This window comes from Microcystis aeruginosa NIES-2549 (assembly GCF_000981785.2).
Classification (GTDB): domain Bacteria; phylum Cyanobacteriota; class Cyanobacteriia; order Cyanobacteriales; family Microcystaceae; genus Microcystis; species Microcystis aeruginosa_C.
Map to the genome: position 1 here is coordinate 3,685,295 of NZ_CP011304.1, position 115,343 is coordinate 3,800,637.

A 115,343-nucleotide genomic window follows, 5' to 3' on the forward strand; every position below is an offset into this window, starting at 1 on the left:
CGATTAGAATTATAAGTCAAATATTCAATATGACTCAATAAATGAATTAATTCAGCTTTATAAGCTATTTCGATTGGCTTTTTCCCACCGTAGTTTACTAAATCAAAATACTTAGTTTTACCTGCTACAGGATCAGTTGGATCGTAAATATTAATCCACTCAAAGTCAGCAGAAAAAATCGAGTTATCTTTATTGATAGGAACGATAGCTGGCCAAACTACTCCAAACTTACTTAAAGGAGATCCATAGGTCATAAACCCTTTGAGATTTTCAAATAAATACTTACGAGAAATAATATCATCCAAATCTAGCCAAGCCGGGCGACTTGGAAACATATTGTCAGCTTGTTTTTGTGTAAGAAAATTTGTACCTTTTGTTGCAATGCCAGACTTTTTGCATCTTTCCCATAGATTTTCGTTGAGATAATTTGGTAAAACTGCATCGGGTTCCATCAAACCATTGAAAGCAACAACGGTTCCCAAGCTATGAGACAAAACATACCATCTATCGTAATTGGCTAGTCTCATTTTTACTAGCCCTTTGATCATGCGTCTGCGAACCGAAATCCGTAGTGGTTGACCAATATCTATTAAATATCCTGCTCCGTCTGGTTCCCGTTTTTGTTCCTGATAATTCTTAATATCACCCAGATACTGAACTAAAACATCAGGACGAAGATCAAATGCCAAAATTTTGCGAAGAACAAAGCTTAACAAAGAGAGCAAGGGCTGAATCAAAAGCACAACCCAAGAAACTACAAAAAAGCTATAACGACCAAATAATGGTATATTCGGTGTTTTATCTGTTGAAACAGTTGTTGGCAAGTGTACTTGATTGAGAGTGCCGAAGTCGTCCTCAAAAAATCCCTGTTCTTTTTGTTTGTTTTTGTTCTTTTTTCCTAAATATTGTTCTCTCGACCACAACGACAGCCCCCATCTCCAAAAAGAGAGTTGGGAAAAGAGACTATCCGCTTTACCGAGATCAGCCCACCAAGCTTCACTGAAGATTAATTCTGTTACTTTAATGACTTTATTTTGATCATTAGGATCATGCTTTGTAACTTCAATAACAAGGGGTTCTTTGTCATTAGCTAACCAAGTTTGCTGACTAGCTCTATATTCTGCATCGTCACTGTCATTGATAATCACCCGCACTTTGAGACATGGATCTGAAAGTAAGGCAGCAGCAATATTACTAGCAATTGCCTCTATATTTTCAAATTTCTTCGTTTCACCAATACCGTGAACGAGTAAAATGCCAACTTTAGTAATCATGATTTATCCTACCTACTGTGTTACAGGTCATTAATGTGCCATATTAATCTTTACCCAGTTCTCAAAATGCTTATTTTGACTGGGCAGAACTATTAAGATAATTTAGTTTGTGAACAATGTACTGTTTAAATACAGCTTTCTGTGTCTTAGGGGAACGAATCACAACCCAGCTTTGATCGACAGACGCAACAATCCTTTGACTATGAGCAGCTGGTGGCTTCCATCGACTAGCTTCCCAATGGACTACTGCCTTGATATCTGCTTGTTTATCGTTAGCTGTAAGTTCAATTTTTTCGGCAGCATGAACTTCATCAAAAAACTCGTTGAGAGTTCCTTCATACCAGGGTTTAAACTGCTCCCAACTGGTTAATTTAATGCCAGGAAATTGGAGGATTAGATCGGGTTCACCAAAGGCAAATAAATCTATGTATTCTTCTACCAGGGCATGAGCATCAAGTTTTGCATAAAACTCGTTCACAAGCTGTCTAATTTCCGATTCTGTCAAGGGTACTAAGTTACTCATCGTTTGTTGATTTTTAGCGAAAGAATAGGAAGTAATTTTGATTCATTAAAATTCAGAATTGAACTAAGGGACTTGCGCTTTGATAATGTACCATCTGGCTGGTCTGGTTCTTCTACAGAGCGATTTTCTGGCTGGGATATTATTCCTACGCAAGTCCCTAAGAGCAAAAAACGATCATTGTTGATCTATTGGTCGGACTAAAATTTCATTGACGTTGACGCGCGGTGGTTGAGTGACCGCATAAACAATGGCTGCTGCAATGTCCTTATTTGCAAGCGGTGTTTTTGATTGCATCCACGCCTCGGCCCATGCCTTCGCTTCAGGATATGTCATCCGAGTATCCAGTTCAGTCGCTACTGCACCCAGTTCGGTCAGGATAACGCGAATTTTATGACTGAGGAAGCACATGGTCATGATATTTCTCTCCATCTCTTTTTTTCAGGAAATCCAGTAGCTCAGACGGACGCAATGCCGCGAATTTTTGTAAAAGAGCAAGGGCTGCTTGTCTCTCCTCTAGTTTTTCGCTTCGCAGGACGAATTCAAGAACATTGGTAACTTCTGTGCCCTTATCAATCTTCCTCGCACTAACAGTGACCTGGTAGAGGGTAAATAGCTCAGTCGCTTGTGGTATATCTAATTTCCACACATGATTTACCCGATCATTCATTACTAAACGATCATAAACTCTCATCCCCTCAAAGTTAAAACTAACAATAGCACCTGGGCTGTTGTCAGGCTTTCCAAAGCCTATTTCTTTTCGTACGTCTGTACGCCCACTTAATGAACTAAGAAAAGCGTAAAAATCGTCGTACATTGACCAGAAATAGTCAATATCAAGGGGGACAACTCTCACTTCTGTAAAAGAGATCCATTGTCCATATCCCATATTTATCTTATTGGTACCAGGCATCATTTTCTCCTTGATTATTGAAGATCAGGTATAATTTAATCGTTCCAACCCGAAAATAGTTACTGTGTTTGCTCGCTTTTTGCATCGGCAACATTTGTCAATAGGGAGGATCGGAACAGTCATTATTTGGAATTACTTCAGATGGCTGTTCCGATACCTCAACTTTAGCTATTCAATCTCGAACGCAGGGTGTTGAGATCGAATCCAAGTTTTTCAAATTCTGCTTTTTTGCTGGCAACCAATTCAATCAACTTAGGCGGAATGTCTCCATCCTCATTTTTGAGTATGTAACCGTATTTGAAATTGGTCAGCATATTAGAAGCACCAAGAATAATACTGGCTGCTTCCTGACCTGGCATTACACTCTCATCATCTTCATCAGCCATTGAGCCATTCCTTAAGAGATTGCCGTATTTTAGCTCGCCAAACTCAGGATTATGCTCATTGTGAATACAACTATGCCAATAGGTGGTTTGATAAATTACGTATTTACAAACCTGTTTAAGATTGGCGATATCTTTTTCAGTTGCTGTTGTCGATGAAGTAATCGGTCGGACTGCTTTGATTTCTCCATTAACCTCTCGACGAGGATTTGAAGAATGATCAATCTCATTTAAGTCGTACCATTCATCTCCATCATCTACCTGCTCCATCGTCAGAGCAACATGAGCAACACTATGTTGAACTAAATCCTCGGAAAACCTGAAAATTTCATCCCAATTGCTGACTATTCCGTCACGATGCTCGTCAAAAAATGAATCGACATAAGTGGTCAGAATATCCCAGTATAAGTTACCGATTTTGGCGTAAGTATGTGACTCACAAAGGGGTTTTCTGGGTTGCCAATCAGTCCAATCGTAACTTCCCACATTTGACCTGACCCATTTCAACATATCTGGAATGATGGGCATAGGCTCAAGTTTAGCGAAAAATCCTCCTTTGGGATCCATCAAGATTCGGCGACCAAAATTGTTAATATGGACTACTTCTTTCAGATGAGGGTATAATAAGTCGCGCAGGGGATTTTTCCGGACATTTCTCAACAAAGAGATCGAATACTGCTCCATATTAAAGTGGCATTGGCTCAGATGAGCTTTCACTTCTCCTAAAACCCCCAGATGAGTAGCACGAACAACTCGTTTAGCCTGCAACCATTTTTTCCCATCGGTAGGCCTGTAAGTTTGGGGTTCTTTTAATGGTGGATTCGGCTTGGTGGAATTATTTTCACGGAATTGGAGCGTAATTTCAACAGGTAAGAGTTGCTCGTTTTTTAATTCAAATTTGACCTTATAATTTGGCAAATCTATCTTACCAGTTAGGGAAAATTTTTCACCATTAAAAGAAGTGGTGTATAGAAGAGGATTGTTTTTATCTTTCTTAAAAACAACAGGATTAAACCCATTTAACATCCTATCTCCAAAGAATTCATCACTTCTGGTAAAACCTGGCTTTTCCTTTTCTAAAATGATGGTTAGTGTTTCTGGGAATGATTTTTGGATCTCATCATAAGATGGTTTGCTGGGGTCTCTCCGATTTTTTTGAATTATTGCATCCGTGATCTTGCCATATTTAGCGACAGATTCTAAGGTTATAGCCAGAGCTTCAGGTACAAAATCATGCTTAATAGATTTAGGTACACAATAAGGAAAATATTGGGCATAATCTGGATCATACTCATAGTAAGAGATTGACAATTGCCCAAAATTATAAACTGCTTCTTTGACGTTCTCAGCACCCTTGATCACTTCAATCAAGTTCTTTCTTCTAACAGATTTTCCCTCGACAATAACAGTTTGAGTCGGATCAAAAATTCTTAATTCCAAATCAGGATCATCACCCAATCCAGCCGCTTTGGGATCGTAAAAGATTTCAAAACTTCCATCCCGAACTGTTATTCCACTACCTAAAAAATCTTTCATCCCGAAAAGATCGCGATCCCATAACTCAACTTCTAAACCAGGGATAGGTATTGTTGAGTCAGGATGAGTGATTTTACCTATTACCTTATAGGATTCACTAACTACCTTTCCCTTTAACTGTTCTCTGACTTTTAACAGAGAACTAACGGGTAAACGGGATATCAATTCATAGACGAGACGTTCCTTTTCGGTATCTGCATATTCTTCCAGCGAGAATTCGCCAGAAAGAATTCTTTGGATAAAGTTGCTCATTTGTGAGATTCCTCCTGCTAATTTTATTTCGACGGGTTTTTTTGTTGCGCTTCCGCTCGTTTTTGGGCTAGTTCTGGTGAATCTAATCTTTCAACTCCTAAGATTTCCGAAAAAATCTTACGATTCCAACCAACTAGGTGCATTTGAGTAAATTCCTGAAAGAAGATGTACATACGATTAGCTGGTACACTAAATCTTTCTAATAAAATATCACTGATGCTTTCTGTCAGTTTTTTGGTAACTTCCGCAGACATAGTTAGACTGAGAAGTTGGACTACTGCCGCTGGTTTATCGTAATCCCCGCCAAAGGAGACATTGACTTTGGTGTTAACAACAACCAAAATCATCTCCTTCGGATCCCCTTTGTTAATATGAACCTGCTCCGTAACCTGAGTGATGACATTTTGAATCACATCCCGCTCAAAGTCATGATTGGTCTCAATCCTCACAAATGGCATCTAAATCCTCCCCTTAGTAAAGTATGGGTAAATGGCGAATCGAACAGCCGAGAACAACCAAGAAGTCACCCGACTACGAGAAAATTTCGGTCTCGGATAAAAATTTTTGGAAACTGTTTTTATCGCATTAGACCTTCAACATCCTCTTTCTTAAAACCTAGACTTTAACTCTTGTCACTGTAATCGTTTTTCCTTTCCAACACAACCAAAGTTTACCAACTTAAGGAAAAAGTTCGTAAAATTCCCCAAACCCTTACCCTACCTAACCTCCAGCCCATCCACTCCCTCGCAAAAATCCTTGACTTGGGAAAAATCCCCAACTTTACCAACTTAAGCCCAAGCTTTGTCAAAATACCCTGACAATCTCTCCACTCTCCGACCCCCCAAACTTTGGCTTCATCCCCAAAATCACAAGAGCCGCGATCCACATCAAAAAAGGTCTTAACCCATGACAAACACTTCACCCAAGAGAACTTTCGGATTTTATTCCAGGATTCCAATTTTAATAACCTTACTTAGGGCTTGCTGAATAAATCTAAAAACCTTGTTGGGTAAGACTTTTAGGCTTTTTGTCAATCAAAAAGTACCAAATATGGGAGTGATCGGGGGAAAATTCAGGGACTTTTTCCCCGAAAATTAATTTGACCCTCTGAAAACGGGTAAAACCCTACACCCTAGACCCGTTCGGACTTCGGACGTTCGGCGAGACTTCGGACGTTCGGCGAGACTTCGGCGTGAGCTTTTGTCGAACGCTCAGTCGAACGCTGAGCTCACGGCCGAAGCCTACACCCCACACCCTACCCCCACGAAAAACTTTTTGCCGCAAACCCTACTTAAGTACATAATAACTGTTCAAGGAGAATCATCAGCGAATTCACCAGGTTAAAATCCTGACTCCTAGTGCAAACTTTAAATCTTGTAAAAAAAGTAATTTTTTGTATCCCCATTGATTATCATAACAGAAAATTCTGCTAATCTCTATGTTGATGAGGCAACTTATGGAACAGTCAAACGGTAAATCTTCTCGCCAACGGGGCGTAATCTTAACATCCATCGGCTACCAAAAACTGCACCGTGCTAAAGTGAATTGGGAAACAAAACAAAACACTCGCTGCACCTTAGACATTCTTAGCCAACAAACTGGACTGACCCCCAATACTCTCAGTAAAATTTTTAGTTGCTCTGTCGCCGTTGATAAACGTAGTCTGTACGTCTGCTTTTCTGCCTTTAATCTCGATTTAGACGGTCAAGATTATTTATCCAGTTTTACCCTTGCCTACAAAGACCGCCAATTTTCACATTGGGGGATAAATATGAACTTTTAAAAGATCAATGATTGCGGCGTATAACAGAACTGTCTTTTATTCTCTCATAGCCATAATCGCCGCCGCTTATCAGAAAAAATGGGTTTAAAACCTCGCCCTTTAGGGCGACTTTATCCTAACATGAAATTAAGTCGTTGACTTTGGGAACGCAGGAAACAAGCGACACTCCGTAATCCCTAAATCTCTAACCATCACTGGTACAAAAGCTTTCATCGTCAGTCCACATGGTAAAAGCGAAAAACAATTAAATACTGTGGGACACACAGAAATTTACGCTTGGAGAGTAGTCTTTAAGAGTGCTTGCCGTAAAAGGTGTAGTCGGACTAGACATGAAACTTTAAGACCAAAATTAGCTTTGCTAGTAGAGGCAAGATTCAGCCCAAGAATCACCGCACTTTTAGGGTGGTGATTGTCAACCCTCCCTTCTCAACGAAAAAGCACCCCCTCGCGGGAGTGCCTTTTCGTTCAGACTAGGAATTAACCATTGATAGCGGGAGCAATCAGAGCTACGGGAGCCTGTTCACCACTAGCTAAGTCTAAGGGGAAGTTGTGAGCGTTGCGCTCGTGCATTACTTCCATACCGATACCAGCGCGGTTTAACACATCGGCCCAAGTACCGATTACACGACCTTGAGAATCGAGAATCGACTGGTTGAAGTTGAAACCGTTGAGGTTGAACGCCATGGTGCTAACACCCATTGCGGTAAACCAGATACCGATTACCGGCCATGCACCTAAGAAGAAGTGCAGAGAGCGGCTATTGTTGAAAGAAGCGTATTGGAAGATTAAACGTCCGAAGTAACCGTGAGCGGCAACGATATTGTAGGTTTCTTCCTCTTGACCGAATTTGTAACCGTAGTTCTGAGATTCGATTTCAGTGGTTTCACGCACTAAGGAAGAAGTTACTAAGGAACCGTGCATCGCGGAGAACAGAGAACCGCCGAACACACCAGCCACACCTAACATATGGAAGGGGTGCATCAGGATGTTATGTTCTGCTTGGAACACGAACATAAAGTTGAAGGTTCCAGAGATTCCTAAAGGCATACCATCAGAGAAAGAACCTTGTCCGATGGGATAGATTAAGAATACAGCAGTAGCGGCGGATACAGGTGCAGAGTAAGCTACACAGATCCAAGGACGCATTCCTAAACGGAAAGACAGTTCCCACTGACGACCGAGGTAGCAGAAGACACCTAGTAAGAAGTGGAAAATGACTAACTGGTAGGGACCACCGTTGTATAACCACTCATCTAAGGAAGCAGCTTCCCAGATGGGGTAGAAGTGGAGTCCAATCGCGTTGGAAGAGGGAACAACAGCACCAGAGATGATGTTGTTTCCGTAGAGTAGAGAACCAGCTACAGGCTCGCGGATACCGTCGATATCTACGGGAGGAGCGGCGATAAAGGCGATGATGAAGCAGGTGGTGGCGGTGAGCAGGGTGGGGATCATGATCACACCGAACCAACCGACATAAAGACGGTTGTTGGTGCTGGTGATCCACTGACAGAACTGCTCCCACAGGGAAGCGCTCTCGCGCTGTTGTAGAGTGGTGGTCATTGGTTTATGATTCCTATTAAGTTATCGAGGTACGATTGATTGATGATGTCTCTATCTTAGAGAGTTTGTATCGGTTTGTAAAGGGGTTTGACAAAAGTATTACTTGTTGAAATGATAAGTTGGGCTTATATATCTCAGTTTTCGGCTTCAAGTCCCAATTATCGGAACTTCCACTATTTATATCTACTACAATAGCCAAAAACCCTTGTCCATCAATGGATATACCCGTTAACATCTCTTGATGTATCCATGTTTATTGTAGGATTTATTAATGGTCAGGGATGGAGCCTATTTGCTAAAATGCTAGTCATGTATGTAGAAAAAGTTTCTAACCGTTCTTTTCTTTTTATTTATGTTAGCTTATTATGTGGAATGGCATTTAAAACAGTCCTTAGCTGCTTTATTCTTTGAAGATGAAGAAATTGATAATAGTTCCCTGAATGTGATTAAAATCAGTCGCAGTCAATCGGTGCAATCTAAGGAGAGAAAAAAACGGAATCAAGACAACATACCTAGGCATAGTTTTCGGACTTTATTGGAGGACTTGGAGACGATTTGCTTGAATAAGGTAGAATGTATGATTAGAGAGGGAAGTTATCGTTTTTCTAAGATAAATCGACCGATTTCTCTGCCAAAAAAGGCGTTAGATTTATTAGGGGTTTCCTTAATTTGTAGCCAGTAGCGAGCGGCACAAATTCTTTGAATCTCCCCCACAGCACAGGTTATGGCCTTTTGTCAACGGGTAAGTCTAGATATTTAAAAGATCTAATTTCACCGAAAGATTAATTTAACCTTGATCTGTGGCCTGGCGGGGATTGATTTCTTAACCTTTTAATAAATTGATTTTTCCCCCGGTCAGGCTAGAATCAGTAGGATTAGCATCCAAGATAATCGGGGTAACTTTGGTTAATCTGGGGCAATGTAGCCTAAAAAAACGCCCAAAATAGTCAAATTTAGGCTGAAGTGGCTTCTTACTAACTGTTTAATCTATTATTTAGGTATTAGACTCTATGGCTAAAGCTTCTACCGTAACTTCTGAAATCGATCTTAAAGATTCGCAATATTACTTTAACCGAGAATTAAGCTGGTTAGAATTTAATCGTCGCGTGCTTTATGAGGCACTTGATCCTCGGACTCCCCTACTAGAAAGATTAAAATTTACTGCCATTTTTTGTGCCAATCTCGACGAATTTTTTATGGTACGCGTGGCAGTTCTTAAACAACAGGTAGAGGCAAATGTAGCCGTTTTAAGTGCCGATGGCAGGACTGCCTCGGAACAGCTAACCGAGATAAGTAACCGTCTGCGTCCCCTTGTGCAGCAGCAGGATCATCTTTTTGAACACACCCTGAAAAACCTCTTAGTAGAACAGGGAATTCATCTGATTAACTATGTAGATTTACATCAAGAACAGCGCAATTATCTCCACGATTACTTTGAACAAAATATTTTCCCCGTTTTAACTCCCCTGGCGGTGGATCCTAGTCATCCTTTTCCCTATATTTCTAATCTTAGTCTCAATTTAGCCGTAGTCGTTCGCGATCCCGAGACCGATAAAGAACTATTTGCCCGGGTGAAAGTACCGCAGGTTTTCCCCCGTTTTCTGGCATTATCCAAAGAATTACGCCACCAAGACGGAAAGGCTTCGATTTGGACGGGAGTACCCCTTGAACAGGTGGTAATGCACAATTTAGAGGCACTTTTCCCCGGCATGATCATCCAAGAATGTTATCCTTTTCGGGTGACACGCAACGCCGATATCTCCGTCGAAGAAGATGAGGCCGATGATTTATTATTAGCGATCGAGGAAGAAGTACGCAAGCGCCGCATCGGTAAATCGGCAGTACGTCTGGAAATTCACAGTTCTACCCCTAGCAATATTAAAAACCGGATCATGCGCGATCTCGGACTTGAGGAGATTGATGTTTACGATGTGGATGGACTGCTGGGACACAAAGATTTATTTTATTTTATGTCTTTACCCTGTCCCGAACTGAAAGATCCGCCTTGGAATCCTGTCACCCCAACGGTTTTACAGGGATTGCGAGAAATAGTTGACGGTAACGAAGACGGCATCCCAGAACAGGATGGCGAAGATATTTTTACTTTAATTCGCAATAACGATATTCTCGTTCATCACCCTTACCATTCCTTTAGTGCCTCGGTACAACAGTTTATCGCTCAGGCTGCCCATGATGCCCATGTTTTAGCGATTAAAATGACCTTGTATCGTACTTCCGGAGATTCCCCGATTGTCAATTCCCTGATTGCGGCGGCGGAAAATGGTAAACAGGTAGCGGCGTTAGTAGAACTAAAAGCTCGCTTTGATGAGGAAAATAACATTAATTGGGCGAAAAAGCTCGAACAAGCCGGAGTTCACGTTGTTTATGGCTTAGTTGGTCTAAAAACCCATACGAAAGTGGTTCTCGTGGTCAGAAAAGAAGGGGATAAAATCCGTCGTTATTTCCATATTGGCACGGGTAATTATAACCCAAAAACAGCTAAATTATACACTGATTTGGGTTTACTTAGCTGTCGCGAGGATTTGGGGGCAGATATCACCGATTTATTTAACTTTCTGACCGGATACTCCCGTCAGCAATCCTATCGCAAACTTTTAATTGCTCCCGTGAGTTTGCGAAAACGGATGTTAGCAATGATCGATCGCGAGGCCAAAAACTGTAAAAATGGCGGTACGGGGCGCATTGTGGCAAAAATGAACTCTATTGTCGATAAACCGATTATAGAAGCTTTATACGCCGCTTCTCGTGCCGGTGTGCAGATTGACTTAATTATTCGCGGCATCTGTTGTTTACGGCCCGGATTGCCGGAAGTGAGCGAAAATATCCGAGTAATTAGCATTATCGGCCGCTTTTTGGAACATTCCCGCATTTTTTACTTCTACAATGGTGGTCAGGAGGAGGTTTATATTGGTAGCGCCGATTGGATGACGCGGAACCTGACTCGTCGCGTGGAAGCAGTGACACCCATCGATGAACCAGCGATCGCCAAGGAACTGGAAGAAATTCTCGGCATCATGTTGTCAGATAACCGGCAAGCATGGGAATTACAATCCGACGGCAGTTATATTCAGCGTCGTGCTGCCAACCAGGGACAGGAAAGCAGTACCCATGTAATTTTAATGGAAAAAGCCCTTAAATCTGCGGGTATTACTCAATAGGAACAGTTACCAGTTACCAGTTACCAGTGATCGGTTATCAGTGTCTGTGAGTTTTATTGCTATTCACTGTTTACTGATCACTGGAAAAAGCTGACTAACTGGTTGAGAGGTTAAACCATCTCAAAAGCTGAGAGCAAGCATCTTGATCTGTATTTTCTCAACCAGTCAAATCAAGCAAGAATCCTAATAATAATTACCGACTTTGCGATGGTGAACAGCCGTTAAACTATCAGGTTTAGAAACGCGACCATCGGTGACTTTATTGTAAACAATCCAGTGGTCAGCACATTCCATGCGACTAACTACCTCACATTCTAAATAAGCGAGGGCATCGGCTAAAATCGGCGAACCATTATTAGCGGTGCGAGTATTGACTCCTGCAAAACGATCTTCCCCGGGTCCGAAACGTTTTAAAAAGTGTTTCATCAGGGTTTGATAATTGCCTTCTTCCAGAATATTTAAAATGAATTGATCCCCCACTTGCATTAAAGACTCGATCGCCCGATCTTTGGCCACAGCAACGGTAAAACCGGGAGGATCAAAACTTGCTTGAGTCACCCAAGAAGCGACCATTGCCCCGCTTCTGTCTCCTTTCTTGGTGGTAATAATATATAGACCACCGCTAATCCGTCCGATGGCTTTATCGAGGTCAGTATCGAGGGATTTTCTTTGTTTAACTTTTACCTCTTGGGTTAATAGTTGTCCCATATCTGTTCCCGCTTCTTCACAGCGTTGATAGAGACTCTCGTTAGGAGTTTCTGTGCTACGAATTGGTTCAAAAGCTTTGGTTAAGCCAACTTCACGAAACTTATTAAATAGAGGTAAAATCGGTTCATCATCACCCCCTTGACATTCAAACATTCCGAGGTATTGTTTGGGGTTAACCGAGGCGAGAATTGTGCCTAGATTACCCGTAATTTCTTGGGCATGAATACCAGAAACGGGGGGAGTCCCGATGACGATTCCCACCGCAGAAGAAGCTAATTCTTTTACCTCTTGGGGATCGGCAGATTTCAGATCTAAAGTTTCTACAGCCAAACCAGTTTTAGTAATACCTTTGGCAATAGATTGACAGAGGCGATCACTATAACCATAGTCGGAAATATAGAAAACAGCGACGGTTTTTTCTGCCTTAGTTTGTGCCTGACTCCAATCACGATAATGGTTCAATAATTCGCTAATATTATGTTTTAATACCGGTCCATGACCATTAGCCACGAAATTAATATTACCCAGGGGTTCCATCCGTTTCATCGCCGCTAGTACGGAACGAGCATTAGGAGCCATTAAACACTCATAATAGAAACGATAATCCGGTTCAATAGCACTTAATTGCTCATCGTAAAGATCATCGGAACAGTAGTGCATTCCGAAGGCATCACAGGTAAATAAAATTCCCGAACCGTGATCGTAGGTAAAAATAGTATCGGGCCAGTGTAAATTAGGAGCGTTAACAAATTCGAGAATATGACCGTTGCCTAGGTCTAACTGATCGCCATTTTTGACCAGTTGACGTTGAAAGGGATGATGAACTAAATTCTCTAAAAACTGAATTGCCACTTTCGCCCCAACGACGGTAATATTGGGAGCGAGTTGCAATATATCTCTGACCAATCCACTGTGATCGGGTTCGGTATGACTGATAATTAAATAATCGATTTCTTGGGGGTTAATTAATCCGTTGAGGCTATCAAAATATAGTTGACGGAATTTTTCGTGAGAGGTATCCACAAGGGCGATTTTTTCCCCACGAATCAGATAGGAGTTATAAGTCGTACCGTTTTGTAATCCGAATTCAATATCGAAGCGATCGCGATCCCAATCGAGGGAACGAATAGCGGTGGTGTCTGCGGTGAGATCGGCCACCTGCATGGTGAGACGTTTTGTTTTGACTGGTGTAGCAACCATCGAACCTCTCCTTATTGTTAAGTTTTTTATACTTTGTCTCTATTGTGCCACGAGGAAATAAGGTATGGGGATTTATTTTCCCATAATTACTGATAACAGTTATCTTAATGGTCAGGCTGCATCTCACATTTGCAGGAATACCGACAATCAGCAATTATCAGTGACTCTTAGATGATGACAAATGTATCAGCAGCAGCCTGTGAGCATCCCACCGAAAAGCTAATGCGCTCTAGGGTTTCGGGGGTTCTACCCCCAAAGGCTGGGATTGAGTGATAGAATCGGAAGTAATGCCAGATTTTAGCCGAGAGTTTCCCCGTAAAAATCCCAACTTGGTAGATTTACAAAAATGAGATGCACCCTGGACATTGCCCACCGTACTACTATTTATTGAATTTTAACATTTAATTTATAGGTGGCATTGCCGCGAGTTCCGCCTACAATTATTTCATAATTTCCAGTAGCAGGTAATTTTAAACTAGATTGGGTAGCTTCTGTTTTCAATATTTCCCCATTCGGTGCAATCACATCAAATACGGCATTATTTTCTAACGATGTAATTTTCACATCCATTCTCTGTCCTTGATTCGCTCTTAATAAATAAATATCTCTACTCCCTCGCACAACCGATTGATTAACAGTGGCACTATTAGTTCCTGGTGCAAACCGGATTTGAGACAATAAACAAGGTTCTTTTTGATAAACCACTCGTCCCGTATTCAAAGAATCTGCGGTTAACGTCCATATTTCTTGAGTTTTTTGGTTGTCTAACTCAATTTTTGTCCTGATATTTAAGTTTAACTGATTCCCTTTTTTTGTTCCTTGTAAGGTTTGAGTATAGGAAGTATAATAGGATTCTTGTTCATTATGAATCGTAGCTTCTACCCGACCCGTGACTTGATTTCCCTGAATATAAATCCTTGCCGTAGAATCCAGATTATCATTCGCGACTGAAAAACAATAACCCTGAATCGAAGAGGCACTGGGAGCTTGAGCAACTTGTAGGGGGAAATGATTTGCCATCCCTGGTGTAACATTCAGTAAACTGGCAAAAACGACTACACATCCTAATAATTTCATCATAATCATGACCATTCAAAATTTTCACTAATGCTAAACTAATTATCGCCCCAACCGCCATAGCTGCAATTCCCCATTGACAAAAAGCCATAACCTCTAATGAAACCGAGCAAAAACAGTTTCTGGGACAATATGTGCATTCCCCCCGACGAGAATTGCCCTTGTCACCCATCGGCAGGGATGGATATTTCGCCATCAAAATTTCCCCACTCACCCTTGCTGAATTTGGGTATGTTAAAGAATAGGACAAAATTAACTTCTTGGTTAGAATAGGCAGTCATGCAAGAGACTTCGGCCGTGAGACGGCGGGCTATGGCTACAGAAGGGAGACGAATCAGCTATGGTAAAACTAGAGGAACTTACTCGTGGCTCTATTGTTAACGGAATATTACCGAACCAAGCTGTCACCGTCATCGAGGCCAAGTGGCATGGCAGCGACACGGTAGAACTGACCTACAAAGATACCAACGGACAACCCTACACAGAACTGCTCTTTCGATACCGAGAGCCAACCCTAGAGATTCTCACCGAAGGAAGACCGTGGGGTTTCGATGGCGATGGAGCTTTGCTGCGCCTAGTTTCCGAAGCCCACCGCATCCGGTTGGCCTACCTGTTTGACCCGCTTCTAGCCGTCCATACCTCTCTGGTGGAACCACTCCCTCATCAAATCACTGCTGTTTACGGTGAGATGCTCGATCGCCAACCTCTGCGCTTTTTGTTGGCCGATGACCCCGGGGCCGGGAAAACCATCATGGCGGGATTGTTAATTCGAGAACTCCTGATTCGAGGTGACTTAGCGCGCTGCCTGATCGTTTGTCCAGGCAGCCTCGCAGTGCAATGGCAAGACGAACTACATAACAAATTTCACCTTCCCTTCGATATCCTCACCAACGACCGCCTCGAAACGGCCCGCACCGGCAACGCCTTCGCCGAAATGGGTCTGGTCATTGCTAGGCTTGATAAACTCAGCCGTAATCAAGACCTCCAGAAGAAACTCCAGCAGACTGATTGGGATCTGATTATCTGCGACGAGGCCCACAAGATGTCCGCTTCGTTTTTCGGTGGGGATATTAAGGAAACAAAGCGTTACAAATTGGGCAAACTCCTCTCTAGCATTACCCGCCACTTCCTGCTGATGACGGCGACTCCCCACAACGGCAAAGAAGAAGACTTTCAGTTATTCTTAGCCCTACTTGATGGCGACCGCTTTGAGGGACGATTCCGCGACGGAGTTCCTGTTTCAGATACTTCCGACCTGATGCGCCGCATGGTCAAAGAAGAACTGCTCAAGTTTGACGGCAAGCCACTTTTCCCCGAAAGAATCGCTCACACGGTCACTTACCCCCTCTCCGACCAAGAAGCGATCCTCTACAGTCGAGTCACCGAGTATGTGCGCGAAGAATTTAACCGAGCCGAAGCCCTGGCCAATAACGGGCGCAAGGGGACAGTCGGCTTTGCCCTCACCATTTTGCAACGCCGCCTCGCCTCCTCTCCGGAAGCCATCTATCAATCCTTGAAACGGCGACGAGAGCGGCTAGAAAAGCGACTCCGAGAAGAAGAATTGCTCAAGCGAGGCCAGTCGCTGGAGATGGAATTTGCCACCGTCCTTGACCAAGACGACATCGATGACGACTTTGAGGATACCGATAGCAGCGAGCGGGAGGCCACGGTCGAGGAGGTGGTCGATCAGGCTACAGCAGCCCGTACCATTGCCGAACTACAGCTTGAAATCGCCCTGCTCAAAGAGCTTGAAGACTTAGCCAATACCGTCCGACGGAGCGGAAAAGACCGTAAGTGGGAAGAGTTTTCCCATCTTTTTCAGGATCAGGCGGAGATGTTCGATGCGGGAGGATACCGCCGCAAAATTGTCGTCTTCACCGAACATAGAGACACCCTCAACTACCTGAAAGAGCGGATCGGCACACTCCTTGGCAACCCAGAAACTGTTGTCACCATTCACGGTGGCATGGGTCGGGAAGACCGCAAAAAAGCCGAAGAAGGCTTCAAGCAAGACGTAGGAGTACAGGTACTTCTGGCCACCGATGCCGCCGGAGAGGGGATCAACCTGCAACGAGCGCATCTCATGGTCAATTATGACCTACCCTGGAACCCAAACCGCCTAGAACAGCGATTCGGTCGCATTCACCGGATTGGACAGACCGAGGTTTGTCATCTCTGGAATTTGGTGGCCCACGAAACCCGCGAGGGAGATGTCTATCGGACACTCCTCGAAAAACTCGAAGCCGAACAAAAAGCTTTAGGCGGACGGGTCTTTGATGTATTAGGTAAAGCCATTGCGGGAAAAGAATTGCGCGAACTTCTCATCAAAGCCATCCGCTACGGCGATCGCCCAGATATAAAAGCACGCTTAAACCAGGTCATCTCTGAAAAGCTCGATCAAGAGAGACTAAGGGAATTGCTGCAAGAACGCGCCCTAGCACGCGATTCGATGGATGCTTCCAAAGTTCAGAAAATTCGAGAAGATATGGAGCGAGCCGAAGCCAGAAGGTTACAGCCGCACTTCATCGCCGCATTTTTCCTCGAAGCCTTCCAACGCTTAGGCGGCACCCTACGCCAGCGAGAGCCAAAGCGATACGAGATCACCAACGTCCCCGCCGTTATCCGTAACAGAGACCGCTTTTTCGGGATAGGAGAGCCAATTCTCAAACGCTATGAGCGCATCTGTTTTGATAAAGAACTGATTAGTATTCCGGGGAAACCCGTTGCTACCTTTGTCTGTCCCGGCCATCCCCTGTTAGATGCCACTATCGATCTTGTCTTGGAACGGCATCGGGAATTACTCAGACGGGGAGCTATCCTAGTTGATGACAGTGATCCGAGCGAGGAAATTCGGGCGCTGGTGTACTTAGAACACGCCATTCAAGATGCTCGGCTAAATCCCGATGGTAGGAGGCGGGTGGTGTCGCGGCGGATGCAGTATGTGGAACTATTTGAACCACAGAGACACAGAGGACACGGAGAGAGGGATGCTGGGTATGCCCCTTATCTGGATTATCGTCCTTTGGCGGAGGAGGAGCGGGTGCTGGTGGAGCCTATCATTGATTCTCTGGATATTGGTAATGAGATTGAGAAGAAGGCTACCAGTTATGCGATCGCCAACCTTGTCTCTTCCCATCTTCGGGAGGTACGGCAGCGCAAGGAAGAGCTAATTGAAAAGACCATTGCGGCAGTTAAAGACCGCCTGACCAAGGAGATCAACCACTGGGACCATCGGGCGAACCAGTTGCGCCTACAGGAAGAAGCGGGAAAGACCAATGCCCGGATAAATTCCAACAAAGCCCGAGCCAGAGCCGATGAACTACAAACGCGGTTGCAAAAGCGCTTGTCTGAATTGGAGCAGGAGCGCCAGCTTTCCCCTTTGCCGCCGGTGGTGGTGGGGGCAGCCCTCGTCGTACCGGGCGGACTGTTAGGAAGACTTTTAGGCAAGCCAATGTTTGCCAGAGACACTAAGCGCATCGAGCAGCTGGCGATGGCGGCAGTCATGGCGACCGAAAAAGCATTAGGCTACGAGCCGCGGGATGTGAGCGCCGAGAAGTGCGGCTATGACATCGAATCGCGCAGGACCGGAACAGGCCGCTTACGGTTTATCGAAGTCAAGGGTAGAGTAGAAGGAGCCGATACGGTGACGGTGACTAAAAACGAGATTTGCCTAGCGTTGAACAAGTCCGAGAGTTTCTTACTTGCTTTAGTTTCCGTTTCTCCGTCAGAGGAAGTGCGGGTGAGATATGTGCGCCAGCCATTCCAGAGGGAACCGGATTTTGGGGTGTGTAGTGTTAATTATAATTGGAGAGAGTTATGGGACAGGGGGGATATGATTGAACCACAAAGGCACAAAGGACACTAAGGGGATTAACCACAAAGGCACGAAGGACACTAAGGGGATTAACCACAAAGGCACAAAGGACACTAAGGGGATTAACCACAAAGGCACGAAGGACACGAAGATAGAAGAACCACAAAGGCACAAAGGACACGAAGATAGAAGAACCACAAAGGCACGAAGGACACGAAGATAGAAGAACCACAAAGGCACGAAGGACACTAAGGTTATGGATGAGAGGGCTAATGATTTATCTAAGGAGATTATTGGGGCGGCGATCGCTGTTCATCGGGAGTTGGGGCCAGGACTATTGGAGTCGGCCTATGAGGCCTGTTTAGAGTACGAGTTATTGGATAGGGGGATAGCGGTGGAGCGTCAAGTTCCTCAATCAGTGATTTATCGCGGTGTTAAACTTGATTGTGGTTATCGTCTCGATCTATTGGTGGAAAATCTGGTTATTGTCGAACTGAAAACTGTTGAACAACTTACCCCCATTCACGAGGCCCAGTTGTTAACCTATCTCAAATTACGCCGGCTTTGGCTAGGATTACTGATTAATTTTAACGTTCCCGTTCTCAAACAAGGCATCAAACGCCTTGTCAACAATTAATCTTTGTGTCCTTTGTGCCTTTGTGGTTCCTCAATCTTCGTGTCCTTTGTGCCTTTGTGGTTCTTTTATCTCCCATGACCTACCGTAAAAAACTCATTGAAGTGGCCCTACCCCTAGAAGCCATTAACGTCGAATCGGCATACGAAAAGAAACCAGGTATTGGTTCCCATCCTAGAGGAGTTCATCTCTGGTGGGCGCGGCGACCTTTAGCAACTTGTCGCGCCGTTCTGTGGGCTTCATTAGTGGATGACCCGTCGAGTTGGCCAGATAAATTTCCCACCGAGGAGGAGCAGAATCGGGAACGACAGAGATTGTTCGATATATTAGGAAGAATTCATATTGAAACAGATAAGAAGGGAAACACGAAGCAGGTCGTAAAGGGACTGGTATCGTGGAAGGAAATCAATAAACCCACTTCCAACGTATTAGACGCGGCACAGCGAGAAATTGCGCGCTGTTTAGCTTGGGAACGTGGGGAAGAACCCCCCACTAAACCGGATGCTATACGCGACTATATCGCTAAATATGCCCCCTCCGCCTATGACCCGTTTTGTGGTGGTGGTTCCATTCCTTTGGAGGCCCAGCGCTTGGGTTTGCAGGCCCACGGTAGTGACCTCAATCCGGTGGCGGTGTTGATTACTAAGGCTTTGATCGAGATTCCGCCCAAGTTTAAGGATAAACCGCCGGTTAATCCCGATTCTCGCCAAAAACAAAAGATTTCTTCCTGGGAAGGGGCCCAGGGATTGGCCGCAGATGTGCGCTATTACGGTCAGTGGATGCGGGATGAGGCTTTTAAAAGGATTGGCTATCTTTATCCGATGGTGGAAACCAACCACAAAGGCACAAAGGACACTAAGGTGATTGCTTGGCTTTGGGCCAGGACGGTGAAGTGTCCTAATCCGGCCTGTGGCTGTCAGATGCCTCTGGTCCGCAGTTTTCAGCTTTCGACGAAGAAGGGTAAGGAGGCTTGGGTTGAGCCTTTTGTGGGAGATGTTAACACTGAGGGGGATTTTAACCACAAAGGCACTGAGGACACAAAGGGGGATGATTTTGGTGTCTCTGGGGTGCCACCCAAAATCCGCTTTGAGGTGAAGACGGGTAAGGGTACGGCCCCGGAATCTCCCAAGACTGGTCGAGGAGCTACGTTTCGGTGTTTAGCCTGTGGTCAGCCAGTTAACGATAAGCATATTAAGGCAGAAGGAATGGCGGGACGGATGGATGCTCAACTCATGGCAATTGTTGCTGAGGGGAAAGGTGGACGGATTTATCTTTCTCCTAACTCTGAACATGAAGCAATCGCTAAGAGTGCAAAACCAACATGGTATCCAGATGCTCAAATAAGCGATGATAGGCGGTCAATGTTCACACCGCTTTATGGACTGACGCATTTTCATCATCTTTTTACTCCCCGTCAACTCGTCGCCCTCACTACTTTTAGCGATTTAGTAAGTGAAGCCAGAGAAAAAATTAAAGCTGATGCAGTAGCCGCAGGAATCCCTGATGATGATTTACCTCTTAATGATGGGGGAATAGGCGCGACGGCTTATGCGGATGCAGTGGCGACTTATTTGGCATTTGTGATTGATCGATGCGCTGACTTTAACTGTTCTGTAACGAGGTGGGCATCTAGTAATGAAAAAATAATGAATTTATTTGCCCGCCAAGCAATCCCTATGGTTTGGGATTATTCAGAAGCTAATATTCTAGAGAAGGTGGTTGGAGGATTTGAGACGTGCAATGAATATGTTAGTGACTGTATCGCAATATTGCCGACAACAATCACATCTAAGGGAGAAGTGAATCAAAAAGATGCTTCCCAAAACAACTGTGATTTGTCGCTATGTCCCGTAATATCAACCGATCCACCATATTATGACAATATAAGCTATGCAGATCTTTCAGACTTTTTTTACGTCTGGTTGCGCCGTTCTTTAAATTCAATCTATCCCAATCTTTTCAGCACTTTACTCGTTCCCAAAGCACCCGAATTAGTCGCTACTCCCTATCGTTTTGGGGGTGATAAGAAAAAAGCTCAATCCTTTTTTGAGGAGGGCTTAGGCAAAGCATTCGGACGAATGAATGCGATGGCTCACTCAGATTACCCTCTGACGGTTTACTACGCTTTCAAGCAGTCAGAAACCAAAGACAGCGATGATGACGCAGGAAATACTTTTGTATCATCCACCGGGTGGGAAACAATGCTCGAAGGTTTGATTAAATCCGATTTTTCGATTGGCGGCACATGGCCAATGAGAAGTGAACAAAATGAAAGGATGGTAGCAACTGGCACAAATGCCCTCGCCTCATCTATAGTCCTCGTGTGTCGTCCCCGTCCCGCCGACGCGCCCAAAGCCAGCCGCCGGCAATTCCTCAACGAACTGAAGCGAGACCTTCCCCAAGCCCTAAAACTGCTGCAACAGGGCAATATTGCCCCCGTTGACCTCGCCCAAGCCAGTATTGGGCCCGGGATGGCAATCTACTCCAAATACGCCGCTATCCTCGAATCTAACGGCTCCTCCATGGGTGTTCGCACGGCCCTGCAACTGATTAACCAGATTCTCGACGAATTTCTCACCGAACAAGAAGGAGAATTTGATAGTGATACCCGTTGGGCGCTGACTTGGTTCGAGCAGTACCAATTCAACGAAGGACTATATGGCAATGCAGAAACCCTCTCCAAAGCCAAAAACACCAGTATTCAGGGCATGGTTGAAGCTGGCATACTAGAAGCAAAAGCCGGTAAAGTGCGACTACTCAAGCGCGAAGATCTTAAAACCGATTGGAAGCCAGAAAAAGATGAGCGGACACCCATCTGGGAAATCACCCAACACCTCATCCATACCCTCGATAAAAACGGCGAAACCGGAGCCGCAGAACTCTTGGCCAAACTAGGAAACAGAGCCGATTTAGCCAAAGAACTCGCCTATAGACTTTATAGCCTCTGTGACAGAAAAGGTTGGACCCAAGAAGCCATAGCCTACAATAGCCTCGTCACCTCTTGGCCAGAAATCACCCGCCTAGCCAACGAATATAAACCCTCCCCCGAACAACTATCCTTTTCTTTGTGACCTTTGTGCCTTTGTGGTTAATCCCCCTTCGTGTTCTTTGTGCCTTTGTGGTAAATCCCCCTTCGTGACCTTCGTGCCTTTGTGGTAAATCCCCCTTCGTGACCTTTGTGCCTTTGTGGTAAATCCCCCTTCGTGTTCTTTGTGCCTTTGTGGTTCCCCAAACTTTGTGACCTTTGTGCCTTTGTGGTTCAAAATCCCCCTTCGTGTTCTTTGTGGTTCAAAATCCCCCTTTGTGCCTTTGTGGTTCAAAATCCCCCTTCGTGACCTTTGTGCCTTTGTGGTTCAAAATCCCCCTTCGTGACCTTTGTGCCTTTGTGGTAAATCCCCCTTCGTGACCTTTGTGCCTTTGTGGTAAATCCCCCTTCGTGTTCTTTGTGCCTTTGTGGTTCCCCAAACTTTGTGACCTTTGTGCCTTTGTGGTTCAAAATCCCCCTTCGTGTTCTTTGTGGTTCAAAATCCCCCTTCGTGTTCTTTGTGGTTCAAAATCCCCCTTCGTGTGGTTATCTCTCCCAAATTGAGGCATTATAAAAATAACTCCTCATCAAATCCCATGGCAATCAGCAATCGTGAACGAGTCGGACGCGCCCTAGATTTCCTCAGAGAGGGACTATACCCCTTCATTGAACGAGAAATGAAAGCAAGCTACGGCCAGAAGTGGCTCGCCGTGGCCTTAAGTTGCCTCCCTGAGAGCTATACGATCCGCAGGACAGGTGATGCCGTCCTCAAGGAAGACGTTTCGGCCCTGCTAATTGTCCTCTGGGAGCAGTGGAATGAAGTTTTTAAGAAAACCCTAGGCAGAAGCGATCGCTCTCTGGCCAGTGAACTAAGAGATGTCCGCAACGCCTGGGCCCATAACGATGCTTTCAGCCTCGACGATGCTTACCGGGCTTTTGATAGCATCTCTCGCCTACTGAGTTCGGTTTCCGCCGACACCCAAGAGGTGGAGAAGCAGAAGCAAGAAATCCTCAGACTTCGCTTTGAAGAACAGGCCCGGCGAGAGACAAGGCGCCAAGCGATCGCACCGACGGAGGGACAACCGATGTCGGGATTGAAACCCTGGCGGGAAATCGCCACCCCCCACCCCGATGTGGCTTCCGGACGCTTCCAACAGGCCGAATTTGCCGCCGACCTCTGGCAAGTCTATCTCGATGAAGGCTCTGACGAATACCGCGACCCGACGGAATTTTTCCGCCGCACCTACCTCACCGAAGGACTCAAGCAACTTCTGACCAATGCCCTGCTGCGTCTGAGTGGTAATGGCGGAGAGCCGGTGATTGAACTGCAAACTAACTTCGGTGGCGGAAAAACCCACGCCATGCTGGCCCTCTACCATCTGTGCAATGCTTTGGCGATCGAAGATCTTCCCGGTATGGAGTCGATATTCCAAGCTCTGAACATTAAAAAACCCCCCGAAAATGTCAACATTGCTGTTCTGGTCGGCACTAAAGTCCAGCCTAGTGGCATCCCCCCCTACAAACCGGAACACAACAAGCAAAATCGCCCAGAAATCAAGACCCTGTGGGGAGAAATAGCTTGGCAACTCGGCGGCGCTGAGGGCTACGCTCTGGTTCGCAACGCCGATGAAACTTCCACTAATCCGGGAGACGCACTCAAAATATTGTTTAATCGTTTTTCACCCTGTTTGATCTTGATCGACGAATGGGTTGCCTATGCCAGGCAATTGCACGACAAGAACGATATTGCCGGCGGTAGTTTTGACACCCAGTTTACTTTTGCCCAAACCCTGAGCGAGTCGGCGAAAAATGCCCAGCAGACGCTTTTGGCTGTGAGTATCCCCGCTTCGGAAACCGTTGACGAAAAAACCGGAGAAGTACGGACTACAGATGTTGAAACCGGAGGAGAACGGGGTACAGAGGCCCTAGACCGCCTTAAAAATGCGATCGGGCGCATCCAATCCCCTTGGCGACCCGCTAGTGCCGAGGAGAGTTTCGAGATCGTCCGCCGCCGTCTCTTTCAAACCACTACTGACCCGCAACTATTTGTCGCACGGGATGCGGTTATTAAAGCCTTCTCCGAGATGTATCGCACCCAGGCCCAGGAATTTCCTAGCGAATGCCTGGAGGCTGACTACAGACGCCGCCTGCGGGAAGCCTATCCCATTCACCCAGAATTTTTCGATCGCCTCTACTCCGACTGGTCAACCCTCGATAAATTCCAGCGCACCAGGGGTGTTTTGCGACTCATGGCCAAGGTCATCCATTCCCTTTGGGAGCGAGAGGACAAGAGCTTGTTGATCATGCCGTCCCACGTCCCGATGGATGATGCTCAGGTTCAGTCGGAGTTAACCCGCTACTTAGATGATAATTGGGTTCCGATCATCGAAAAGGATGTGGATGGCCCCAATTCTCTGCCCCTCGACATCGATCGCCAAAATTCCAACCTGGGACGCTATTCTGCTTGCCGTCGGGTTACGCGCACTATTTACCTTGGCTCGGCCCCCACGATTCGGGCTGCTAACCGAGGACTAGAAGATAAGAGGATAAAACTCGGTTGCGTGCAGCCGGGGGAGACTGTAGCCACTTTTGGTGATGCCCTACGGCGGCTAACAGATCGGGCCACCTACCTCTACATCGATGGCAACCGCTACTGGATTTCCAATCAGCCGAACGTCACCCGCACAGCCCAAGATCGGGCAAACCTGCTCTTTGAGGAGCGGTATAAAGTGACAGAAGAAATCGTCCGGCGCTTGAAGTCCGACCAGCAGCGGGGCGAGTTTGGAGGGATTCATATTGCCCCAGAATCTACTGCCGATATTCCTGATGATCCTAATCTCGGCGTGCGGCTCGTCGTTCTCGGTCCTGGGCAACCCCACAGCAAATCCGCCGAAGATAGCCCCGCTCGGCGTTTAGTGGCGGAAATTCTCAATCAGAGAGGGGGTAGCCCCCGCTATTACAAGAATACGCTTGTATTTGTTGCCGCTGACAAATCGAACTTGGAAAACTTAGAGAAGAACGTCGCCGGATATCTTGCCTGGAATTCAATTGTGGCGGATCAGGAAACCCTCAATCTCGATGTTTCTCAGAATAAACAGGCGATCACTAAGCGCGATCAAGCCGACAAGGACGTAAGCCTGATCCTCAACCAAACCTATAAGTGGCTGCTGGTTCCGGAGCAACCCGACCCCCAGAAAGGCATCCACTGGACTGATACCAACGCTCAGGGGGACGATTCGCCTATCGATCGAGCCAGCCGCAAACTGGTTCATGAGGGGCAACTGATTACCCATTACTCTGGTGACAACCTGCGGATGGAGGCCCTCGACAAATACCTGTGGCGTTCAACTAACCACATCGATCTGAAACGTCTGTGGGAGTACCTAGCGCAGTATCTTTACTTGCCCCGTCTCAAGAACCCGGATGTTCTGCTTCAGGCTGTGCGGGAGGGATTGGTCTCAATGCTTGTGCAGGAAAATTTTGCTTATGCAGAGGGCTGGGACGAGGCAAGGCAAAGATATACTGGTCTTGTCATCCTTCGGGATATCAACCCGAGTATCAGCAGTCACAGCCTTCTGGTTAAGCCTGATGTAGCTATGGGGCAGCTAGAGGCCGAGAAACCAGCTAACCCCCCGACCACTGCCGAGACTGATTCGGTTATCTCCAGTGACCGTGATCGGCCGCCATCTTTACCCTCTGGTGTTGGATTAACTGTGACAGAGACTCCCGGTGATCTGGTTGAGAAAAAGCTGGTTCTGCGGAGGTTTTACGGCAGTGTTGAGATCGATCCCCTGCGAATTAATCGAGACGCTTCCGCGATCGCTGACGAGGTAATCCAGCATCTCACCCGACTCAATGGGGCCAGCGTTAAGGTAACACTGGAGATCGAGGCTGATATTCCTGATGGAACACCCGATGATGTGGTGCGGACGGTGACGGAGAATTGTCGGACACTAAAATTTAATAATCAGTCGTTTGAGCAGGAGTGAACGAACCCCTTGCTTTTTGCCTCATCTCCACAAGCAATTTAAATCGCGAGCAGAGCTTATCCAACAAGGTTTTGAGATTTATTCAGCCAGCCCTATTTAACGATCGCTGCCGTTTTCCTGTACCGATCCTAACTGTTGACGCACATCATCGATCGCTAGATTTAACTGGGCAATTTTATCTTCTAAACTGCGGCGGGCCATTTCCATGCCTTCCTCGGGAGTCAAGCGCCCATGGCGGATATCTTCCAAAAAGGACTGATTATCACCAGCTGCTAAACTGCGACGGCTGCGATTAGCCAACACTGTCCCCAAAACACCGCCCACTAAACCACCGACAATCGCACCAGCCAAAAAACCGCCCGCAAACCCATCTCGCTGACTCATAATCCGTTTTTCTCCTAATAGGTTCCAAAAGCTCGATCGCCGGCATCGCCCAACCCTGGCACGATGTAACCGCGGCTATTTAGTCCTTCATCGATAATAGCCGTATAGATGTTCAAGCTGGGATAATTCTGACTCAATTTCTGTAAAGCGGGCGGGGCAGCCACCACCGAAATCAGGCGAATTAGGGCAGGATCAACGCCTCTGCTGGTAATTTCTGCCATTGCCGTTGAAATTGATCCCCCCGTGGCTAACATCGGTTCAAGAATTAACACTCTCGTGGCCGGATCAAAACTAGCCGGTAATTTATTTAAATAACAACTCGCCTCTAGGGTTTCCTCATTTCTGGCTAAACCGAGGTGATAGGTACTAGCTAGGGGTAAAAGACTTTGCGCCCCTTCCAACAGGGCTAATCCTGCGCGTAAAATTGGGACTACGGCGATCGGTACGCTAGGATCGATAAAAGTAGCGGGACATTCCGCTAGAGGGGTTTTAACGCTAGTTTCCAGGGTCGGCAGCCATTGCCGCGCCGCTTCGTAGGTTAACCAGCGCCCTAGTTCCGTCATCGCTGTTTTAAACAGTACCGGGGGGGTATTTTGATCGCGGGCGATCGCCAGCCAATGCTTAACCAGAGGGTGTTCGGGAACATAGACGCGCAGTTGTAAAACCATGAAAACACGAGGACTCGATCGAGGGCTAAACTTTATCTTAAGCCAAAAAGCCATCAGCCTTGAATTAGTTATCAGTTTCTGAAGGCAAGGGGCGACAGGCACTCATGCAAAAGAAAGAATCTGGCAATTCTCCTACCTAAAAAGAAGGGCAAAAACTAAGTACATCAAAGCTTTTAGCTTAACCAATTAGGTTTTAGATTCGGCCTTTGGTATCGGTTATCAGTTCACTGATGACTGAAAAAGCCCTTGTCAGAGGTCTGCCCGAATATGTAACAATTTATGGGAGAAACCCCCAGCAAATTCAACGAGAAAAACATGGCAGCTACAATTAAGAAAGGAGCTTTAGTCCGCGTGGTGACGGGAAACCTAGAAAATAGCCTCGAAGCCCTAGCCAGCGATCGCCGTTTACCCAGTTATATGTTCAACTCGACAGCAGAAGTCTTGGATGTAAAAGATGATTACGCTTTGATTAAATTCTATGTTCCTACCCCCAGTGTGTGGCTAAAGCTCGAACAACTGGAACCCGCCTGATGAGGATATTGCCTCATCCATAAATCATGGTTGACTTCTACGATAAACCCCTCCCCTGTCAATCGCCCCGAGTCTCGGTTATTGGTGCCGGTAACGTCGGACGCACCTTGGCCCAACGCATCGCCGAAAAAAACCTCGCCGATGTGGTTCTCCTCGATATCGTCAATGGTTTGCCCCAGGGTATTGCCCTAGATTTGATGGAAGCTCAGGGCATAGAACTGCACGACAGCGAGATTATCGGCACTAATAACTATGAAGACACGGCAGGCTCGAATATTGTCGTGATTACGGCTGGATTAGCCAGAAAACCGGGCATGAGTCGCGATGATCTCATGAATGTCAATGCCAAAATTGTCGTCGAGGCCGCCACTAAATGCCTCCAGTATTCTCCAGAGGCCATTTTTATCGTCATCACTAATCCCCTTGATGTGATGACCTATCTAGTCTGGCAAGCAACCGGTTTACCCCCCCAAAGAGTGATGGGAATGGCGGGAGTCCTCGATTCTTCCCGTTTACAAAGCTTTATCGCCATGGAATTGGGGGTTAGTACCGCCGACGTTCATGCTATGGTTTTGGGTGGTCACGGTGATTTAATGTTACCCCTACCCCGTTACTGTACCGTCAGTGGTGTGCCGATTACCGAATTAATGGACGAGATGACGATTAATCGTCTAGTGGAGAGAACTCGCAACGGTGGGGCTGAAATCGTCAAATTACTGCAAACTGGCGGCGCTTATTACGCCCCTGCTTCCTCTGCCTGTACCATGGTCGAGACGATATTGAGAAATCAATCCCGTTTACTGCCGGCGGCAGCCTATCTCAAGGGTGAATACGGTTTACAGGATGTTTATCTGGGGGTTCCCTGTCGCTTAGGATGTCGGGGTGTGGAAAGTATTCTGGAAGTGCGTTTGACCGATGCTGAACGTCTGGATTTACACACTTCTGCCGCCTCAGTTCGTCAAAATGTTCATTTAGCCCTTGACAGTCTCAAGGTTTTGATGTAGTCAGGGTTTGCTGAAAAAGTTTGTTGGTGGGGTTAGGAGTCAGGAGTCTCCGAGTCAGGAGTCAGGAGGGGAAGTCAGAATAACAGAATGACCTCGCGCACTGGGAAGCGGAACCCTTTGTGTGATAAGTTTAACTTATATAGGATCGATCAATCTTTGTGTCCTTTGTGTCTTTGTGGTTCTTCCCACTCCCTCGCCAGCAGGACTGTATCTTAGAATACATTTTACCCACCAAACCTAAGAGAACCGCTAATCTAAGAATAAGCGGCTTAAATGCGTCTTAGCTTAATACAACTCATATTTTAAGAGGGTACAGGGCAAAGAACCGTTATACAAGGGAGTGCGACGGGAAGAACGCAGACCGATTTGTTTAGTCAGTTCTTTGTTTCCCGATAAAATATAGGCTGTCCAACCCTTAAACCTCTGTTTTAAGACATCACCGAAGGATTTATATAAGGCCCCTAATTCTTCGGTATTGCCCAATCTTTTGCCGTAAGGGGGATTACAGAGAATAATCCCTCGATCGCTCGCAGGTTCTAAGTCGGTGATGCTTTGCAAGCTAAAATTAATATGGTCCTGCACTTGACAAAAATAGGCGTTATCCTCGGCCTGATGTAGAACCTCATAATCGGCATCACTAGCATAAATTGGCGCATTTAGCTGAGATTTTTGTTTTTCTTTAGCTTCCTTAACCAAAGATTGCCATAAATCCGGTTGATAGTCTGGCCATTTCTGAAATCCGAACTGGGAACGAGATAAACCGGGGGCAATATTTAAAGCTTTTAACGTCGCTTCGATGACAATGGTTCCCGAACCACAAAAAGGGTCTAAAAGCGCCATATCATCCTGCCATGCCGATAATTCTACCAAAGCAGCGGCGAGACTTTCTTTCAGAGGTGCGACTCCCATGGCCCGATGATACCCGCGACGATGTAAACTGTGACCAGAACTATCTAAACTAAGCACACAGCGATTTTTCTCGATATGAGCGTTAATTTGCAGGTCGGGGTTTTCTGTATCCACAAAAGAACGGGGATTCCCCTGTTGACGCTGTTGGTCGATAATAGCGTTTTTGATGCTTAAGGCGGTGTAATGGCTGTGATTGAGGCGATCGTTCGTTCCCGTACATTGTACCGCTAAAGTTTCCTCACTGGTGAGATAATCGCGCCAATCAATGGCTTGAATGCCATCATACAGTTCCTTCCCATCCCCACAGGGAATTTCGGCAATGGGAACCAAAACCCGAAAAATAATTCTTGACCAAAGATTGACTCGATAGAGTAGGGCCAGATCTCCCTGAAAATGGACTCCCGTGAATACGGGTTTCACTTCTTTGGCCCCTAGGAATTCTAATTCCCTAGCGGCAATTTCTTCTAGTCCCCTCGCGGTAGTAGCAAAATAGGATCGAGTCATTTCAGTTATCAGTTTTCAGGTTTCAGTTATCAGTGACTAGCACCGGTCGTTGGTAGCTTGAAATCAGAAAGATTTTAATTTTTGTCCCCTTGTAAATTCCCTTTCTGATTTGCTCAAGTCAGTTAAAATCGTCTAATACTAAATCCGTTGAGTATAGGCTACATATCAGGATAGGCAATCATGCAAGAGGCAAAAGGGAGAATAAATAATCAGTTTTTAATAACCGGATTTAGTCTAATGCCACAGGATTTAGTCGATGGGAAAATTTTGCCCAATCACGATCATAACAATCCTCTTTTGTCAAGGCAGAAATGTTTAAGAATTGTGTCCCTGTGGTCATTAGTTTTATCCCGACTCTATGGCTCTCTCCTCTCCCCTGAAGTCTTAACAAGTAATTGAGATGCACGAGCAGCTAATCTACTGGGAAACCCAAAAAATGCGTCTTTGATTGGGATCCCGTCGGGGACTTTGTTCCCCCATCACTTGCCGCGCTTGACTAGGATCAAAGCTGCGAGTAAATTGATCTCGCAATTGATTAACCCGTTCCTCTTTTTCTTGGGCTGCCAAACGCACTTCTTCTAATTTTGTTTGTTGCATCTGTTGGTAGGGTAACAAACGAGCGATCGCAAAAACTGCCGTGATCGAAAGAGCGCTATAGGCAATAATTCGCAGCCAAATCTCGATAACTTGCCAGTTTTGGGATTTATTGCCGCTTTTTGGCTTTTTTTGTGTTTTTTTGTCGGTTTGGTTTCGTGTTCGTGCGGTCATAGATTTATGAGTATAAGTAAAACCGGTCAGAAAAGTGGCTAATTACTTTTAAGTTACACCCAATCACCGATAACTGATAACCGATAACCAAAAAAACCCCAATCGGTCTATCCTATAGGTAGGTCAGACGGGATTAGGGTTTATTGAAAGCGGTTTTACTTATAAAGTTCCGTCGCTAGACGAAAAGCCAAAATCCCGGGGATTAAAGCAATTACCAGAGCGACTAAAACTTGAGTATCAGAAAGCATTGCTGATTATCTCCTCATAAAGATATTCATCCAATACTTTCCGACATCATCGGGGTTCTCTGCATCATTTCGTTACAAGACTTCATATCTCCCCACCCCGATGACGGTTATCTCCCCTAGAAAAGAAAGTTGTAAAAGCGTTAAGCTGAGGTATTGCCATGATTACATTTATTTTTACCTGCGGCCTCAATGTTAGACTCGCTCCTTGATTCATCTCTAACCCTTAGTCTAAAAACCCCGTTAATTCTGTTGGTTCTCATTGCCCTAGAAGCGGTATTATCAGCAGATAACGCCATTGCTCTCGCTTCCATAGCACAGGGATTAGGAGATCATCAGCGTCAACGTCAGGCCTTGAATATTGGCTTAGTTTTCGCCTATATTCTCCGTATGGTCTTGATTCTTACCGCCACCTGGGTGGTTAAATACTGGCAGTTTGAACTTTTGGGAGCAGTATATTTGCTCTGGTTAGTCTTTAATTACTTTGCCTCCCCCGAAGACAAGGATCACACCCATCATAGTCTCCAGTTTCAATCTCTCTGGCAAGCTATCCCCCTAATTGCCGTTACCGATTTAGCTTTTTCCCTTGATAGTGTCACCACTTCCATTGCCGTGGCCGATGATACTTGGTTGATCCTGCTTGGTGGTACGATCGGAGTAGTTACCCTGCGCTTTATGGCGGGTTTATTTATTCGCTGGTTAGAGGAATACACCCACCTAGAAGATGCTGGTTTTGTCACCGTCGGTTTGGTGGGTTTAAGATTGCTGTTGCGGGTGATTAATCCCGATTTTGTGCCGCCAGAATGGATTATGATTAGTTTAATTGCTATCCTCTTTGCTTGGGGTTTCTCAAAACGCAATGATCGAGAACCAGTAGAGAGTGATACCATCCAATCTGATAAATTGCCATAAAATAATCATCAGGAGTCAGTCATCAGTGATCGGATTTGAGTTTTCAGTTCACTGATTACTGTTTACTGTTCACTGTCGGGAGAATCCCTAGTGGTCTGTCAAAGCAATTATGTCGGATAATAGGAATGTAAATAAGCTAACCCCGAAAAACAATGCCAGCCAAACAATACATTGTCTGCTTAACTGAAGATGCCCGAATTAAATTAAAAAGATTGTATCCGTCAATAACATCTTGACAGACCACTAGACATCATTCTAAAAGTCGGCACTCAAGGGGGTACGGGGGAAAGGAATCACATCGCGAATATTGGTCATTCCCGTCATGAATTGTACCAGACGCTCGAATCCTAAACCAAAACCGGCGTGGGGAACGGAACCGTAGCGACGCAGATCTAAATACCACCACAAATCATCGGGATTCATTCCCTGTTCCTGCATTCTTTGGATTAATACATCTAATCGTTCTTCCCGTTGGGAACCGCCGATAATTTCGCCGATCTTGGGTGCTAAAATATCCATAGCAGAAACGGTTTTATTATTGTCATCTAGACGCATATAAAAAGCTTTGATTGTCTTGGGATAATTGGTGACAATCACGGGTTTTTTAAATAGTTCTTCCGCTAGATAACGTTCGTGTTCTGACTGTAAATCTACGCCCCATTCTACCGGAAACTCGAACTGACGATCGGCTTTTTCTAATAACTCGATCGCTTCACTGTAGGTAATCCGGCCAAACTCACTATTAACGATATTCTCGGCCGTACTTAACACCGTTTTATCGATACGTTCGTTAAAAAACTGCAAATCTTCGGGACAATTTTCTAGGACGAATTTAAAGATATATTTCAGAAAAGCTTCCGCTAAATCCTGATCTCCTTCCAGATCACAAAAAGCCATTTCCGGTTCCACCATCCAAAACTCGGCCAGATGACGGGAAGTATTAGAATTTTCGGCGCGAAAAGTCGGGCCAAAAGTGTAAACATTAGATAAAGCCATGGCCATTACTTCCGCTTGTAATTGTCCACTGACGGTTAAATAGGCCCGTTTACCAAAGAAATCCTCGGCAAAATTAGCTGGTTTTTTTAAATCTAAACTGGTGACAGTAAATAATTCTCCCGCACCTTCGCAGTCGTTAGCGGTAATAATGGGAGTATGTACCCAAATAAAGCCCTTTTCTTGGAAAAAAGTGTGTATAGCGGTGGCGCAAGCGTTTCTAACCCGCATTACTGCTCCTAGAGTGTTGGTTCTTGCTCGCAGATGGGCAATGGTTCTCAGAAATTCAAAGGAATGACGTTTCTTTTGTAGGGGATAATCTGGGGGACAGTCACCATAAAGGGTGATTTCGGCCGCTTTTAACTCGATATTTTGCCCTTTACCCGGGGAAGGAACCAAATTTCCCGAAACAGCGATCGCCGTTCCTGTACTAATTGTTTTTAGTACATTGTCATAATCGGGTAAAGTCGGTTCGAGGATAACTTGTAAGTTGGCTAGGGATGAGCCATCATTAACTTCCAGGAAAGTAAATTCTTTTAATTCTCGTTTTGTTCTCACCCAACCCTGCACGGTGACGGATTGATCCGGTTGTCCTGTTTGAAAGATTTCCTTGATTCTGGTAGTCATCGCTTATCCCTATGTTAAGTGGCTGAGTGGAATTAAATATAAGATGAACGTAGGTTGGGTTGAAGCATGAAACCCAACGCCAGATTATGTTACGCTACCGCTAACCCATCCTACAAATAATTGTGTCTCCCTACTTAGAACCAAAGAGTAAGTGGGTGGGTGGAATTAAATATAAGATGAACGTAAGTTGGGTTGAAGCATGAAACCCAACGGCCGATTATGTTACGCTACCGCTAACCCATCCTACAAATAATTGTGCCTCCCTACTTATTTTAGAATAGAAGGTTCAGATCAGGCTAAAATCAATCTCGAACAGGTCTCATGCTTCTGGTGGAAAAATTATTAAGTAAGCCCAAAAGCCGTAAATTAGCGATTTTTTTGGCTTTTATCGGCAGCATTCTCGCTTTACCCTTTCCTATCGCCGGTATTCATAAATTCTATCTCGGTCAACCTCTCTGGGGAATTATCTATCTTCTCCTCTGGCAAACTCCGATTCCCCGGGTGGCTTGCGCGATCGATGCAGTGTGGTATTTAATCCAAGATAACCAATTTTTGGCTAACTATTTTCCCACTGCCACCGCTGCTGCCACTGTACCCAGTTTAGAGCCTAAACAAGTAGAGGCGATCGGGGCAGCTTTAAGGGAATTAGAGAGCCTCCGGCAAGAAGGATTAATTTCTGAGTACGAATTTGAAGAAAAACGGCGACAACTACTATAATGACACCGCAAAACTGGTTAGGACGCACTTTTAACCCTTTAAAAGCCAAAATTAGCAATGATCCCTATTATCGCTTTCGTTCCCTCGATGAGATCGCTATGGCGGCACAATTGGGCATTAAAATTAATGTCAGTCAAGCGGGTGTGGATGATTGGCTGCGATTGCCGGGGATATCCATCCATCAAGCGCGGATGTTGGTGGAATTGTTGGGTATGGGGGTAGAATTGCTTTGTCTTGAAGATCTAGCCGCTGCTTTGAGTGTTCCTGTGGCTAGATTGAAAGCTTGGGAACCGATTCTAGAATTTGCCTATTATAGTCCCGAAAGTCACCTCGCACCCCCTAAAATCAATCCTAACACCGCCTCGATCGAGCAGTTAACCACCCTACCCCTGATCAGCGATAATTTAGCAGCTGCCATTATTAAAAATAGAGAAGAACAGGGATTATTTAAGAATATTGTGGATTTTAAAGGGCGTTTATCCCTAGACGCTCAGGAAATCTCCCAATTAATGCACTTTTTTCAGTTTTAATCCCAAATCCTCAGAACAGGAGTCAGGAGACAGGAGATAGGAGATTATTTTTATTTATTCTCCCCACACCCCACTTCCCACTTCCCAGCAAATCTAAATGTCTTCAGATTCCTCGCCATCACTAGGGGGAACTAGGGCGACAGCAGCGATCGCATCGTCCTCATCGAGTTTTTGTACCCGGATACCTCCGGCCGATCGCGATTGAGGAGTAATCGCATCGACGGATTGACGGATGATAATGCCCCGTTCGGTGATAATCATAAATTCCTCGTTGGGGTTAACAACGTGCAGAGCCGCTAATTTATCGTTCTTTTTGCGGAATTTAATCACTCTGACTCCTAATCCCGCCCGATTTTGCAGACGTAGGAGGGTAACGGGAACCCGTTTTCCTAGTCCTGCCATGGTAATTGCTAACACCCAGGGGCCATTATTAGCCACTTCGGGGTTAATTTCTTCGCTTTCGTCCTCGGTTTCTTCTTGGTTAGATTCAGCGATTTGGGCGACAATTTGACTAGGCAGAATGTCCATACTAATTAATTCGTCACCTGAGCGCAATTTCATCGATTTTACGCCTTTAGTTGCCCTTCCCAAGGAGCGCAATTGTTGACTATCGGCCTTAAAATGAATTGCCATCCCCTGACGAGAACCGATAATGACGCTATCTTCCTCTTTAGCCAAGCGAACCCAACGCAGTTGATCACCGTCTTCGAGAGAAATGGCGATTAAACCGTTCGATCGAATATTACTAAAGGCAGCGAGGGCGGTTTTCTTGATAAATCCCTTTTGTGTGAGCATAATCAGGTAATTATCCTCGCTGAACTCGCTGACTGCCACCACCGAGGTGATTTTCTCCCCTTTGGGAATCTCTAACAGTTGCACGATGGGAACCCCGCGAGCGGTGCGGGAACCGGTGGGGATATGATAGGCATTGAGACTATAGACAACCCCGCGATCGGTGAAAAAGAGGACGCTATCGTGATCGCGGCAGGTGATAAAGTGATCGATGCCGTCGTCTTCTTTCATTTTTGCGCCAGCTTTGCCCCTTGTCGCCCGATTTTGGGACTCAAAGGTATTAACGGGCATTCTTTTGATGTAACCCTGTTCAGTGACGAGAATTAAGGCCTGTTCGTTGGCAATCAGGTCAGTTTCGGCGATTTCTCCTTCCCGTTGTTCAATATGACTGCGACGGGGGGTAGCGTGAATCGTTTTGATCTGTTGCAGTTCTTCCTCGATAATGCTGTCGATCCGTTCTTTTCTGGCTAAAATATCCTGAAGATCGCCGATTTTTGTCAGTAATTCCCCGTGTTCTTGCTGAATTTTCTCCGATTCTAGGGCGGTTAACCGTCGCAGCTGCATTTGTAGGATTGCGTCCGCTTGCACCTCTGAAAGACCAAAATTCTGCACTAATCCCTCTTTTGCACTAGCTGTGTCGGCAGCACTGCGAATCAGGGCAATGACTGCATCGAGACTAGCGAGGGCAATTAGTAAACCCTGAAGGAGATGATCTCTTTCCTCGGCCTTGCGGAGTTCATAACGGGTACGACGGGTGATAACTTCTAGGCGAAAATCGAGGAAAACCCGGAGAAACTCCCTTAAAGTCAGTAATCTCGGTTCGTTATCGACTAATGCCAACATATTCGCCCCAAAATTGGACTGGAGGGGCGTTTGTTTATAAAGATTGTTGAGGACGACGCGGGGATAGGCATCTCGTTTCAGTTCGATCACCACCCGGATGCCGTCGCGATCGCTTTCGTCCCGCACATCGGAAATACCGTCTATTTTGCGATCATTGACCAAATCGGCGATTTTTTCGATTAATGCCGCTTTATTGGTTTGATAGGGCAGTTCGGTGATGATAATAGCATCTCGATCGGGTCTTCCCCTTTGTTCGATGGTTTCAATGGTGGCCACTCCCCGCAGGGTAATGGAACCGCGGCCGGTGGTGTAAGCTTCCTGAATGCCGTCTCTACCGAGGATATGTCCCCCGGTGGGAAAGTCCGGCCCTGGGATATAACGCTGTAATTCCGTATCGGTGAGATCGGGGTTATGGATGAGGGCAACGGTTCCATCGATAATCTCGGCCAGGTTGTGGGGGGGGATATTGGTGGCCATCCCGACGGCGATACCCGATGAGCCATTAATTAGCAGTTGCGGGACTCTAGAGGGTAAAACCACGGGTTCCTGTTGGGAACCATCGAAGTTATCGGCAAAATCGACGGTTTCTGACTCGATATCCTGTAGTAGGGCGTTGGTGGCCAGGGTGTGCAGACGACACTCGGTATAACGCATGGCCGCCGGGGGATCGTTATCGATCGATCCGAAGTTACCATGACCGTTAATCAGGGGATCGCGCATGGAGAAATCCTGGGCCATGCGGACGAGAGCATCGTAAACGGCAGTATCCCCGTGGGGGTGGTATTTTCCTAATACTTCCCCGACGACTCTAGCGCATTTGCGGAAGGGGCGATCGGGGGTTAATCCTAGTTCGTACATCGCGTAAAGAATGCGCCGGTGTACGGGTTTCAGTCCGTCCCTAGCGTCGGGCAAGGCTCGCCCAACGATGACGCTCATGGCGTATTCTAGGTAGGAACGGGACATTTCATTGCTTAAGTCTGTGGGGACGACATGATCCTGGGCGGCGGTCATAGGGGGGTTAACTCCAATAACAAGGCAAAAAAGCGTTTTTGTGATTAAATTCGCTAAAAGTCGGGTTTTTACCCTTTTGATGTGCAGAATATGCCCATTTGTACGACTATTTTACCATAAAATCCCTCTTTTTTGGGGTTTGAGGCGGCACTCAAACTTTTGCCGAAAGTCTCTTCCCTCATTCGGGCCCGATCTTGACACTTTGTGGACTATCTGTCACAATATTGTTATGTAGGACATTTGTTCTTAAAGTAATGGATTTGCAATTGTCATTATTTCTAAATCCTCCAATAAAGTCCGAAAACTATGCACGGGAAAGTTATCTTGATTCCGTTTTTTCTCTTGAGGATTGATGATTCTTGCCCCAATCATCGCCACCACTAAGTTTCTGATTCGGGAGGATTTTTCACTGATTATTTTATCTAAACCCAATTTTTTAATCGTCTCTAAAATAGCCATCACATGACCATGAGGAAGACTTCTAATCACTTCAAAGTGATCGGGAATGCCTTCATTCATTGACAGTTTTGCCCCTTTGAAAGCCAGTTTCAGATTGTTGATATGGCGCTTTTCACGTTACTGAGGTATCGACAAGTTTTGCCAACAAAGGGTTTAAGCCCCTTGCCCATGCCTCATTCTGATGAAAACTGCTATAGTCATTTCAATTAAGATTGAGAATATCAATGCCAGAGTTCATAAGGGTTTAACCAGTCTAGAGTGTATCAGACTTATCTGGAATGACTATATATGACCGCCATTTTAGCCTAAACTTCTCCCACTTGTCTATTAAGAATTACAATAAACATGGGTACATCAAGAAAAGTTAATGGGTGTATCCATTGATGGATAAGGGTTTTTGGCTATTGTAGTAGATATGTATGGGGGAAGTTCAGGAATAGTGATAGAAACAAGAATTAAGCAGATTGCACCGTCCGGCAATCTGCTTTTCATTACTATTCCTAACCTGAGTTCGGTTTAAGGGAATTTTGCCATAGCTTCCACGAAAGAATAGGAGTTTCAGGCTACGGTAGCATCAGGGTTTTAGCTTATCCCGAACTGAGGTTATTCCTAGCTTTTAGAGTTTGAAACCACCTAATCTCAAAGCCTAGTGCTATGCCACCTTGAAAGTCTATTCTACGGTTAGAATACTAGATCGGCCGAGTAGTAGTTGCTAAATAAGGCATCGCTGTTGTTGTAGGAGGAGTTGTAGGCAGAGCCATACTCTGACCCTAGACCATAATAACCGCCATAGGATGAGACATTATAGGTGGTTGAGTAACTGGGTGTCCCGACTCCATCATAGTCCCCACCGCCATCATAGTAGCTGCTGACGTAGATGTTGGTGTTACTGCCACTATAACCCGTATCATAACCATAGTCATAGACGTAGTCGATGGAATAGGAGCCGTAGTTGTAGGTTTCGTTGTAGTAACCAGTCAGGTACTGTCCACTATAGTAGCCTAGAGAACTGTCTCCATAACCGTAACCCGTATAGGAGTCTCCGTTGCCATAGTAGTAGGTGTAACTGAAGTATATGTCGTTGCCACCACTGGTATCGGCCGAGTAGTAGTTGCTAAATAAGGCATCGCTGTTGTTGTAGGAGGAGTTGTAGGCAGAGCCATACTCTGACCCTAGACCATAATAACCGCCATAGGATGAGACATTATAGGTGGTTGAGTAACTGGGTGTCCCGACTCCATCATAGTCCCCACCGCCATCATAGTAGCTGCTGACGTAGATGTTGGTGTTACTGCCACTATAACCCGTATCATAACCATAGTCATAGACGTAGTCGATGGAATAGGAGCCGTAGTTGTAGGTTTCGTTGTAGTAACCAGTCAGGTACTGTCCACTATAGTAGCCTAGAGAACTGTCTCCATAACCATAACCCGTATAGGAGTCTCCGTTGCCATAGTAGTAGGTGTAACTGAAGTATATGTCGTTGCCAGCCATATATTAAATCCTCACCAGATAATGAGAAAAGAAAGTTATGAAACAAGAGATGCCGAGCGTTTTTTATACTAGCCAGACGCTCCGAATCTCAGAGGGGACAGAGGAGTATTTAGGGTTTGAATTAGGTTAGGGACAATTTTCCTCCCCCTCGTCCTATCCTACACCAAATATTAAATGGTAATCTTTAACATTTATGTAGATTATGCTGAAAAAGACTGAAATGCCTATAGGAAAAAGGTTTCGACTCAATAAAGTCTAGAAGAAAGGCACAAAAAAGGGTAACTGCCGAGGCTGACGGGGTGACAAGCAGATTGAAAGTGAGACACTAGGCTTCAACCTCGTTGTCACCCCTTCGGCTAGTTTAGTTGTTCGGGTGACGAAACCCCATCTGGTTTATCAAAAATTCGAGCTAAAAAATCCTCTCCTGGTCGGCAAAAAAGCGGAAAGTGAATATATTTTACTGATCAGGGATAAAGAACAGCAAATAGAAGTTAAAATTAATCTCAGTCCCGAAAATTATCGGCAATTTCTAGAAACCATGACTGAGGAACAATAATGTGGCAGGGAAACCTAGAACTAATTTACAAGCAAAAAAATCTCGCAACCGAGATTAATCACGTCTATGCTACCGCCCCTTTAAAAGTACAAAGACCTTTTTATCCCGAAGGAAAAAACCTTTGTCATACGGTGATTTTACACACTGCGGGGGGAATAGTTGGCGGTGATGTTCTGCAACAAAAAATTCATCTCCAAGCCGCTACTAATGCCCTGATTACCACTGCTTCTGCTGGAAAAGTTTACCAGAGTAACGGTCAGATGGCACAGCAATTAATCGAGATTAAAATCGATGACAATGCCAGTTTAGAATGGCTACCCCAAGAAACAATTATCTTTAATGGTGCGGCATTTCGCCAACATTTACGAGTGGATTTAGGGGAAAATAGCAGTTGGTTGGGATGGGAAATTACCCGTTTTGGTCGCAGTGCGCGAGGGGAGAAATTTTTAGCGGGAGAATGGCATTCTAATTGGGAAATTTGGCGCTCAGGACAACCTTTATGGCTCGATCGATCCTGCCTGTTGGGTGGTAAAATGATCGAGGGATTTTCTGGTTTAAATGATAGCGCCCTGATCGGTACTTTAGTTTATATCGGTCAACCGGTGGGCAGAAATTTAATCGAGAAAGTGAGAGATTTTTCCCTAGAAGGAGAGATGGGAGTTACTAGCACTTTAGGAGATGGTCTTTTATGTCGTTATCGGGGTAATTCTAGCGGTGAAGTGCGACAATGGTTTCAGCAGGTTTGGCAAATTTTAAGGCGAGAAATGAGCGATCGAGAGGCAATTATTCCGCGAGTTTGGTTATCTTGGTAAAAGCGGCGGCTCTCCCCGGTTTGGTGGGTAAAATGTATTCTAAGATACAGTCTTGCGGGCGAGTGAGTGAAACGAACCACTCCAGACACAAAGGACACAGAGATCGATCACTACTATATAAGTTAAACTGATCACACAAAGAATAAGAGAGCCGGGCGGTCAATTTTAATTTTTTCAAGTCACTTGAATGCCTGTATCGGTGATTGGCGCTATCCAAAATTGTAGATCGGGAGCGACGAGAATTTCCCGGGCTTTTTTAACGATGGTTTCCGCCACTTCCTGAGATGAACAGAGAGTAAAAACCGTCGGGCCAGAGCCTGACATCATCGTTCCCAAGCCGCCTAAATCGCCCAGAACCTGTCTTAACTCGGCTACGAGGGGAAATTCGGGTAAAACCACCTTTTCGAGGTCATTGTGGATAAATTTGCCGATAGCGGCTGGTTTTTTCTGGGCGATCGCTTGTACCAAAGCCCCGGAACTCACCTGCTGACGGCGGTGATGAAAGTCCTCTGGAGAAGACAGATAGGTATCTTGAAATTTTTGCCGATAGCTTTGGTAGGCCCAGGGTGTAGAAACGGATAAATGATCGTATTTGGCTAAAATCACCCATAATCCGGTTAGAGGAGCGATCGGATCGAGAATTTCTCCCCTTCCCGTACAGATAACCGTTCCTCCTGTCACACAAAAGGAAGTATCGGATCCCAATCTTGCCGCTAAAGTTTCTAATTCCGGACGGGTTAACCCTAATTCCCAGATTAAATCGATGCCAACTAACACCGCCGCCGCGTTGGTGGAACCCCCCGCTAAACCGGCAGCCACGGGAATATATTTCTCGATGATGATATCGATGCCGCCGTAATTGGCAAAGAGGCGGGGGAATTCCCTCGCCATCAAAGTGGCGGCCCGATGGGCGAGATTACTGCTATCTTGGGGGACGAGGGGATGAGAGCAAAAGAGGCGGAATTCCTGCAATCCGTTGGGCCGGAGAGTGATGCGATCGCATAATGCCACCGTCTGCATCACCATGACTAACTCGTGGAAACCATCAGGGCGATCGCCAACGATTTCTAGATATAAGTTAATTTTAGCGGGGGCTAGAAGGGTATAACTGTGCATTTGTCAAGAAAAAAAATCTAAAATTTTGGTAATTGACCTAATTTTTCCGCCAAGTCAATCCATTGCGATAAACTGAGATCTTCGGCGCGAGCGAGGGGATTAATTTCTAATTGTGTCAGGATTTGGCTTAATCGATCGCTATCCAGACAATTTTTTAGATTATTGCGTAACATTTTGCGCCGGTTGGCAAAACCCCAGCTAATTAAAGTGGACAAAAAGGCAGCATTACTGACATTATTCGGCAAAACACGGGGTAAAAGCTGAATTACCGCCGAATCCACCTGGGGAGGTGGGGAAAAGGCCCGCCGGGGGACATCACAAATCCATTGACAATCGGCAAGGTATTGAATGCGGACGCTGAGAGCGCTGTAAGCTTTGGTGGAGGGGACAGCGACTAATCTTTCGGCGACTTCTTTCTGGACTAAGAGGGTAATACTCTGGTACGGGGGGGTGAAGGGATGGGCGATCGAACCGAGCAGCTTTTCGAGGATCGGACCGGTGATATTATAGGGAATATTAGCCACTACTTTATTAACCGGCGGCAGTTGCTCCGGTTTAAGGCTAAGAAAGTCGCCCGGGATGAGATGAAAGTTATCTTGTTGGCCAAATTTTTTATTTAAAATTGTCCATAGATCTCGATCGATTTCTACAGCGACAACCAATTGAGCGCCATCGAGAAGACGACGGGTTAAAATGCCTGTACCCGGGCCGATTTCTAATACCCGATCCTCTGATTGTAAATTAGCGGCTCCGATGATGCGATCAAGTATCGATTCATCTTTTAACCAATGTTGTCCAAAACGTTTACGCGGTTGAATTTTCATACCTCTATTTTAAAATCAGAGGGTTGTCCTCGACAATAACACCCCTGAAAATATGGGCCATGCGATCGATAACCGCATCAATTATCATAGAGCCTAGACAAAGATAGCAAAAAAATTAGATACAATGTCAGATTTGAACGATGTTTTCGCAATTGTAGCCGGAGCGGTTCCGGGGGCGTTATCTCGTTATCATATTACCGAATGGACAAAAGCAAAATTCGGCTTGCGCTTTCCATCTGGAACCTTTATTATTAACTTAACCGGCTGTCTAGCTATCGGTTTCTTTTTGGCTATTTTACCCAGTTTTCCCTTTTATTCCCACGAACTAGATTTAATGGTGAGAACCGGATTTTTAGGAGCCTATACCACCTTTTCTACCTATAGTTTAGATATCCTGATACTCTGGCGCAATCAACAAAATTTTCTCAGTCTTTTTTTTGCCGTTGCTAGTATCATTTTCGGATTGATTGCCGTGAGAATTGGGGCAGCTATTGCCCAAGTTTTTCTAGGTTAATTCTCCAATTTATTGAATATTGAAGGGCAGGAGAGACAGCATGGATTGTTTCAGAGGACGTTATGGTTTATCCGTGGCGATTGGGGCTATTTTTGGAGCCTTGAGTCGTTTTTATATTGCGAAATTAATTGAAAGTATCTTCGGTCAAGAATGGCAATTTTTTGGGACATTTTTTGTTAATGTTTCTGGCTGTTTAATTATTGGCTATATCTTTACTATAGTCAGGGAAAATATTCGCATAATTTCCCCAGAATTAGGATTGATGGTTGCCACGGGTTTTTGTGGTTCCTATACAACTTTTTCTACCTATAGTTTGGAGGTCAACAAGTTTTTAGAGCGGGGAAACATGACTTTTGGCTTAATTTACTGCTTTGGCAGTGTTCTTGGGGGGATGATGGCGCTTAAAATTGGAGTTATTTTAGCAAGAACAGGTTTTCCTAGATGAGTTATTAAATAGATTTTGCGTCTGATCCCCCCTGCCCCTAGGGTTGATTCATAGTAGGGTTGATTCATGAATCAACCCTACTACCTTAATAAGGGGGGTGTCTGACAACTTTTAACACCTAACTACTTAAGCATCTCAGCACAATTGAGACCATCTTTTTCCTTTTCTACCCAGTCTTAACAAGTGATGTCTCGATTGGTTTGAAACCAACTGCCTTCGAGTAATCTTAGTATATGGACTGTTTTGACATTTTCAGACCCCTAAGGGGTATAGAGGGGTATTTTCCCAAGATTATCGCCCCGATAAAACCCGTTCCACCCGTCACCAAAGCACCCATTGTTAAAACTTTCCCCTGTTTTCACTTCCTATCGGTAATTGAAATTTAATCACTTTAACTCTGTCATTACTATACCTTAAATCTTAGTCAAGATTTAAGCTTTTCTTGATACAATTTGAGGGCGGGTTATCTTAGACTAAGAACAGCCAATCTTCAGTAAAAACACTCCTATGGATACATCTCCAGACACAACTTTTGTTTGTCCGATTATCATCGAAGACGACAGAACAGGATTAGACACAGAAACTATCCGACGGGCTTTAAGGGATAATTTACTCTATATTCAAGGTAAATTACCAGAATTAGCCAGCAAAAACGATCTTTACATGGCCCTAGCCTATACAATCCGTGATCGTTTATTGCATCGTTGGTTAACCACCCAACAAACCTATATAAAAAAAGATGTCAGAACCGTTTGTTATCTCTCGGCCGAATTTTTAGTCGGCCCCCATTTGGCCAATAATTTAATCAATCTCGGCATCTACGAACAAGTCCAAAAAGCTGTCAGCGAATCGGGATTAAAACTAGAACAATTAATTGCCCAGGAAGAAGAACCGGGGTTAGGAAATGGTGGTTTAGGTCGTTTAGCTGCCTGTTATCTCGATTCCCTTTCTACCCTAGAAATTCCAGCTATTGGTTATGGTATTCGCTACGAATTTGGTATCTTTGATCAAGAAATTCACGACGGTTGGCAGGTGGAAATAACCGATAAGTGGTTACAGTATGGAAATCCCTGGGAAATTGCCCGACCGGAATCATCGGTAGAGGTAAAATTTGGCGGTTATACCGAATCCTATACCGACGAAAATGGTAATTATCGCAGTCGTTGGATTCCCGATTATGTAGTCAAAGGAATTCCCTACGATACCCCAATTCTCGGCTATCGAGTTAACACCGCTAATACCATGCGTTTATGGAAATCAGAAGCTTGCGAATCTTTTGATTTTGGTCGCTTTAATCGTGGCGATTATTATGGTGCGGTGGATAATAAAGTTCACTCGGAAAATATCAGTAAAGTTCTCTATCCTAACGATGAACCAATTCAAGGCAAAGAACTGCGTTTAGAACAGCAATATTTCTTTGTTTCCTGTTCTCTACAGGATCTGATTCGTATTCACTTATACGAGAATCCCAGTCTCGATAATTTTCATCAAAAATGGTCGGTACAATTGAATGATACTCACCCTTCCGTCGGGGTAGCTGAGTTAATGCGCTTGTTAATTGATGTGCATCATTTCGATTGGGATAAAGCTTGGTTTATTACTCAAAATACCTTCGCTTATACCAATCATACTCTTTTGCCAGAGGCTTTAGAAAAATGGCCTTTGAGTATTTTTGGTCGTCTTTTACCCCGATTAATGGAAATTATCTACGAAATTAACCATCGTTTCTTGGATAAAATTCGCATTATTTATCCCCATGATGACGGCAAAATGTCCCGTTTGTCTATAATCGATGAAAGCGGCGAAAAATACGTCCGTATGGCTCACCTCGCCTGTGTGGGTTCCCAGGCAATTAATGGGGTGGCAGCCCTCCATACAGAATTACTTAAAAAAGATGTTCTGCGCGACTTCTATGAACTCTTTCCCGAAAAGTTTAGCAACAAAACCAATGGAGTTACTCCCCGGCGCTGGATAGTTTCTAGTAATCCCCGCTTAACTTTTGCCATTACCGAAAAAATCGGCGAAAATTGGATTAAATATCTGGAGGATTTACGCGGTTTAGAAAACTATGTGGATGATGGGGGATTTCGGGACTCTTGGCGACGAATTAAATACGATATTAAGGCAGATTTAGCCAATTATATCGATAAAAAAGTCGGCATTAAAGTTGATCCTAGTACCCTCTTTGATGTCCAGGTAAAACGCATTCACGAATATAAACGGCAACATCTCAACGTTTTGCATATCGTCACTCTCTATCATCGCCTCAAAAATAATCACAATCTTGATATTACCCCCCGTACCTTTATTTTTGGTGGTAAGGCAGCCCCGGGTTATTTTATGGCGAAATTAATCATTAAATTGATTAATTCTGTGGCAGAAGTGATCGACAATGATCCGACAATTGGAGGACTTTTAAAAGTGGTTTTCCTACCTGATTATAATGTCACCTTCGGTCAACGGGTTTATCCGGCTGCCGATTTGTCTGAACAAATTTCCACCGCCGGGAAAGAAGCTTCAGGAACTGGTAATATGAAATTCTCTATGAATGGTGCCTTAACTATCGGCACTCTCGATGGGGCAAATATCGAAATTCGTGAAGAAGTGGGGGCGGAAAATTTCTTTCTTTTTGGCTTGACAACTGAGGAGGTTTATGCTAAGAAGGCCGCTGGTTATAATCCCCAAGAATACTATTACCATAACGAAGAATTGCGGGCAGTATTAGACCTCATTGGTTCGGGATTTTTTAGCCGGGGTGATAGTAGTTTATTCCGCCCGCTTGTGGATAATCTTATCTACAATGATCCCTATATGTTACTGGCCGATTATCAGTCCTATATCGACTGTCAGGAAGGAGTCGGTCGCGCTTATAAAGATCAAGAACATTGGAGTCGTTTAGCGATTCTTAATGTGGCCCGCATGGGAAAATTCTCTAGCGATCGATCGATTCGGGAATATTGCGAGGAAATCTGGCGGATACAACCGGTAAAGATTGAATTACCCGATTATACTCAAGCTAATGCCGGTTTATCGGTAAATTAGAACCAATCTAGGCAGTGGGGCTGTGTTTATCTATCCCACTGCCCACAGGATAACCAGCCTTGGGCGACTCTAATCTAGATTTCTACGGGATTGACGGGGCTCGAACCCGCAACTTCCGCCGTGACAGGGCGGTGCTCTAACCAATTGAACTACAATCCCATTTTTGCGACAATTCTGATTGTAACTTCATCATTAGGGTTATGTCAAGTACCTCTGGGAAAATTTTTTTGAGGGGGAGGGGAAGTGGGAAACAATTCATAACTGGGTTTTTAAAGTTGGATTGGGATCAATCCTGAATTAAAGCCAAAAAATCCCCAATTAGGGACCGGACCTTCTTTACAATGGGATTGTAATTAAGCTTGTTGGGAGCCTGAGCTATGACTAACCCGAATTCGATCGAACAGCTATCGCAGGAATTACTCGATCTAGACCAAGTAGATGCCGATACTGGGGCAGATTTGCGGCAAAAAGCCCAAGAAATCCTCGCTGAAACCAGTATTGACCTCCTGATTCGAGAAGCGATCGCAGATAGTCTCAGTCAAGGCAATCAACTACTTACCCTCAAAACCGTCGGCAGGGAGGAAAGTTACTAGCACATTTGGGGTCAAAAGTCAAGATGAAAGAAAAAATTTTTTTTATCTGGCTGGGGCGATTTTTGGCCTCTTTTGGGCTGTTATCGGGGATAAGTGCCTGTAATTCCCCTCTTTTGATCACTCCTCAAGTTCCCGCCGGTGGTTTAAATAGTTTTGCTCCCGATCAATTTCCCAGTTATAGTGCTGATGGTCGCTATTTAGCCTTCGCTTCCGATCGCTCCGGTCGTCGTAGTATATATTTATTCGATCTGCAAGAAAAGCGCTTAGTTAATCTCCCTAACCTAAATCGTGGCGATTCTAGCCAAGATCAGCCATCCCTGAATGCTGACGGTCGTTTAATTGCCTATATCTCCAGCGAACGCGGTAAAAGTGATGTCATGGTTTATGATCGTTCCCAGTCCCGTGCAACCCTATTAACCGCTAACCTGCGGGGAAGCGTCCGCAATCCCACCATTAGCGGTGATGGTCGCCAAATTGCCTTTGAAACCAACCAAGACGGTCAATGGAATATTGCGATCGTTAACGGACAATTTTAAATTTGTTCTACTCGGTCTTAATCGTTAAAACCTGCGGAGGAGTTGCATCGGGTGGATATAAAAAATTTACCTGTACTACACGCCAATCCCCCGGAGGAATAGTCAGAGTCACTAAAGATTGCCCCTCTTGTCCGCGTCTTTGGACGAGATGGAAAAATCTGCTTTGTGCCTGTCCTTGGTCATCGCTATAATTGACGGCTACTGTTCCCCGAAAAAACACTTGTGGGGCAGCCGGATCGAGAAAACGCAAACCCTGCCCAATAACATCCTCTTTAATCGGTGTTTCTAGCGCAATAGTCACCGTTTTCGCCTCATCACTTCGATTAAATAGAGGTAAACTTAACCCATATTCCACACCGTAATTACCATGAGCTTGATAGGCCGTATCGGGATAGCGAACTAACATACTAGCACTTTGATTTTGTTCCGTTCCCAGTTTGCCCCCGGGTAGGGTACTAATCCCATAGGCTATAGATTGACCAGAATCAGGAATATTTAACCATAAAGAAGCTCGATCGACCAATCGGGCCTGCCAAGCTGAACCTTGGGACACCCCCGCTACCCGTCCATAAATTATCTGTCCTTGACTATGGGGAGGAGTGGGCGCTCGATCTCGCGGAGTCGATAAATCGCCTCTTTCCAGCAAATTTTGCCACTCTGTCAGATTTGGTGGTCTTTCCTGCCCATTTTCGTCTAGGGGCGCATAAAGAGCTAAACTAGCAGCGTAGAGAAGACCGTCACTTTCCAGACGGAGATAAGTGGATCTCCCGTTTAAGGGTGGAGTCAAATCGCGCACGGGAATCGCCGCATTTAAGACCATAAAACTCTCCCCCGCCGGAATAATAATCCTATCGGGAAAAATATCCTGACGCTGCCCCATTAAAATATCCCCCATTACCCGACTTCCCGGCCCGGCAAAAACTGTCCCCTGATTATTTTCCACTTGTGCCGGTAAATCGATAAAAGCTGCATCGGGTTGACTCAAATAACTGGCCCCTTGCAGAATTTTAACGGTGACGGGATTAGGACTAGGATTGTGGAGTAATATCCCCAAATAAAGGGTGCGTAAATTATCGGGAAAATTCCCCCTCGCTACATGGTGGGCAAAAATATCAAAGCGTCCCTGAAAAGCATAATTTAAATGGGCCGAGGGGAAACTTTTCTCTTGGGGGGGAAAAGTGGAAAGCAAAATCCCTTCTCCTAGCAATAATTCGGGACTATTGCTGTTAAAAACGGGAACTTGATCTAGTTGATTCGGCAAAGGACGCACCTGCGCCGGTCGGATTATTTCTACAATAGGAGGAGTTTGGGCAATGGGTAGTAAAAAAGGTAACATCACACAAATTACCATCTCAAGATAATTATTTTTTGATCATAGCATTACTGGCTCGCTCAATTTAGATAGTATTCTGTTTGTCCATATCTAGAGGATTGGTTAATATTTCTTTGGGGTGTTAAGTAGTTGGTTATAATTAAATTAAAAATCGATTTTGCCTTTAATCCCCCCTTGATAAGGTAGGGTTGATTCATGAATCAACCCTACCCTTGATAAGGTGGGTGTCTGATAATTTTTAACGCCTACCTACTTAAGTACAATCAAGAAAAATTATCAAATTTACCAATCTTTATTTGCTCTTGCCATTGAGCAAATCTATTGTCATCATAGACTAAAATCTAGATGTAGCCGATGTCTAGATATCGATCGAGCCAGAATTGTTATGATAAATTCATGAAGTTTTATAACAGTATTTGCCCGTGAACAGGAACCAAATTGACTATCTCAGGATTAGTTTAATCGATCGCTGTAACTTTCGCTGTCAGTATTGTCTGCCTGAAGATGCAGAATTGGCATCTGTTCGAGCGCAAGATTTACTCACCCGGGAGGAAATTCTTACTTTAGTCAAAAATGTCTTTATTCCCCTCGGTTTCCGCAAATTTCGCCTTACTGGTGGGGAACCTCTCTTACATCCCGAAGTAGTGGAGATTGTGCGCGATATCGCCTCTTTATCTGCCACTAGCGATTTAGCCTTGACCACTAATGGCTATTTACTTGACAATTTAGCCGAAATGTTGTATGAAGCCGGACTAAGAAGGATTAATATCAGTTTAGACTCCCTCGACCCGGACACTTTTGATAAAATTATCGGTAATCGCGGCCGGAGTCGTTGGCAAAAAACTTGGGCAGGTATTCAAGCGGCCCAGAGAGTGGGTTTTGACCCCTTAAAATTGAATGTGGTGGTGATTCCGGGGATAAATGAGGCAGAAGTAGAAGATTTAGCGGCTTTGACCATCGATAAGCGTTGGCACGTCCGTTTTATCGAGTTTATGCCCATCGGTAACGGTGATTTATTTCAAGAAAAAGCTTGGATTGCGAGCGAGGAATTAAGGGGGCGAATTCGGGCAAAATGGGGCTTAAATGAGGGTCAAGTGCGGGGAAATGGTCCGGCCGATGTTTTTCAAATTCCGGGGGCTAAGGGTACAATTGGCTTTATTAGTCAGATGTCGGAGTGTTTTTGCGATCGCTGCAACCGCCTACGTCTCTCGGCCGATGGTTGGTTGCGTCCCTGTCTCCTCAACGAAACCGGACAAATTGACCTAAAAACTGCCCTCCGTCAGGGAATTTCGCCGGCAGAAATCAGGGAAAGAGTGCGGGAATTAATAGAACTGAAGGCAGAAATAAACTTTAAACTGCGTGATTCCGGCACATCAAGTGGCATTTATACCCGTACTATGTCCCAAATTGGCGGCTAAAAATCTACTGTCCGAATTCTATTCTAGCCTGTTCTACCATTTCCACGGTAACTCGATCGGAACCGGCATGACGAGCTAATTCTTCTATCCTTTGACGCGCTTGGGAACGAACAAAATAGGGAATATTTTTCAGTTTTGCTTTTGCTTCTGCAGTCCATTGTAGTTGATCGGAAAAATCTAGATCTTCCATAGATTTAACATATAGTAGTCCGTCTATTATACCAAAAAAGATTAGCTATTTTGAGATAATGAGTTTCCTGATAGCGACTCTTTTTGACCTTTCTCTTAATTTTAGGTTTCTGCTAGGTCGAAATTTACTCTTTGATATAAATCTTGAAAAGAAATCTGCCAATCTACCGACAGCAATTGTAAAACCGCATTTTCCCCCGTGACGAAATCAATTAACCATTGATCATCCTTTTGTTTATAGTAACGTTCCACACTATAACTAGATTGTTCGATCAGAATATATTCCTGAAAAGTTGGCAAGGAACGATAGAATTTAAACTTATCCCCTCGGTCATAAGCTTGGGTAGAATTAGAGAGAACTTCAACAATAATTAAAGGATTGATCACGTTAGATTGACTATTACCTTGATAGAGAGGTTTACCTTGAATCACCATCACATCAGGATAGGTGTAAATGCTATAATCTGACAGCCATAAACGCACCGTTTCCATGTAGGTATAATAATCTTGATTATTGATATTTAAGGGAAAATTACGGCAAAAATTTAGACAAATCTGATTGTGATTAGTGGTGGCTCCTACCATTGGGATAATTTCTCCTTGACGATATTCATTTTTATCTTCGGACGTTTCCTCTAGGGCGAGATATTCTTCGGGAGTATAATATTTAGTTTCAGTAGCGCTTAACATTTTTGACTCTCCTTCCTATTCTATTTTCTAGGATACAGCATTTCTCTAAAAAGAGACAAAGTTATCCTTGAGGAAGGTTATCAATTGAGTGGCTCGGATTATATTTTTTCCTTAATCTCCGGCAAAAAATGCTGAGAAATCCACAATTAAAAATCTAACTATCAAAATTGCTCACGCCAAGGGTTAAGATAAACTAGATAAATAGTTTTATGTTTAGTTTCTCCTATGTTTAACTGGTTCCGTCGTCAGAAAGTCCAACCCGAACAAGAACAAGCACCCCCCGCACCCGTAGAGGAAACCGCCAGCGAGGCAACCAGTCAGGAAGAGTATTTAGATTGGGCCAAAAAAGCCTTTAAAAATATTCAAGAGAAAAAAGCCACGGCCGAGGCCGTCGTGAGCGAAACCCCTGAAACATCTATTGCTGAAACAGAACCTCCGCAAGAGGAAGAACCAGTTAAAGAAGAAGAAACCGAGGATAATACCCCCGCATGGCTGAAAAAATCCGATCGCCTCGAAATTCTCAAAGAAACCGCCATCGAAACCCCCACAGAACCAGATGAGGATTTTATCTGGTCGGCCAAAGTTTTAGCCAATCAGGGACGACAAGCAGAGGACGTTTCCGAAGAAGAAATCACCTGGTTAAAAAAATTGCGTCAGGGTTTAGGCAAAACGCGTCGCAGCTTGGTCAATCAGCTTAAGGCCGTGGTCGGTCAGGGTCCCCTCAATCAAGATGCAGTGGAGGAAATCGAAGCTTTATTGCTTCAGGCCGATGTGGGGGTAGATGCCACCGATTATATTATCACTACCCTCCAAAATAAGCTAAAACAGGAAGCTCTGCCCCCCGAAAAAGCGATCGAATATCTCAAAGAAATTATCCGCGAGATTTTAGATGCACCTTTAGCCAATTATAGCAACCCCGGTTTTGAGCCAGAAAAAGGTAAATTAAATATCTGGATGCTCACAGGAGTTAACGGAGTCGGTAAAACGACGACTATCGGCAAATTAGCTCATTTATCTAAACAATCTGGCTATAGTTGTATAATCGCCGCTGCCGACACCTTTCGCGCTGCTGCCGTGGAACAGGTGAAAGTTTGGGGAGAGCGATCGCAAGTCGAAGTAATTGCCAACCCGGGCAAAAATACCGACCCAGCCGCCGTGGTGTACGATGGCATCGAAGCCGCTAAATCCAGGGAGGTAGAATTACTCTTAGTGGATACGGCGGGAAGATTGCAGAATAAAAAGAACTTAATGGCAGAATTAAGCAAAATTCGCCGCATTATCGACAAAAAAGCCGAGAGTGCCGTGGTGGAATCCCTTCTAGTTCTCGATGCCACTTTAGGACAAAACGGGCTGCGACAAGCAGAAGTTTTCTCGGAAGCTGCCCAATTAAGCGGCGTGATCCTGACTAAAATCGATGGTACAGCTAAAGGGGGTGTCGCCCTTGCCGTAGCGCGTCAGCTTAACCTCCCGATTCGCTTTGTCGGCGCCGGGGAAGGAATCGAGGATCTGCGGCCCTTTTCCAGTTACGAATTCGTGGAAGCTTTACTGAGTGGCGATTGATCTCACCCCGGCTATCTTTCATAATCTTTTCATGGTTGCTTCATAATTGTCTCATTTTTAGTTATGCTAGAACTGGAGACTCGGGGTAAAAACTATGCAAAGGACAATTACAGTTAGTCATCTAGGAGTATATTATCGCGGCGTGGAAGCCCTACGGGATATCACCCTGAAAATTCATCCAGGACGATTAACCGGTATTATCGGTCCCAACGGCGCGGGTAAAAGTACCCTGATCAAAGCCATGCTAGGATTAATTCGCGTACAACAGGGAAGCGTTAACTATCAAGGGCAATCTCTACAGCAACAACTGGATAAAGTCGCTTATGTTCCCCAAAGATCTCAAATCGACTGGACCTATCCCGTCACCGCTTGGGATGTGGTGATGATGGGGAGAGTCAGAAAAACGGGTTGGTTTCGTCCTTTTTCCCATATTAGTCGTCAACAGGCTTTAAATGCCCTAGAACGGGTGGAAATGGCTGATTTACGCCATCGTCCCCTCGGTCAGTTGTCGGGAGGACAACAGCAAAGAGTCTTTTTAGCCAGATCTTTGGCCCAAGAAGCGGAGATTTTCTGTTTTGATGAACCTTTCGTTGGGGTAGATCAAAAAACCGAGGGGATTCTTTTTAATATCTTTGGTGAGTTAGCCCAAGAAAATAAAATTGTCCTGGTGGTTAATCATGATTTAGGCGAATCTATCACCCATTTTACTGATTTAATCCTCTTAAATAAAGAATTGATCCTCGCCGATCAACGCTCCAAGGTCTTAACTGATTTTAATCTCCGGCGTGCCTACGGGGGTAAAGTCTCCTTCTACGATGCCATGACACTACCAGATCATCCCCGATCGAGTCTCGATTATCTCGATCGCTTCTCGAAAAACAATGCGATAAACTAGAAGCGAAGATATTTTGGCTGACTGCCGATAGGGACACCAATGACAACTATTTCCCCGCAAGAAGTAACAGGAACGATCGAACTGGCTCCTAACTATCGAATTCCCCTGTTTTTGGTAATTTTATCGCTGCCTTTACTCTTTTTGCAGGTCTGGCTCGGAATAATTTTCTCCCTGTTGGGGCTATTCTTGATGTTCCAGACTACCCGCATTCGTCTCCAGTTTACCCCCACTTCCTTAGATGTCTATCTGTCTGGGCAACAAATTCGCTCCTTTCCCTACCAAGAATGGCAAAATTGGCGGATTTTCTGGAATAAAGTCCCGATCCTATTTTATTTCAAAGAAATTAACAGCATTCATTTTTTGCCCATTATCTTTGACAGCGCAACCCTGAGACTGTGCCTCGAAAAATACTATCCTTTAGCAGCATCGCAAGCGATCGACTCAGAAGCGAACTAAGATTGAGATAAAATTAGATTTGGCTAATAGCTTCTTAATTGCCTGCCTTGGCCCTCTGTTCGCTCTGCATTTCTAAAGCCGATGAATTCAGAAGATTTTAATGTTTTACCCCTTGACAAAATGACAGACTTACCCAATGAATCTGTCGAAGAATTTAGTTTTGATGATCTCTGGAACGATCGCCAGGTAGAGAATCCCCTGCCATCGGAAACCGCCCCCGAAGGCGAATTAGTTCCCGCAGCGCAGGCGGAACCCCTACGAGCAGAAATCGAGGCTCTAGAACGGCAAAAACAGAGCCTAGCGGCAGAAATCTCGGCGTTAAAAGCGGAAAGAGAACGCTTGATCGCCGAGGAACTAGGGGATATCAAAGCTCAAATCGAAAGAATGCTCAAGGAAGGCGTAAAAGACCTAGAACAACGCAAACAGGCTTTAGAATTGGCGATCGAACAGTTAGAACGCCGTCGTGAGCGCATTCGGCAGGAAATGCGGAGTAATTTCGCCGGAGTCTCCCAGGATCTAGCCGTGCGGGTTCAGGGATTTAAAGACTATCTGGTGGGCAGTTTACAGGATTTGGCCGCGGCTGCCGAACAGTTGGAATTACCCCGTTTTGAAACCCCCGAAAAATCCCCCCGCTCCGTGGAACCTCCCCTGCGGACCGAACGGGAGGAAACCCCGCGTCCATCCCGTGGCAGTCAAGGCCGGGATTATCGCGAAGAAAGTCCCCGTCCCCCCCGTACCAGTAACCAGGGCCGGGATAATTGGCAAGAACCCCGTCGCTCTAACCGTTCGGGTTATGAATCGGAACCGGTGGGACAATCCACCCCTAGACAGGGCTTTTCTGACCAAAATCAGCGCATACAAACTCTTTTAGACCGTTATCGCAGTCGCCCTGACTATTACGGTCCGCCTTGGCAATTACGGCGCACTTTTGAACCAATTCACGCTGAACGGGTGCAACAGTGGTTCTTTAAACAGGGGGGCCGGGGTACGGTTCGCGGTATGGGCAGCCGTCTCCAGAATATTCTGGTGGCTTCGGCAATTATCTCGATTATGGCGGAATTACAGGGCGATCGCTTCCGTTCTCTCGTTCTGGCTAATAGTCCCGAACGTTTAGGCGAATGGCGACGCGGTCTCCAAGATTGTCTCGGCATTTCCCGCGCCGATTTTGGACCGGACCGCGGCATCGTTCTCTTTGAGTCTCCCGAAGCTTTAATTCAAAAAGCGGAACGTTTAATCGACGATAAGTATTCACCGCTCATTATCATCGATGATACCGAAGAACGGCTGAATTTCGCTCTTTTACAATTCCCCTACTGGTTAGCTTTTGCCCCTGAACCCCAACAAACTTCTAGTTATTGGTATTAACTAATTAGTCCTTGAGTATTGCGATACATTGGGCTAAAGAAGCGTTAGTTTTCACCGCTTGCGGGTTAATATGGGTGGCAGCGGCTCGATAACCTTGTTCTAAGAGAGCCGCAATTAAATCTTCCCTTTTGGGTAGATCTAATTTGCCCCTTCTCCCAATTTCCCGAAAGCTATAAAAATAGGGAGGAAAATCGTTTTCTTCCCTCATTATTTCTAACAATTTGACTACCTTTTTCCACTGCCATTGTTCGGCTAAATCTGCCATTTTTTCTAGATAAAAGCGATCGTGTAAACTGCCTAACCACAAGGGTCCGGTTAAGGTTAAAGGTTGCCCGTCCCCAGAACAAACTATCTTGCCTAACTTCGGCCAAGGCACTGATTGATATTCCCCGCAGCTATGACAATAACCGAGAAAACCGTAGTTATGACTATTTAATTGTCTATTAGCTGTTAACCGCACCATCACCCGATAACTTTGACCAAAAAAGAAGGAAAAAATCGGCGTAATTCCTAAACCTAACCGGGCCGATTCTAATTGCAAACCGGCGATAATTAATCTTAATCCCTGTTCGTGGGCAGCCGGATGATTGCGAGCAGATGCTCCATAATCAGCTAAACTATTTTCTAGATTATGACCCGTCAGCGTTCGTCCATCGGTATTAGTCAGATAAATTAAACCACCGATTTTAGTGGCTAAAGGAATAGCACTAAACAGAGATGCAGGGGAACCAAAAGCATCAATATCAACTAGATCATAATGGTCTTTTTCAAGATAACATTCTAGGAGAACTTCTTGAGCAGATTTATAGGTTATTTTCCCTTGTTTTTGTTGTAATAAACTCTCTAAATTAGCGGCTAAAGTTGGCTTAATTTCTGGATTCCCATCATTAACCCACAGCCAATCCGCACCACTTTCTAACCAATACCTGAGCGCTCGCACACCAGAGCCGCTCATTACCTCTAAAACCCGCAAACTTCCCCGCTCTTTTTGGGCAATTGCCGCCCCTAAAACTCCTAAATCTCGGACGATTTTACTCTCCGGTCGATAAAAAGTATTGTTGATATTAAATATCGCTTTTTCTTCCTGCATCGCTCATCTCATAATTAGCACTCGATCGCTACTTTTTTTCTTTCCACGATTCCCTAGGAGAGGAAAGGGTCAACCACTGCCAAAACCGATCAGACATCAAGATAGAGGATAAATCTAAAGATAGTGTGAAATTAGCAAAAATTGCCGATTTTTTTAGTATTATATCTCTGAAAAGCTGATATTTTCTCCGTGGGAAGGGCAAATTAAAGGTGAAAAAATAGTTAGGGACTTGCGTGGGAATAATATCCCAATCGATCGGAGGGCGCAAGCTTTGCGCCCCTACAGTAACGGATTTTGTCCACAATGTATGGGCGAACTGCGTTCGCCCAAAAGGTACATTATCAAAGCGCAGGTCCCTTATTTTTTACATCTTATAGCAGTTTAATCCGATTTGATGGGAGATAACCTGAAAGTAAAATGTTTCAACCTTAGATGCGGAGAGTTACCGCTAAAGTTTGATTGCTTAAAGAGTCAAGTGCCGATAGCGATTCCTGTGGGGTCGCTATTTTTTTCCTCCCCACCGACAAAATTGAGCAGCGCTCGTCGTCCCTGCTCACCTCGATCGAGTAAAGTAATCTCTAGATAATTTTCCGGCAAAAAAGTTAAACGTTCTGACCATTCGATCGCCACTATCCCTAAATCCACCTCGATTCCCTGCCAATAATTTTCTAGGTACAGCGCCTCGATATCTTGACCCTGCAAACGATACAAATCCAAATGATACAAAGGAAGGCGGCCTTCGCTATATTCGTTAACGAGGGTGAAGGTAGGACTAGCTATCGGCTCTTGAATGCCCAATCCTAAGCCAATTCCCTGTACTAAGGTAGTTTTTCCCGCTCCCAAATCGCCTTTTAATAAAATTACACTGCCGGGGGCCAGGGTTTGCCCCAGTTTTTTCCCTACATTGACAGTAGCTTCTCGATCAGGCAAGTCGATAATCATTTTTTCCCGTTAGGATGCCAATTAACCACTGATTCTAATATAGCGATCAGAGCGGGTTTCTGCTTTTTGGCTCTGGGAGACTCAATCTGGTCTTTATGATCGAGAAAAATAGAAGCAGTTAAACTCATCTCTTATCTCTTAGTCTTGCCTTTGGTCAAATAGTCGCCATCAAGACAGAGACAAGCGATCGGCGAAACCTTCCGGTAGATTAGACTAAATGGGAGTTGGTTAACTGCTTTTATAAAATTGATTGTTCCCTAACCATCAGCATTGTCTAGGGTCGAAGGGAATAAAACAACCGAAGTTTAGGACTTTAAGCCAGAAGTTAAGGGGAACAGTGAAATTATTATTTTTGAGTAATGGCCACGGTGAAGATGAGATCGCGATCCGGATTATTAAAAGACTGCAATCATCTCCCCACTGTCCGGATATTACTGCTTTACCCCTAGTGGGTAACGGTTATGCTTATACTCGTCTGGGGATTCCCCTTCTCGATCGAGGTCAAAAAATGCCCTCTGGGGGTTTTATAACTAGGGATGTCAAACAATTATGGCGAGATCTACGGGAGGGATTATTAGGATTAACCTCCCGTCAATACCGTCTGGTCAGAAATTGGGGCCAAGAAGGGGGAAAAATTGTCGCGGTGGGAGATATCTTACCCCTTGCCCTTGCTTGGTTGAGCGAGACAGATTATGCTTTTGTGGGAACGGCTAAATCAGAATACTATCTCCGGGATGAGCAGGGATGGTTAGATAGTAGCTCGATGATCGATCGCCTCTGGGGTTCCTACTATTATCCCTGGGAACGCTGGTTAATGGCTCATCCTCGCTGTCGGGGGGTTTTTCCCCGGGATAGTTTAACTAGCAAAATTTTACAACAGTGGTCAATTCCCGTTGTCGATGGGGGTAATCCGATGATGGATGACCTTTTACCCTCGATAACGGGCGATTTTCCCCAAGATTGCCTAAATATTCTGCTGCTACCCGGTTCGCGCTTTCCCGAATCTCTCCACAATTGGCAGAAAATTCTCGCAGCTGTGGCGGCCATGATTGGACGTTTTCCCGATTATAAGCTGGAATTTTTGGCAGCGATCGCTCCTTCTCTCCCCCCGGAATCTTTTACGGCTGCTTTAACTTCCCAGGGTTGGCGAGAACATAGCACAAATAAGTTTATTTGTCAAGAGGTATTTATAACTATTTCTCAAAGGGATTACGCCGAATATTTAGGCCGTTGCCATTTAGCGATCGCCATGGCGGGAACTGCCACGGAACAGTTCGTCGGTTTGGGTAAACCGGCGATCACAATTGCGGGATCTGGACCACAGTTTACTGCTCATTTTGCCAAACTGCAACAGCGTTTATTAGGCTGTTCAATTCTCTTGGGCGATAGTGCCGAGTCAGTGGCAGACAAGTTAGAATATTTATTACAAAATCCCCCAAAGTGGCAAGAAATCGCCTTTAATGGTCGTCAGAGAATGGGGGCAGCCGGGGCCTCCGATCGCATTGCCCAATGGTTACTAGGCAATTTTTGCCCTTAAACGAAAGTATCGGTCTGATTTTCGCCGCTAGTGGGCCCCTCAAAAATAGTTTCTAGGGCGATTTTTTGGGCGCTTGGTTGTTGTCCGTAGCTGAAAAGATAGGGAATGTCTCCGCTTTGTTGACGAAACCACTGGAAAACGTAGGGACTACCATAAACAATCAATGCTTGAATCTGTCCGGTTTTCAGCAAAGCTTGATAAATAGCTTTCGTTTCCTCCCCTAATCCGGCACTACCCCGAAAAGGATTACCACGGATAAATACTTGTAGGAGAGTCGTTTCTGGGGAGACGAGGGACTGATTAAAGGTGCTACGGTCGATTATTTGGGTTTGATAACCCCATTGTCGGGGAATTGTCACCGCCGGACAAGAGCGATCGAGAAAGTCACAGTTGAGCAAATCATCGATAATGATTAAATTGCGGCCTTGAGTGGCTTTAATGGGTAAATTACCGCTAACTGTTTGGGAATCTTTTAAAATATCCCTGACAATCTCTAGAGCCTGCGGTGCCGCTAAACTGCTTAAGGATTCTAAGGATGGCTGTCTTTGCCCCAATTTCTCTTTTGCTCGTTGAATACGTTGCCAAGAATCATTAATTCTCGCTTCGCTAATTGTACCCGCTTGCACGGCACTATACACCGCTTCGATCGCTTCGATCGGATCGGGTGGCATTAACAGTATATCGGCCCCCGCCTGTACCGCCCTCACTGCTAGGGCGGCAGCGCTGGCAATTTTGGTTACTCCTCCCATAATCAGGGCATCGGTGACGATTAAACCCTGAAAACCGAGATTTTGGCGCAGTTTTTCCCCGAGAATTTTCGAGGAAAGAGTGGCGGGAAATTCGGCATCCCAAGCGGGAATTAACAGATGGCCTGACATAATACTATCAACCCCTGACTCGATCGCTGCTTGAAAGGGCGGCAATTCGATCGCTTCTAGGCGATGATGATCGTGGTTGATGATGGGAAGATCAAGATGGGAGTCATTGCTGGTGTCACCGTGGCCGGGAAAATGTTTGGCCGTGGTCAAAACTGGATAGGAATCGGCCCCTAAAATAAAAGCTTGAGCTAGATTAGCGACGATTTCGGGAGTTTCAGCGAAGGAACGAATATTGATAACGGGATTGTCGGGATTATTGTTCACATCGACAATTGGGGCTAAAATCCAGTTAATCCCGATCGCTAGGGCTTCCTTAGCGGTAATTGCTCCCATTTCCCTAGCATATTCTGTGGCTTTTGTCAAGCTTTTTTCGGCTATTTTTCCTAAAGCCATCGGGGGGGGAAACCAAGTAGCGCCAGAAAACCTTTGGCCGACTCCCTCCTCGATATCGGCAGCAATGAGGAGAGGATTATCGCCGGACCAACTTTGTAATTGTTGGCTGCGGAGAGCGATTTCGGCGGCGCTGCCTCCTAAGAGAATTACCCCACCGAGGTGGAGGGTTTCTAACCAATGTTTCAGGGTGGCGTTGACGGGTTCCCAGACAGGATAGCGGATTTGTTGGTCAAAGAGATAGCCGGAAGCGCGGACTACTATCATCTGACCAATACGTTCTTTTAGGGATAAAATGCGATCGCTCACTATTCAGTTATCAGTTATCAGTTATCAGTTATCAGGTTTAAGTTTTAAGTTGCCAGTTTTGCCTAAATTTAGTTATCCTCTACTGATAACTGGTCACTGATAGCGGAATCGTCATCTTCTGGGGGTCGATCGCTTTTAATATGATCAAGAAGGTGTAACATTCGATCGCCGCGTTCGAGGGAAGAATCTTCTAGGAAGACCACTTCGGGGGTACGTCTCAGACGGATGCGTTGACCGAGTTCACGCCGGACGAATCCCGCGGCCGCTTTTAAACCGGCCATAGTTTCGGCCTTTGCATCTTTGTTGCCGTAGATAGACACAAAAATCCTAGCGTGTTGCAGGTCGTGGGAGAGATCCACATCGGTAACGCTCACCATACCGGCACCGACGCGATCATCTTTAATTTCCATTAATAACATTTGGCTGACCTCGCGCTTAATTAGCGAGGACACGCGAGATACTCGACGATCATTGGCCATAATTTTCGTCCCCTAAAAACAGCGAAACCTTTACCATTGTATCAAGCTAATCCGAGCATGGCTTTGAGGGTGAAATAAAGAAAGGCGAAAGTTCCCCCCAGAAAGCCCACAAGTGCGATCGCTGTGAGGGGATTTTTTAATAAAGGGGCCAACCAGCCGAAAAAGGCGAAGAAAATCCCTAAACTAAAGCTAATCAGATAGCGGGGGTAACGGCTCACGTTATCAAAAAAGTCGCCCATAAATTTTATTTATTATCTTTGTCCGTAAGTAATTATAGCAGTAAGCTTCGATGCTGCCACCCCGCCCGATTAACGGGACTTTAACAGAACCATAGACTTTTGTACTGTCTAGTAGTGCAGCTATCTAACTAGAGAGAAATAAATTTGTCTTTTTTACTGTTTTTTGTTGATTTTACTCACTCTTTCCCCTTTTAGAGACACTTCTGGAGAGAGATTAAGTTATTCGGATTCGTCATTATTGTCCCAGCATTGCCAATTTTACCAATCACACAAATTCCTCTCGTCTGATTTAGCAGCTCTCTCCATAATTTACAGCGTTTCTCATCAAGATGAAGTGGGGTGCATCTCAATTTTGGAGAAATATCTATATTATATTTTGGGCGCAGGCAGTTCGATAAACTCACTGACCACGATGCGCCCCTACCATTGGGAGATAATATAATAGCTTCTGCTGATCACCATAAGTGGGAGAGAGTCACAAAGATGAAATGCACCCATCTTGATCGCTGATAATCAGAATTATTTCCTAACTTTTAACTGCCGACATCTGCCGCATTTCTAGATACACTAATAAAGCGTTAATATCGGCGGGATTGACTCCGCCAATTCGCGAGGCTTGACCGATGGTGGCGGGTTTAATTTTTGTTAATTTTTCCCGCGATTCCATTGACAAAGTTTCAATTTTCATGTAGTCAATATCGGGGGATAAATGACGGTTACTGTGGCGACTAATTTGGTCAATTTGATTTTGTTGTCGTTTCAGATAACCGGAATATTTAATTTCAATTTCTACCCCTTCTCTTTCGGCTAAATTTATATCGGGATTACCTAAACCATAACGATCAAGATCGAGATAATGCAAGCTAGGACGACGCAGTAAATCCGCTAAAGAGAGAGAACCTTTGATTTTTTGTTCCGTATCCTTAACGATGGCAATTGCCACCTGATCCCGTTCTTTAATTCTGGTTTCGTGTAGGCGTTCTTTTTCAGCGATAATATTAGCTTGTTTGCTCTGGAATAATTGCCAACGCCGGTTATCAATTAAACCAATTTCTCGCCCTAAAGGTGTTAATCTTTGATCGGCATTATCCGATCGCAATACTAAGCGATATTCGGAACGACTGGTTAACATTCGATAGGGTTCGCGCAAATCTTTGGTACACAAATCATCGACCAAAGTTCCTAGATAACTTTCCTCCCGGGGAAAAACAATTAACTCTTTTCCCAAAGCAAACCGGGCCGCATTAATCCCCGCCACCAGTCCTTGGGCTGCCGCTTCTTCATAACCGGTTGTCCCGTTAATTTGTCCCGCACAAAATAACCCCTCAATCTTCTTCGTCATCAGGGTTGGATAACACTGAGTTGCCGGTAAATAATCGTATTCCACTGCATAGGCAGCACGCAACATCACACAGTTTTCTAAACCGGGTAAAGTCCGCAGCATTGCTAATTGAACATTTTCCGGCAGTCCCGTTGAAAAGCCTTGGATATAAAGTTCGGGAATATCGCGCCCTTCCGGTTCAATAAAAATTTGATGACTTTCTTTATCGGCAAAACGGACGATTTTATCCTCAATACTAGGACAATAACGCGGCCCTTTGGAGTCAATAAAACCGCCATAAATGGGGGATAAATGTAAATTATCTCTGATTAATTGATGAGTTGCCGCCGTGGTGCGGGTGAGATGACAGTTCATTTGTTCTCGTTCGATCCACACCTCCGGATCAAAACTAAACCAACGCACCTCGTCATCGGGCGGTTGCGGTTCCATACGGGAGTAATCCACCGAACGCTTATCCACACGGGCAGGAGTGCCAGTTTTTAGGCGACCGGTCTCGAATCCGAGACGATTTAGGGTTTCTGTTAAACCCACCGCCGCAAATTCGCCCGCCCGTCCAGCTGCCATGGATTTGCCGCCGATCCAGATTTTGCCGCCTAAAAAAGTGCCAGTGGTTAAAATGACGGCTTTAGCGGCGAAACAAGTGCCGAAATAGGTTTCTACCCCTAAAACTTGCTCATTTGCCCCTAAAATCAGGTCTGTGGCCATGCCTTCCCGAATAACGAGATTGGTTTGGGTTTCGACGATACCTTTCATCACCGCCGCGTATTCCCGTTTATCGGTTTGGGCCCGTAGGGCCCAGACTGCCGGCCCGCGAGAGGCATTAAGAACCCGTTTTTGCAGATAGGTGCGGTCGGCCATTTTGCCAATTTCGCCGCCTAAAGCGTCCACTTCGTGGGTTAATTGGGATTTAGCCGGACCACCGACGGCGGGGTTACAGGGTTGCCAAGCGATTTTATCGAGATTAAGGGTGAGGAGAAGGGTACGACAACCGAGACGGGCGCAAGCTAGGGCCGCTTCACAGCCGGAATGGCCCGCCCCGACGACGATGACATCAAATTCGTCTTGAAAGTCTGCGGCTGAGGAGAAAGTCATACTCGATCGAGGGGAAAATTAATTAATCAGGCTAATATTCTAGCAATTTTTCTGAGTTTTCCCCCCAATATAATACAAGAATACTAACTAAGTCATTGACTAACACCAAAGCGATCGCATAAATCTAAAAACAATCTGTATAATCCCTATTTACCCTTGCCTTTTCAGGGCATTACTGGCTAAGTATTATAGGTGCTTATCATATCTTCACGATCGTTTAAAGATTGTAATCATGGATTTACTTGCCAATCCCGTCGCTTTGTCGCGGATACAATTTGCCGTCACCGCTATTTTCCATATGCTTTGGCCGGTGTTAACCACTGGTATGGGCATTTATCTAGTCATTGTCGAAGGATTATGGCTAAAAACCCGCAATCCTGACTACTATCATCACGCTCGCTTCTGGGCAAAACTCTACATTCTCAATTTCGGCATTGGAGTTGCTTCTGGTTTACCCATGGCCTTCCAGTTTGGCATGAATTGGGCGCCTTTTTCGGAAGCGGTGGGGGACTTTTTCGGAACTATCCTCGGTTTCGAGGGAACCATGGCCTTTATGCTAGAGGCTAGTTTTCTAGGAATTATGTTGTTTGGTTGGGGACGAGTTCCCCCTTTAATTCACTTCCTAGCGACAATTCTCGTCGCTTTCGGGGCTAATCTTTCCACTTTCTGGATTTTAACCGCTAATTCTTGGCTGCAAACCCCCGCCGGTGGCATCTTCGTGGATGGTAAATTTATCGTTCAGGATTACCTACAAGCGATTCTCAATCCCTTCATGGTTAATAGTTTCCTGCATATGTTTTTCGCTACTCTGGAAACTTCTTTATTCGTCATTGGTGGGATTAGTGCTTGGTATTTGCTCAATAAACGTCACATTAGCTTTTTTAGTCGTTCTCTCAAAATTGTTCTTACTCTAGCGATTGTTATTGCTCCCTTGCAAATTTTTGTCGGTCATCTTAGTGCCGAACAAGTGTATCACTATCAACCGGCTAAATTAGCCGCCATGGAAGCGCAATGGGAAACTATTCCTGCGGGAGAAACTGCCGGTTGGAGTTTGGTCGCTTTACCCAAGGATAAAGCGGAGACAAATAGCTGGGAAGTGAAAATTCCTAATGCTTTGGGTTATCTTTTGGAGTTAAAACCCAAGTTATCGGAACCTGTTCTCGGCTTAAAAACGTGGAAATACGAAGACAGACCGCACATGGTGGGGCTAATCTATTATTCCTTCCGGATTATGGTCGCTATCGGTCTTTTTCTTGCTTCTTTAATGACTGTAACTGTCGGGCAATGGCTGCGCGGTCAACTGAGTAACGAAAAAATCGACAGTCAAAAATGGTTACTGCGCGCTTGGGTTTTTGCGGCCCCTCTGGGTTATCTTGCGGTTGAAACCGGTTGGATTGTCCGTTGTGTCGGTCGTCAACCCTGGACGGTTTACAATCAAATCCGGACAGTGGATGCTGCTTCTAAACTGCCCGCAGGCGAGATTTTAACTTCTTTAATCGGAATTACGGCGATTTATGTCGTTTTCTTGGTTTCTGCTCTCTATTTCGGTAGTCTTATTATCCGTCAGGGACCCAATCTTAACTTACCACTGCCGGGGACTCAACAGGAAACAGTGACCTCACCAGAACTAAATCCTCGTTCCCTAGAAGCGCAACAATAGGAGGAACTATGGAACCGTTACAGTATTTTTTGCCACAAATTTGGTTTTTTATTCTGGGTTTATTCCTGTTTCTCTACGTCCTCCTCGATGGTTTTGACTTGGGGGTGGGAATTCTTTCCCTGACTTCCTCCTCCGAGAAGCGTCGCAGTATTTTAATGACCAGTTTGGGCAATGTTTGGGATGCTAACGAAACTTGGATTGTTTTGATGGGTGGTTCCCTGTTTGGGGCGTTTCCCCTAGCTTACGGGACAATTTTAAACGCTTTATACCTGCCAGCAGTGATTATGGTGGTGGGGCTGTTATTTCGGGCTGTTTCCTTCGAGTTTCGTGAACATTCTCGTCGCAAGTTGTTCTGGAATTATGCCTTCGGACTCGGCAGTTTTTTGGCCGCTTTGGGGCAAGGATTCGCCCTCGGTGCGGTTTTTGAGGGCATTAAAGTGGATGAATTGGGTCATTTTGCCGGCGGCCCCTTTGATTGGTTAACATGGCGATCGATTCTAGTGTCTCTAACTTTAATCCAAGCTTATGTTTTAGTGGGTTCCACTTACCTAATTTTGAAAACTACGGGTAATTTACAGGAAGTTCACTATAAAACGGCAAAAATTGCCGCTATTACCACTTTTATCGGTGCTATCTTTATCACCATCAGTACGCCGCTGCTTTCTGACCATATCCGTCAGCGTTTATTTGACCCTCGACTAATTTACATCTTTATCCTCATCCCGATTCTAGCTGTGGTCTTACTGGGTTTATTACTGCGGAGTTTGCAACTAAAGGAAGAAAACACCCCGATGGTCTGGACAGTATTGCTGTTTATGCTCTCTTTTATCGGTTTGGGATTGTTGATTTTTCCCGATATTATTCCCCCGTCCGTGACAATTTATCAAGCGGCGGCCGCTCCCAGTTCTTTGGTGTTTATGCTGACTTTTGTGGGTTTTTTAATCCCAATTTTACTAGCCTATACGGTTTATAATTACATCGTTTTTCGGGGGAAAATTACTGCTGAATCCTACGGAGAATAGAGGACGTTGCCGATTTCAGATATGAATCTTCTTTGGTGGGATTTTTAAAGGGAAACTCTCTACCTCTGATGCTAAACTGAATTTACTCTAGGAGGTCTTTGGGTGTAATTAACTCGTAACGCTCGAAGGGTTGATGAATCCAAGGATTATCGGGGTAATATTCCACATAATAGTCGGGTTTGATTCTTGATGCCGCTTTGTACCAGATCACCGCAGTTTTGATATTGGTAATCCCGTATTTTTCCTGTAACAAAATCGAGGTTTTTTGGAGGGTGATTCCCGAATCGACTAAATCATCCACTAATAACAAGGGACTCTTTAATTGGGCCTCGATCATGGCTAAATTCGAGGAAATAGTTAATTCTCCCCGAATTTGATGATTTTGCCCCCCGTAGGAAGCAGCGTAGAGAATGGCTAGGGGTTGACGAAAAAGACGACAGAGAATGTCACCGACGCGCAATCCTCCCTTAGCTAAACAGACAATCTGAGCAAATTGCCAACCAGAATGATCGATTTTTACTGCTAATTTTTCGATCAGACGATGGTATTCATCCCAAGAAACATAGACATCGGCCATATTTTCGATTCCCGATTGAGAATTACTTATTTTCCGCAGGTCGATCACTACTCCAGGCCCACCAAACTCGATCGCATTGACAATGATAGAATTCCTGCCATTTACGACGGGAATCTTCTCCTAAAACGGGTGCGCGGCGATTGATCCAAACGGCCTGAGCTTCTTTAGCTTTTGCCCCACAGTAAGGACAACAAAAATTGTAGGCGTGAACAGCATTCTCTGTCCAGTCAGGGGGAAAGGGACTAAAAGCATCCATAATCTCTGGGTTAAGGGGGTTAACAGTCAAAAAGGGGTTTCCATCGCTGGTATTTAGGCTATAGTTCTCAATTTCTGCTGCGATAATTTTTACAGCGTTTCCCATAGAAATGAAGTGTAACCTAATTTGGTATTGACGACCGACTCCCCTAAAGGAAAACTTTGTACCTCACTATTAAGATAAATGCTACCATAGGTTTTGACAAATCGCGATCGGGAATATTTTCATGAAAACGAAAATTAATACCCAGAAAAACTGACTCAATAGATAATCTCCTTGTTTACTCTATCACTAAAAAAATATGGCTAAAGGGGATCAAATATACGCCTATCGGGAATTGCTCAATCTTCGGGGTGTTTATGCCCATCATGGCATCGATTGCGGTGATGGTAGCGTCATTCATTACCGAAAACCGAGCGAGATTGTGGAACGAACTTCCCTAGAAACCTTTGCTAGGGGTGGTAAAATCTATGTGGTGCGCTATGTAGAGGTGGGATTTTCCTTTATCCCCGATGTGGTGGTAGAAAGGGCGCTAAGTCGTCTGGGGGAACAGAAATATAATCTTCTTTTTAACAACTGCGAACATTTTGCCACTTGGTGTAAGACCGGTATTAGCAAAAGTCAACAGATAGAAGAATTTATCCCGATTATTACCCATTTACAAGCGGTGGGACTCTACGAACCTCTGAAAAAATCCCTTATCGGAGCCGACCCCAACAATGCCCAAACCCTGTTAAAAGGGGCTTTAAGCAGTCTTAAGCTCAGTTGGGATGAAATTCACCCCCAGTACAAAAAAGCCATTCAAGAAGCAGAAACATGGAATCGAGTAGCGATCGAAGCTTTAAGCAGAAATCGCGATGATTTAGCCCGGGAAGCCCTGAAACGCAAGGTAGAAGCCAAAAAACAGGCAAAACGCCATCAGGAACAATTGGATCAACTAGCGGCCATGACCGAAAATGTTCTTAAAAGTCTGGTGATTGCTAACGGTTAGTCTGGATGTCAGTAAACTGTTCAGTATCTAACCATCTGTCGATTGCCTCGGTTGATTCCCATCCACATCAGGTAATTTTAGTTGCTCGCCATGGAAATCTGGATTATTTTACGTTTTTCAATCGCCGCTGCCATTATCGCTCTAGTTTGCTGGTCTTTAGCCAGTGCCGTGCGCGATAGTTGGCAAGTTGCCCGACGGATGCACTCCATCCCTTGCTCCCACTGCCGCTACTTTACCAACGATTATCGCCTCAAATGTAGTGTACAACCCAGGAGCGCCAACACCGAACAAGCGATCGACTGTGGCGATTATTTTCCCGATGCCTAGTCAGCAATAATACCGAAAAGCTTTTCGAGATGGTGCGAAATTTGCTAGTCTAGGCTAAATAGGTCTGAAATAATATAGAAACGTGGATACAATTATTGGTCGGGGCAAAACAGCCCGTAGAGCTTACGGTATCGATGAAATCGCACTTGTACCCGGAGTGCGAACCCTCGATCCCAGTTTAGCCGATACCCGTTGGTCTCTCGGCAATATCGAGCGGGAAATCCCGATTATCGCCAGCGCTATGGATGGCGTGGTGGATACTAAAATGGCTGTCCTTCTCTCCGAGTTGGGGGCGCTAGGGGTACTAAACCTCGAAGGTATTCAAACCCGTTACGAGGATCCTAACCCGATTCTTGATCGCATTGCGGCGGTCGGCAAAGCAGAATTCGTCGGTTTAATGCAGGAACTCTACGCAGAACCGATTAAACCGCAACTAATCGAGCTTCGTATCCAAGAAATTAAAGAAAAAGGCGGTATTGCGGCAGTTAGCCTCACCCCTGCCGGTGCCGTCAAATACGGTGCTATCGTTGCCCAAGCAGCGGCCGATATTCTCTTTGTCCAAGCAACCGTCGTTTCCACTGCCCATTTATCCCCGGCAGCTATCACCCCCCTCGATTTAGTGCAACTGTGCCAAGAAATGCCCATTCCCGTGGTTTTGGGCAACTGCGTCACCTACGAAGTCGCCCTTAACCTGATGAAAACCGGGGCAGCTGGGGTTTTAGTCGGTATCGGTCCCGGGGCTGCCTGTACTTCTCGCGGCGTTTTAGGGGTGGGAGTTCCCCAAGCCACTGCTGTGGCCGATTGTGCCGCTGCTAGGGACGATTTTTTCCAAGAAACCGGTAAATACGTCCCCGTTATTGCCGATGGCGGCATTATTACCGGCGGTGATATCTGCAAATGTATCGCCTGTGGCGCCGACGCGGTGATGATTGGTTCTCCCATTGCCCGCTCCGTGGAGGCCCCCGGCCGCGGTTTTCACTGGGGTATGGCCACACCTAGTCCAGTTCTACCCCGGGGAACCAGGATTAGTGTGGGCAGTACCGGAACTATTGCCGAAATCCTCGTGGGACCGGCAAAATTAGATGATGGTACTCATAACCTCTTGGGGGCGCTGAAAACCAGTATGGGAACTTTAGGTGCTAAGAACTTAAAGGAAATGCAACAGGTGGAAGTGGTGATTGCTCCTTCGCTGCTGACGGAGGGTAAAGTCTATCAAAAGGCCCAGCAGTTAGGTATGGGTAAATAAAAGTTGTCGGTGAACAGTGAGCGGTTATCAGTGTTGAGTTTTCGATTTTCTCGGCGCAATGTTCGATTTTTGCCGGAGATGGGTTTTCTGCTTGGGATTACCATCACCTTCAGGTTCGGTTCTGCCGACCCCCACTATCTCAAAAAACTGTTACATTGGAAAAACCAAAAGGATAATTTAAGAAAATTGAGTTAAGGAGATCAAAGGTGTATAGAGAAAACGATCGCCCTCACAATTTATTTGCTACCGATAGTGAATTTTCCGAGAGTTTGTGGCAGTATGTCCAGACCTTAAGTCCGGAAACAATCGCCCAACTCTCGAAACCGGAGTCCCAAGAGGTTTTTCAAGTGATGGAACGCAACATTATCGGACTTTTGGGTAATCTTCCCTCTGAACATTTCGGTGTCACTATCAGTACCAGTCGCGAACATCTAGGCCGGTTATTAGCCTCGGCAATGATGAGTGGTTACTTTCTCCGCAATGCCGAACAGAGAATGAATTTTGAAAAATCCCTCGCTACTCTCCAGAGCGGTTCTAGCGATGTTTAAAGTTGGGCGGTATTTAAGTAGGGTCTGCTGAAAAACTTTTTCAGCAGACCCTACTTAACAGTTTGAGTATCATCACCTTCGGATCCGGCGCAGTTTCAACCCTCAAGCGCAAACTAAAACCCTCTAAATCCACCAACAAAGAAACCACAAAAGTAGGCTAAATTGCTTCTAAAAATACCATAAATGCCACTTCAATCAATCTTGAGGGGGTTTATTTTTTCCTTCATCAACAATCTGTAGAACACTGCTGTATAAAGGTGCAGCAACCCAAAATCCTGCTTGATTGATCAAAGCGTCTAGCAAGGGTTTCAGCCTCAACTAAAATGCCCAGAATTCCTGTGTATCGAAGATTAAGTCTAGCAGCAATCCTACGACCACGACGCTCATCAATCAAAACTTGCTCTGCTTCCAACTCAAGTGCCAAAGCAATAGCCTCAGCTTCTTCCCTATCTAGTTCACGACTCAAGAGCTTCAATCACTGTGCGGTTAGTTACCGTTCGAGTTTGAATCCAATCTAAGGTTTGTACCTCTATTGAACCTGCTACTGGAAAATCAGGCCTAGTTAATTCTCGATAAACTGCTTCAGGAATAAAAACTATTTTGTAAAGTTGTTGTAGCAGATGAAGTTGATTAATGGCGGCAAGATTGTTGATAGGCGATGTATCACTGACAATAATCACAATCTGCCCATCTCCCGCAAGTTCTTAATATCCTGTTCAAAATCTTCGACATCGTATTGTACTGGAATTTGACGATTTGCCAGTAGGTGTTGAAAAGCAATACGATTAATTCCTGCAAATCGACTCGCTTGAGCCAGGGTGAGCTTCTCTTTTTGAAAGAGCATGACCGCAATTTCCTGCCTCATCTCAGCTTCAGTCATGCGTGTTGCACTAAGAATTTCATCGGAGATATCAATCCTATCTACCCCTTCCTATTGGAATAATATCATAACCCCCTTCATTCAATCTTGAGGGGGTTTATTTTTTTACTTTCGCTTATTAAATAACTATTACCTAGTTGCTAGGATCTCCCTGGCAACGCATTTCCAGAGGTTCTACCTTGGAACGAGACAAAGCATTGATGATCACACAAAGTCGAGAAGAGCCTATTTGGCTCTCTTAGGAATTTGACTTTAGATAACTTCTGGCCAACTAGCTACCACCGAGGCCAATGTATCCAAATCCCGACGATCTTCGATAAAGGGAAAAACACCTAAAACCGGACAATTAGTCAAGGATTGAATTAAATCGATCGGTGTTAACTGCTCTATTTCCGTCTCCGTGCGCGGTTCGAGACAATTAAGGATAATTCCGCCCAAATTGACCTTTTTCTGCTCTGCTAGGGCAATATTAGCCACCGTTTGGGAAATCGCCCCCAATTTCACCGGCACCACTAAAAGGGTTTTTAACCGCCATTGAGCCGCTAAATCCGCCACAGTTAGCTCGTGGGTGACGGGACAACCTAAACCCCCTAAACCCTCAATTAAAACCAAATCTTGGCTTTTTTGTAGGTTCAGCAGAGCTTGCCACACCGTCCCCAAAGGAATATCTCGACCTTCCAAATCAGCAGCCACAGGAGGCGCTAAGGGTGCTTGATATTGCAGCGGTGTAATCATTTCTAATTGACCCTGAAATAAGCCCTCATACCATTCTCGATCGCCTTGACCCGTTTGCATTAATTTCATCAACCCCAGGGCCTTGCATGGATAGTATTTTTGCCAATAAGCCACTAAGGCAGTGGTGACAACGGTTTTACCCGCATCGGTATCCGTAGCCGTAATCAAAAGACTATTCATAAAACTCCCAGGCTCAGTCAAGATCAGGTGAAATCACCAGCATTTATTATCTTATCTTGCCACTTCCCACTTCCCCATCACCCCACACTCCACTTCCCCACTTCCCAGATATTGCATGGATAAGATGCAAAAAGAAAAAAAACTGCAGCCAAAAAGGTGAGATAGAATACACTAAAAGTATAAGGTTATCAATTTTGCTATTTTTCAAGTTGCATCCTAGGCAACAGAATCGCAATTATCCCTCTCATTAAAAATTGGACGGTTTGCCCTGTGGTTTCATCACTTCCCAAGCCCAATGACTCTTTAACAACGGTTCCCCAGCGTTGTTCTGGGGCTTATGCCTTGATGGACAGTCTCAAACGTCATGGTGTTAAGCACATCTTCGGTTATCCCGGTGGTGCGATCCTGCCCATCTATGACGAACTCTACCGCTTTGAAGAACGGGGAGAATTACAACATATTTTAGTGCGCCACGAACAAGCGGCCGCCCATGCCGCCGATGCCTACGCTAGGGCCACCGGCAAAGTGGGAGTCTGTTTCGGTACTTCCGGCCCCGGGGCGACCAATTTGGTGACAGGCATCGCTAACGCACACATGGACTCCATCCCGATGGTGATTATCACCGGTCAGGTGAGTCGGGCGGCCATCGGTTCCGATGCTTTCCAGGAAACCGATATTTATGGTATTACTCTCCCGATTGTTAAACATTCCTATGTGGCTAGAAATGCCAGCGAAGTAGCGAGAATCGTCGCTGAGGCCTTCCACATCGCCAGTACAGGACGACCAGGACCGGTTTTAGTCGATATTCCCAAAGATGTCGGTTTAGAACTATGCGATTATATCCCCGTCGAACCGGGAGATGTGAAACTAACCGGCTATCGTCCCACGGTTAAGGGCAATCGCCGTCAAATCGAGGCCGCCTTACACCTCTTGGAAACCGCCGAAAAACCTTTACTGTACGTTGGCGGAGGCGCGATCGCAGCGAATGCCCACGCCCAAATCGCCGAGTTTGCCGAGCGTTTTCAGTTACCCGTCACCACCACGTTAATGGGGATCGGTGCTTTTGATGAACATCATCCCCTCTCGGTGGGAATGTTAGGAATGCACGGCACCGCCTACGCTAATTTTGCCGTGACCGGGTGTGATTTATTAATTGCCGTCGGCGCTCGTTTTGATGACCGAGTAACGGGGAAATTGGACGAATTCGCCTCGAAAGCTAAGGTAATCCATGTGGACATCGACCCCGCCGAAGTGGGCAAAAATCGCGCCCCTGATGTGCCGATTGTCGGGGATGTGCGGGTAGTTTTAGAACAAATACTCCACAAAGCCAGAGAATTTGATTATCCCACTAATCCCGAGCGCACCCAAGCTTGGTTAGCCCAGATCGAGCGCTGGCGTCAAGATTATCCCCTGCAAGTACCCCGACCGGAAGGCAGACTTTCCCCCCAAGAAGTGATCGTTGAGGTGGGCCGTCAAGCACCCCACGCCTACTACACCACTGATGTGGGCCAGCATCAGATGTGGGCAGCCCAATTCCTCAAAAATGGTCCCCGACGTTGGATTTCTAGCGCGGGATTGGGGACAATGGGTTTCGGTTTACCGGCTGCTATGGGGGCCAAGGTGGCCATTGCCGATGAGGAGGTCATTTGTATTAGTGGTGATGCCAGTTTCCAGATGAATCTACAGGAATTAGGCACCCTAACCCAGTTTAATATTCATGCCAAGACGATTATTATTAATAATGGTTGGCAGGGTATGGTACGTCAATGGCAAGAAGCTTTCTATGGGGAACGTTATTCTAATTCCAATATGGAAGTGGGAATGCCAGATGTGGAACTGTTAGCCCAAGCTTACGGCATTAAAGGGATTACTATTCGCCATCGAGAGGAATTAGCCGCAAAAATTGCCGAAATGTTGGCCCATGATGGTCCAGTTTTGGTCAATGCGATCGTGACTAAGGACGAAAATTGTTATCCCATGGTTGCCCCCGGTCAAAGTAATGCGCGTATGATTGGTTTACCGAAAATTGTCACCAGAAGTTGTGAAATGCTCAATTGTCCCAGTTGTGGCGCGGTTAACAGTGTGAATAATAAATTCTGTCCTGAATGTGGGGCGAAATTGTAGCCAAACATTGTTAATCAATTATCTAGCCTCCGTTCAGGATAACGGAGGTTTTTCGCTTTTTCTCTACTCTTTAGGGTTTGCTGAATAAATCTAAAAACCTTGTTGGATAGGAATTTTAGACTTTTTGTCAATCAAAAAGTGCCAGACCTTGGGGTGATCGGGGGGGGGAAGTTTAGGGACTTTTTCCCTGAAAATTAGGTAATTGACCAGATGAAAATCGGTAAAACCCTACACCCCACACCCCACACCCTACCCCCACGAAAAACTTATTCAGCAAACCCTAAATACAGTTCCTTATTTGGTTTTGCCAAAGATTCATTAACTGAGTTTCCATTGCTTTAATCCAGGTGGCCGTTTGAAATAGTGGTAAATCTCCCTGTTTTTGCTGCCATTGCTGAGTGAATTGGCGCAGTTCCTCCCAGTGGGTCCCCCAATAAATTGCTTGGACTTGATAGGATTCCCTACTTTCACAGACAAAAGATTCTAAACCAGCAGCGTGGCAAATACTCATCCCCATTCGCGAAGCAAAAGTATCTCCAGGACAAGTCAGTAAAGGAACGCCAGCTTGAATGGCGCAAACAGAAGTCGCTCCGCCATTATACAGAAACGTATCTAAAAACAAATCTGCCTGCCGACACACAGAGATGAATTCCCATGGCGAACGCTTAACTAAAAAGACAAGACGCTCTGGGTCAACGCCTGCGGTTTTCGCTTTTGTTCGCAGGGTTTGGGAAATATCCTCAGAAGACTCCGCCAACCACAGCACAGCGTTGGGTACAGCTTGCAAAATCTTGAGCCAGCAAGCAAAGAGTTCAGGCGACCATTTATCAGTGCGATTAAAACAAGCATAGACAAATCCCTCGTCTGGTAATCCCAGTTCCGACCGCGATGGCGGTGGTTCAGAAAAAGACAAAGGAGTAGTAACAAAAACGTGGGGTAATTCCACTAAAGTTTCCCTGTAATATTCCGCCAAATCTGGGGGAATTAAAAAGCGATCGCCCAGGATGTAGGGGATAAAATCTGCACCAAGGGTATCAGGATAACCCAGATAGTGGAGTTGCAGGGGAGCCGGTTGAAGTGCGAGAATTTCGGGACGACAGAGATTCGTATAACCACAGAGGTCGATTAGGATATGAATGCCATCACTGTGGATTTTCTCGGCGGCGGCTTCCACGCTCAGGGGGGCGATTGTTTCATAGTGGTCACACCCGGACCGAATCTGCTCCGTAATCTCATCAGTCGTATTCGACAGGGAATAGGCATATACCTCAAATTGATCGCGGTTATGGTATGCAAAAAGCTCCCGAATTAAAAAGCCGACAGCATGGTTGCGAAAATCGGCGGAGAGATAGCCAATCCGTAGTTTAGACGGTGTTTCTCGCGGGAAAATAAACCCTAAGCGGCGCTTCGACTCTACCATCCGCGCCTCGATACTTTTTGCCCAGTGACGGTTAAAGTCCCGGTGGAGAGTGAGAGAAGCGGGAAAACTGTTAAGAGAAAGGGGAGGTAGGGCCGCGTTTTCCTGGGTTTGAAGATAGTTCTCGAGCCGCGCTAAAAGCGCCGACATCCGTTGGTCATAGTCGTCCCAATCGCAAAGAGCAACTTGAAGATGTTCTCGCCGATATAGCACATTCAAATTATCCGGTTCCAGAGTTAAAGCATAATTAAAACACTCTAACCCCTTATTCGGATTGCCTTCCGCTTCATAAATTTCTCCAAGATTGCGATAAATACCTGGGATTTCGGGGTTGAGATCTAATGCTTTCTTAAAACAGAATTTTGCCCCGGTGATATTATTAACGCTCATTAGCAATCCCCCTAAATTCTGGTAGGCGGCGATATAATTTTCATCCAGACGGATTGCTTCTCGGTAATATTCCATCGCTGCCGCAATATCTCCCAATTGCCGATAGAGATCCCCCAGCGCCAAATGCAAAGAAGCGCAAGGAAGGTAAATTAATCCCTGCTGCAAAAGTTGGATTGCTTCTTGATAGCGGTGTTCATTGCTATACAATCCTCCCAAATTCTGATAAGCTACTAATAAATTCGGTTGCAGTTGAATCGCTTTTTGAAAAGCTTCAATTGCCTCTGGTAAATTCCCCTCCAGTTGCCACAAACTCCCTAAATTGCAATAGGTTGGAGCGTAATTGGGAAGTAGTTGGAGCGCTGATTGATAGAGGGCGATCGCCCCTGAATAATCCTGAAGTGCTACCCGTTGTTTCGCCTCCTTAAAAATAGTTTTTAGTTGAAATTTAAGGGAAAGATCAACTTTCTCATCCGCCTTTGCAAGTGTCAAATTAGATGGCTCTTCTTGGGAAACACTTGCAAGAGTTTTGTTCAGTAATTCCTGAAACAGTTGGTAAGATTCTTGGGCAAATCTTTGGGGTTGCCATAAGGTCGCTTGATGGTCGGTTTGTTTCGATTGCTGTAAGCGTTCTCGAATTTGTTGGCGAAGTTCAGAATCAGTCCCGTATCGCACTCCCCACTCAATATATTCTTCCCAACTGTAGGCGACACCTTCATCAATTCCCAAATTTTGCAGGAACGAATAGCCAAAACGAGATACCGCCTGTTTTCCGCAGCGAGTAACTAACGGTACATTAAACCAAAGAAACTCTAAATTGTGGCTCCCGCCATTGTAAGGATAACTGTCTAAACCCACATCACCAACATAGTAAAATAGGCGATGTTCTTCCTCTAATTTTGGGCGTTCTAACCAACGACAGCGTTGGGGATCAACCCCAGCTTTTTCGCACTCTTCTTGATAGATTGTATGCCGATAACTATAGCCTTTGTGGAGCAAAATACTGTTAGGTACTTGTTTGAGAATCGCCACCTGAGATTTCACCAAATCGCGGGTCAGTTTTTTCCCCGGTTTCACCGAAAGATAAACCACCGTATCTGGTTCAATTTGTAAATTCTGACGCAATGTCTCACGCTCAAATGCTAGTACCGGAAAATCTTCGATCGCTATACCAGTCTCAGATAGATAAAGTAATTGTTCTTGATAGTATTGTTGTAACTCTGGCGGGTGGGTACGGCGATCGCAGAGGTAATAATTTTTCTCAGAAATATAAGGCGGCTCGCAACCTAACCAGGACACCACCACCGGCGCTGGTCGTTGGGCCAAAAGTAAAGCGTGCTTAAAATTCATTAAAGAATCAAGGTCAATCAAAATATCGAGCCGATCAGCCCTAAGTTTTTCTAGAATTTCTTGCGGTGTTTGCTGAGAAAGATCGCTAAACTTTGCCCCTGTATGTTGAAAAGAATGCGTCAGATCATCAGTCGCAGCAACACCAGTTTGGTACAAGAAAAGATAGGGGGTTAACTGCGCCCAGCCTTGAAGAATACTGCGACAACACCAACCGACAGAATGTCGTCGAAAATGCTGGGAAATAACGCCGATGCGTAATCCATCATTCCTCGTTTTCTCTTCTAATTCCCCACTATTTTGAGGAGAACTAGAGACCGGAAAAAAATCAAGACAGTGCTGATGGTAAGCTTGGCTAATCAGTTGACTAAGGCGACTATTAGCAGCCGGATCGTCTCGCAAGTAGGGCAAACTAAAGAGGAGATATTGGTAAAGTTTTTGGGCTGCTTTTTCTTGTAAGTCTAGCTCCGGCTTTAAGAGGAGTTCTTCTAGGGCAGAAAAATACTGTTGGGACTGAGCATAAAAGCCAAATTCTAAATAGCCAGCCGTCAAGATGGTCAGCAGAACAATTCGATCAGATAGAGAAATTTCGCTATGGGGATAGTCCTGAATCTGGGCGTAGATTGTCCCCAGATTGTCATAAGCAGTTATCAAATCTGGTTTAATTTCTAACGCCCGTTGAAAAGCTTGAATCGCTTCTGATAATTTCCCCTCAAGTTGCCACAAACTCCCCAAATTGCAATAGGTTGGGGCGTAATTGGGAAGTATTTGTAGCGCTGATTGATAGCAGGCGATCGCCCCTGAATAATCCTGAAGCGCTACCCGTTGTTTCGCCTCCTCAAACAGGCTTTTTATTTGAACTTTGAGCAAAGGATCAGCCTTCTCCTGTGACGCTTGCTCTCGCAAATCAGGATGACCTTTGGTGGCCAACATCTGATTACCCCAAGCATCAATCTTCCAGCCTCGCCCCTTGAGAAGGGGTTCTAAAGCCGCACTCGTCCAGCGGCTAGGGGTATAGAAAACGCGGAGAGTCTTTATCCCAGCATCCCAGCAATCCTTTTCCAACACACTCACTAAACGGGTAGCAATCCCTTGGTGACGGTAAGACGGCTCGACAAATAAAGAAATGATTTCTGCTGTACCATCTGGCGAGTATTCACCAATCACAAAACCGAGTAAATCTCCCTCAAGCGCAGCAGATACACCGACAATTTCCCCCTTGGGGGACTGATTTTTCCAGCGGACCTGCAAACTCGGGAACATGATCCCATCATAAGGGGCGAGGCTTTCAGGATTAAGGTGATAGACCCGTTGGAAATTAATCGCAGCATTGAGAGGCAGGTCCAGTCGGTTCCAGGCTTCCTCTTCCCCTTTAGCAAGCATCGTTGTGGCTTCCGATGGGGAAGTAGTCGCCTCTGGTACGCCAGCGATGGGTGCTTTCGGTCCAAGACTGGGACGCTTAACCGTTGGTCTTGTCACCATTAACCCCTGACTTTCCGGGAAACAGACCAAACGTTCAATATCTTCATTTTGTAAACCCAATAACTTCGGTCGTATCACCCCGGGTAAGACCACCACATCGAATAATTCTTCAATAGTGTCGTTAAAAATCAGAGAGTGGACAATTTCTCCGGTATTTAAATCCACTACCATTAGACCGCACAGAGCCTTATGTCCCGTTGCTAGAAGGCGTTCTTCCAACACTAGACCGCTAAACACCGCCGACCGTAACTTAGAAAGTCCGACAAAGGCATAGTTTTTCCAAAAGGCAAGCCCTCGCACAAAAGCCGAACAAAAGGTGATGGGATAAAATTTTTCCGCTTCAATATAACCCAATTCTCCTGAACCCGAATTTAGCACCCAGAGTTTATCTCGATAAAAACGGGGAGAGTGGGGCATTGACAGTCCCCGCATGATAATTTCGTTACTGGGAAGATGGAGTAAAATGCCGCCATCCTGACGACAATTTCGCCAACCGGCTCCCTGATTAGTCCCACTGCAAGCGCTCAGATAAATTGGCTGTCCTTCTACCAACGCCAATCCGTTTAAATGACAGCGGTCTTCCGCCCGCAGCTCAGAAATAAACGGCGGTTGCCAAATCGGGTTAAAACTATATCCAGTTTTGAGTTCAGCGAGACAACTAAAATCAGTATTAACAAATATTAGTTTTCCTTCTCCATCTAGTGCCACATCATGGACATTTACATTCCCCGTGGTGTAGGCTGAACTCGGTACATAAAGGCGATCGCCGTCTTGAAAAGTTTCTCCCGGTACGAGGCGGTTTTCCAGAGTCCAAATTTGATAGCGGGTACTCATGTAGAGAGAAGTGGAATCAGCATACAGTCCCATCGGTTTGTCGAACAAACGTTCCTGTAGCGTAATGCGCCCATCTTCATAACTTCCCAACATAATCAGTCGATTAGTTTGGTAAGTCGTGAAAGCAACACTAATTTTTTCTTGTTGTAACCAAGCTCCCAAATTCGGTGAGCATTCAATTTTTAAATCCATAAAAAATACATGACTTACGAAACTCCCAGGACGGGAGCACTGTTTCCTCCTCCAGTTGACAAATTTCTCGCCAGAATTCTTGTTCGGAAGCGCTGGGTTCAGTCATAGTCTGGTTACGACTTGACCCAAGCGGCGATTCAGTAGGCGTAATCCCTCACCTTGATGGTCTATACCCTGGCGCAACGAAAGCTGCGCCAGGCTCTCAAGGAACAGACTGAGGAATGCAGGTTTGAATTTCTAGTTAGACTGACTTTCTAAGCATCCTTGTTTTGTTTCTTATTCCTTTTGCCATGCTTTTTTTTAAGAATCGGGAGAGCGACTAAAACCACGCCAGTACCAAGAATAGTTGAGGGTTCGGGAATCTGCTCAGGGGGTTCGGGAATCTGCTCAGGGGTGAAGTTAAAATTAGTAATCGTTAAAACCCCAGGCCCGCCGGTGTTGTTGTCGGTTTCGACAATAAAACCAAAAGTTTGTCCCGCCGTCAGAGACAAGGAAGAGACATGGTAATTATCGCCGTTTTGGAACCCTAAATAAGTGGGAGTGTTATTGATAATGTAACCCCCGCGATCGCCCGCCGCGCCTGGTGTATAAGGAACGTTTTCACCAGCAAAGGTCCAAGCAAAAGAAACTGTCCCTCCCTGAGTAATGGGGCCTGCTATCCAGTTGGTAGTTCCAGATGCCAAACTCTCATCATTTCCACCAGTCAAAACTACAGTTCCACTTGCGGCATTAGTGGTATCTACTGAGCCATCAGCATCACTGTTATTGAGAGTAAAATTCCCTGGAGCAAATATGCCAGCGAATCCAAGAGCTAAGGCAGGGGAATGAAACCCGACAACCGCAGCAGTGGCGACAGTTGCTAGGAGAAAACTCCTGGAAGGCTTTAGACGAGAAACGAAGGAAGTATTCATTGGTTTTGCGATTAATTAATTGGCGAAAGACTGATGAATTAGTGGTTGATGAAATGGCGTTGCTGATTTGAGATATGAATCTTCTCTTGTGGAATTTTTAAAACCTAGACCCAAACTAACTTTTCGATGGGTGCAAGGTTGGCATTCATACCTTGATTCAGCAACGCCGATGAAATTACCCCTTAAATTGTGAAGTAATGATTGACATTTAAGGTGCCAGCAGTAGTAGGAGCATTCAATAACGAGCCAAACTTGACCAGCAGATCTGCTGTACCATTAAAGGCGGCTGTTCCATCATTTACCGATAGGTAGTAGGAGGAGCCATACCTGAATAAAAGTGATTCATTGGCTTGTAAATTGGCAGCAGCATAAGCCTGACTTGTGGCATTGCTTAAACTGGTTGCGGTTATCACGCCGGCGTAGGAGAGTTTACTGGGGAGGGAGGATAATTGCAGGCGATCGCCCTCGGTCGAATTAAAGCGAGAAATAGTATCCATCGAGTTAAGCAGGGAATCGCTGAAGTTGGGATAAAAGAAGGTGTCCTTTCCGCTATAACCCAGGAGGTTATCAGCACCAGGCCCCCCTTCAAAAGTATTGGTGCCGAAGTAGCCAAATAGGTTATCATCTCCCCCCAATCCTCGAAATACTTCATCGGGGACAGTCGTCGGTGGTGCCGCCAGATTACCTGAGAGGTTATCTTTGCCTGAAGTTCCCGTAAAAGTAATCGCCCCAGTTGTATTATCGTCATTGATGATCTTGCCTGTTATGCTTCCCGATGAAATGGTTGTTCCCACCGGATTACTCAGGATCAAGGTGAGGGTTTCGTCAGGCTCTACGTCTGTATCGCCTTGAACCGGAACAGTGATTGTCCCGGAAAGCTGACAGGGGGACAAGCTGGCTGAACTCCTTACATCACAAGCTTTTTGGGGTGTTGGAGCGAAAAAGTTCGATGCAGCTCACCCCCCGTTGTTGATAAATATTTCTAGTAAGCTCGCCCAAATCCCTGATTATTTCGTTAGCTTTTTGGCTGAAAGCGATGTATCTGTTTGTAACTGAGGAGCCTCAAAACCTTTGTGGACAATGCTTTGAGAGGTCTTGTCCCCCTGTCAGCCCGGAAAGAGTACCGGCAGTGAGGCGAAGTGTGCCGCTAGTGCTGACATAATCATTGCCAGCCGTGGCGGTTCCCGCAGTGACACTATAATCGACACTCACATCTTGCCCACTACGAGCAGAGAGGCTGACTTGGAAGATCAACTGGGTTGTTGTGCCGCTATTGCCTTCCAGCACTTGGGAAGGTTGTGCCGAGATGATGGGAAGTGAATCATTATCGTTGATTGTCCCAGTGCTGGTACTGTTGGCGATCGCCCCGTTGGTCGGGTTGCTGAGATTAACGCTGAAGGTTTCCGGGGTGGGTTCGTAGAGGGTATCGTCGTTGATTACCACACTAATCGTTTTACTGCTATCTCCCGTGCCAAAGCTAAGGCTACCGCTGGTGCTGACGTAGTCTCCATTAGCAATGGTACTGCCGAAAGCCGTTCCGTTGGCGGTGGCATAGTTGACTGTAGCAGTGCTGGTTCCGTTACTAATTGGATCGGTGGCGGTGACGGTAAAGATGGCAGTGCCAGCATTTTCATTGACTGTTACATTGTTAATGCTGAATACGGCTTGGTCAATGACCCCGATGGTAACGGTTTTGTTGGTTGATACCCCACTGCCGTTTTGATCGGTGGCAATGACATCAATACTGTAGCTAGATTTAGTTTCGTAATCTGCGGAGGCTTTGAGACGTACTTCTCCGTTATTACTGCCAATTGTGAAGGCACTGGCATCGTTTCCGCCTAGACTCCAAACGATTTGGTTAACTGGGCCATCGGTATCGGTGGCGGCGGCGGTATAGATGAGGGTGCTGATGGAGGCATTTTCTAGTACCGTAGCGCTGTTGCTGCTGGTGATGACGGGTGCTTGGTTTGTATTTGTATCATCATTTTGAATTGTTCCCGTCGCCGTTGCTGTAGTAATCGTGGCATTGGTCGGGGTGTCAAGGGTGACAGTAAACCCTTCATCGGGTTCAACAGTCGTGTCTCCTGAGACATTGACGGTGATGGTTTGACTGGTTTCATTGGCGGCAAAACTCACTGTCCCAGAAGGTAAGATTCCCCCAACAAAGTCAGTAGCATTGGCTTGGTTAGTCCCAGTCCCGGTAACAGTCCAGTTGGCGCTACTGCTACCAGAGGTATCCCCACTACGAGTGACGGTGAAGGTAAAGGCTTTTGTCCCTGTATTTCCTTCGGTTTGGCTGAGAGTCGAGGGGGTGATTGCCAAAGCTGGATCATCATCATCATTTTGAATTGTTCCCGTCGCCGTTGCTGTAGTAATCGTGGCATTGGTCGGGGTGTCAAGGGTGACAGTAAACCCTTCATCGGGTTCAACAGTCGTGTCTCCTGAGACATTGACGGTGATGGTTTGACTGGTTTCATTGGCGGCAAAACTCACTGTCCCAGAAGGTAAGATTCCCCCAACAAAGTCAGTAGCATTGGCTTGGTTAGTCCCAGTCCCGGTAACAGTCCAGTTGGCGCTACTGCTACCAGAGGTATCCCCACTACGAGTGACGGTGAAGGTAAAGGCTTTTGTCCCTGTATTTCCTTCGGTTTGGCTGAGAGTCGAGGGGGTGATTGCCAAAGCTGGATCATCATCATCATTTTGAATTGTTCCCGTCGCCGTTGCTGTAGTAATCGTGGCATTGGTCGGGTTAGAAAGGGTGACGGTAAACTCTTCATTTGTTTCAACAGTCGTGTCTCCTGAGACATTGACGGTGATGATTTGACTGGTTTCATTGGCGGCAAAACTCACTGTCCCTGACGGTAAGGTTCCCCCAACAAAGTCAGTAGCATTGGCCTGATTAGTCCCAGTCCCGGTAACAGTCCAGTTGGCGCTACTGGTACCAGTGGTATTCCCACTGCGAGTGACGGTGAAGGTAAAGGCTTTTGTCCCTGTATTTCCTTCGGTTTGGCTGAGAGTCGAGGGGGTGATTGCCAAAGCTGGATCATCATCATCATTTTGAATTGTTCCCGTCGCCGTTGCTGTAGTAATCGTGGCATTGGTCGGGGTGTCAAGGGTGACAGTAAACCCTTCATCGGGTTCAACAGTCGTGTCTCCTGAGACATTGACGGTGATGATTTGACTGGTTTCATTGGCGGCAAAACTCACTGTCCCAGAAGGTAAGATTCCCCCAACAAAGTCAGTAGCATTGGCTTGGTTAGTCCCAGTCCCGGTAACAGTCCAGTTGGCGCTACTGGTACCAGTGGTATTCCCACTGCGGTTGACGGTGAAGGTAAAGGCTTTTGTCCCTGTATTTCCTTCGGTTTGGCTGAGAGTCGAGGGGGTGATTGCCAAAGCTGGATCATCATCATCATTTTGAATTGTTCCCGTCGCCGCTGCTGTGGTAATTGTGGCATTGGTCGGGGTGTCAAGGGTGACAGTAAACCCTTCATCGGGTTCAACAGTCGTGTCTCCTGAGACATTGACGGTGATGATTTGACTGGTTTCATTGGCGGCAAAACTCACTGTCCCAGAAGGTAAGATTCCCCCAACAAAGTCAGTAGCATTGGCTTGGTTAGTCCCAGTCCCGGTAACAGTCCAGTTGGCGCTACTGGTACCAGTGGTATTCCCACTGCGGTTGACGGTGAAGGTAAAGGCTTTTGTCCCTGTATTTCCTTCGGTTTGGCTGAGAGTCGAGGGGGTGATTGCCAAAGCTGGATCATCATCATCATTTTGAATTGTTCCCGTCGCCGCTGCTGTGGTAATTGTGGCATTGGTCGGGTTAGAAAGGGTGACGGTAAACTCTTCATTTGTTTCAACAGTCGTGTCTCCTGAGACATTGACGGTGATGATTTGACTGGTTTCATTGGCGGCAAAACTCACTGTCCCTGACGGTAAGGTTCCCCCAACAAAGTCAGTAGCATTGGCCTGATTAGTCCCAGTCCCGGTAACAGTCCAGTTGGCGCTACTGCTACCAGAGGTATCCCCACTACGAGTGACGGTGAAGGTAAAGGCTTTTGTCCCTGTATTTCCTTCGGTTTGGCTGAGAGTCGAGGGGGTGATTGCCAAAGCTGGATCATCATCATCATTTTGAATTGTTCCCGTCGCTGTGTTCGCCGTACCTACTGTATAACCGGTTCCCCCAGCGAGGGTCAAAATGACGGTTTCATCCGGTTCCATTGTTGTGTCAGTAGTGGGGTCAACCGTTACAGTCGCAGTCGCTGACCCAGCCAAGAAGTTGACACTGGTGGGAATAGAAGCGTAATCGGTTCCATTGGTTGCTGTACCACTGACTGTATAGTTAACCGTCAAAGGATTGGTTGTTAGTCCTGTACGGGTGAAGGTATAAACCAGATTTGTTGTCCCGTCTTCGGTAACACTTCCAGGCGCAACCGCAACCGTAACACTGGTATCGTCATTTGTAATTGTTCCCGTCGCTGTGCTCGCCGTACCTAAGGTATAACCGGTTCCCTCAGTCAGGGTGAAAATGACGGTTTCATCCGGTTCAACTATTGTGTCAGCAGTGGGGTCAACCGTTACAGTCGCAGTTGCAGAATTAGCCGCGAAGGTGATGGTTTTTCCGGTTCCGGGGGTTGCTCCACTGTAGTCGCTGCTCTCGGCTGTTCCGGTGATGCTGTAGTTGACCGTCAAAGGATTGTTTATTAGTCCTGTACGGGTGAAGGTATAAACCAGATTTGTTGTCCCATCTTCATTAACACTTCCAGGCGCAACCGCAAGGGTGATGCCAGGTAAATCGTCATTCGTAATTGTTCCCGTCGCCGTTGCTGTCGTAATATAGGCGTTCGTCGGGCTAGAAAGGGTGACGGTAAACCCTTCATCGAGTTCAACGTCGGTGTCTCCTGACACATTGACGGTGATGGTTTGACTGGTTTCATTGGCGGCAAAATTCACCGTCCCTGACGGTAAAGTTACTCCAAAGTCAGTAGCATTGGCTGGATTAGTCCCAGTCCCGGTAACAGCCCAGTTGACGCTACTGCTATCAGAGGTATCCCCAGTGCGGGTGACGGTAAAGGTAAAGGCTTTTGTCCCTGTATCTCCTTCGGTTTGGCTGGCATTAGTCGCCGCAATCGCTAACCAAGGAACATTCTGATAAAACAGCGTGTTGCCAAATTCTTCTCCGACAAAGGCATCCAGGTCGCCGTCGCCGTCAATATCCACTAACGTCGGCTTGACAAAAGTAGACACCTTCGTCAGACCGAAGGGGTTGGTGGAGGGAGCAGCGAAGGTGGGCGCACTGGCACTCCCCGTATTCCGATAAAACAGCGTATTGCCAAGGGAGTTGCCAACGAAGGCATCCAGGTCGCCGTCGCCGTCAATATCCACTAACGTCGGCTTGGCATACAAACCCACATTCGTCAGACCGAAGGGGTTGGTGGAGGGAGCAGCGAAGGTGGGCGCACTCGCACTTCCCGTATTCCGATAAAACACTATATTGCCATCGCTGTTTCCGGCGAAGGCATCCAGGTCGCCGTCGTTGTCAATATCCACAAACGTCGGCTTGGCATTAGCACCTAAATCTGTCAGACCGAAGGGGTTGGTGGAGCGAGCAGCGAAGGTGGGCGCACTGGCACTCCCCGTATTCCGATAAAACAGTATATTGCCGTCTCCGTTGCCGACGAAGGCATCCAGGTCGCCGTCGCCGTCAATATCCACAAACGTCGGCGCGGCAGCCACCGCCACAGTCGTCAGACCGAAGGGGTTGGTGGAGGGAGCGGCGAAGGTGGGCGCACTCGCACTCCCTGTATTCCGATAAAACAGCGTATTGCCATCGAAGTTGCTGACAAAGGCATCCAGGTCGCCGTCGCCGTCAATATCCACTAACGCCGGATGGGAAAAACTAAGCACATCCGTCAGACCGAAGGGGTTGGTGGAGGCAGGGGCGAAGGTGGGATCTTGTTGCGCGATGTCATTATCGGTAATTTGGGCAACGACGTTAGGGATACTTCTGCCGTTATAGCCACTGTCGCTACTGCTGACTGTGGTGGTAATTACGCCCCGGTGCGGCCCTTCCCCAATCGTGTCATTGACTGCGGTTACAGTCACAGTTTGAGGGGTATTCCAGTTAGCCGAGGTGAAGGTCAGGCTTGTCTGACTCAGGCTTAACTGGTTGCCCGGATTCAGGGCAAGGATGACATCTGCTGTGGGAGCCCCCTTTAGAGCAACGGTATAGGTGGCTGTTGCGCCGCTTTCGGTTACTTGCAGTAGTGTATTGCTGAGGATGATTCCGGGATCATCATTGAGAATTGTTCCCGTCGCCGTTGCTGTCGTAATCGTGGCATTCGTCGGACTAGAAAGGGTGACGGTAAACCCTTCATCGGGTTCAATAGTCGCGTCTCCTGATACATTGACGGTGATGACTTTACTGGTTTCATTGGCGGCAAAACTCACTGTCCCAGAAGGTAAGATTCCCCCAAAGTCAGTAGTATTGGCTGGGTTAGTCCCAGTCCCGGTAACAGCCCAGTTAGCGCTACTGGTACCAGAGGTATTCCCACTGCGGGTGACGGTAAAGGTAAAGGCTTTTGTCCCTGTATCTCCTTCAGTTTCGCTGGCATCAGTCGCCGCAATCGCTAAGGCAGTATCATCATTCGTAATTGTTCCCGTCGCTGTGCTCGCCGTACCTAAGGTATAACCGGTTCCCTCAGTGAGGGTGAAAATGACGGTTTCATCCGGTTCAACTATTGTGTCAGCAGTGGGGTCAACCGTTACCGTCGCAGTCGTTGACCCAGCCAAGAAGGTGATGGTTTTTCCGTCTCCCGGGGTTACTCCACTGTAGTCGCTGCTATCGGCTGTTCCGGTGATGCTGTAGTTAACCGTCAAAGCATTGGTTGTTAGTCCTGTACGGGTGAAGGTATAAACCAGATTTGTTGTCCCATTTTCGGTAACACTTCCAGGCGCAACCGCAAGGGTGATGATAGGGAAATCGTCATTCGTAATTGTTCCCGTCGCTGTGTTCGCCGTACCTACTGTATAACCGGTTCCCCCAGCGAGGGTCAAAATGACGGTTTCATCCGGTTCCATTGTTGTGTCAGTAGTGGGGTCAACCGTTACCGTCGCAGTCTCTGACCCAGCCGCGAAGGTGATGGTTTTTCCGGTTCCGGGGGTTGCTCCACTGTAGTCGCTGCTATCGGCTGTACCACTGACTGTATAGTTAACCGTCAAAGCATTAGTCGTTACTCCACTACGGGTGAAGGTATAAACCAGATTTGGTGTTCCGTCTTCGGTAACACTTCCAGGCGCAACCGCAACCGTAACACTGGTATCGTCATTTGTAATTGTTCCCGTCGCTGTGCTCGCCGTACCTAAGGTATAACCGGTTCCCTCAGTGAGGGTGAAAACGACGGTTTCATCCGGTTCAACTATTGTGTCAGTAGTGGGGTTAACCGTTACAGTCGGTGCAGTCGCTGATCCAGCCGCGAAGGTGATGGTTTTTCCGGCTCCGGGGGTTGCTCCAATGTAGTCGCTGCTATCGGCTGTTCCGGTGATGCTGTAGTTGACCGTCAAAGCATTGGTTGTTGGTCCTGTACGGGTAAATGTATAAACCAGATTTGTTGTCCCGTCTTCGGTAACACTTCCAGGCGCAACCGCAAGGGTGATGCTAGGTAAATCGTCATTCGTAATTGTTCCCGTCGCCGTTGCTGTCGTAATATAGGCATTCGTCGGGCTAGAAAGGGTGACGGTAAACCCTTCGTTAGCTTCAAAGTCGGTGTCTCCTGACACATTGACGGTGATGGTTTGACTGGTTTCATTGGCGGCAAAATTCACCGTCCCTGACGGTAAGGTTTCCCCAAAGTCGGCAGCATTGGCCTGATTAGTCCCAGTCACGGTAACAGCCCAGTTGACGCTACTGCTATCAGAGGTATCCCCACTGCGGGTGACGGTAAAGGTAAAGGCTTTTGTCCCTGTATCTCCTTCGGTTTGGCTGGCATTAGTCGCCGCAATCGCTAACCAAGGAACATTCTCATAAAACAGCGTGTTGCCCACCCAGTTGCCAATAAAGGCATCCAGGTCGCCGTCGCCGTCAATATCCACTAACGTCGGCGCGGCATCATAAACCACATCCGTCAGACCGAATGGGTTGTAAGAGGGAGCAGCGAAGGTGGGCGCACTGGCACTCCCCGTATTGCGATAAAACAGCGTATTGCCAAGCTCGTTGCCGATGAAAGCATCCAAGTCGCCGTCGCCGTCAATATCCACAAACGTCGGCTGGGCATAAGTAACCACATTCGTCAGACCGAAGGGGTTGGTGGAGGGAGTAGCGAAGGCAGGCGCACTGGCACTCCCGGTATTGCGATAAAACAGCGTATTGCCATAGTAGTTGCCAATAAAGGCATCCAGGTCGCCGTCGTCGTCAATATCCACTAACGTCGGCACGGCATCATAAATCACATCCGTCAGACCGAAGGGGTTGGTGGAGGGAGCAGCGAAGGTGGGGGCGCTGGCACTCCCCGTATTCCGATAAAACAGCGTATTGCCCTCTTCGTTTCCGATGAAAGCATCCAGGTCGCCGTCGCCGTCAATATCCACAAACGTCGGCGCGGCATACAAACCCACATCCGTCAGACCGAAGGGGTTGGTGGAGCCAGCAGCGAAGGCAGGCGCACTCGCACTTCCCGTATTCCGATAAAACAGCGTATTACCAAAGAAGTCGCCGACAAAGGCATCCAGGTCGCCGTCGTTGTCAATATCCACTAACGTCGGCGTGGTATAATCACCCGCATCCGGCAGACCGAAGGGGTTGGTGGAGGCAGGGGCGAAGGTGGGATCTTGTTGCGCGATGTCGTTATCGGTGATTTGGGCAAGGACGTTAGCAACAGGTATGCCGTTATAGACACTGTCGCTACTGCTGACTGTGGTGCTAATTACGCCCCGGTGCGGTCCTTCCCCAATCGTGTCATTGACTGCGGTTACAGTCACAGTTTGGGGGGTATCCCAGTTAGCCGAGGTGAAGGTCAGGCTTGTCTGACTCAGGCTTAACTGTCTGCCCGGATTCAGGGTAAGGATGACATCTGCTGTGGGAGCATCGTTAAGAACAACGGTATAGGTGGCTGTTGCGCCGTCTTCGGTTACTTGCAGTAGTGTATTGCTGAGGGCGATTTTGGGATCATCATTGAGAATTGTTCCCGTCGCCGTTGCTGTGGTAATCGTGGCATTCGTCGGGCTAGAAAGGGTGACGGTAAACCCTTCATTAGTTTCAATGTCGATGTCTCCTGACACATTGACGGTGATGGTTTTACTGGTTTCATTGGCGGCAAAACTCACTGTCCCAGAAGGTAAGATTCCCCCAAAGTCAGTAGCATTGGCTGGGTTAGTCCCAGTCCCGGTAACAGCCCAGTTGGCGCTACTGGTACCAGAGGTTTTCCCACTGCGGGTGACGGTAAAGGTAAAGGCTTTTGTCCCTGTATCTCCTTCAGTTTGAATTGCATTCGTCGCCGCAATCGCTAAGCCAGGATCGTCATTTGTAATTGTTCCCGTCGCTGTGCTCGCCGTACCTACTGTATAACCGGTTCCCTCAGTGAGGGTGAAAACGACGGTTTCATCCGGTTCAAATGTTAGATCAAAAACGGGGTCAACCGTTACAGTCACAGTTGCAGAATTAGCCGCGAAGGTGATGGTTTTTCCGGTTCCGGGGGTTGCTCCACTGTAGTCGCTGCTATCGGCTGTTCCGGTGATGCTGTAGTTGACCGTCAAAGCATTGGTTGTTGGTCCTGTACGGGTGAAGGTATAAACCAGATTTGTTGTCCCATCTTCATTAACACTTCCAGGCGCAACCGCAAGGGTGATGCTAGGTAAATCGTCATTCGTAATTGTTCCCGTCGCCGTTGCTGTCGTAATATAGGCATTCGTCGGGCTAGAAAGGGTGACGGTAAACCCTTCATTAGCTTCAAAGTCGGTGTCTCCTGACACATTGACGGTGATGACTTGACTGGTTTCATTGGCGGCAAAATTTACTGTCCCTGACGGTAAAGTTACTCCAAAGTCGGCAGCATTGGCCTGATTAGTCCCAGTCCCGGTAACAGCCCAGTTGACGCTACTGCTATCAGAGGTATCCCCACTGCGGGTGACGGTAAAGGTAAAGGCTTTTGTCCCTGTATCTCCTTCGGTTTGAATGGCAGTCGTCGCCGCAATCGCTAACCAAGGAACATTCTGATAAAACAGCGTGTTGCCCGCCGAGTTGCCAATAAAGGCATCCAGGTCGCCGTCGCCGTCAATATCCGCTAACGCCGGCTTGGCATACAAACCCACATTCGCCAGACCGAAGGGATTGGTGGAGGCAGCAGCGAAGGTGGGCGCACTGGCACTCCCCGTATTGCGATAAAACAGGGTATTGCCCGCCAAGTTGCCGACCAAGGCATCCAGGTCGCCGTCGCCGTCAATATCCACAAACGTCGGCTTGGCAAAACTACCCACATCCGTCAGACCGAAGGGGTTGGTGGAGGCAGTAGCGAAGGCGGGGGCACTCGCACTCCCCGTATTGCGATAAAACCGTATATTGCCAGCCGAGTCGCCAACAAAGGCATCCAGGTCGCCGTCGCCGTCAATATCCACAAACGTCGGCGCGGCACCATTTCCCACATTTACCAGACCGAAGGGGTTGATGGAGGGAGTAGCGAAGGTGGGCGCACTCGCACTCCCCGTATTGCGATAAAACCGCGTATCGCCATAGTGGCTGCCGACGAAGGCATCCAGGTCGCCGTCGTTGTCAATATCGACAAACGTCGGCATGGCACCATTTACCACATTCGTCAGACCGTAGGGGTTGGTGGAGGGAGCAGCGAAGGCAGGCGCACTGGCACTTCCCGTATTCCGATAAAACAGGGTATTGCCAGCCCCATTTCCGACGAAGGCATCGAGGTCGCCGTCGCCGTCAATATCCACTAACGTCGGCATGGCATAATCACCCACATTCGTTAGACCGAAGGGGTTGCTGGAGGCGGGGACGAAGGTGGGATCTTGAGGGAAGTTTGGTTCAGGCATAGTCAATTAATTTTGTCGGATGTTTCTGGAATTTTAGTGTATTCTCTCAATTTAAGTCAATAACAAAAGCAAAAGTATGGATTTAAGTAGCTGGTTATAATTAAATTTAAAATGGATTTCAGGTTCGATCCCCCCTGCCCCCCTTGATAAGCTATCCATTATAGGGATCTTTCTTAACAATTTTTTCAGTAAGCACTCCAACTCTTATCCTGACTTGATTTCAGTTTTTTCTTTGTCAGTAAGGGTGTCAACAAGGAATATTACCAATTGTTAACCGAGTCTTGAAAGCCTTGTGCTACAAAGGTTTGAAATGTTAAGAAAGATGTGACTAAAGGACAGCTTGATAAGGGGGGTGTCTGATAATTTTTAACGCCTACCTACTTATACTAAATCCGTTGAGGATAGGCTACATATCAGGAGAGGCAAGAGGCAGAAGGCAAGAGGCAAAAGGGGGAATAAATAATCAGTTTTTAATAACCAGATTTAGTATTAATACAAGTGTCCCCTTTAAAGGAGCCTAATTTCAATCCATAGTCAAAACTCACTCCCACCGAGTAAAGTCCCAGAATATTTAGGGTTTGCGGCAAAAAGTTTTTCCTGGTGGCAGGGTGTGGGGTGTAGGGTTTTACTGGTTTTGAGGTGGCCAATTACCTAATTTTCAGGGAAAAAGTGCCTAAATTTTCCCCCCGATCACTCCCAGTCCTGGAAATTTTTGATTTCAAAAAAGCCTAAAGATATTATCCAACAAGGTTTTTAGATTTATTCAGCAAAGCCTATTTAAACCCAAATTTTCGATAAAATAATCAAGAATTACCCCAGCATTGTAAAATCAGGTTTACTGACGGTTTTAAAGCAGGAGAATTTGATTTATGTTGTAGTCAAAAGACCTTAGTTTATTATTCAGAACAACAGATTAAACGGGTAAGATTTGTTAGACGTGCTGACGGTTATTATTGCCAGTTTTTAATTGACGTAGAACGGCAAGAATACCATAAACCAACGGGACAAATAACAGGAATTGACTTAGGGTTAAAGGAATTTTATACCGACGCTCAAGGCAATACTGCAGAGAATTCACGTTATTTAAGAAAGTCAGAAAAACGACTGAAAAAAGCACAAGGGAGATTATCAAAACAATTTCGCAAAGGAAAGAAACAGTCTAATACTAAATCCGTTGAGTATATGCTACATATCAGGAGAGGCAAGAGGCAGAAGGCAAGAGGCAAAAGGGGGAATAAATAATCATTTTTAAATAACCGAATTTAGTATAACAATTATCACAAGCAACCGATAAAAGTAGCTAGGCTTCATCTTAAAGTGTCAAGACAACGTAAAGACAAAGCAATTAAAGACGCTTTGGCGTTAGTCCAGTCTAATGATCTGGTAGTTTATGAAGCTTTAAAGGTAAGAAACTTAGTCAAAAACCGTAAACTTGCCAAGTCGATTTCTGATGCTTCTTGGTATCAATTCACTGAATGGTTTGAATTTTTTCCAAGATTTATCGGATTGTTTGTATTGCTGTTCCTCCCCATTTCACTAGCCAAGATTGTTCAGTTTGTGGGACGAGAGTTCAAAAAACATTAAGCACTAGAACTCATCAATGTCCTAACTGTAAAACAATCTTAGATAGGGATCATAATGCAGCAATAAATATTCTTAAAAAAGGGTTAAAATATTTGGGAAATCATCTCAATGCCTCGACCCTTCGGCGGAGCTTCGGGGGCCATTTCGCGGTTCGACTTTGCTCACCGTCGAAGTCGAGGCATTGACCCTTCGACTTTGCTCACCGTCGAAGTCGAGGCATTGACACTGAGCGAAGTCGAAGTGTCAACGGTACTGTTGGGTAAACAGAAACCGACCCAAACGCCTTGGGAGAGTCCGGCCTCTGGATTTTGAATGGAGACATTGAGAATCTAAGCTGTCTCGTTGAACAAGGAATTTCCGATAGTGATAGGTCAAGAATCCCCCGTCAAGCTACGCTGTGACGGTAGGAGTATGTCAAAACGGCAAGAGGCTGACATCAACACCATGGACGACAAAGAGAAGGACAACCTAAAATCTTTTCGCTAATTTTGCCATAGACTGCACCCTTTGCTTCTAAAATGGGCTATTGCGGCTAGACCCCAATTGGTCAAGCATTTGCCCGTAGACTGAAAAAAGCACGTTATAAAGATTATGGCCAAAGTTCTGGTATCCGATTCGATCGATCCGGTAGGAGTAGAAATTCTGTCACAGGTTGCCCAAGTGGACGTGAAAACAGGACTATCCGCCGAGGAAATCATTCAAATTATCCCCGAATACGACGCACTGATGCTCCGTTCCAGTACCCGCGTCACTAAGGAAATCGTCGAAGCGGGCAGCAAACTACAAATTATCGGCCGCGCAGGGGTAGGAGTCGATAATATCGATGTTCCCGCGGCCACCCGTCAGGGGATTATTGTCGTTAACTCTCCCGAAGGTAACACGATCGCCGCTGCCGAACACGCCTTGGCCATGATGTTATCCCTCTCCCGTCATATTCCCGATGCCAATCAGTCGGTAAAAGCGAATAAATGGGAAAGAAATCGCTTTATCGGCACAGAAGTTTATAAAAAGAACCTAGGAGTCGTCGGTTTAGGTAAAATTGGCTCCCACGTCGCCGCCGTTGCCAGATCCCTAGGCATGAAAATTCTCGCCTACGATCCCTTTATTTCCAAAGAACGGGCCGATCAACTCGGTTGCACCCTAGTGGATCTGGAACTACTCTTTGCCGAGTCCGATTTTATCACCCTCCACGTCCCGAAAACTCCCGAAACCCAGCATCTCATCGGTCGGGAAACCATCGCTAAGATGAAACCCACGGTCCGCATCATTAACTGTTCCCGCGGCGGCATTATCGACGAGTTGGCTTTAATTGAAGCCCTCGAATCCGGTAGAATCGCCGGGGCAGCCTTGGATGTATTTGAACAGGAACCTTTAGGCGAATCTAGATTAAGGGAATTGTCTAACGTCATCCTCACTCCCCACCTAGGCGCCTCGACTACGGAAGCGCAGGTGAATGTGGCTATTGATGTGGCCGAACAAATTCGCGATGTCCTCCTCGGTTTGCCGGCGCGTTCGGCCGTTAATATCCCCGGACTAACTCCCGATGTTATGGAAAAACTGCGCCCTTACCTGCAATTAGCGGAAACTATGGGTAATCTCGTCAGCCAGTTGGCAGGAGGTCGCTGTGACTCGTTAAATGTCCGTTTACAGGGAGAATTGGCCACTAAAGACAGTCAACCTCTGGTGGTAGCGGCAATTAAGGGTTTACTTTCCCAAGCCCTCCGGGAACGGGTAAACTATGTTAACGCAGCGATCGAAGCTAAGGAACGCGGTATCCGGGTAATCGAAACTCGGGATGCTTCCACCCGGGACTATTCGGGATCGATTCATTTGGAAGCTAATGGTTCCATGGGGACCCATTCCGTCACTGGAGCTCTGTTAAGTACGGGAGAAATCCGCATTACTGACCTCGATGAGTTCCCCATTAACGTGCCACCGAGTAATCATATGCTCTTCACCCTTCACCAGGATATGCCAGGTATTATCGGTAAAATTGGCGCACTTTTAGGCAGTTTTAATGTCAATATCGCCAGTATGCAGGTAGGACGCAAAATTATTCGCGGTGACGCAGTTATGGCCCTGAGTCTCGATGATCCTCTACCGGAAGGTCTTCTCTCGGAAATTACTAAAGTCCCCGGTATCCGCGATGCTTATACGGTAAAACTCTAGATTAAATCGGTTATCAGTAAACAGTAATCAGTAAACAGTAATCAGTGAAAGGAAAGCTCGGAACTTGCCACTTAATACTGTTGACTGAAAACTCAAATCTGATAACTGATCCCTGATCACAAGGGCCGAATCTCAGACCTAATTGGTTAAGCTAAAAGCTTTGATGTGCTTAGTTTCTAACCTTCTTTTTAGGTAGGAGAATTGTCAGATTCTGTCTTTTGCCTCTTGCCTGTTGCCTCTTGCCTTCAGAAGCTGATAACTAATATATGTCTAATAGTTGGTGGGAAATTACGGTTTTGTGCGAACCTAGTCTCGAAGAAACGGTTTTCTGGAGACTGGAGGATTTTGGCTGTTCGGGAACGGCCACTGCTAAAAAACAATCCTCTTTAGAGGTTAAAGCCTATATACCGGAAATTAAAGCGCAATTGCCTGATTTAGAGGCACTAAGCCTCTGGTTAAAGCAGGATGCTTTGATTTTAGGTTTTCCCGAACCTGTCAGCTATTGGCAGTTAATGGACGAGGAAGACTGGGCCAGCAGTTGGAAACAACATTGGCAGCTGGGCGAGATCGGCGATCGCTTTTTGATCTGTCCTGCCTGGTTAAATCCCCCGGAAAATAACCAGAGATTGGTGATTAAAATTGACCCCGGTTCCGCTTTCGGCACGGGAACGCATCCCACCACCCAATTATGCCTAGAATCCCTAGAAATGCGTTTAAGTAGCCATCCAGAGAATAAAATTATCGCCGATATCGGTTGTGGTTCCGGCATACTGGCGATCGGGGCGATTTTATTAGGGGCCAAAAAAGTTTATGCTGTGGATACAGATCCGCTGGCGGTGAGTGCGACGCGCAGTAATCGCCATCTCAACGGGATTAACCCCGAAAATTTGGCTATTAATCGGGGTAGTGTCGGGGAGTTATTAGAATTAATTCCCGATGGTGTCGATGGCATCGTTTGTAATATTTTAGCCGAGACAATTATCGCTTTAATGCCGGAAATCACCCGTCTGGCAAAACCCACCACTTGGGGAATTTTAAGCGGCATCCTTGTTACCCAAGCACAAGCAGTTACAGATATTTTAGAACGCCAAGGCTGGACAGTGACTGCCCTGTGGAAACGTCAAGAATGGTGTTGTATTCAAATTCGTCGCGCTGTGGATTAATATAGCTGTCAGCCTGGAATCAGTTATCAGTTATCAGTTATCAGTGAGCAGTTATCAGATTTGAGTTTTCAGTGAGCAGTATCAAGTGAGGAGTATTAAATGGCATTAACAGTGCTGTCTTGTCACTTCACTGATTACTATTTAGGGTTTGCGGCAAAAAGTTTTTCGTGGGGGCAGGGTGTGGGGTGTAGGGTGTAGGGTGTAGGGTTTTAGCGATTTTCAGGACGTTCGGCGAGATCAGTCGAGCCGGGGTCAATTACCTAATTTTCAGGGAAAAAGTGCCTAAACTTCCCCCCGATCACCCCAATGCCTGGCACTTTTTGATGGGAAAAAAGTCTAAAATTCTTATCCAACAAGGTTTTTAGATTTATTCAGCAAGCCCTATTTACTGATTACTGTTTACTGATCACTGAAAAAAGCATCCATGACGCTAGATAGTTTTCGCATCAGTTTTGCTCCTTTATCTTTGCAGGAAGTATATCAATTAGCCGATGATGGGGCTAATGGAGCTATTGTACTAATGAGTGGTACTGTACGGGAGCAAACCGACGGTAAACCGGTTATTTATCTTGATTATCAGGCCTACGAACCCATGGCGATCGAAGTTTTCCGGCAAATTGCTCGGCAAATTCGGCAAACTTGGTCCGATACCAATCGAGTTGTCATTCACCATCGCACTGGTAAGCTAAAAATCGGGGAAATTAGCGTCTTAGTAGCGGTGGGTTGTCCCCATCGGGGGGAAGCTTTCGCAGCCTGTCGTTATGCTATTGATACTCTCAAACATAATGCCCCCATCTGGAAAAAAGAATACTGGTCTGATGGCTCTAGTCAATGGGTTAGTATTGGGGCCTGTGAACTGGAAAATCGATAAATGGGGTTAAGGATGGGTTTATTTACCCATCCTCGGAATAATTAGGCCGCTATGGCGGTTTTTTCCGCTATTAATGCCTCTTGGCGTTGGAATTCGGCTAATTGTGCCGTAATTTCATCCCGGACAATCTGACGGTATTCAAGGAAATGCTCGTTGTGGGCGCAGACAGTGATATAGTGTTCGGCATTGGCGGGATTATGACGCAAAATACCGAATAAATTCTGCCAGAATTTCCAGCGAGTGGAACGTTTAAAGCCCTGTCGCCAGATAATTACCGCTAGGGCATAGAGATCGGCCCGGCGAGGCAGTTTAAAGGCAGGTTTAGCTTTAGGTGCGCCTAATTTCAGGAAACAGCGATAGGTGCGATCGAGAAATACCTCTGGATCGTACAATGTCCAGAAGGCTTCAATATATTCTGTGGCAATATCTTCGATCGGCCGGGTGGGAACGAAATTCATCAGGGTACTTTGGTTAATGTCCTGTTTCCCCGTTAATCGTAGTCGTCCTTCTTTTTCCAAGCGAGTCCATAGAGCGGTATTCGGTAAAGCTTGTAACATTCCGAAGAGAGCGGTAGGAATGGCCGCTTCTTCGACAAAATTAATAATGCGATCGGCCGCTCCTTTTTTCTCGCCATCAAAACCGATGATAAATCCAGCCATAGGGCGCAATCCGGCTTTAATAATCTTATCTACCGTCTCGGTTAAGGAACTACGGGTATTTTGGAATTTTTTGGTTAATTGTAAACTTTCTTCGTCGGGGGTTTCAATGCCTAAAAAGACGGCATCAAAGTAACAATCGACCATCATTTCCATTAATTCGGGATCGGCGGCTAAATCTACCGATGCTTCCGTGTTAAACCGGAAAGGATACTGGTGTTCTTCTTGCCAAACTTTTAATTCTTTGAGGAGTAATTTAACGTTGCGTTTGTTACCGATAAAATTATCATCTACCATGAACACGCCCCGGCGCCAACCTAACTCGTAGAGATAATCTAATTCTTTTAATAATTGTGCGGGGGTTTTGGTGCGGGGTTTACGACCATAGAGAACGATAATATCGCAAAATTCGCACTGGAAGGGACAGCCCCGCGAAAACTGCACTGACATGGAATCATAAGCTTCAAAATCGAGCAAATCGTAGCGTGGAACTGGGGTAATTGTCACATCGGGTTTTTCTGTGGTGCGGAAAACACCTTTGGTTTCTCCTCTTGCCAATGCTTCCACAAACATCGGAATGGTGATTTCTCCCTCATCGAGAATCAGAAAATCGGCCTCAGCAACTTCATGGGGGATAGAAGTGGGATAGGGACCACCCACAGCCACCAGTTTACCCCGTTGCTTGGCTTCGTGAATTTGCTCGATTAAATCTTGACGTTGCACAATCATGCCGGAAAGAATCACTATTTCGGCCCAGTCCCATTCTGCTTCTGTTACCGCCCGAATATTGCGATCAACCAGTTTAAATTCCCATTCCTGGGGTAAAATCGCCGCCACCGTCACCATACCCAGGGGAGGAAGTAAGACTTTGCGATCAACTAATTCCAGAATTTTGTTATAGGACCAGAAAGTCGGCGGAAAAACGGGATAAATCAGTAAGGCGCGCATATTCACTCCTCGCTCGATGGCGATCGATTCTTGACCTTTCGCTTGATTGTAATCTTTTTCGGTCAGGGATGGGAAAACCGTTATTTAGCCCTAGAACTAAGATCAGGCTTGATTTTCGGCCGCCATTGCCAACCCTTGACCCTGCCCCGATAAAAGTTTATGGTCAACATTAATAAAATTTATGTAAACAAATGTTGCATAGTCTGGGAAGTTATGTTACATTTAATATCAAGCACTTGAATCAAATGCAATTTTATTATAGGAAGGCAATTCACCATGGATAAGCAAGAAAACAAACTCGGCTTCACCGCTTTCGCTGAAAACTGGAATGGTCGTTTAGCCATGCTCGGTTTCGTTATTGGCGTAGCTACGGAATACTTAACCCACAAAGGCATCCTTGCTCAATTAGGCTTAATGTAATTTCAGCCTCGATTGGTGTGCATCTACAATCACTTTACTAAATTGTTAAAAAAAGGGGAGGAGCATAGCTCTTTCCCTTTTTAAATGGGAGGTTGGGGAGATTTTTCAGTGATCAGTAAACAATAATCACTCGTGGTGAAGCTAAGTAGTGAGTAGTATCAATAGGGCAGAGGGAATCTTTAAGAAATTACCCAAAATCCCTGAGTATAGATATTGACGGCGCTAGACTCCCAACGTATAGATAAATACTGTTTCTGGAAGCCCATGACTGTGAGCTACGAAAAAATCACCCCACCGACAACAGGCTCGAAAATTGCTTTTTCTGACGGAAAACCTCTAGTTCCCGACGATCCCATCATTCCCTTCATTCGTGGTGACGGTACGGGGGTCGATATCTGGCCCGCAACCGAAAAAGTTATCGATGCGGCGATCGCAACAGCCTACGCTGGTCAAAGGAAAATCCATTGGTTTAAAGTCTATGCTGGCGATGAAGCTTGCGAAATCTACGGGACTTATCAATATCTACCCCAAGATACATTGACAGCGATTAAAGAATATGGTATGGCCATCAAGGGTCCCTTGACCACTCCCATCGGTGGCGGCATTCGTTCCCTGAATGTGGCTTTGCGGCAAATTTTTGACCTCTATGCCTGTGTTCGTCCCTGTCGTTACTATGCGGGAACCCCTTCCCCCCATAAAACCCCAGAAAAACTCGATGTCATCGTCTATCGGGAAAATACCGAGGATATATATCTGGGCATCGAATGGAAACAAGGCACGGAAATCGCCGATAAACTGATTAATTATCTCAACACCGAACTAATTCCCGCCACTCCCGAACACGGTAAAAAACAAATTCCCCTCGATGCGGGTATCGGGATCAAACCGATTAGTAAGACGGGTTCCCAAAGATTAGTCCGCCGGGCGATCGAACGAGCGCTGACTTTACCGAAACCGAAAAATCAAGTTACTCTCGTCCACAAGGGTAACATTATGAAATATACGGAAGGGGCGTTCCGGGATTGGGGTTATGAATTAGCTAAAAGTGAATTCCGGGATGTGTGCGTTACCGAGATGGAATCATGGATCCTGAGCAATAAAGAGAAAAACCCAGATCTGAGCATCGAAGATAACGCCCGCATGGTGGAACCGGGTTATGATGCCCTCACGGACGAGAAAAAAGCTAAAATCTGTCAAGAAGTTACCAGTGTTCTCGATGCTATCTGGGAAACCCACGGCAATGGGCAGTGGAAAGATAAAATTATGGTTAACGATCGCATTGCCGATAGTATCTTCCAACAGATCCAAACCCGTCCCGATGAATACTCGATCCTCGCTACCATGAACCTGAATGGCGATTATCTTTCCGATGCGGCAGCGGCGATCGTGGGTGGCTTAGGGATGGGACCTGGGGCGAATATTGGCGATACTTGCGCTATTTTTGAGGCAACCCACGGCACGGCCCCTAAACACGCCGGTTTAGACCGAATTAACCCCGGTTCGGTGATTCTTTCCGGGGTGATGATGTTGGAATACATGGGATGGCAAGAAGCAGCCGATTTGATTAAAAAAGGCATCGCAGCAGCGATCGCTAATCGACAAGTTACCTACGATTTAGCGCGTCTGATGGAACCCCCCGTTAATCCTCCCCTGAAATGTTCCGAATTTGCCGATGCAATCATCTCCCATTTTGGGGATTAATTTTCCGGTTAGGGTAGCCTGAAAACTGCCCTATTTTTCGGAAAATCCCCAAAATAACCCCTGCCTCCGTTAATGCAGACGTTTTAAGCGTTCTTGGAGAATTTGGGCTTGTTTTTCGGACTCTGCTAAAGCTTGCTTCGTTTTTTCGATTAAAGCTTCTGGAGCTTTTTCGACGAAGCTAGGTTTATTTAGGCGATCGCTCAAACTCTTGATTTCCCCTTCTACCTTAGCTAAATTTTTCGCTAATTTCCCAGCCAATACCGATATATCAACCAATCCGGACAGGGGGATGAGGATTTCTACCGTAGCGACAACACCGGCGATCGCTTGATTGACTTCCTCGGTTATTTTGTCCGTCAAAATTAACTTTTCGATCTTGGCCAAGTCTTTTAAGTACACTTGTCCGCGTTGCAAAATAGCTAATTCTTGGCTGTTTTCTGTCTGTAAAATTGCCGTGATCGTTGCTCCCGGTTTAATCCCCGCTTCGGCCCGCAAATTACGCAACCCCCGAATACTTTCTATTAATAACTCAAAAGTATTTTCTAAGTCTAAATCGATCAGAGAACTATCAGCTATTGGATAGGTTTCTAAAGCCAAAACCTGCTGATTTTCTTGGGTTAAATGATGCCAAATTTCTTCGGTAATATGGGGCATAAAGGGATGTAATAATTTTAATGTCCCTGCCAAGATAAAAGCCAAAGTTTGCCGGGCCGTAGCGCAGGAAACCGATTCTTTATCCTTCCATAAACGAGTTTTTACTAACTCGATATACCAATCACAGAAATCGCCCCAGATAAATTCGTATAGACCTTTTGCCGCTTCTCCCATGCCATAATTTTCTAGATAATCTCTAGTTTTTTGCACTGTTTGATGATAACGAGATAAAATCCAGCGATCAGCTAATTCTAAATTTTCTAAAACTGGTTCTCCCAATTCTTCTGGGGTTTTTCCCTCCAGATTCATCATCACAAAACGGGAAGCATTCCAAATTTTATTGGCAAAATTTCGGGCTGCTTCTACGGATTCCGATTCATCGGTTTTACGGTTATATTGCAGACTGATATCCTGTCCTGCTCCTGCCACTTCTCGGATTAAGGTATATCGTAAAGCATCGGTTCCATATTTATCAATTAAAATTAGGGGATCGATGCCGTTATTAGCAGATTTAGACATCTTTTTACCGTTTTCATCCCTAACTAAACCGTGAATATAGACATCTTTAAAGGGCATTTGTCGCGTAAAATAGCCCGCCATCATCGTCATTCTGGCCACCCAGAAAAAGATAATATCAAAACCAGTGACGAGGGTTGTGGTGGGATAATAGGTATCTAGATCAAGGGTTTTTTCTGGCCATCCCATAGTCGAAAATGGCCACAATCCCGAGGAAAACCAAGTATCTAAAACATCGGGGTCTTGTTGAATAATTATATCCTCTCCATACTCTTGTTTAGCCTTGGCTAAAGCGGAGGTTTCATCTGGGGCAACGACGAAGGGAGTATGGTTAGTAATTTCGTTATTAGTTTCACTGATAATATACCAAGCGGGAATTTGATGACCCCACCACAGTTGTCGAGAAATACACCAATCTTTTAGTTTAACTAACCAATCGCGATAAACTTTTGTCCATCTTTCTGGCACAAAACGGGGCGAGTTTTCCTGATCTAAACAGGCTAAAGCTTTTGTGGCTAAAGGTTCAATTTTAACGAACCATTGGGTAGATAAAAGGGGTTCCACGGGAACTTTACCTCGATCGCTATAGGGGACGCTATGGCGATAGGCTTCAATCTTAACTAAAAAGCCGTCTTCATCGAGTTTTTTAACGACATTTTTGCGGGCAACAAAACGATCTTGACCTGCGAATATTCCGGCATTTTCGTTTAAACTACCGTCTAAATTCATGATATTAATAAAGGCTAAATTATGGCGTTTACCCATCTCAAAATCCTTGGGATCGTGGGCCGGCGTAACTTTGACGCAACCGGTACCGAATTCGGGATCCACCAATTCATCGGCAATAATGGGGATTTCTCGCCCCATTATCGGTAAAGTGACGGTTTTGCCGATTAAATGACGATAACGGGGGTCTTGCGGGTTGACAGCTACACCAGTATCACCGAGCATGGTTTCGGGCCTTGTGGTGGCTACTTGAAGATAACCGCTACCATCGCTAAGAGGATAGCGAAAATACCAGAGATTTCCCTCAATGTCCTTGTTTTCTACCTCTAAATCGGAAACGGCCGACCGGGATTCGGGACACCAGTTAACTAAGTATTGACCGCGATAGATTAATCCGTCCTCATAGAGTTTGATAAAAGCAGTACGGACAGCATGGGAAAGTCCCTCGTCCATGGTGAAACGTTCCCGCGTCCAATCGACGGATACCCCCAAGCGTCGCAGTTGATTAACAATGGTACTACCGGACTCCTCTTTCCATTGCCAAGCGCGTTCGAGGAATTTTTCCCTTCCTAGTTGGTAACGGTCGGTTTTTTCGGCTTTTAATTGGCGATCGAGTATGGCTTGTACTGCAATACTAGCGTGATCCGTCCCGGGCAGCCAGAGGGTATTTTTGCCGGTCATGCGCTTGTAGCGAACAAGTGTATCAATCAAGGAACTCTCGAAGGCGTGACCCATGTGCAGACTACCGGTAACATTGGGAGGGGGGATGACTATACAGTAGGTTTCGCCGCCTTTTTCGGGGTTTGCTGTAAATATTTCTTGATTTTCCCAATATTGCTGCCATTTGGTTTCTGTGATCTTGGGATCGTATTGCTTCGATAGTTCCGAGGTCATGATGGGGGGATTCTACAATTCTTAGTTCTTTGTCAATTGTCCCACATTTGGGAGAGATCAAATTCCTGTTTAGTTGCTGGCTAAAAATTTTCAAGAGTCCTATTAAAATAGCTGTTATCTTTTGCTCGGCTAAACCTAGCTAATTTATGGTAACTTTTTTGTATCTCACCAGTACAATAATTGCTATAATCAATTGGGGGACTCAATCAATAAATTATGACCATAGCAACAGATAAAAATATCTATAGCTTTGCCGAATATTTACAACTAGAGGAAACGGCAACCTATAAACATGAATATCAAGACGGGGAAATCGTACCGATGACAGGAGGCACTACTGATCATAATAAAATTGCTCTCAATTTTGCCGCTTATTTAAAATTTGCCCTCAAAGGACAGAAATATAATATTTTTATCGGTGACGTTAAATTATGGATAGCACAATATCGTCAAGCAACCTATCCCGATGTGATGCTAATTGAGGGAGAACCGATTTATTATGAAACTGGCAAGACAACTGTTACCAATCCCAGATTAATAGTAGAAGTCCTCTCAAAATCAACTCAAAATTATGACCAGGGCGATAAATTTCTTTATTATCGTTCGCTGCCGGAATTTCAAGAATATATTCTGATCAGTCAAAGTCGTCCCTATATCATGCAGTATAACAAAACTGAAGAAAATAAATGGCTATTAACGGAATACGAGGGCGAAAATGCCAGTTTATCTTTAACTTCTGTCAATTTCGCTCTCAGTTTTCAGGAAATTTATGAGGGAGTGATATTTAACGATTTGCCTTGAATTTTCGTTTTTTTGCCAGTATTCTCGCCAAGGATGTCGGGAAATATATTTCTAAAGACCCAATTTCGCCGCTAAAGCGATCGCTACCGGGAAAATGCGATGTTCTTGCACTTGAATGCGTTCGTGGAGACTGGCCGCGGTATCATCCGGGAGAATGGGAACCACCGCTTGCATTAAAATTGGGCCGCTATCTACCTCCGCGCGAGCGATATGCACAGTACATCCGGTCACTTTTACCCCCGCAGCTAAAGCTTGTTCCACGGCACGCACACCCTTAAAACTGGGTAGTAAACTAGGATGGATATTGATCACGCGATCGGGAAAAGCATCTAGTAAAACCGGGGTGACAATTCGCATCCAGCCGGCCATAATTACCCATTTTACGCCGTATTCTTGGAAAGTTTCTACTATTGCCCGATCGAGTTCTTCTCTGAGTTTAAATTGACGATGATCGAGGAAAACCGAGGGGATATTGTAGTGAGCGGCTTTTTCTTTTACCTTGGCATCGGGATTATTGTAGATGAGGACAGGAATTCGGGCATTGAGTTGTTTTTTGGCGATAGCTGCCGCTAAAACAGCAAAATTGGAACCACTACCAGAAGCCATCACTCCTAAGGAGAGGGTTTCCTCTAGGGGAATATCGGCCAAACTGAGATCGGGAGAAATTAAACTTGGGGAAAAACTCATAAATTCAGTTATCAGTTATCAGTTATCAGTTATCAGTTGTCAGTTATCAGTTAATTAGTTAGTTATTTTCATCTTGACCCCCATTTACTGTTTACTGTTTACTGATCACTGATTACTGTTTACTGATCACTGATCCTATCCCCGTTGTTTCAAACCGGTTTCAATAGCGGCAATGACTGTTTCTATGACTTTAACGCGAGCGAAATACTTATCATTTGCCGCCACAATCGTCCAGGGGGCGACGGGGGTGCTAGTACGGGCTACCATGTGATTAACTGCCACATGGTAGAGGGGCTGTTTTTCCCGATTGCGCCAATCTTCATCGGTGAGTTTATGTTGACGATAGGGGTTATTTTGGCGCTCGTTGAAGCGATTTAACTGTTCTTCGGGGCTAATATGTAACCAGAATTTGACTAAAACACAGCCTGAATGGGTTAATTGGGCCTCAAATTCGTTAATTTCTTGATATGCCCGTCGCCAATCCATATCTTTAGCGAATCCTTCCACTCTCTCCACCAAAACCCGTCCATACCAACTGCGATCGAATATACCGATAGTTTTGGCTGCGGGTAATTTGCGCCAGAAGCGCCAGAGATAATGATAGCGGTGTTCTTCCTCCGTCGGGGCAGCAAAGGCAATCACCTGATAACTGCGAGGATCGAGGGTATCGGTTAAGCGTTTGATCGCCCCTCCCTTACCGGCGGCATCCCACCCCTCAAACAGGACTAAAACGGGAATATTTGCCTGAAAAATCTTTAATTGCAGTTTTCTTAATTCTACCTGTGCCTGACGCAAACGGATTTTATAGTCTTCTTTTTCCAATTTGGCACTTAAGTCCACTCTCCCTAGATAATCGGGTTCCGTGGGCAGTAATTGGGCTTGGGGTGGTAGATTAGCAGGAGGTTCGATCGGTAATTGCCGCTGATCCAAAGCTTGAGCGATCGTACCGACTAATTGGGAGAGAACTTTTACCCGGGCCCAACGTTGACAGTTGCCCTCCACCAATATCCAAGGGGCGGCCCCCGTGCTAGTGTAGGTAATCATTTCCTCGGCCAAACTGGCATACTCATCATAACGTTTGGCCTGTTGCCAATCTTCCGGACGCACGCGCCAAGATTCTAGTTCATTTTCGGCGTATTCTTTGATGCGTGACTTTAATTCCTTTTGACTGAGGTGAATCCAGAATTTAGCGATCGCCACCCGATCATCAAATAATTGTCGCTCAAAGGTGTTGATATCGCGCATGACTAGGGGAATCTGGGAGGAGGGCAATTTGTTTAAGAGTCGATCCTCTAGTAGATGGGTGTACCAACTGTGATAAAAAATGCCGATACTGCCCTTTGCTGGCAGTTTTTGCCAAAATCGCCACAAAAACGGGTAACTTTCCTCTTGGGGGGAAGGGGTTAAAATTGGATGGACGGTAAAACCGCGAGGATCCATATAGTTAACCATTTTTTTGACTAAAGTTCCCTTCCCTGCCGCCGCCCAACCTTCCAAAACCACCACCACGGGTAATTTACACTCCCAACAGGACTTCTGTAGCGATCGCAGTTGCTGCATTAAATCTTTAATTTGTGATTGATAAGTTTCCTTGTCAAGGGAAAGAGATAGATCGAGGGGACTTAACATGATGGTCAAATAAAAGCAAAATTAGGGTATAAAGTTATAGACAAGTCAATCTCAAATAGGTCTTTCGCGTGTCTCAAGTTAAACCTACCATTCTCGTCACTGGCGGTGCGGGTTATATTGGTTCCCATGCGGTTCTAGCGCTCAAAAATGCCGGTTATTCCGTCATCGTACTCGATAATTTATCCTACGGTCACGCCGAAATCATTAAGGATATATTAAAAGTTGAGTTAATTGTCGGTGATACTAGGGATCGATCATTGCTGGATAATTTATTTGCCAGTCGTGATATTGCCGCCGTCATGCACTTTGCCGCTTTTATTGCCGTGGGGGAATCAGTCCAAGAACCGGCTATTTACTATCAAAATAATGTTAGTGGTAGTCTGACTCTTTTGCAAGCGATGATCGCCGCCGATGTGAAGAAATTTGTTTTTTCTTCCACCTGTGCCATTTATGGAATGCCGAAGGAAATTCCGATGACGGAAAATCACCCCCATCATCCCCTCAGTCCCTACGCAGCCAGCAAGGAAATGGTGGAACAAATTCTTAGGGATTTTGATCGAGCCTACGGTTTAAAATCGGTGGCTTTCCGTTATTTTAATGCTTCAGGAGCCGATCCCAGTGGTTTATTAGGGGAAGATCACCAACCGGAAACCCATTTAATTCCCTTGGCTTTATTAACTGCCCTAAAAAAACGGGATTCCCTGTCAATTTTCGGCACGGATTATGATACTCCCGATGGCACTGCTGTTCGCGATTATATCCATGTTAATGATTTAGCACAGGCTCACGTTTTAGGCTTAGAATATCTCTTAAATGGGGGCGAAAGTAATGTGTTTAATTTGGGCAATGGTAACGGTTTTTCTGTGCGCGAAGTGATTGAAACGGCGCGAGCGGTAACTGGTTTAGATATTCCTGTCATCGAAAGTCCCAGAAGGGCAGGTGATGCCCCCATTTTAATCGGCAGTAGTGATAAAGCTAAACAGGTTCTCGGTTGGCATCCCCAATATGCCGATCTCAAGGTAATAGTTGAACACGCCTGGAATTGGCATCAAAAAAGACACGCTTAACGGCGATCGAGTGCTAAACTTTAAGGTTATCAGATTGAAAAGTTCTATCAATCGATAACAGTAAAAAACTGCTAAGTAGGTGGGTGTAATTAAATATAAGATGAACGTAGAACGTAGGTTGGGTTGAAGCATGAAACCCAACGCCCGATTATGTTACGCTACCGCTAACCCATCCTACAAATAATTGTGCCTCCCTACTTAAAGGCTGATAGTTTACCGATATAAGCTTCTCTAGAATACTCTCGAATACAATGGTATGAATAACAAAATAATCTTAACATTTATAGGCTTGACTTTTTTAGCAAGTTGTGCTGATAGTAAACAGTTTCAATGTCAAAAAATCTATCGGATTGCCAACGAAGTGGCCCAAGAAACCAAATCCTTAACCAAGGGTCAAGGGAAAGAAATTGACCAAAAAAGTTGGCTATTGGCCGCCGATAAAATCGAACAGGCCGCAGAAAATATGAAAAAATTAGAAGTGAAGGATACCGAACTAGAGAAATATAAAATCGCTTTCGCTCAAGTTTACGAAGATTATGCCACTGCCACTCGTGAAATAATTCAAGTTATCGAAACTCGCAATAAAAACGGGGCAAAATTAGCACAGGAAAAGGTAAGAAAAGCCGGACAATTAGAAAAAGAAACTGGCGAAGCTTTTAACACCTATTGTCAAGCACAGTAAGGCAGTTATCAGTTAGAAGGTGTTGGGGTTTTTGGGTATTAGTTGAAATTTCCCCATTTCCCTATCACCCCATCACCTCACTTCTCTACTTTAGGGTTTAATTGCGTACAAAGTGCCGACATTTTTACTGCGAGGCATCCTGGAAAAGATGATAAAACCGAAGTCTTGCAGATGTTTGACTAAAGCATCAGGACCCTTGTTATGCCATTCCATCATGATAATTTTGATCTGTCCTAATTGACCGGTTGCCGCTAAAGAATCGAGGATTTCGTATTCGGAACCTTCACAATCAATCTTGGCAACTATATCGATGTCGGGATAATCAGAGGTAATACCTTTAAACACATCGGTGAAAGGTTTAATAATTAAATCGGCTGTAGCGGTTTGTTTCGAGGCAAAAGGTTTTAATTGGTTGTCAATACCAGAAATACCAACACTACCTTTAACATTGTAATCGTATTCGACTTGAATAATTTCATCACGAGCGCCGACTCCATAATCAAAAGCTTTAATCTTCTCCGCTAGATTGGTATTGAGGGCAAAATTTCTTAAAGCTTGGTCGTATGTAGCCTTAAAAGGTTCGTAACTATAGACAGCTTTCACATTAGCTCGATTGGCAAAAAAGAGACTAGCAAAACCCGTATTCATACCAATATCAATCGCTACACAGGGCTTATCATAGAGGAAATTATATACACCTAAAAGGAAAATTTCATGGGCGATATCTAAATCCTGTCCCGTCTCGATAATTAACTTAACTCCATCGATCTCGATAATTAATTCCTGTTGCTCATCGATATAAAATTTACAATTGGCTAGAGCCTTTAAGGCGTTAGCTTTGTTACAAACTTTACTACCCAAGAGGAAATCTTGCTTATTTTTGTTTAAACTGATCCCTAAGGGTTTGTAAAAAAGTTGACCAGATTTAGCATCATATTCCACATAATTAGGACTAATATTATGCTCTGCCAACTGACTAGACCAATATTGATCAGCAATATGAGGATAAGTCTTAAATTGCCGATAGCGTTTATGTGCATCTAACAGTTTTTGATAAAGCATTGCTTATTTAGCCTCAATTTTTTAGGGTTGCTGGAGGTAATTTTATGGACAAGTCTGACAAAGTTTGATAGGCTTGTCAAGAAAATCCCTCCTGTCTGAGCATCAGAAGTCAGGAAACCGATCTCAAACAAGGTAACACAGACCATCAGGAGTTAACAAGCCTTGAATTACTCTGATTTTATATTTTGGTGGATATTAATCCTTTTTAGCGTTCCTTTCTTAACGGCGCGCTATATAGCGAAGTCCTTCAATCTCTGGCGAGGTGTTTTTGATGGAGTCGGATTAGCGGCACTTTCCCTAATCCTATTTTATTACGCCAGTCGTACCAGTTTCCTCGTTTTCATCGTCTCCCTAGCCTTTAACTACATTATGGTCTGGCTAGTGCTGAAAATGAGCGGCTGGAAAGCGAATCTCCTGGCCACTATCGTTATCGTCATTGATATTCTCGTCCTCGCTTACTTCAAGTATTTCGGCTTTTTTGTGCAGGAAATCATCGGCTTATTCGTTTCTCTCCCCCCTAACTGGAAGGAACTTTCTCCGATTCCCGTGCCTAGCCAAATACCGCCGGGGGTATCTTTCTATACCTTCCAGATGGTGGCTTTCGTGGTGGACTCCCTACGCGAAAAGAAAAAGAAACCCCTAGCCGTCCTCGATTATGTTAATTTTATCTCCTTTTTCCCCCAAATTGTCGCAGGTCCGATCGAGCGTCGCCGGGATTTATTACCACAAATGGAGGGATTTCGCCTCAAATTTACAGGAGAAAACTTCGAGAAGGGTTTGCGTTGGCTTTCCCTCGGTTTATTTATGAAATTTGTCCTCGCCGATAACATTGCTCCCTACATCGAATTAGATAAGATGATCGACAATGCTTGGTATATCTGGTTTGAGGCCTTTTTATTCACCCTGAGAATCTATTTTGACTTCGGCGGTTATAGCTTTATTGCCGTCGGTTTGGCCTATTTTGTCGGGGTGAGATTAGAATTAAACTTTTTAGCCCCCTATACATCCCAAAGTATTAACGAATTTTGGCGACGTTGGCATATTACCCTTAGCACCTGGTTTCGGGATTATGTGTTTTTACCCCTGATGGGTTCCAATAAAAATTGGGCGCCTTTTTATCTATTCATTACCTTTACTCTTTCAGGTTTTTGGCACGGTGCGGCTTGGAATTTCATCTTTTGGGGGGCTTACCACGGGGCATTATTATTATTACTGCGTTATCTGGGCCGACCTTTCTATGCTTTTGTCGGAAAATACGTTTCTCAGCCGCAAATTCTCTCCTGGGCTTTAACGCAACTGGCTGTCATTTTTGGTTGTCTCTTTTTCATGGAGGTTAACACCAGAAGATTAATCGGCAAAATGCTGGTTATTGCCAATCCTTTCAATTATTCCTTAGCTAATATCGGTGAGATTTTTAGTTCCTATACTCTCAATCAAGGAGCAGTTTTAAGCGTCGCTTTAGTTCTTGGTATCATTGTTTTAATCCTCGAACATTTGGCTATCGCTCAGAAAAAATTTGAATATGAACTCTTGTTATCCCCTTGGCTGTCCAAAATATTGCTAGGTTTAACGATTCTCCTAGCTTCCACTAATACCGGTAACTTTATTTACTTTGAATTCTGATGAATACTAAATCATTTAACCCTTTCCCCTGGTTAGCTTCCCTAGGAGTCGCTTGGTCCCTCGGCTTTGTTTATAATGTCATCTACGGTGGCGAATTAAGCTGGTTGCGGATGATGTACGAGGAAAAATCAGCGATCGCAGCTAGTACCGAAGGACCGCGGCGTTTAATCGTCACGGCGGGATCGGGGGCGCATTATAGCATAAATTCGGAATTAATGGCCAAAGAATTGGGAATTCCCGTGGTTAACTTCGGTTTACAGGGGGATATCGGGTTAAATGTCATTGCCGCTATGATTCTCGAAAAAGCGCGCCAAGGAGACGTAATTCTGCTGATTCCCGAATATCTCATGCTCATGGATGAGGACGGTTTTAATCGCGGCGAAGGACTTTGGGGATCCGCACCTTTTAGCGTCGCTATTGGCAAACCGGGGTTAGGTGGGATACCTTTAAAAACCATGATCGAGGATACTTGGTTATTAGGTATTCCGGGGATGCGTCCAGTCACTAAATCGATGGTTGATTTATTCAGCAAAGGCAGAATGACGGGTTATCTTTCCGATCCGATTACTAATACAGGTGATCCGACTATAGTTAAGGAAAGAACAGGGAAATGGTGGCAAATGACCTTTGATACTGCTGCTTCTCCTCACTCAATTAAATTGATTGAAAAACTCAAGAAAGATTTAGAAGCAAAAGGGGCGACTCTGGTGGTTTCTTTGCCCTGGGTTTATGCTAAAAATGATGGTAAAACCGTTGCTAATATTCGCAAATCTGCCGAAGAATTAAGTCGGGTTGTGCCAACAATTTATGATCCGAAAGACTTGAACATTAAGACCGATTCTACTATTTTTGCCGACACTCATTATCATCTTTTGCCCCCAGCGAGAATTATTCGATCAGAACAATTAGTTTCGGAACTGAAACCCATCTTAAACACAACTGAGAATAAAAATCCATGAATAAACCTATAACTAAGATTTGCATTCTGGGGGGTGGTTTTGGAGGGTTATACACGGCACTCGATCTGAGTCGATTAACAGCAGTAAAATCGGGTCAATGGCAAATAACTTTAGTCGAACCAAAAGACCATTTTCTCTTTACTCCCCTTCTCTATGAACTAATTACAGGAGAATTGCAACGCTGGGAAATTGCCCCCTCCTACCGTCAATTATTAACAGGAACTCAGGTTAATTTAAAAACTCAAAAAGCTAGTAATATTGACTTAAACAATCATCAAGTATATTTAGAAAATGAGGAGGTTATAGACTACGATTACCTGATTTTAGCGGTGGGAGTGCGGAATCGTTGGCCAGCTATACCCGGGTTAGCTGATTATGGGCTGACTTTTCGGAGTTTAGAGGATGTGGAAAGATTACAAACGGCAATTCATGACTTAGAAACTCAAGGAAAATCCTCAATTAATTTAGCCATTATTGGCGGCGGTCCCAATGGGGTAGAATTAGCCTGTAAGGTAGCTGATCGTTTAGGAAAAAAAGGCAAAGTTCATCTAGTGGAAAGGAACGAGGAAATACTGCAAAACTTCCCTAAATCGGTGCGTGTTGCTTCCTATCGTTCCCTTTTAGCCAAGAATGTTAGTCTCTATTTAAACACGGGATTAAAGGAAGTTGCAGCTAATTCCATAACCGTATTTAAAGATAATAAAAATGAAGTTATCCCCATTGATTTATTATTGTGGACAGCAGGAACTGAGGCACAGGATTGGATCAATAATTTAGATTGTCAGAAAACAGCACAAGGCAAATTATTAACCCGTTCCAGTTTACAATTAATCGACTATCCCGAAGTGTTTGCCCTTGGGGATATAGCCGAAATTTATCCGAGTAAACAGGTAATTCCTGCCACAGCACAAGCAGCCTATCAAGCAGCCAGTGTAGTAGCTAAAAATATCTCGGCAGTGATTAGAAAAAAATCGCCCCAACCCTATTATTATCTGCATTTAGGTGATATGTTAACATTAGGTAAACAATCAGCCCTTGTCTCCAGTTTTGGCATTAATATTACTGGTAGATTAGCTGATATAATGCGTCGATTTGTCTATATACTGCGTTTACCCAGCAAACGTCATCAATTGAAAGTGTTTCAACATTGGGCAAAAAAAATTCTTCTCCGACTCCGTTATTCACAGGTGTTATCTAAACAACCGATTGAATCAAAAAATACTCGTTAATTGTAGTTAAAATCCATGAAAACCTTTCTCAAAAATATGGCGGCAGTTTGGCAAGCAATCCCAGAGATTCTCAAAAACCTTAAGTCTCTGAATAGTGCCTCCTCAAAATATCAAGATATACTAACAGAGTTACAAATTGACAATTATCTGCTAGAAAACTTGTATAAAAACCCAAAATATGATAGCCCTAAAAAACTAAACCGCTACGAATTTAAGGTTTTTTCTCAAGCGGGAGAAGATGGCATTACTAGCGAGATGGAGTTGGCAACGGTTTAGAAAATAGTTGCATGATAGCTTCATCAAGCTATCATTGAACATTTCTGGATAAAACCAGTAAAATTCCGATATTTTCAAGAGAATTCCTGCAAAAGTAAGTTCTCGATCCGCTATCAGGTCAAAATATCTAAAACCTCAGATAAATTTGAGATAATCTTAGGTTTTATGGATGGGATGGTTGTCTCTTATCTTTTTTCTCCTCCTCTAGACCGTCTCCTAATCTAAGGGAAGATTTTTGATTTTTGCAGGAGATATAATAAATCTATCGATTTTGACCCCTAAAAGCTGACAGCGGACGACGGAAATTGATTGCGGCAAAAAGCGCAAAAATGATTACAATCGATACAAAATATCAACGACTAGGATTAAATGGCTACTCATATTGTTACTGGTGTCGCGGGTTTTATCGGTTCTAACTTGGCAGAAAAGCTTTTAGAACAAGGAGATCAGGTGATCGGTATCGATCAATTTAATGATTATTACGACCCCAGTTTAAAGCGCAAAAATGCCCATATTCTAGCAAAATATCCCGAATTTAAGTTAATTGAAGCGGATATACAAGCCCTCGACTGGAGACAACTGTTGCAAGGAGTAGAAGTATTATTCCATCAGGCAGCCCAAGCAGGAGTCAGAGCAAGCTGGGGTGATGGATTTCGTCAATATACCGAAAGGAATATAAATGCTACTCAAATTATTCTTGAGGCCGCTAAGGAAACCCCTTCTTTACAACGGATGGTTTTTGCCTCCACTTCCTCGGTGTATGGCAACGCGGAAACGATGCCGACTCCGGAAACCCTTTGTCCCCAACCAGTTTCACCCTACGGCATCACCAAATTAGCGGCAGAAAGACTCTGTTGGCTATATCACCAGAATTTTAACGTTCCCGTCACTGCCTTGCGTTATTTCACCGTTTATGGACCGCGGCAACGTCCCGATATGGCTTTCCATAAGTTTTTTCAAGCAGCGATCGCGGGTAAACCGATCGGCATCTACGGG

General features: G+C 45.4%; 87 protein-coding genes, 1 tRNA gene and 6 pseudogenes (2 of these 94 running past the window's edge). 48 read left to right on the plus strand and 46 right to left on the minus strand.

Annotation, left to right across the window (positions count from 1 at the left end; genetic code table 11):
* The 6 genes from myaer_RS18150 to myaer_RS18175 all read right to left on the minus strand — a co-directional run.
* A protein-coding gene (locus myaer_RS18150) for a hypothetical protein (protein ID WP_046663100.1) crosses the window boundary here: on the minus strand, positions 1-1,274 show its 5' portion. It extends 337 nt beyond the left edge of the window; the window shows 1,274 of its 1,611 coding nt (coding positions 1-1,274); it begins with the start codon at positions 1,272-1,274; the stop codon falls past the left edge of the window.
* Positions 1,275-1,344: 70 nt separating this feature from the next.
* Complete coding sequence (locus myaer_RS18155) at positions 1,345-1,779, minus strand: hypothetical protein (RefSeq protein ID WP_201262003.1); 435 nt, start codon at positions 1,777-1,779, stop codon at positions 1,345-1,347.
* Positions 1,780-1,971: 192 nt separating this feature from the next.
* The gene (locus tag myaer_RS18160) at positions 1,972-2,211 is read right to left on the minus strand and encodes a hypothetical protein (protein WP_201262004.1); all 240 of its coding nucleotides are present in this window, start codon (positions 2,209-2,211) and stop codon (positions 1,972-1,974) included.
* On the minus strand, positions 2,186-2,710 hold the full coding sequence (locus myaer_RS18165) for a hypothetical protein (RefSeq protein WP_149039039.1): 525 nt from the start codon (positions 2,708-2,710) through the stop codon (positions 2,186-2,188). Before myaer_RS18165 ends, myaer_RS18160 begins: the two co-directional genes overlap by 26 nt.
* Before the next feature lie 161 nt (positions 2,711-2,871).
* Positions 2,872-4,878 carry a lipoxygenase family protein gene (locus tag myaer_RS18170; RefSeq protein WP_046663104.1) on the minus strand — a complete coding sequence of 669 codons (2,007 nt, stop codon included), beginning with the start codon at positions 4,876-4,878 and terminating at the stop codon, positions 2,872-2,874.
* Positions 4,879-4,901: 23 nt separating this feature from the next.
* Complete coding sequence (locus myaer_RS18175) at positions 4,902-5,327, minus strand: phenylpyruvate tautomerase MIF-related protein (RefSeq protein ID WP_201262005.1); 426 nt, start codon at positions 5,325-5,327, stop codon at positions 4,902-4,904.
* Between the two features lie 1,007 nt (positions 5,328-6,334).
* On the opposite strand from myaer_RS18175, the gene myaer_RS18185 reads away from it, so the two are divergent.
* A complete protein-coding gene (locus tag myaer_RS18185; RefSeq protein ID WP_046663107.1) occupies positions 6,335-6,661 on the plus strand; it encodes a hypothetical protein in 327 nt (108 codons plus the stop codon).
* 477 nt (positions 6,662-7,138) lie between these two features.
* On the opposite strand, the gene psbA is transcribed toward myaer_RS18185, so the two are convergent.
* Positions 7,139-8,221 (minus strand): photosystem II q(b) protein, encoded by a 1,083-nt coding sequence (gene psbA / locus myaer_RS18190; RefSeq protein WP_046663108.1) that lies wholly within the window; start codon positions 8,219-8,221, stop codon positions 7,139-7,141.
* Positions 8,222-8,564: 343 nt separating this feature from the next.
* On the opposite strand from psbA, the pseudogene myaer_RS18195 reads away from it, so the two are divergent.
* Positions 8,565-8,903, plus strand: a pseudogene (locus tag myaer_RS18195) (tail length tape measure protein); the annotation flags it as partial.
* Positions 8,904-9,231: 328 nt separating this feature from the next.
* On the plus strand, positions 9,232-11,400 hold the full coding sequence (gene ppk1, locus myaer_RS18200) for a polyphosphate kinase 1 (protein WP_046663110.1): 2,169 nt from the start codon (positions 9,232-9,234) through the stop codon (positions 11,398-11,400).
* Between the two features lie 183 nt (positions 11,401-11,583).
* Here the strand turns inward: ppk1 and myaer_RS18205 are convergent, their stop codons facing one another.
* Both myaer_RS18205 and myaer_RS18210 read right to left on the minus strand, forming a co-directional pair.
* Entirely contained in the window at positions 11,584-13,308 is a 1,725-nt protein-coding gene (locus myaer_RS18205; protein WP_046663111.1) for a diflavin flavoprotein, read from the minus strand.
* 384 nt (positions 13,309-13,692) lie between these two features.
* On the minus strand, positions 13,693-14,400 hold the full coding sequence (locus myaer_RS18210; RefSeq protein WP_046663112.1) for a hypothetical protein: 708 nt from the start codon (positions 14,398-14,400) through the stop codon (positions 13,693-13,695).
* A 325-nt stretch (positions 14,401-14,725) separates the two neighbouring features.
* Here myaer_RS18210 and myaer_RS18215 point away from each other — a divergent pair, with 325 nt between their 5' ends.
* The 4 genes from myaer_RS18215 (at position 14,726) to myaer_RS18245 (ending at position 25,847) form a co-directional block, all read left to right on the plus strand.
* The gene (locus myaer_RS18215; RefSeq protein ID WP_046663113.1) at positions 14,726-18,250 is read left to right on the plus strand and encodes a helicase-related protein; all 3,525 of its coding nucleotides are present in this window, start codon (positions 14,726-14,728) and stop codon (positions 18,248-18,250) included.
* Between the two features lie 205 nt (positions 18,251-18,455).
* Entirely contained in the window at positions 18,456-18,836 is a 381-nt protein-coding gene (locus tag myaer_RS18225) for a GxxExxY protein (protein ID WP_002754172.1), read from the plus strand.
* A 74-nt stretch (positions 18,837-18,910) separates the two neighbouring features.
* A complete protein-coding gene (locus myaer_RS18230; RefSeq protein ID WP_046663840.1) occupies positions 18,911-21,904 on the plus strand; it encodes a DUF1156 domain-containing protein in 2,994 nt (997 codons plus the stop codon).
* Between the two features lie 550 nt (positions 21,905-22,454).
* Positions 22,455-25,847: a Swt1 family HEPN domain-containing protein gene (locus tag myaer_RS18245; protein WP_046663117.1), complete on the plus strand. Its 3,393-nt coding sequence runs from the start codon at positions 22,455-22,457 to the stop codon at positions 25,845-25,847.
* Positions 25,848-25,943: 96 nt separating this feature from the next.
* Here myaer_RS18245 and myaer_RS18250 read toward each other — a convergent pair whose 3' ends face one another.
* Both myaer_RS18250 and upp read right to left on the minus strand, forming a co-directional pair.
* Positions 25,944-26,231 carry a hypothetical protein gene (locus myaer_RS18250; protein WP_046663118.1) on the minus strand — a complete coding sequence of 96 codons (288 nt, stop codon included), beginning with the start codon at positions 26,229-26,231 and terminating at the stop codon, positions 25,944-25,946.
* A 14-nt stretch (positions 26,232-26,245) separates the two neighbouring features.
* Positions 26,246-26,899 (minus strand): uracil phosphoribosyltransferase, encoded by a 654-nt coding sequence (gene upp, locus myaer_RS18255; protein ID WP_046663119.1) that lies wholly within the window; start codon positions 26,897-26,899, stop codon positions 26,246-26,248.
* 315 nt (positions 26,900-27,214) lie between these two features.
* On the opposite strand from upp, the gene myaer_RS18260 reads away from it, so the two are divergent.
* Complete coding sequence (locus myaer_RS18260; RefSeq protein ID WP_002782591.1) at positions 27,215-27,430, plus strand: NAD(P)H-quinone oxidoreductase subunit O; 216 nt, start codon at positions 27,215-27,217, stop codon at positions 27,428-27,430.
* Between the two features lie 26 nt (positions 27,431-27,456).
* A complete protein-coding gene (gene mdh, locus myaer_RS18265) occupies positions 27,457-28,434 on the plus strand; it encodes a malate dehydrogenase (protein WP_046663120.1) in 978 nt (325 codons plus the stop codon).
* A 285-nt stretch (positions 28,435-28,719) separates the two neighbouring features.
* On the opposite strand, the gene myaer_RS18270 is transcribed toward mdh, so the two are convergent.
* The 3 genes from myaer_RS18270 to psaM all read right to left on the minus strand — a co-directional run bounded on the left by myaer_RS18270 (position 28,720) and on the right by psaM (position 30,863).
* A complete protein-coding gene (locus myaer_RS18270; protein WP_046663121.1) occupies positions 28,720-29,847 on the minus strand; it encodes a THUMP domain-containing class I SAM-dependent RNA methyltransferase in 1,128 nt (375 codons plus the stop codon).
* Between the two features lie 417 nt (positions 29,848-30,264).
* A complete protein-coding gene (locus myaer_RS18275) occupies positions 30,265-30,615 on the minus strand; it encodes a hypothetical protein (RefSeq protein ID WP_046663122.1) in 351 nt (116 codons plus the stop codon).
* 155 nt (positions 30,616-30,770) lie between these two features.
* Positions 30,771-30,863, minus strand: coding sequence for a photosystem I reaction center subunit XII (gene psaM, locus myaer_RS18280; protein WP_012264462.1), 93 nt, complete (start codon positions 30,861-30,863; stop codon positions 30,771-30,773).
* A gap of 189 nt (positions 30,864-31,052) precedes the next feature.
* Here psaM and myaer_RS18285 point away from each other — a divergent pair, with 189 nt between their 5' ends.
* Positions 31,053-31,772, plus strand: coding sequence for a TerC family protein (locus myaer_RS18285; RefSeq protein WP_046663123.1), 720 nt, complete (start codon positions 31,053-31,055; stop codon positions 31,770-31,772).
* A gap of 255 nt (positions 31,773-32,027) precedes the next feature.
* On the opposite strand, the gene asnS is transcribed toward myaer_RS18285, so the two are convergent.
* Positions 32,028-33,392 (minus strand): asparagine--tRNA ligase, encoded by a 1,365-nt coding sequence (gene asnS / locus myaer_RS18290; RefSeq protein WP_046663124.1) that lies wholly within the window; start codon positions 33,390-33,392, stop codon positions 32,028-32,030.
* Positions 33,393-33,713: 321 nt separating this feature from the next.
* On the opposite strand from asnS, the gene myaer_RS18295 reads away from it, so the two are divergent.
* On the plus strand, positions 33,714-34,109 hold the full coding sequence (locus myaer_RS18295) for an SHOCT domain-containing protein (protein ID WP_046663125.1): 396 nt from the start codon (positions 33,714-33,716) through the stop codon (positions 34,107-34,109).
* The gene (locus tag myaer_RS18300; protein WP_046663126.1) at positions 34,109-34,639 is read left to right on the plus strand and encodes a ComEA family DNA-binding protein; all 531 of its coding nucleotides are present in this window, start codon (positions 34,109-34,111) and stop codon (positions 34,637-34,639) included. Before myaer_RS18295 ends, myaer_RS18300 begins: the two co-directional genes overlap by 1 nt.
* A gap of 93 nt (positions 34,640-34,732) precedes the next feature.
* Here myaer_RS18300 and gyrA read toward each other — a convergent pair whose 3' ends face one another.
* The 3 genes and pseudogenes from gyrA to myaer_RS18315 all read right to left on the minus strand — a co-directional run bounded on the left by gyrA (position 34,733) and on the right by myaer_RS18315 (position 39,238).
* Entirely contained in the window at positions 34,733-37,285 is a 2,553-nt protein-coding gene (gene gyrA, locus myaer_RS18305; protein WP_046663127.1) for a DNA gyrase subunit A, read from the minus strand.
* Between the two features lie 336 nt (positions 37,286-37,621).
* Positions 37,622-37,846 (minus strand): annotated as a pseudogene (locus myaer_RS22550) (tail length tape measure protein); the annotation flags it as partial.
* Between the two features lie 579 nt (positions 37,847-38,425).
* Positions 38,426-39,238 carry a hypothetical protein gene (locus tag myaer_RS18315; protein WP_046663129.1) on the minus strand — a complete coding sequence of 271 codons (813 nt, stop codon included), beginning with the start codon at positions 39,236-39,238 and terminating at the stop codon, positions 38,426-38,428.
* A 358-nt stretch (positions 39,239-39,596) separates the two neighbouring features.
* On the opposite strand from myaer_RS18315, the pseudogene myaer_RS18320 reads away from it, so the two are divergent.
* Both myaer_RS18320 and myaer_RS18325 read left to right on the plus strand, forming a co-directional pair.
* A pseudogene (locus tag myaer_RS18320) lies at positions 39,597-39,794 on the plus strand (hypothetical protein); the annotation flags it as partial.
* Positions 39,794-40,606 carry an urease accessory protein UreD gene (locus tag myaer_RS18325; RefSeq protein ID WP_046663130.1) on the plus strand — a complete coding sequence of 271 codons (813 nt, stop codon included), beginning with the start codon at positions 39,794-39,796 and terminating at the stop codon, positions 40,604-40,606. The pseudogene myaer_RS18320 and the gene myaer_RS18325, both read left to right, overlap by 1 nt.
* 174 nt (positions 40,607-40,780) lie before the next feature.
* On the opposite strand, the gene ispE is transcribed toward myaer_RS18325, so the two are convergent.
* Positions 40,781-41,722, minus strand: a complete 942-nt coding sequence (gene ispE / locus myaer_RS18330) for a 4-(cytidine 5'-diphospho)-2-C-methyl-D-erythritol kinase (RefSeq protein WP_046663131.1) — start codon at positions 41,720-41,722, stop codon at positions 40,781-40,783.
* A 17-nt stretch (positions 41,723-41,739) separates the two neighbouring features.
* The gene (gene rsmA, locus myaer_RS18335; protein ID WP_046663132.1) at positions 41,740-42,546 is read right to left on the minus strand and encodes a 16S rRNA (adenine(1518)-N(6)/adenine(1519)-N(6))-dimethyltransferase RsmA; all 807 of its coding nucleotides are present in this window, start codon (positions 42,544-42,546) and stop codon (positions 41,740-41,742) included.
* A gap of 124 nt (positions 42,547-42,670) precedes the next feature.
* Between rsmA and crcB (myaer_RS18340) the strand changes: the two genes are divergently transcribed.
* The 3 genes from crcB (myaer_RS18340) (at position 42,671) to myaer_RS18350 (ending at position 46,547) form a co-directional block, all read left to right on the plus strand.
* Positions 42,671-43,060 carry a fluoride efflux transporter CrcB gene (gene crcB / locus myaer_RS18340; RefSeq protein ID WP_046663133.1) on the plus strand — a complete coding sequence of 130 codons (390 nt, stop codon included), beginning with the start codon at positions 42,671-42,673 and terminating at the stop codon, positions 43,058-43,060.
* A gap of 40 nt (positions 43,061-43,100) precedes the next feature.
* Positions 43,101-43,505 carry a fluoride efflux transporter CrcB gene (gene crcB, locus myaer_RS18345; protein WP_046663134.1) on the plus strand — a complete coding sequence of 135 codons (405 nt, stop codon included), beginning with the start codon at positions 43,101-43,103 and terminating at the stop codon, positions 43,503-43,505.
* Between the two features lie 507 nt (positions 43,506-44,012).
* Positions 44,013-46,547: a glycogen/starch/alpha-glucan phosphorylase gene (locus myaer_RS18350; protein WP_046663135.1), complete on the plus strand. Its 2,535-nt coding sequence runs from the start codon at positions 44,013-44,015 to the stop codon at positions 46,545-46,547.
* 85 nt (positions 46,548-46,632) lie between these two features.
* On the opposite strand, the gene myaer_RS18355 is transcribed toward myaer_RS18350, so the two are convergent.
* A tRNA-Asp gene (locus tag myaer_RS18355) sits at positions 46,633-46,706 on the minus strand.
* Between the two features lie 218 nt (positions 46,707-46,924).
* On the opposite strand from myaer_RS18355, the gene myaer_RS18360 reads away from it, so the two are divergent.
* Positions 46,925-47,140, plus strand: coding sequence for a hypothetical protein (locus myaer_RS18360; RefSeq protein WP_046663136.1), 216 nt, complete (start codon positions 46,925-46,927; stop codon positions 47,138-47,140).
* A gap of 23 nt (positions 47,141-47,163) precedes the next feature.
* A complete protein-coding gene (locus tag myaer_RS18365) occupies positions 47,164-47,676 on the plus strand; it encodes a TolB family protein (RefSeq protein ID WP_046663137.1) in 513 nt (170 codons plus the stop codon).
* A 7-nt stretch (positions 47,677-47,683) separates the two neighbouring features.
* Here myaer_RS18365 and myaer_RS18370 read toward each other — a convergent pair whose 3' ends face one another.
* The gene (locus myaer_RS18370; RefSeq protein ID WP_046663138.1) at positions 47,684-49,027 is read right to left on the minus strand and encodes a DUF3370 domain-containing protein; all 1,344 of its coding nucleotides are present in this window, start codon (positions 49,025-49,027) and stop codon (positions 47,684-47,686) included.
* Between the two features lie 404 nt (positions 49,028-49,431).
* On the opposite strand from myaer_RS18370, the gene moaA reads away from it, so the two are divergent.
* The gene (gene moaA / locus myaer_RS18375) at positions 49,432-50,427 is read left to right on the plus strand and encodes a GTP 3',8-cyclase MoaA (protein ID WP_004268857.1); all 996 of its coding nucleotides are present in this window, start codon (positions 49,432-49,434) and stop codon (positions 50,425-50,427) included.
* A 4-nt stretch (positions 50,428-50,431) separates the two neighbouring features.
* Here moaA and myaer_RS18380 read toward each other — a convergent pair whose 3' ends face one another.
* Positions 50,432-50,617, minus strand: a complete 186-nt coding sequence (locus myaer_RS18380; RefSeq protein WP_046663139.1) for a PCP reductase family protein — start codon at positions 50,615-50,617, stop codon at positions 50,432-50,434.
* 101 nt (positions 50,618-50,718) lie between these two features.
* Positions 50,719-51,306 carry a Uma2 family endonuclease gene (locus tag myaer_RS18385; protein WP_046663140.1) on the minus strand — a complete coding sequence of 196 codons (588 nt, stop codon included), beginning with the start codon at positions 51,304-51,306 and terminating at the stop codon, positions 50,719-50,721.
* Positions 51,307-51,531: 225 nt separating this feature from the next.
* On the opposite strand from myaer_RS18385, the gene ftsY reads away from it, so the two are divergent.
* The 4 genes from ftsY to myaer_RS18405 all read left to right on the plus strand — a co-directional run bounded on the left by ftsY (position 51,532) and on the right by myaer_RS18405 (position 55,582).
* Positions 51,532-52,866: a signal recognition particle-docking protein FtsY gene (gene ftsY / locus myaer_RS18390; protein ID WP_046663141.1), complete on the plus strand. Its 1,335-nt coding sequence runs from the start codon at positions 51,532-51,534 to the stop codon at positions 52,864-52,866.
* Positions 52,867-52,960: 94 nt separating this feature from the next.
* Positions 52,961-53,761, plus strand: coding sequence for a metal ABC transporter ATP-binding protein (locus myaer_RS18395; protein WP_046663142.1), 801 nt, complete (start codon positions 52,961-52,963; stop codon positions 53,759-53,761).
* A 39-nt stretch (positions 53,762-53,800) separates the two neighbouring features.
* Positions 53,801-54,217 (plus strand): DUF3119 family protein, encoded by a 417-nt coding sequence (locus tag myaer_RS18400; RefSeq protein WP_002751775.1) that lies wholly within the window; start codon positions 53,801-53,803, stop codon positions 54,215-54,217.
* 81 nt (positions 54,218-54,298) lie between these two features.
* The gene (locus myaer_RS18405) at positions 54,299-55,582 is read left to right on the plus strand and encodes a DUF3086 domain-containing protein (RefSeq protein ID WP_046663143.1); all 1,284 of its coding nucleotides are present in this window, start codon (positions 54,299-54,301) and stop codon (positions 55,580-55,582) included.
* A gap of 4 nt (positions 55,583-55,586) precedes the next feature.
* Here myaer_RS18405 and myaer_RS18410 read toward each other — a convergent pair whose 3' ends face one another.
* The 3 genes from myaer_RS18410 to myaer_RS22385 form a co-directional block, all read right to left on the minus strand.
* Positions 55,587-56,672 (minus strand): tRNA (guanine-N1)-methyltransferase, encoded by a 1,086-nt coding sequence (locus myaer_RS18410; RefSeq protein ID WP_046663144.1) that lies wholly within the window; start codon positions 56,670-56,672, stop codon positions 55,587-55,589.
* A 471-nt stretch (positions 56,673-57,143) separates the two neighbouring features.
* Positions 57,144-57,614: a tRNA (adenosine(37)-N6)-threonylcarbamoyltransferase complex ATPase subunit type 1 TsaE gene (tsaE, locus tag myaer_RS18415; protein WP_046663145.1), complete on the minus strand. Its 471-nt coding sequence runs from the start codon at positions 57,612-57,614 to the stop codon at positions 57,144-57,146.
* Positions 57,611-57,742, minus strand: coding sequence for a hypothetical protein (locus tag myaer_RS22385; RefSeq protein WP_268807287.1), 132 nt, complete (start codon positions 57,740-57,742; stop codon positions 57,611-57,613). The genes tsaE and myaer_RS22385 overlap by 4 nt, the downstream gene beginning before the upstream one ends.
* A 209-nt stretch (positions 57,743-57,951) precedes the next feature.
* Here myaer_RS22385 and myaer_RS18420 point away from each other — a divergent pair, with 209 nt between their 5' ends.
* Positions 57,952-59,151 carry a lipid-A-disaccharide synthase-related protein gene (locus myaer_RS18420; RefSeq protein ID WP_046663146.1) on the plus strand — a complete coding sequence of 400 codons (1,200 nt, stop codon included), beginning with the start codon at positions 57,952-57,954 and terminating at the stop codon, positions 59,149-59,151.
* On the opposite strand, the gene myaer_RS18425 is transcribed toward myaer_RS18420, so the two are convergent.
* From myaer_RS18425 to mnmG, 4 genes are all read right to left on the minus strand, one after another.
* The gene (locus myaer_RS18425) at positions 59,148-60,728 is read right to left on the minus strand and encodes a glycoside hydrolase family 3 N-terminal domain-containing protein (protein ID WP_071846494.1); all 1,581 of its coding nucleotides are present in this window, start codon (positions 60,726-60,728) and stop codon (positions 59,148-59,150) included. The genes myaer_RS18420 and myaer_RS18425 overlap by 4 nt on opposite strands.
* Positions 60,729-60,796: 68 nt before the next feature.
* Positions 60,797-61,207, minus strand: a complete 411-nt coding sequence (gene rbfA, locus myaer_RS18430; protein ID WP_046663147.1) for a 30S ribosome-binding factor RbfA — start codon at positions 61,205-61,207, stop codon at positions 60,797-60,799.
* 41 nt (positions 61,208-61,248) lie between these two features.
* Positions 61,249-61,446, minus strand: a complete 198-nt coding sequence (locus myaer_RS18435; protein WP_002737592.1) for a DUF751 family protein — start codon at positions 61,444-61,446, stop codon at positions 61,249-61,251.
* 526 nt (positions 61,447-61,972) lie between these two features.
* Positions 61,973-63,880, minus strand: a complete 1,908-nt coding sequence (gene mnmG / locus myaer_RS18440; protein WP_046663148.1) for a tRNA uridine-5-carboxymethylaminomethyl(34) synthesis enzyme MnmG — start codon at positions 63,878-63,880, stop codon at positions 61,973-61,975.
* A 232-nt stretch (positions 63,881-64,112) separates the two neighbouring features.
* Between mnmG and myaer_RS18445 the strand changes: the two genes are divergently transcribed.
* Both myaer_RS18445 and cydB read left to right on the plus strand, forming a co-directional pair.
* On the plus strand, positions 64,113-65,540 hold the full coding sequence (locus myaer_RS18445; protein WP_046663149.1) for a cytochrome ubiquinol oxidase subunit I: 1,428 nt from the start codon (positions 64,113-64,115) through the stop codon (positions 65,538-65,540).
* A gap of 8 nt (positions 65,541-65,548) precedes the next feature.
* The gene (gene cydB / locus myaer_RS18450) at positions 65,549-66,562 is read left to right on the plus strand and encodes a cytochrome d ubiquinol oxidase subunit II (RefSeq protein ID WP_002792975.1); all 1,014 of its coding nucleotides are present in this window, start codon (positions 65,549-65,551) and stop codon (positions 66,560-66,562) included.
* A gap of 82 nt (positions 66,563-66,644) precedes the next feature.
* On the opposite strand, the gene myaer_RS18455 is transcribed toward cydB, so the two are convergent.
* The gene (locus tag myaer_RS18455) at positions 66,645-67,139 is read right to left on the minus strand and encodes a phosphoribosyltransferase (RefSeq protein ID WP_046663150.1); all 495 of its coding nucleotides are present in this window, start codon (positions 67,137-67,139) and stop codon (positions 66,645-66,647) included.
* A 22-nt stretch (positions 67,140-67,161) separates the two neighbouring features.
* Positions 67,162-67,395 carry a hypothetical protein gene (locus tag myaer_RS18460; protein WP_002771307.1) on the minus strand — a complete coding sequence of 78 codons (234 nt, stop codon included), beginning with the start codon at positions 67,393-67,395 and terminating at the stop codon, positions 67,162-67,164.
* A gap of 301 nt (positions 67,396-67,696) precedes the next feature.
* Here myaer_RS18460 and myaer_RS18465 point away from each other — a divergent pair, with 301 nt between their 5' ends.
* The 4 genes from myaer_RS18465 to myaer_RS18480 all read left to right on the plus strand — a co-directional run bounded on the left by myaer_RS18465 (position 67,697) and on the right by myaer_RS18480 (position 70,507).
* Positions 67,697-68,386 carry a lecithin retinol acyltransferase family protein gene (locus myaer_RS18465; RefSeq protein ID WP_046663151.1) on the plus strand — a complete coding sequence of 230 codons (690 nt, stop codon included), beginning with the start codon at positions 67,697-67,699 and terminating at the stop codon, positions 68,384-68,386.
* A 90-nt stretch (positions 68,387-68,476) separates the two neighbouring features.
* The gene (locus myaer_RS18470; protein ID WP_043996943.1) at positions 68,477-68,713 is read left to right on the plus strand and encodes a hypothetical protein; all 237 of its coding nucleotides are present in this window, start codon (positions 68,477-68,479) and stop codon (positions 68,711-68,713) included.
* Between the two features lie 82 nt (positions 68,714-68,795).
* Positions 68,796-69,959, plus strand: coding sequence for a GuaB3 family IMP dehydrogenase-related protein (locus myaer_RS18475; RefSeq protein WP_046663152.1), 1,164 nt, complete (start codon positions 68,796-68,798; stop codon positions 69,957-69,959).
* Between the two features lie 206 nt (positions 69,960-70,165).
* Entirely contained in the window at positions 70,166-70,507 is a 342-nt protein-coding gene (locus myaer_RS18480) for a DUF760 domain-containing protein (RefSeq protein ID WP_046663153.1), read from the plus strand.
* 195 nt (positions 70,508-70,702) lie between these two features.
* On the opposite strand, the pseudogene myaer_RS22155 reads toward myaer_RS18480, so the two are convergent.
* From myaer_RS22155 to bioD, 3 genes and pseudogenes are all read right to left on the minus strand, one after another.
* A pseudogene (locus tag myaer_RS22155) lies at positions 70,703-71,187 on the minus strand (DUF3368 domain-containing protein).
* On the minus strand, positions 71,184-71,423 hold the full coding sequence (locus tag myaer_RS18500; RefSeq protein WP_268807334.1) for a UPF0175 family protein: 240 nt from the start codon (positions 71,421-71,423) through the stop codon (positions 71,184-71,186). The pseudogene myaer_RS22155 and the gene myaer_RS18500 overlap by 4 nt, the downstream one beginning before the upstream one ends.
* A gap of 216 nt (positions 71,424-71,639) precedes the next feature.
* Positions 71,640-72,302 carry a dethiobiotin synthase gene (gene bioD, locus myaer_RS18505; protein WP_046663155.1) on the minus strand — a complete coding sequence of 221 codons (663 nt, stop codon included), beginning with the start codon at positions 72,300-72,302 and terminating at the stop codon, positions 71,640-71,642.
* Between the two features lie 270 nt (positions 72,303-72,572).
* Between bioD and ilvB the strand changes: the two genes are divergently transcribed.
* Positions 72,573-74,426 (plus strand): biosynthetic-type acetolactate synthase large subunit, encoded by a 1,854-nt coding sequence (gene ilvB, locus myaer_RS18510; RefSeq protein WP_046663156.1) that lies wholly within the window; start codon positions 72,573-72,575, stop codon positions 74,424-74,426.
* Positions 74,427-74,706: 280 nt separating this feature from the next.
* Here the strand turns inward: ilvB and myaer_RS18515 are convergent, their stop codons facing one another.
* From myaer_RS18515 to myaer_RS22730, 5 genes are all read right to left on the minus strand, one after another.
* Entirely contained in the window at positions 74,707-80,085 is a 5,379-nt protein-coding gene (locus myaer_RS18515; RefSeq protein ID WP_066030130.1) for a TIGR03032 family protein, read from the minus strand.
* 254 nt (positions 80,086-80,339) lie between these two features.
* Positions 80,340-80,996 carry a PEP-CTERM sorting domain-containing protein gene (locus tag myaer_RS18520; RefSeq protein ID WP_046663157.1) on the minus strand — a complete coding sequence of 219 codons (657 nt, stop codon included), beginning with the start codon at positions 80,994-80,996 and terminating at the stop codon, positions 80,340-80,342.
* Positions 80,997-81,178: 182 nt separating this feature from the next.
* Positions 81,179-81,889, minus strand: a complete 711-nt coding sequence (locus tag myaer_RS18525; RefSeq protein WP_046663158.1) for a bluetail domain-containing putative surface protein — start codon at positions 81,887-81,889, stop codon at positions 81,179-81,181.
* A gap of 169 nt (positions 81,890-82,058) precedes the next feature.
* Positions 82,059-92,030: a Calx-beta domain-containing protein gene (locus myaer_RS22160; protein WP_046663159.1), complete on the minus strand. Its 9,972-nt coding sequence runs from the start codon at positions 92,028-92,030 to the stop codon at positions 82,059-82,061.
* A 931-nt stretch (positions 92,031-92,961) separates the two neighbouring features.
* On the minus strand, positions 92,962-93,108 hold the full coding sequence (locus tag myaer_RS22730; protein ID WP_159297273.1) for a hypothetical protein: 147 nt from the start codon (positions 93,106-93,108) through the stop codon (positions 92,962-92,964).
* Here myaer_RS22730 and myaer_RS22165 point away from each other — a divergent pair.
* The 6 genes and pseudogenes from myaer_RS22165 (at position 93,048) to myaer_RS18560 (ending at position 97,817) form a co-directional block, all read left to right on the plus strand.
* Positions 93,048-93,614: pseudogene (locus myaer_RS22165) on the plus strand (transposase). The gene myaer_RS22730 and the pseudogene myaer_RS22165 sit on opposite strands and share 61 nt — an antisense overlap.
* Positions 93,545-93,799 carry a zinc ribbon domain-containing protein gene (locus myaer_RS22735; RefSeq protein WP_419178827.1) on the plus strand — a complete coding sequence of 85 codons (255 nt, stop codon included), beginning with the start codon at positions 93,545-93,547 and terminating at the stop codon, positions 93,797-93,799. Before myaer_RS22165 ends, myaer_RS22735 begins: the two are co-directional and overlap by 70 nt.
* Before the next feature lie 57 nt (positions 93,800-93,856).
* Positions 93,857-94,015, plus strand: a pseudogene (locus myaer_RS22555) (RNA-guided endonuclease TnpB family protein); the annotation flags it as partial.
* Between the two features lie 190 nt (positions 94,016-94,205).
* Positions 94,206-95,783 carry a phosphoglycerate dehydrogenase gene (gene serA, locus myaer_RS18545; RefSeq protein ID WP_002784892.1) on the plus strand — a complete coding sequence of 526 codons (1,578 nt, stop codon included), beginning with the start codon at positions 94,206-94,208 and terminating at the stop codon, positions 95,781-95,783.
* A 266-nt stretch (positions 95,784-96,049) separates the two neighbouring features.
* A complete protein-coding gene (gene prmA, locus myaer_RS18550; RefSeq protein WP_046663160.1) occupies positions 96,050-96,946 on the plus strand; it encodes a 50S ribosomal protein L11 methyltransferase in 897 nt (298 codons plus the stop codon).
* 424 nt (positions 96,947-97,370) lie between these two features.
* Positions 97,371-97,817, plus strand: coding sequence for a molybdenum cofactor biosynthesis protein MoaE (locus tag myaer_RS18560; protein WP_046663161.1), 447 nt, complete (start codon positions 97,371-97,373; stop codon positions 97,815-97,817).
* A 41-nt stretch (positions 97,818-97,858) separates the two neighbouring features.
* Here the strand turns inward: myaer_RS18560 and myaer_RS18565 are convergent, their stop codons facing one another.
* Entirely contained in the window at positions 97,859-99,421 is a 1,563-nt protein-coding gene (locus myaer_RS18565) for a B12-binding domain-containing radical SAM protein (protein WP_046663162.1), read from the minus strand.
* Positions 99,422-99,697: 276 nt separating this feature from the next.
* Here myaer_RS18565 and myaer_RS18570 point away from each other — a divergent pair, with 276 nt between their 5' ends.
* Together myaer_RS18570 and myaer_RS18575 are read left to right on the plus strand one after the other, a co-directional pair.
* Positions 99,698-99,841 (plus strand): high light inducible protein, encoded by a 144-nt coding sequence (locus myaer_RS18570; RefSeq protein ID WP_002734821.1) that lies wholly within the window; start codon positions 99,698-99,700, stop codon positions 99,839-99,841.
* Between the two features lie 264 nt (positions 99,842-100,105).
* A complete protein-coding gene (locus tag myaer_RS18575; protein ID WP_046663164.1) occupies positions 100,106-101,542 on the plus strand; it encodes an NADP-dependent isocitrate dehydrogenase in 1,437 nt (478 codons plus the stop codon).
* 69 nt (positions 101,543-101,611) lie between these two features.
* Here myaer_RS18575 and myaer_RS18580 read toward each other — a convergent pair whose 3' ends face one another.
* Entirely contained in the window at positions 101,612-104,332 is a 2,721-nt protein-coding gene (locus tag myaer_RS18580; RefSeq protein WP_046663165.1) for a valine--tRNA ligase, read from the minus strand.
* Positions 104,333-104,548: 216 nt separating this feature from the next.
* Between myaer_RS18580 and myaer_RS18585 the strand changes: the two genes are divergently transcribed.
* Positions 104,549-105,133 (plus strand): Uma2 family endonuclease, encoded by a 585-nt coding sequence (locus myaer_RS18585; RefSeq protein WP_046663167.1) that lies wholly within the window; start codon positions 104,549-104,551, stop codon positions 105,131-105,133.
* Between the two features lie 51 nt (positions 105,134-105,184).
* On the opposite strand, the gene purN is transcribed toward myaer_RS18585, so the two are convergent.
* Positions 105,185-105,820, minus strand: coding sequence for a phosphoribosylglycinamide formyltransferase (gene purN / locus myaer_RS18590; RefSeq protein ID WP_046663168.1), 636 nt, complete (start codon positions 105,818-105,820; stop codon positions 105,185-105,187).
* 135 nt (positions 105,821-105,955) lie between these two features.
* On the minus strand, positions 105,956-107,449 hold the full coding sequence (gene pap, locus myaer_RS18595; protein WP_046663170.1) for a polyphosphate:AMP phosphotransferase: 1,494 nt from the start codon (positions 107,447-107,449) through the stop codon (positions 105,956-105,958).
* A gap of 68 nt (positions 107,450-107,517) precedes the next feature.
* Here pap and galE point away from each other — a divergent pair, with 68 nt between their 5' ends.
* Complete coding sequence (galE, locus tag myaer_RS18600) at positions 107,518-108,516, plus strand: UDP-glucose 4-epimerase GalE (RefSeq protein WP_046663172.1); 999 nt, start codon at positions 107,518-107,520, stop codon at positions 108,514-108,516.
* A 256-nt stretch (positions 108,517-108,772) separates the two neighbouring features.
* Positions 108,773-109,198 carry a hypothetical protein gene (locus tag myaer_RS18605; RefSeq protein ID WP_046663174.1) on the plus strand — a complete coding sequence of 142 codons (426 nt, stop codon included), beginning with the start codon at positions 108,773-108,775 and terminating at the stop codon, positions 109,196-109,198.
* 90 nt (positions 109,199-109,288) lie between these two features.
* On the opposite strand, the gene myaer_RS18610 is transcribed toward myaer_RS18605, so the two are convergent.
* Positions 109,289-110,260: an FkbM family methyltransferase gene (locus myaer_RS18610; RefSeq protein WP_046663175.1), complete on the minus strand. Its 972-nt coding sequence runs from the start codon at positions 110,258-110,260 to the stop codon at positions 109,289-109,291.
* A gap of 162 nt (positions 110,261-110,422) precedes the next feature.
* Between myaer_RS18610 and myaer_RS18615 the strand changes: the two genes are divergently transcribed.
* The 5 genes from myaer_RS18615 to myaer_RS18635 form a co-directional block, all read left to right on the plus strand.
* Entirely contained in the window at positions 110,423-111,883 is a 1,461-nt protein-coding gene (locus myaer_RS18615) for an MBOAT family O-acyltransferase (RefSeq protein WP_046663176.1), read from the plus strand.
* Positions 111,883-112,842, plus strand: coding sequence for a hypothetical protein (locus myaer_RS18620; RefSeq protein WP_046663178.1), 960 nt, complete (start codon positions 111,883-111,885; stop codon positions 112,840-112,842). The genes myaer_RS18615 and myaer_RS18620 overlap by 1 nt, the downstream gene beginning before the upstream one ends.
* Complete coding sequence (locus myaer_RS18625; protein ID WP_046663179.1) at positions 112,839-114,071, plus strand: NAD(P)/FAD-dependent oxidoreductase; 1,233 nt, start codon at positions 112,839-112,841, stop codon at positions 114,069-114,071. The genes myaer_RS18620 and myaer_RS18625 overlap by 4 nt, the downstream gene beginning before the upstream one ends.
* Positions 114,072-114,086: 15 nt before the next feature.
* On the plus strand, positions 114,087-114,347 hold the full coding sequence (locus myaer_RS18630) for a hypothetical protein (RefSeq protein WP_046663180.1): 261 nt from the start codon (positions 114,087-114,089) through the stop codon (positions 114,345-114,347).
* Positions 114,348-114,716: 369 nt separating this feature from the next.
* On the plus strand, positions 114,717-115,343 hold the 5' portion of the coding sequence (locus myaer_RS18635; RefSeq protein ID WP_046663181.1) for an NAD-dependent epimerase/dehydratase family protein. Its footprint extends 324 nt past the window's final position; 627 of the gene's 951 nt are visible here — the first part of the coding sequence; it begins with the start codon at positions 114,717-114,719; its stop codon lies off the right edge, out of view.

Coding starts and splice junctions, on each gene's coding strand:
- myaer_RS18580 (WP_046663165.1), bottom strand. CDS start 104,332: ATGACCTCGGAACTATCGAAGCAATACGATCCCAAGATCACAGAAACC.
- myaer_RS18245 (WP_046663117.1), top strand. CDS start 22,455: ATGGCAATCAGCAATCGTGAACGAGTCGGACGCGCCCTAGATTTCCTC.
- myaer_RS22385 (WP_268807287.1), bottom strand. CDS start 57,742: ATGAGTTTAACTGCTTCTATTTTTCTCGATCATAAAGACCAGATTGAG.
- myaer_RS18225 (WP_002754172.1), top strand. CDS start 18,456: ATGGATGAGAGGGCTAATGATTTATCTAAGGAGATTATTGGGGCGGCG.
- tsaE (WP_046663145.1), bottom strand. CDS start 57,614: ATGATTATCGACTTGCCTGATCGAGAAGCTACTGTCAATGTAGGGAAA.
- myaer_RS18575 (WP_046663164.1), top strand. CDS start 100,106: ATGACTGTGAGCTACGAAAAAATCACCCCACCGACAACAGGCTCGAAA.
- ftsY (WP_046663141.1), top strand. CDS start 51,532: ATGTTTAACTGGTTCCGTCGTCAGAAAGTCCAACCCGAACAAGAACAA.
- ppk1 (WP_046663110.1), top strand. CDS start 9,232: ATGGCTAAAGCTTCTACCGTAACTTCTGAAATCGATCTTAAAGATTCG.
- myaer_RS18315 (WP_046663129.1), bottom strand. CDS start 39,238: ATGGCTGGCAACGACATATACTTCAGTTACACCTACTACTATGGCAAC.
- myaer_RS18210 (WP_046663112.1), bottom strand. CDS start 14,400: ATGGTCATGATTATGATGAAATTATTAGGATGTGTAGTCGTTTTTGCC.
- myaer_RS18260 (WP_002782591.1), top strand. CDS start 27,215: ATGGCAGCTACAATTAAGAAAGGAGCTTTAGTCCGCGTGGTGACGGGA.
- myaer_RS18410 (WP_046663144.1), bottom strand. CDS start 56,672: ATGCAGGAAGAAAAAGCGATATTTAATATCAACAATACTTTTTATCGA.
- myaer_RS18215 (WP_046663113.1), top strand. CDS start 14,726: ATGGTAAAACTAGAGGAACTTACTCGTGGCTCTATTGTTAACGGAATA.
- myaer_RS22160 (WP_046663159.1), bottom strand. CDS start 92,030: ATGCCTGAACCAAACTTCCCTCAAGATCCCACCTTCGTCCCCGCCTCC.
- myaer_RS18385 (WP_046663140.1), bottom strand. CDS start 51,306: ATGTTAAGCGCTACTGAAACTAAATATTATACTCCCGAAGAATATCTC.
- myaer_RS18520 (WP_046663157.1), bottom strand. CDS start 80,996: ATGAATACTTCCTTCGTTTCTCGTCTAAAGCCTTCCAGGAGTTTTCTC.
- myaer_RS18365 (WP_046663137.1), top strand. CDS start 47,164: ATGAAAGAAAAAATTTTTTTTATCTGGCTGGGGCGATTTTTGGCCTCT.
- myaer_RS18620 (WP_046663178.1), top strand. CDS start 111,883: ATGAATACTAAATCATTTAACCCTTTCCCCTGGTTAGCTTCCCTAGGA.
- myaer_RS18515 (WP_066030130.1), bottom strand. CDS start 80,085: ATGGATTTAAAAATTGAATGCTCACCGAATTTGGGAGCTTGGTTACAA.
- myaer_RS18160 (WP_201262004.1), bottom strand. CDS start 2,211: ATGACCATGTGCTTCCTCAGTCATAAAATTCGCGTTATCCTGACCGAA.
- myaer_RS18460 (WP_002771307.1), bottom strand. CDS start 67,395: ATGGATGCTTTTAGTCCCTTTCCCCCTGACTGGACAGAGAATGCTGTT.
- myaer_RS18630 (WP_046663180.1), top strand. CDS start 114,087: ATGAAAACCTTTCTCAAAAATATGGCGGCAGTTTGGCAAGCAATCCCA.
- upp (WP_046663119.1), bottom strand. CDS start 26,899: ATGGTTTTACAACTGCGCGTCTATGTTCCCGAACACCCTCTGGTTAAG.
- cydB (WP_002792975.1), top strand. CDS start 65,549: ATGGAACCGTTACAGTATTTTTTGCCACAAATTTGGTTTTTTATTCTG.
- myaer_RS18165 (WP_149039039.1), bottom strand. CDS start 2,710: ATGATGCCTGGTACCAATAAGATAAATATGGGATATGGACAATGGATC.
- myaer_RS18470 (WP_043996943.1), top strand. CDS start 68,477: ATGGAAATCTGGATTATTTTACGTTTTTCAATCGCCGCTGCCATTATC.
- myaer_RS18295 (WP_046663125.1), top strand. CDS start 33,714: ATGCTTCTGGTGGAAAAATTATTAAGTAAGCCCAAAAGCCGTAAATTA.
- pap (WP_046663170.1), bottom strand. CDS start 107,449: ATGTTAAGTCCCCTCGATCTATCTCTTTCCCTTGACAAGGAAACTTAT.
- myaer_RS18230 (WP_046663840.1), top strand. CDS start 18,911: ATGACCTACCGTAAAAAACTCATTGAAGTGGCCCTACCCCTAGAAGCC.
- myaer_RS18205 (WP_046663111.1), bottom strand. CDS start 13,308: ATGGTTGCTACACCAGTCAAAACAAAACGTCTCACCATGCAGGTGGCC.
- purN (WP_046663168.1), bottom strand. CDS start 105,820: ATGAGTTTTTCCCCAAGTTTAATTTCTCCCGATCTCAGTTTGGCCGAT.
- rsmA (WP_046663132.1), bottom strand. CDS start 42,546: ATGAAAATTCAACCGCGTAAACGTTTTGGACAACATTGGTTAAAAGAT.
- myaer_RS18285 (WP_046663123.1), top strand. CDS start 31,053: ATGTTAGACTCGCTCCTTGATTCATCTCTAACCCTTAGTCTAAAAACC.
- serA (WP_002784892.1), top strand. CDS start 94,206: ATGGCCAAAGTTCTGGTATCCGATTCGATCGATCCGGTAGGAGTAGAA.
- ispE (WP_046663131.1), bottom strand. CDS start 41,722: ATGCACAGTTATACCCTTCTAGCCCCCGCTAAAATTAACTTATATCTA.
- myaer_RS18300 (WP_046663126.1), top strand. CDS start 34,109: ATGACACCGCAAAACTGGTTAGGACGCACTTTTAACCCTTTAAAAGCC.
- myaer_RS18325 (WP_046663130.1), top strand. CDS start 39,794: ATGTGGCAGGGAAACCTAGAACTAATTTACAAGCAAAAAAATCTCGCA.
- myaer_RS18350 (WP_046663135.1), top strand. CDS start 44,013: ATGGATACATCTCCAGACACAACTTTTGTTTGTCCGATTATCATCGAA.
- crcB (WP_046663133.1), top strand. CDS start 42,671: ATGTCAGATTTGAACGATGTTTTCGCAATTGTAGCCGGAGCGGTTCCG.
- myaer_RS18465 (WP_046663151.1), top strand. CDS start 67,697: ATGGCTAAAGGGGATCAAATATACGCCTATCGGGAATTGCTCAATCTT.
- myaer_RS18360 (WP_046663136.1), top strand. CDS start 46,925: ATGACTAACCCGAATTCGATCGAACAGCTATCGCAGGAATTACTCGAT.
- myaer_RS18585 (WP_046663167.1), top strand. CDS start 104,549: ATGACCATAGCAACAGATAAAAATATCTATAGCTTTGCCGAATATTTA.
- myaer_RS18405 (WP_046663143.1), top strand. CDS start 54,299: ATGAATTCAGAAGATTTTAATGTTTTACCCCTTGACAAAATGACAGAC.
- myaer_RS18610 (WP_046663175.1), bottom strand. CDS start 110,260: ATGCTTTATCAAAAACTGTTAGATGCACATAAACGCTATCGGCAATTT.
- rbfA (WP_046663147.1), bottom strand. CDS start 61,207: ATGGCCAATGATCGTCGAGTATCTCGCGTGTCCTCGCTAATTAAGCGC.
- myaer_RS18570 (WP_002734821.1), top strand. CDS start 99,698: ATGGATAAGCAAGAAAACAAACTCGGCTTCACCGCTTTCGCTGAAAAC.
- myaer_RS18170 (WP_046663104.1), bottom strand. CDS start 4,878: ATGAGCAACTTTATCCAAAGAATTCTTTCTGGCGAATTCTCGCTGGAA.
- mdh (WP_046663120.1), top strand. CDS start 27,457: ATGGTTGACTTCTACGATAAACCCCTCCCCTGTCAATCGCCCCGAGTC.
- myaer_RS18395 (WP_046663142.1), top strand. CDS start 52,961: ATGCAAAGGACAATTACAGTTAGTCATCTAGGAGTATATTATCGCGGC.
- mnmG (WP_046663148.1), bottom strand. CDS start 63,880: ATGACTTTCTCCTCAGCCGCAGACTTTCAAGACGAATTTGATGTCATC.
- myaer_RS18275 (WP_046663122.1), bottom strand. CDS start 30,615: ATGACCGCACGAACACGAAACCAAACCGACAAAAAAACACAAAAAAAG.
- myaer_RS18185 (WP_046663107.1), top strand. CDS start 6,335: ATGGAACAGTCAAACGGTAAATCTTCTCGCCAACGGGGCGTAATCTTA.
- myaer_RS18270 (WP_046663121.1), bottom strand. CDS start 29,847: ATGACTCGATCCTATTTTGCTACTACCGCGAGGGGACTAGAAGAAATT.
- myaer_RS18625 (WP_046663179.1), top strand. CDS start 112,839: ATGAATAAACCTATAACTAAGATTTGCATTCTGGGGGGTGGTTTTGGA.
- myaer_RS18455 (WP_046663150.1), bottom strand. CDS start 67,139: ATGGCCGATGTCTATGTTTCTTGGGATGAATACCATCGTCTGATCGAA.
- myaer_RS18560 (WP_046663161.1), top strand. CDS start 97,371: ATGACGCTAGATAGTTTTCGCATCAGTTTTGCTCCTTTATCTTTGCAG.
- myaer_RS18250 (WP_046663118.1), bottom strand. CDS start 26,231: ATGAGTCAGCGAGATGGGTTTGCGGGCGGTTTTTTGGCTGGTGCGATT.
- myaer_RS18400 (WP_002751775.1), top strand. CDS start 53,801: ATGACAACTATTTCCCCGCAAGAAGTAACAGGAACGATCGAACTGGCT.
- myaer_RS18445 (WP_046663149.1), top strand. CDS start 64,113: ATGGATTTACTTGCCAATCCCGTCGCTTTGTCGCGGATACAATTTGCC.
- crcB (WP_046663134.1), top strand. CDS start 43,101: ATGGATTGTTTCAGAGGACGTTATGGTTTATCCGTGGCGATTGGGGCT.
- bioD (WP_046663155.1), bottom strand. CDS start 72,302: ATGAATAGTCTTTTGATTACGGCTACGGATACCGATGCGGGTAAAACC.
- myaer_RS18435 (WP_002737592.1), bottom strand. CDS start 61,446: ATGGGCGACTTTTTTGATAACGTGAGCCGTTACCCCCGCTATCTGATT.
- gyrA (WP_046663127.1), bottom strand. CDS start 37,285: ATGACCGCCGCCCAGGATCATGTCGTCCCCACAGACTTAAGCAATGAA.
- asnS (WP_046663124.1), bottom strand. CDS start 33,392: ATGACTACCAGAATCAAGGAAATCTTTCAAACAGGACAACCGGATCAA.
- prmA (WP_046663160.1), top strand. CDS start 96,050: ATGTCTAATAGTTGGTGGGAAATTACGGTTTTGTGCGAACCTAGTCTC.
- psbA (WP_046663108.1), bottom strand. CDS start 8,221: ATGACCACCACTCTACAACAGCGCGAGAGCGCTTCCCTGTGGGAGCAG.
- myaer_RS18605 (WP_046663174.1), top strand. CDS start 108,773: ATGAATAACAAAATAATCTTAACATTTATAGGCTTGACTTTTTTAGCA.
- myaer_RS18380 (WP_046663139.1), bottom strand. CDS start 50,617: ATGGAAGATCTAGATTTTTCCGATCAACTACAATGGACTGCAGAAGCA.
- myaer_RS18565 (WP_046663162.1), bottom strand. CDS start 99,421: ATGCGCGCCTTACTGATTTATCCCGTTTTTCCGCCGACTTTCTGGTCC.
- psaM (WP_012264462.1), bottom strand. CDS start 30,863: ATGCTTTCTGATACTCAAGTTTTAGTCGCTCTGGTAATTGCTTTAATC.
- myaer_RS18370 (WP_046663138.1), bottom strand. CDS start 49,027: ATGGTAATTTGTGTGATGTTACCTTTTTTACTACCCATTGCCCAAACT.